This window comes from Psychroserpens mesophilus (assembly GCF_000826645.1).
GTDB lineage: Bacteria > Bacteroidota > Bacteroidia > Flavobacteriales > Flavobacteriaceae > Psychroserpens > Psychroserpens mesophilus.
In genome coordinates this window covers 1-82,446 of sequence record NZ_JXJP01000021.1, presented here as the reverse complement: position 1 = coordinate 82,446, position 82,446 = coordinate 1, and the positions used below count along the sequence as shown (strand labels likewise).

Genomic DNA, 82,446 nt, shown 5'->3' with positions numbered 1-82,446 from the left:
ATAACTATTCCCTCCACCTTTTATTTCATCATCAGCTTCCATTCCATTGAACCCATAACGATAGTTCCCTTCTGAGTCGTGGCGTTTTGGCATTAGCATTCCAAAAGGATAGTAATCAAATTCGTAGTAACACCAATAATATAAAGAACTTCAACAATTTATAAAAACTTAAATTTTCACCTCATAAGGCAAAATATAGACATAAAAAAATCTATTAAATATGAATTTGACATAAAGATAATAACTTTATAGAATAAAATTTCTTAATTTTAAAAATATGTAATTCTTTTTGTCTGAACTAGTTGAAATTTTGATTTTAATTTCTCAACCAAAATGATATATTTGTTACAGATGAAAACAAATCTCTATTAATATGAAAACAACACTAAACGAGCAACCAATAAAAAAAGGTCATTTACATGCTTATTCCATGACAGAAATTTTAGGAGTTCTTTGTATTATCGGGATTTTAATTTATTTGGTTGTGCCAAACCAAACGTCTGTTGTTGTTTCAGCAAAATCTATTGAAGCACAAAACATGTTGAGCATGATTCATGGTTTAGAACGAAGTCATTTTTATCGATACTCTAGATATACACAAGATTTTGATGAATTAGGTTTTGAACATGCATTGACCATTGATAAAGGAGGTCAAGCTGTATACAAGATTGAAATTATAGAATCATCAATGAATACATTTAAAGCTACTGCAACATCGCTTCAAGATTTTGATGGAGACGGGAATTATAATACATGGATGATTGACCAAGATAGAATGTTAAAAGAAACTGTGAGAGACTAAAAATTGATGCTTCAACTTTTTTATGGGGTTTTATGTTTGTGTTTGTTCATTATTATTTGGCAAGACTATAAACATCGTTCCATTCATTTTTCGTTACCAATCTTAGTATTCGTAATCAGTATAGTAATTAACTTTTTTGAAGAGTCATTAGTTTTTTTAGATTTATTAAAAAACATAGGTTTTGTATTAGTCAATATTTTTGGATTAGTGTTTTATTTTTCATTTAAAAGTAGAAAACTGATTAATCCAATAGATTCAATGATAGGACTTGGTGATGTTTTGTTTTTTGTAGCGATTACACCTTTATTTATATTAAAAGATTATATTTTATTTTTTATTTTAGGAATGGGATTCTCTTTAATATTACATTTAATAATAAATTCATTCAAAAAACAAGTCACTGTTCCTTTAGCAGGTTATCTTGCTTTATTTTTATTAGGAATAGTTTTTTTTGAACACATATTAAATTTAAACCTAACGCATCTTAATTTTTGAATTCATTAGAACATATTGAGCTAAGCATAGATTTACAACAGTCTATTAATTCTGATATCGCAAATCATTTTAGCATAGTGCCTAAAGAAATTAATGCTGAGTATGTAAGCTTTTTTATTGATGAAAGCAAAATAACTTCTTTAGCTGCTACAAAGGAAGAACTTACATTGATTCTCAATAAGACCGTTGAACTTGTTCCAATTGAAAGTCCTGTTTTAAAAAAAGCATTATCTACATATTATAGAACTAATACAGAACGTTCAAAATCTATTTCATATTCAAATGACTTTTTAGAAGATCTAATATTTGATGCGAAACACATAAACGCTAGTGATATCCATATTGAAATTTATGAAGAAGACGCTAGAGTAAGACTAAGAATCGATGGTCACCTTATAGAAAGCAAACATATTAAAAAGGACAGTTACAACGAATTAATCAATCAAATTAAAATTAAATCTAATCTTGATATTACAGAAAAACGCCTTCCACAAGATGGTAGAATAGAATATGAAGATTTTGATATGAGGGTATCAATATTACCAACTCATCATGGCGAAAAAGTAGTTATGAGAATTTTAGGTAGAGATGCATCTCATTTAGATATTAATCAATTAGGCTTAGAAGCTGATGACCTCTCTAAGTATCTTGAAGCTGTTAGAAAATCAAATGGTATTGTCCTTATAAGTGGTCCAACAGGTTCAGGTAAGACAACTACTTTATATGGAACACTTAAATATTTGAATGATATAAAGAGAAATATTGTTACCGTTGAAGATCCCATTGAATATACTCTAAAAGGCATAAATCAAGTACAACTTAAAGAAGATATAGGTCTTACTTTTACTTCTGCATTAAGATCTTTTTTAAGACAAGATCCTGATATTATTATGCTCGGTGAAATAAGAGATGCGCAAACAGCTCAAATGGCTATTAGAGCTTCATTAACTGGGCATCTAGTTTTGTCAACCATACATACCAACTCTGCTATTGGAACTATTTCAAGGTTAAGAGATATGGGAGTGCCGCCATTCTTGTTAGCAGAGACAATTAATATTTCTGTTGCTCAAAGATTACTAAGAACACTATGTTCCGATTGTAAGCAACAGCAACAATTTAATCAAGATGATTTGCCGAAAACATTTGAACTAAATAAAGAAATAAAAACACATTATATTGCAGTAGGTTGTGACAATTGTTATCATACTGGTTATAAGGGCAGAAGAGCTATTTATGAAATTCTACCCTTATCTTTTGATATCGCAAATGCCATCAAAAATGGAACACTTGAGCAATCAAATATTATGAAAAATAAAAAACTTTCAGATAAAGCATTAGATTTGTTTATGCAGGGAAATACTTCCTTAGACGAAATTTATTCTATACTAATAAACTAAAGACTTATGGCTAAGAAAATACTAGTACTCTTAATCGTTATGCTATCATCATATGGTTGGGCACAGTCGAATTTCAATGAGTTTAAGTATAAAATGGAAGAATTAGCCAAAACAAAGAAAGGTCTTGATGAAAATATAAGAATAGACTTAACCGGACTAACACTATATGATTTCATAACAACTTTAGCTGAAGAACATGAAATTAATGTAAGTGTTGACCCTCAACTTAACGAAATTGTAACAAGTAACTTCTTTGATGTAAAAGTAACTGACGTATTCTATTTTTTAATAGAAAAATACCAATTGGATGTTGATGTAATGAACAACATCTTAATTTTCAACAAGAGAAAAGAAGAGATTAAAATTGAAAAACCTAAACCGTTAAAACAAATTGATGTTTCATATAACAATCAAAATGATTTCTTGTCAATGAAACTCAAAAATGACTCTTTGCCTAGGGTAGCTCAAGCTATTACAGACGTATCTAATAAAAATGTATTTCTTGCTCCTGATGTGAAAGACATGAAGGTATCTTCATATATATTAAATAGACCATTCGATCAGGTTTTAGAGATGATGTCAAAATCAAATAATCTGATTGTTACTAAAGATGAAAACAATAATTATTATTTAGAAAAAAACAACACTCCAAATGAAGTACTAAAAGATAATAATTCCCGTTTGAATTCGTCTAATAGAAGAAATAATTCTAACAAATCTAATAATGAAGGTGGAAGTTTTTCAATTACCACAGATGATAACGGATTCTTAGATATTCAATCTTTTGAAGGTGATGCAGCCGAAATAATTATAGATGCTGCTGAAAAACTTAATATTAGTTTTTTTATGTATAATACTCCTGAAGGTGTAAATACAACCTTAATTGCAAGTGCAATTACATTTGACGATTTATTAAATCATTTATTTAAAGGAGAAAAGTATACCTATAAAATAGTTGATGATCTTTATTTAATTGGAGAGCATGTTACAGAAGGTTTAAGAACTACAGAATTGATTCAATTAGAAAACAGATCTATCGAAACTGTATTTAGAACCTTGCCAGCAACACTTACTCAGAATTTAGAAGTAAAGGAATTTATTGAGTTAAATGGATTTGTTGTCTCAGGTTCTAAAACTTATATTGATGAATTTAAAGAGTATATTAGAGAAATAGATCTAGTTGTTCCTGTTATTCAAATAGAAGTTATAATTGTTCAATACCAAAAGTCTTATGAGATCCAAACTGGAATACAGGCAGGAATAGACAATCAACAAAGAACAACTTCTGGAGCATTATTCCCAACTGGAGATGTGTCTTTAAATTCTACTTCCGTCAACAGTCTTATTGATGCCTTTAACGGTCTTGGATTTATAAATCTAGGAAAGGTTACCGAAAGTTTTTATCTTAATTTAAGAGCACTTGAAAATAATTCGTTAATAAAATTATCCTCAACCCCAAAACTTGTAACCCTAAATGGACATGATGCGACGTCTACAATTGGAGAAACGAGTTATTACTTTGAGCAAAATAATCAGTTAATTAATACGGGAGTTAATAATAACATTTTGCAATCGGGAACATGGAAATCTACTGAAGCTAATTTGAGTATTAATATAAAACCATTTGTGTCAAAAGATGAAAATGTAACGTTAACCATATCCGTAGAAAGAAGCTCTTTTTTAGCTCGTGTTGGTGAAAATGCTCCTCCTGGAAAAGCGACTCAAAAATTTGAATCCATGATTAGCGTTCGTAATAATGAAATGATTCTACTTGGAGGTCTTGATGAGCTAGAGAATGAAAATTCTGGAACTGGAACACCATTTTTTGCCAGAGTGCCAATTATAAAATGGTTTTTTAGCAGCCGAAAAAAAAGAAAAGAAAAATCTAAACTTCATATTTTTATTAAACCTACCGTTACTTACTGATGATAGAAAAAATAAGGAAAAGTATAAAAGGTTTAGATCGTTTCTATTTAATAGGAGTATATAGTGTTGAAGAAAATATAGCTTATAAACTCTTAGAGGTTTCACTTGAAGTTGACAATCTTAAAATTATTAACAAACAAGCTTTCCTAAGCTTTAATGATGACTTTAAAGCACATCTAAAAAAGGACTTTCCGGTTATTTTACATTTTGATGGAGACAATGTGATTTCTAGAGCGACCAAAAACGAACAAGGTTACAGAAATAATATTGTCTTTAAAATGAATCCTGATGATTTTTATTTTTATGAATACCATCAAGAAAACCAAATTTTTGCATCATTAACTCGAAAGCAAATTATTGATGATACCATCATACAATTAAATACAATAGAAAAATTTGTTGTTCATCTATCAATTGGTCCATTTGTGTTGCCTCAAATTTTTCAAATGGTTAAGGGTGAAACTCAACTGTTTTCTTTCTCGCATTGTCTTAAATTAAATTCTGGTCAAATAGAATCTTTTGAGAAAACAGAAACTAAATTAACTGAAATTGTTATTTCGGATGAAAAGTTTAGTCAAGATGAAATTGGATTGATTGCTACTTTTTTAGAATACAAACAAGGCAATGAAAAGATTAAGTTTGAAGATGATTTCTTATCTAAAAATAAGGATGAGCAATTATATAGAAAACGCTTTAAGTTAATGAGTGCTTTTACAATAATATTTATAATGCTCATTTTGTTCATCGGTCATCAACTTTTAAACTCTTATATTAATTCTTTAGCAGAAAAAGAATCGGAGTATTCTTTATCACAACAAACAGTTATGAAAGTTAATGAACTTAGAGAAGAAAGATTATTAAAAGAAAAAATTCTTGAAGCAAGTGGTGTAATTGACGCTAATTATATGAGTCAATTTATTGTTGATATAGGAAACATTACTCCTGAAACAATTACAATAAATATGATTCATATTAATCCTCCCTTAAAAAAAATTAAAGTTCAAGAAAAAATAAACATTGACATTAAAACAATCCAAGTAATTGGCGAATCCAATAATGATGGTGATTTTAATACGTTTATTAAAGATTTGAATAGGGTCTCTTGGATAAAAAAAGTGGATATTTTAGACTATTCAGAAGACAAATCTGTTAATTCATTTTTAATAAAAGTGACAAAATAAATGCAAAGTAGCTTCACATATAAACAAAAATTTTTTGGTGTTGTTATAGGATTCGTTATTCTGTTATTGGCATCTTATAAAAAAACTTATAAGCATGTTTTTGAAGCGAAATCCCAATTAAGCCTTGTTAATGAAAAATTACAAAATGGAGATAATTCTTTTAATGAAGTTTTTATTCTTAAAAATGAGATTAAAAGTCTTGATAATATAATTGGAGGACAAACTAAAACCCCAAGTGAAGTACAAGAAATGATTTTAGACTTTATTTCGAAGTATGGAAAAGTCATTAATATTTCTTCAATTCAAGACACTCATATTATAAATGATAGTGAATTTAGAGTTTATACAAATGTTATAGAGATTGAAGGTTCTTACTTTGATTTAGTACCAATGCTCTATAAAATTGAACAAGAATTTATAGTATCAAAAGTTGTAAGTGCAAAATTCTTTTCAATTAAGAACTATAGAACTAATTCAAAACGATTATATTTAGAATTAATTTTTCAGAATTATGAAAAAAACACTTAGTTACGTATTTATAATACAATTACTAATAATTGCATTTTCTTGCGATGACATTGTAGAAGAAGATATTGAAAACGATACTATACAAACAATTTATCCTACCGAGGGAATGCTGATTCAAGGTAATACTGTTCAGTTTGCTTGGCAAGAATTAGATGGCGCAGATGAATATAAAGTACAGGTGATTGATGCTAATCAATTATTAGTAGTTGATTCACTTGTAACTGTTACAAATATTAATTTCATATTAAATCCTGGTAGTTATCAATGGCGCGTGAAAGGAGAAAACTTTGCGTATTCTACTCAATATACGTTTCCTATAAATTTTTCGGTTGAAGCGTCAGACAACTTAACAAATCAAAATGTAATGTTACTTACACCTTCTGATGATTTTTATACAAATGACACAAACATTATATTAACATGGTCACCAATTACTAATGCTGATATTTACAGTTTAGATATTATTAAAAATCTTTCAGGTCAACAAACTGTATATCAAGAAACTAATATTACAAATACAAATGTAACTTTACCTTCTGATATTTTTGAGGAAGATGCTGAATACGTGTGGCAAGTAAAAGCGTTGAACGCTAATAGCGAAACAAATTTTTCTAACAGATCAATATTTGTTGATCGTGAAATTCCAAATCAACCATCACTTGTATCTCCAAATAATCTAGAATCCTTTACAACATTTACAATTGATTTCAATTGGACTACAGTTAATGATACTGGAAATGTTCAATCTTTAAAATCTAATGTTATTGAAATATCAACAGATATTAATTTTGGTACCGTATTATTTTCAGAAACTTTAGTAAATAATTCGTATCAATTCACTTTTGATAATATAGGAACGTATTATTGGAGAGTAAAAACTTTTGATGAAGCTGGTAATATTGGAGACTATAGTGTTGTTCGAACTTTAGTTATTGAATGATGAAAAAAAAATATCTTAACATAGCGTTATTTGTTTTGGTATTAATAATTTATGCAGGCGTATTTTCTAAAATTTTTGGCAAAAAACCACTTGAAACTAACAGTCAAGACTACAATTTTTCGTTTACTAACCAGATTCCAAAATTTGATATTAAACGAAATAATTTTGATATCAATAATATAGAGAATGATCCATTTGGTATAAATAAAAGAATTAAAAACCCGATTACTGTTTCTAAATCCAAACCTGTTAAAACATCTGGGCGTTACAAAACAAGTGAGATTAAAAAACAATGGCCACTAATTAATTATTATGGGTTTGTAAAAAGTAACGGCAAGTCAACACGATTAGCTTTAATTAAAATCAATTCAAAACTATATCGTAAAAGAGAGCAAGAGTCTGTTGAAGATATTCGTATTATTCGTGCTTACAATGACTCAATTGTCATTAAGTTGAATAATGAAACAAAGACCATAACGAGAATAAATGAAAAATTTAAAGACTTTACCAATAATTAACACATTGCTAATCCTAGCCTTGATAATCATTACTTGTTTTAGAATAGTAAACGAGTCTAAGAACGAATTAGTTTATGTGGATAATGTAAAATTATTCAACGAGTTTAATATGACTAAAGAGATCATGTCGATAGAAGAAAATAAAATGACACTCCGTAAGAAAGCCTTAGATAGTTTATTGGGTTTATACAATATTGTAAATGATAAAACATCCATACAGGCTATAGATTTACAATCAAAGATTTCGATAAAAAATGAAAACTTAAAAACCTTACAGTCCGAATTTTCAAATACTATTCCTAATAAGATTTGGTCAAGACTTAATGCTTATATAAAAGATTATGGAAAACAAAAAGAGGTTAAAATTATATTTGGTATTTCTGGAAATGGCAATATTATGTATGCAGATGAAACAAATCTAGACGTTACCGAAGAACTTTTAAAATATATTAATGATAGATATGAAGGAAAATCCTTAAGTTTATAAATCACTTAATTAACTTGTCATGTTAAAAAAACTACTTTTCATAATAATCGTTTTATATACAACCAACTATAATGCTCAAGAAGAACTTTTGTTTAGCACAGATGATATTACAAGAATATTTAAAATTGACAATTTTTTGTATTACGGTATTGGAGATACAAGTTCTTTGAATTTTCCAGATGGTTCTATACATTTTATTGATCTAAACGATCCAAGTTTCACGCCTCAGCTTCTTACTGGTTCACTCAACAATCCTATAGGTATGGATTATAAAGATGGCCATTTGTATGTTGCTGAAGCTGGTTCTAATAAAATTATTAAATTAGACCTATCACAAACTAACCCGATGCCCATTGATGTATTTCAAATTGGTGTACGCCCAAATGATTTATTATTTGTAGGCGATATCCTCTATTTTTCAGTCCCTAACTCTAATGTAATTGCTAGTTATGATACCACTTCTAGTGGAGCTGTACCTGTAGCAGTTTTTTCAACACCAGCTCCATTTGGTATTGAATTTAAAGATGGTTTTATGTATGTTTCTAATACTTTGATAGATGCTATATATCGTAAAAATATTATGGATGAAAACTCAGAATTAGAATTAGTTATTGATGACATTACTGAATCAAACCTTGATCATCCTTTAAATATCGAATTCTTTGGTAATGATTTATATATAGCTAGTAGAAATTCTGATAAGATATTTAAGGTAGATGTAAGTAGCCCTCCTTTTGTTGCTGAAGAGATTTTATCTTTTAATGGAGTTTCAGACCTTCTAATTAATGATGACTACTTATATTATTGTAATACTGCTTTTATTTACAGAATTGAGCTCGCTAGCTTGAGCATTGATGAGTTTTCAATTCTAAAACCAAAACTATATCCAAATCCTGTCGAAGATGTCTTAAATGTTTCAAATATTAAAAGTTCCCAAATTTATGAAATATATGATGCTACTGGCAGAAAAATAAAACAGGGAGTTTTCAATCAGAACGACAATAAAATCCTGATGAATAATTTAAGTTCTGGCTTTTATGTAATAAATTTTAAAGAAATTAACCATACTTTTAAGTTTTTCAAGCAATAATTTCATATAGAATACCTTCTCAATCCCTTGTTGTTAAAGCGTTTTTATAATTACTTAAAAAAAATATAAATCTTAACGATTTATTAACATTTTTTTTGTAAGTTTAGTACCACAACAGCTATTAATCAACCACTTAACTCTATATGAAGAAGTACTCTCTTCTTTATGCTTTTTTTATAACAACCTTCTTTGTGGGTTGTAATAATTCTGAAAACAGGTCTACACTTACAGATACAAAACTATTTAACTTCGAGCAACAAGGCTGGAAATCAAAACAAATTACGCACTTCATTAATGATATTAATTACACAGCTACTGAAGTGCCCTTGCAATATTATATCCTGAAGGAAATAGGCAGAAACGATTTAAATAAAATCGATTCTATTTATAAGCGAAACGCAAAAGAACGTATTCTTGAAATAGAATTTCAACATAGTGATAAAGAAGATTTACTAGATCAAAAATTCACTAAAAAACCTTACGAAGATGCGGTAAAGTATATGGCGTTTCAAATTGAAAAAGATTTTTTTATTGTAACATCTTCTAGTGATACAATCAAATGCTCAGGAGTAAATTTTGAACGTAATTTTAAAGTAGCACCATTTAAAAGAGCGCTACTCTATTTCAACAATATAGATCCAGACGATACTATAAAATTGATATACAACGATCAAATTTTTGGTAATGGTATTATTAAGTTCAATTTTGACGAAACACCTTTAAAACTATAATTACGAATTATGATTCATACTATTAAAACAAGTAAATGCTCAAAAATTATAGCTTGTTATTTAGCAATCCAGCTAGTGATAACTACTATTCAGCCTAGTAATTTGTATGCATTAACTGGAGGTCCTTCCCAACCAGAATTTAATTCTTTTGCTCCAATAGGCACTTCAGATATGGTAAATCTTACCTCAGGAGACTTCTCTTATAATATCCCTATAATGGATGTAGGTGGATACCCATTAAATTTATCTTATGCTTCAGGTGTAACGATGGACCAAGAAGCGTCATGGGTAGGTTTGGGCTGGAACCTTAATGTTGGTCAGATTAATCGACAAGTTAGAGGTCTTCCAGATGATTTTAAAGGAGACCAAATGAAATATGAAAACAAACTCAAGCCTAACCGAACTGTTGGTGGTCATGTTATGTTTCATCCTGCTTTTTGGGGAGTTGATATTCCTGTGTCTGTTAATGTTGGACTTGGTATTGAGCACAATAACTACTCTGGATGGTCACATTCTTCAACTACTGGTGTTTCATTAAAAATGTCAGATAATACAACCATTGGAGTTGATTTAACATCTTCAAGTAATAGTGGTGTGTCAATTTCACCTAGAGTTAGTCTTAACAAACTAAAGTTTGGTAGCAAAAAATTTAATTTAGGGAGTTCACTTGGTGCTACATTTAATTCTAGACAAGGGATTACATCGCTATCAATCTCTCCTTCTTTATACAAGGAAGATAAGAGAATTGGAGTTGGAGGTGTTTTAAATGGAGGAAGTTCTGCAAGTAAAACCTTTTTAACTACTTCTTATACACCAACTAAAAGAAATAGAATGGTCAATGAGAATATTAAGGGGAATGCTGCTTTTGGTGCTGAAATCTTTGGTGTTGAAGGACAACTTGAACTGTATGCTTATGCTTCTAAACAATCATTAGCACTCGAAGAACGAAATAAAACAGAAAAAGCATATGGTTTTAACTTTACCGAACATGCTACAGACAATGACATTTTAGACTTTAATCGTCAAAATGACCGTATTGTCAATGAGCACACTTCAGTTTTACCGATAACGAACTATACGTATGACTTGTATTCCATTAATGGTCAAGGTGTTTCTGGAATGTACCAACCTTATCGAAGTCAAGTAGGATATGTTTATGATAAGTATGTTAAGGACATTAGTAGAGACGGTAACTTGGGCTATGAAGTTGGTGTTGTGAATGTTGCTCATGGTAATGTAGAATTTGCGTACTCTCCTTCAAATTCATCTACAGGGGTATGGACTGGAATTACTAATCAAGCAAGATACAATTTCTTGCAATCAAATAACAACTCACCTGATTACGAAAAGGTATTTTATAAATCTATTGGCGAGCTTAATGTAGATAATGACAACTTGTTATGGAATTATCTTGGTGGAGAATCACCAATTAGAATTGGGCTTCACGGGGCTAATACTTCCAAAAAAACTACAGCTAGCACATACTATTCTGGAAACCAAGAATTAACTACTGCAATTAGCATTCCTTCTAATGGAGTAAATAGGTCTCAAAGACTAATTAGAAATAAATCAATCCAATCATTGTCTAAAGTAGATGCAGATAAACTATACCTAAATTATGAAGAAGACTTTAAACCTAAAGTTCATACAAATGCAAAAAATCACCATAATACCTTAACAAGAATTACACAGCCAGATGGAAGTACTTATGTTTTTGGACAGCCAGCTTATAATATTACAAAAAAAGAAGTGACATTTAACGCCTCAGGAAAATCAGATTATAGCCCAAATGCTCAATACGGTGATCATTTAGTTAAATATTCAAGTTCAGATAATTCACCAGGGAATATTTTTGATTTTGGGTCAGGTAACACTAATGGTACAGATCATTATTTTAACAGGGTTACTACACCTGCTTATGCCCATACATATTTACTCACAGAGGTTTTGTCTTCAGATTATGAAGATATTTTAGGAGATGGACCAACTGATGATGATCTAGGTAGCTATACTAAATTTTATTATGAAGACCACGGTACTTCAGACGCAGATTTAGATCCTAATGCAAGGCCTTATAAATGGAGAGTTCCATTTGAACGTTATGCAGCAACAGCAAATAAAGGACTCTACTCATTACAAGGTGATGATATGGGAAATTATATATATGGAGAAAAAGAATTGTTTTATGTAAATAAGATTGAAACTAAAACTCATGTTGCCATATTTGATCTTGTGGAAAGAGAGGACGGTTATGGTGTTATAGATGAAGATGGTGGACGATCTACTGAAACAGCTATGTATAAAATCAATAAGATCTATCTATATTCCAAACCAGAATATAATAAGCTAATGGAAGGCGTTTCTGATTTTGATGATTTACCAGAATCGATCTGTATGAAAACAGCAATTAAGGTGGCTCATTTTGACTATAATTACTCTTTATGCCAAGACCTTCCTAACAACATTAACTACAACGCAAGTACAACGAGTACTGTTGAAGATGGCAAACTTACTTTAAAGAAGGTGTATTTTACATATAGAGGATCAAATATGGGGAAATTTACACCATATACGTTCAACTATGATGAAGGTAATCCAGATTCAAATCCAAACTATCATATTAAAGGTTCTGATTTATGGGGAAATTATAAGAGTCCAGTTGGAGGACATTATTATAATAGCGAGCCAACAAATTCCGAATATGCTTATGTTAATCAAGATAGTGAAGAAGCAAATAAAAATGCTGCAGTTTGGACCATGAGATCAATAAATTTACCATCAGGTGGTAAAATAGAATTAGCTTATGAAGCTGATGATTACACTCATGTGCAGGAAAGAAATGCTATGCAGATGTTTAAAGTAAGAGGTGCAGGATCCTCATTAACTCCTTCTTCTCCTTACAGTAATAAACTGTACGATAATAATAATCATAATAAATATTTGTACATAGAGCTTGGAGATGATACGAATCCTGAGCTTTTATCTGCTCCTGATACACCAATTTCTCCAACAACTTTTCAAGAAAATTTTCTCTCTGAGATTATAAATGACCCTATCTACTTTAGGTTTTTACTAAATATGGATAGAGGTAATAATAGCAGATATGATTTTGTTGAAGGTTATTTCAAGATAGATAATAGTTTAGAAATTGAGGAGAAATTTAATGTATTCGTATCTAATAATAAAATTTTCGCAGCCATTCCTGTAAGTTATACTCACTTAAACAAAAGTTATATGACTCCAGATGGAGTGCACCCAATCGCTAAAGCGGGTTGGTATTTTGGAAGACAGTATTTAAATAATGTGGTTTATGAAGGTACTGAGTATGAACAAAATCTAGGAGTCATGGACGTGGCTTGGAATATTGTCAATAAAATTGGACAAATGTATTCCCTTTTTGTTGGTCCTAATACAGAACTCAAAAATAGAGGTTGTGCACAATTATTCAGTAATACAAAGTCGTGGATAAGACTACAAAGTCCTACAGATAAAATTGGAGGGGGACTTAAAGTTACCAAAGTAGAAATGTTTGACCAATGGGATACAATGGTTAGTGCTAGCAATCCTGATAACGAACATCTTTACAGAATGTCTTATGGACAAGAATACGATTATGATTATATAGACGGAAGTTCTAGTGGTGTTGCAACTTTCGAGCCTTTTGGAAGCAAAGAAAACCCATACATAGAACCGTTTTTTGATGGTGTAAATGACGACAAGCTTCTAGCACCAGAAGAACAAGGTTACACTGAAAAGCCTTTTGGCGTATCATTCTTCCCTTCTGCTAAAATAACCTATGGTCAAGTAACTGTTTCAAACCTACAAAGAGGGACGCATACAAATAATGGTGGAGATACAACACTTGAAATTGGTAACAATGGTACTGGTAAAGTTGTAAATGTTTTTTATACGTCTAAAGACTATCCTACAATTACAAAGCATACAACTTTAGATGGACCACATCCTGTAAATTTTCCTCCAGGCGGAGTGTCTATAATTGCATCAATCTTGGGTATAAATGTTTATACTGAAAAAGCATTGTCTATGTCACAAGGATTTTCAATTACCACCAATGACATGGATGGAAAACAGTGGAGTCAGACTATCTATAGAGAATCTATGCCAAACGATCCTGTCTCTAAAGTAGAATACCTATATGATATGGATGTCAATAATAATTTAGACAACAACCTCTTAACAATCGATAAAGAAGGCAAAGTTGAGGAACGTACAATAGGTGTAGATTATAATGTAGTTAATGATTTTAGAAATTCTAAAAGTAGTTTGAAAAGTTATGGGGCAGATGTTAATCTTGGAGGTACAATTTATGGTCTATTCCCATTTTTTAGTGCAAGTGTTACACCACTAATTTCTATACATACTACAGAGCTCAAAATGGCCACAACAACGAAGGTAATTCATAAAACTGGAATTATGGTTGAGAAAAAGGCAACAGATTTAGGAGCGGTGGTAACAACTAAAAACTTAGCTTGGGATGCAGAAACAGGTCAAGTGATTTTAACTGAAACAGATAATGAATACAAAAATGATAGGTATTACAACTTTAGTTACCCAGCATATTGGCATTATAAAGCCATGTCATCTGCATCAAATAATTTAGGGATTAGTCTTCTTTTAAACTCACCAAGCAACAACTTGTACTCGGTAAATAATGCTTCAAATTACTTGATTGATGGAGACGAAGTATTGGCTAAAAGTGCATTAAGTAGTTCAAGGTGTTGGGTTACAGCATTAAATGGTAATTCATTTTCGCTTATTGATGAGAATGGTTTATTCTTCAATAACGCTGAACGCATTAAGGTAATTAAGTCTGGATATAAAAACTTGCAGACAGCAAGTATGGGAAGCGTCACTTTAATGAAAAATCCTATCAATATTGATGGTGTTGATGATGATAACTATAATGACTTAAATGAAACATCTTTTATAGCTACACCTTCAACATGGAACGATCAAAGGATAATTAATGCATCAGCTATCAGATATTCCGACACATGGCCTGCTCCATGTGAGTGTAATCTTCCTAAAATGAAATATAACGATCAGGGAATACTTGAATTTGTGTACGAAGGAGATGAAGCTTACAATCCTTATTTATATAATATCAAAAATGAATGGAGGGCTAACGAATCATTTGCTTTCTTGACGGGAAGATATAATGATGATGATAATGACGATAATTTAAACTTGAATAGTAATCTAGGTTATAATCCTAGAAAAGCAGGCTTTTTCATGGAGTTTGATCCATTTTATAAGTTGGATAATACTAACCTTCAATGGTATATTAATCCTTCTATAACCGAAACCGATAGTAAATGGACATTTGCGTCTCGGGTGTCATTATATAATCCATATGGAGCTGAATTAGAAAACAAAGATGCTTTAGACCGTTATTCTTCTGCTCAGTATGGTTATAACTATAAATTACCAGTAGCTGTCACATCAAATGGTCAATATAGAGAAATAGGCTTCGATGGATTTGAGGATAATACTTCTGATTGTGATAATGAACATTTTAAAATAAAGAGTTCAATTACTAATACTAATAGTGAAATAAGTGGCTTAAACTCTCACTCAGGCAGAAATAGTCTGAAGGTTAATCCAAATAATGCGGCAGTATTAGAGGTAAGAATAAAAGATTGTCCTGAAGAAACTAATCCAAATGGAAACTAATGATTATTTATAAAACGATATGATAAAAATAGGATCTGCATATAAATCAAGAGTTCAAAATATGAAAACCACTAATGTATTACTAATACTTGTTATAGGTATCGTTCAAATAAGTTTTGGACAACAAGCACCAACAGATAGCGAACTTAACTTTGATAGCGCTTATTATACTGCATTATATTCTCAGGAAAATTCTAACTCTTCTGATGTTCAAGCATTAGTAGCAAAAATGAGAAGTTACTACATAAAACGCTATAATAGTATTGGCAATGAAAACAATTTATTAATACCCACAAACTTACAGCCCTCATGTACTAATATGGGTTTTGAAGACAATAACTTTAATGGTTGGTGTCGAAGAACAGGCGTATATAAAGGCTATACTATTGAAAACGGATACGATGTCATTTATGACGATATAGATGATATTAGTCTAGTCATTTGCGATAACTCTATTATGGAAGATTTGGACTGTGGCGATGATTCGGGAGAACCTTTGTCTGCTTTAGAATTCGAAATACAAGAGAGGCAAATTGGACAAACTGATCTTTATGGAATTGATTTAGGCAATATTGAAGGTAATTATGCAGTAAAGTTAGGTAATAGTTGTTTAGACTATAATGTCAATAGGATAGAGCAATCATTTATTGTGGATAATTCAAACAGTGTTTTTGAATATCGATTTGCATTAGTATTTCAAGACATTGGTGTTTGTGATCATATAGTTTATGATATTGATTGCAATACAAACAACCTAAATAATCTTGGGGATATTCAATCACATCATAAGCCTTATTTCACTGTTTTTTTGGAATTTCAAGGACAAAAAATTGAATGTTCTGAATATTTAATTTTTGGTGACGAAAATACATTTGAATTTGACTCTGTTGGTGGTGTTTTAAAAAAGGATTGGTCTAAAAGCATTATTAATTTATTAGATTTTGTTAATCTTGGAGATGAAGTAAAAATTGTAGCTGAAGTAGCAGATTGTGGTTATGGAGGTCATTTTGGATATGCTTACTTTGAAGCCTCTTGCAGTACTAATACAACGGATATATCGGCTTCTTCAAATAATATCTGTGTGAATGATACTGTTACTTTTGTAAGTGATACCCATTATACAGATTATTTGTGGTCTTTTTATGATAATAATGGCGTACTTATAAATACAAATACTAATAATCCTGCTCAATTTCAATATACTCAAACAGGATATTACAAAGTTACCTACGGCCCTCCAAGTACTGGTACAACAGGTCTTAATTGTAGTCAAAGCCTCTACATAGATGTTGAGGATTGTGGGCAAACTAATGAAACATGTGAAGATTGTTACTCTTTTAGACCTCTAAGCAACAAAAAATATTGGTTAAGCGCTTGGGTTAAAGAAGAGAAGTTAGAACAAGTTCTATCTTATAATAATTCTTTTGTTCAAGTAACCTATTCTACTGGTTCCAATACCTTCATAGGTTCTGAAAACTTCTACCCTTCTGGAGAAATTATTGAAGGCTGGCAACGTATTGTTGGGTCTTTTAAAATTCCTCCGCATGCTGTTTACTTTAACTTAAACTTAATCAACGATGGAGGATATCCTGCATATTTTGATGATGTTAGAGTCCATCCATTTAATGGCAACATGAAATCTTTTGTTTATGACAATGAAAATTACAGACTCATGGCAGAACTAGACGAAAACAATTTTGCAACGTTTTATGAGTATGATAATGAAGGTGGTTTAGTTAGGGTTAAGAAAGAAACTGAAAAAGGTGTAATGACCATTCAAGAAACTAGATCAAGTACAAAAAAGATTGAAAATGATTAAGACGCTATTTATAAATATTTGTGTACTTGTTATTAGCTTTAGCTGCTATTCTCAAAATTTAGACAGCATTATTAACCTTGCTAAAGCACAATATGATAAAGTTTCAAATTTTAAAAAAACCTTACGTTATACAGTATATACAGATAGTATTTCAGAAGTTAAAAAGGAAGAGCTCAATGGAGAACTCATAAAAAGTGGTCAAAACTATTACTTTAAACTAAAAGAGACCGAATTCCTGTTTTCAAAAACATTTAGCCTTAAAGTAAATCATATTCAAAAAGCTATGATTTTCTCTAAAGAACAAAACAATTTTGAAACATCACTTAATGAACAGGTTCCATTTCTTGCATTAATTAAGAATTTCAATTCAAATAAGGTCATTGATATGACCAATAGCTGGAAGTGTGTTTTAAGTGATCCTAGAAATATTTCGCCATACTCCAAAATTATTTTTTTTATTTCAAAAAATAATTATGCGGTAACCAAACAAGTTTACTTTTTTAGTTCTTCTATGGAAAAGAAATTAAATCCAGAAATGGAAAATACTAAAAATGAACGATTTGAAATTGTAGAAACTAACTTTCAGAAAGATCCTAAAATAGATGAAAGTCTATTTAATTTAGAAAAGTATATCCAAGTAAAGAATAATAATTATGTGCCATCTGAGCCCTTAAAAACATATAAGGTCTTTGTTCAGTAACCATTAGTAAATCATTACCATAGTATGAAACGTAATTTTCCACTGATTTTTATCCTCATTTTGTTGATCACAACAACTCTTAATGCGCAGTCTGAAGAGCTCTCTGATGTAATACAGCCTTCTAATTTAATTGAAGGTTTAATGAGAACAATAGAGGATCCTAGTTTTACAAATCCTAATAGTGTTGTTGAAAAACCAGCAATTGAAGTAAGAGTTGGAATTTTAGATGATGTTGTAATCAACCCTTCCATTTGGTTTACTTATGAGATTAAATTAAAAGTGAATACTCTAAACTTAATTACAAACACTGAAAACCCTGCAACTAGTGAAGTCTTAAAAATTGAATATAGCCCATTTGGTAATGTGGGTAATTTCAAAGATTTAGACTTAAAACGGTTTAATAATGCTCAAGGGCTTAAAATATATGTTGAAGACATTACCATAATTGATAGGAATACTAATAACCCTATCAACATTTCAAACCCTGGGAATGTTTACTTAGAACTAAGATTTTTGTCAAATAGATACAGACGTTTGTCAACAGTACTTCCAAACATTACTACTAAATTCTTTAATTATAATGAAAATGGAGAGTTTGAAGTTTCAAACACTTCATCATCAGAAGCTAAAGAAGTGGAATTTAACTGGAATCCAATAACAGGTGCTAAATACTATGATTTAGAATGGACATGGATTGATAATTATCCTACCAATGTTGGTAGTCAAGCGCTTGATGAGTCTGATATTAACTTAAGCCTTAGAACTTTTGAAAATAACAGTACAAGAGTACGGATTGAGAATACATCATACAGAATACCACTTGTATACGCTAATGGCTATCTAGTATATAGAATAAGAGCTGTTGGGTTCAGAGCAGATGATTATTCTGGGAATCTTGACTTTACAAATACCTCAAAATTATACTTTGGAGAATGGACTAGCAGTCCTATTGATGAAGAAACAAAAGTTTCAGATTGGAATGACCACTTTCCAACCTTTAGTCATGAAAATAATAAAAACTGGCAATTCCAAGCATCTTTTGCTGAAGATGGAAAAAAGAAAGAAGTTGTAAGTTATTTCGATGGCACGCTTCGAAATAGACAAACAGTTACTAAAATAAATACTGACAATTCAGCTATTGTTGGCGAAGTTATCTATGATAATCAAGGTCGTGCTGCCATTGAAGTGCTACCATCACCAACTAAAATCTCAGCTTTACAATTTCATGAGAAGTTTAACCTTAATCTCAATAACGAAATTTATACACATTATGATTTTGATTGGTCCGATCCCAATTCATTAGATTGTGATTTGGGTGTTAGTACTTCAGGGATGAGTGATATTTCTGGAGCTAGCTTGTACTATTCAGATAATCTTGACCTTAAAACAGAGCCTAAAGATTATTTTGTGCCTCATGCAAATAATTATCCATTTTCTCAAATCCAATATACTGATGATAATACTGGCCGTATCAAACGAAAGTCTGGTGTAGGGAATAATCATCAACTTGGTAGTGGGCATGAAATGAAGTATTACTATGGAACTCCTAACCAGCCAGAATTAAATAGACTTTTTGGATACAAAGTTGGGTTTAGTAGATTTTATAAAAAAAATACGGTTATAGATCCAAATGGACAAATTAGTCTTAGTTATCTAGATCCTCAAGGTAGGACAATTGCAACAGCATTAACAGGAAATTCACCAAACAATTTAGAAGCGTTATCTGAGGCTATCAGCAACCCTCAAACAATGGCCTCTATAGACTTGTTATCTAAAATTAATAGTGATGATCCAGATACTGACATAGATAGAAATGAAAGATTTAATTCGCAAGCATTTAATCCCTTTTTGGATGGTTTACGATATACTGGAAATCATTTCGCAATCAATGATAATGATCAATTTATACTTTCCTATAAGGCAAAAATCAGCGATGTTTTACTTTGTGATACTTATTATCCATTTGTTTATAATTTAAATCTTAGTATTTTAAATGAATGCGGTGATGAAATATCAACAGATTTAAATTCAGGAAGCCCTTCTTCAATAGTAAACACTATTATAGGTACTAATGAACCCTCTACTACAAACCAAACTGACGAGTATTCTAAAACGATAACTACAACTCAAGGTCTTTTAAAACAAGGTAACTACACCATAAATAAAACTTTAACTGTTAACGAGGATATTTTCAATGAGTATCTTGAAGACTATATGTTAAGCGATTGTATTTTACCTAAAGCCTATTTTGAATTACACCTAATTGACGACAGCTGTAAAATTACTGAACAAGATTGTATCACATTAAGAGCTTATGCTAATGCGACAGCTTATGCTGTGGATGAAATTGATGTTATAAACCAGCATTTAGTCGCAAATAATTTACCTGTACTTACTTCGGAAAAAGAAGATCAATACATGGAAGCTTTTATTGCCATTTATGATAATAAAATCATTAGTTGTGACTTACTTGATGAATACAATGAAGAAGACGATTCAGGCACTTATACTTATACAGATAATTGTGATATAGCCACATTGCGTTTATTACAGGATTTTAAACCTGGTGAACAATACGCCATTTATGAGCAAGAAAATAGTAGTGGTCAAATGGAAGCAATAGAAGATCAATTCAGTATCTTTTATGGCTGTAATAATGTTAATGATGAAACCTGTGTTAGTTCTGGCAATTCTTTTTTACCTTCTTATGACAGCAGTTTAGAACTCCCTATATGGAAACATCCAAAAGATTTATCTGGAGCCCCAACTATTTATTATAATGATGATGCATTTTTAGAAGAGGCCTATGTGGATGTTAAAGTGGAAGTAGATGAAAATGGAGAGTTTGTTGTTGATAATGGTGATTATATTTATTCCCTTGAAGTTGATGTCGAGTTTATAGACGATTATTTAATTGGTGGTATCCCTAGAGTAGATCAAGAATACCATCTTATAAATGATGAAGGCAAAAAAGTTAGACCACACCACTTAGCAAAAGAAGAAGATTTTATTAACGTTTGGAACGATAAATGGGCACATTCGTTACTGTTTTACCATCCAGAAGTGGGATATTCATCTTACTTCAAAGCAATATGTACAAATCTTGGTGACAACACTAGTAACCCAATACAATTAAGTTCTACAGCTTTTGATGACTATATTAAATCATTAAGTGCTGCAGATATTTTAAATGATAGTAGTTTAGAAGCAATTCTCGATGACCCTTTGGCTTTGCTCTTAATAGACCCATTTTTTAATATAACTTACAATGTAGAGCAGGATGCTTTTTATGGTATAACAACCATTGATAGTAATAACACAGGGAGCAATACTATAACTCTTGATGGATCAACTTATGATTTTAACAACGAGAAAGATGCTAGAAATGCGTTAATGAAATATGCTTTAGAGCATGATCTCGATGGATTAGGATTACCAATGTGGCAACACGCATATAGATTATACAATTGTGGAGATATAACCTTATTTGAATGTGAAGCACCAGACTCTATTGGTGATATAATGACTGACTTAACTCCTGAAGAAGAAGAAGCCTACTGGGCATCATATAGAGCTACTTATTTAAGCATGAAAGAAAAAGTCATCTATATTTTCTCTAATATTTTTGCAGAGCAAAATGGATTTAATAATAGTTGTATCGAAAACCTGAACAGTAACCCTTTTGCTGTAATTAATAATTATCCAAGTCAATTAGTGACTGACATAATCGAGTCTTTCTATATTAACACAGTTACTACAGGAGTTTGTTACAATAATGGAAATGCTTATGAAATTAAATCTAGACGCTATTTACCTTTTGATGTAGTTCTTGGTGAAGATTCAGGCAATCCAGACGCTTTAAACAATCTTATTGATAGTAATGATTATGATTATTGGCAGTTTACAGGTTTATGTCCAACTGCTGTTGATATGCTATATTTCATTAAAGGTTTTTTTGCAGATGTTAATAAAAATGATGCTTTCCCAATAGAAAATGGTAGTGGAAATCAAACGGCATACAATAATGTTCAATACCTTACTCCTGATCTATATACTGCATTAGGCGGAACGGTTACTATAGAAGATAATGACGATCAGCCTCTTTTAGGATCTACAAATGGTGGTATAAAAATTTACACGAATGGTGCCTCTGCAGCAAACTCAGGAGATTTAGCAATTAGAATTGGAGATGATTATGACACAGATGATATTAGCACTAATGGTGATGATGAAACCTGTGCTATCTATATCAATGACACAGATTCAGATGATACGAATTATAACTGGTTAGATTATGGTGTTCAATGGAGTATTACTAATATACTTGATTTTGTTTATACAGGAACTACCCAAGGACAACAAACATTTACATTCTTAGCTAAGGTAAGCTTATCTGGAGATCCCGATAACATTAGAGAGGTAGTATTTTCAGGGTCATCATGTGCTAATGTCGCAAATTGTGGCACAGATGGTAGTCAAGCAGGCAATGATGAGTACGATTTTATTCCAGTAGCAGGTGAGTGCGAAATTAGACATATTGGAATGACTATTTTAGCTCCTGACAAAGGAGATAATTGGACTCCAAACCATAGTACAACATATACTGATTCACCAGTTGATCAAGGACAAAGACATGATTTAATTCAAGGGATTGCCGACTTTGTTGATAATATATATCAAGATAATGTGCTATTTACATCTTTTCATGATCAAGCTAGTAATCCTTTTGTGAAAGTTGAGAGAAACTTAACAAATTTTATTGGTGGTTATGATTCTTATATTATGAATATTTCCACTAATGAATTACGAAGACAACCACAAGTTGACGTCACAGAGGATTCAACTCATGGAGGTTATATCATGCAAAGTCAAAATGACAACTACAATAATACATTCAGAAATATCATCGAAAATATTCCATCAAATATAACAGAGCCAATAGATGTAATGTATTTTGTTTTACTTTCAGATAAAGTATATGATATAAATGGGGTAATTCAAAGCTATAATAGCTTCAAGAATAATCCTTTAATCAAAAAGGTATTTTTTATAATTCCTAGAATACCAAGCAATGTAGTTCCACCAATGTCAAACAGGAGTGCATACTTTGAAGATGTTGAGAATTGGGATCCTTATGAACACAACTGGACGCCTTACGAATTTATAGAGCTTTTAATTGGCGATACGCCTATAGAATATAATGGAATTACAAATACTACACTAAATTCTGATTATTTTGCATTTAATTTAACAGATTTAGATGAAAGTCATCCAAAATTAAGCTATGAACCAACTGTTACTCATGACTTCCCTGAGTTAACTACATTTTTAACAAACAGTTATAATGAAGTCTTTAATCAATCTACAGAAGTATCAAGTACAGACCCATGTAATCCTTGTACTCCTATAATTCCTCCTACAACCAGTTGTAATGAAGCCTGGGATATTTATGAAAGTGGTTTAGGAAATGATTCAAATATAACAAACTATAGTGATTTGATTCCAGGTCTCGATCTTCGTGATTATGAATGGTTAGATGAAGATAAATTTTGTGAGCTTAACTATAAGTACTCAATAGAACACTACGAATTGTATGTTTCAAGTGTTATGAATGCCAGAGACCCAAGTAATCCTGGAATTAATAACGCATACTATATCGAATTCCCAAATTTTACCAGTCACGATCTTGGTTATGGCCATCCAAGCACTGCTGATGCAATTCAACAATATGCTAATTACTTATTAGATTATCAAGATTACGTAGATTATCATTCTGATATTGTAAATGGTGGGCCAGAACCAACTACTGAAGTATCAGTACCTTTAAATTTCTTAAACTTTGTTGCTGAAGAATATATCGATATGTCTGGAGTTTGTCCTAGAGCAACACTTCAGATTAATACACCAGAGATTGATGTAGTGGATGATTGTGAATCCTTCTTAACAAATCTACAGAATACTTATCAAAATGATTTGTATGAACAATATCTTGAAGAGCAAAGAGAATATTTTAGAAACGAATATCTAAATGCCGCAATGAATTCATTGGTAGAAAATTTAGATCTAAGTTATGATGATAAAGAATATCAATACACACTTTATTATTATGACCAGGCAGGCAATTTAATGCAAACGGTTCCGCCTAAAGGTGTGTACAGATTAAATTCTGCTGACCATAATCAGATTAATAATCTACGATTTAATGATGGGATGTCAACTAATAATAGTGTTAATCCTATACACAGTTTAAAAACAAGATACAAGTATAATTCGTTGAACCAATTAGTATATCAAAATACTCCTGATGGAGGAGAAACGCGTTTTGCCTATGACAAACTTGGTCGTATTGTAATGTCCCAAAATGCTAAACAAGCAATTCCTGTAAATGGATTCTTTCAAGAGGTTGTCGAGTACCCAACCTTTGTAAATAAAATTGGTGTTTCAACTTCTGGGAATGATATTGAATCAATTGTTTCTGGTCCATGGGTTGCGGGAGCTTCTTCACAAGAATTAATATATGATAATGGATACATCGAATGGGAATTGTTAAGTCCTGCATCCATGAATATGGACATTGCAGTTGGTCTATCGTATTCGGATAATGATACAACAGCTGAAGATATTGACTATAGACTTTATCAATCACCAGGTAGTGCACAAAAATTAGTTGGTTATGACGATTTTGGAACACCACAAACAGTTGATCAATGGCAAGTTGGTCAAAAATTAAGAATAGAAAGAATTAGTGGACATATAAAATTTTACGTTGACAATAATTTTGTCCACTTAATGACAGATGTAGATCCAACCTCACCTTTGCGATTCGATTGTGCTTTTAATGGTATACAACCTAAAGCCATTAGAAATATAAAAATAGTAAATACTTGGAAAACCTTAGAAAGTTTCAGCTATACCTCTTACGATGATTTAGGCAGAATTAATGAAGCAGGACAATTAAAAGTACCTAACAATTATTATGAGATTAATAATGAAGGCCGACTTATTTACACGTCTAATGGTAATTTGGTTAATGATGTTAATGAGTTTAGCTTTCCAAATAATATTTCTAAAGTGCGTGAAGAAGTTACTCTTACAACTTATGATACACAGAGCATAACTAATATCCTACCTGTATTTGAAGATTATAATAAATTTAATAATCGCAATCGGGTTACAGCTGTGTTGTATTACGAAAATTACCCTGATCCTTTTCAAATCACTAATTATGATAATGGTTTGTTTTATAGTTATGATATTCATGGAAATGTCAAGGAACTTGTTACTGATATTAAAGATCCTAGACTAGAAATGATGTGGCAAAACCTAAAAAAAGTCAGTTATGAGTATGATCTGATTAGTGGTAATGTAAATAAAGTCTTTTATCAAAAAGGCTATAAAGATCAGTTTATACATCAGTATTTTTATGATGCTGATAATAGAATTACTCAAGTTAAAACATCAAAGGATGGTATAATTTGGGAAAATGAAGCTGAATATGATTATTATAAACATGGTCCACTGGCAAGAGTGCTAATTGGTAATAAAAAAGTGCAAGGTTTAGATTATGCTTATACAATTCAAGGCTGGCTTAAAGGTGTTAATTCAGAAAAAATAGATGCTGAAGATGATATGGGTAATGATGGTTATTATGGAGATCACTTTAAAGTAGCAAAAGATGCTTTTGGTTTTAGCTTGAGATACTATAATGGTGATTATGAAGCAAATGAAGGAGCAAGAGTGTCAAACTTAACAGGTTTCATGGAAATATCAAATAGAAATCTTTACAATGGGAATATAAAGCAAATGGTAACCTCTTTGCGTGGATTAAATGAAGAAAAATTAAGTTCACTTTCAAATCTATATAAGTACGATCAATTGAACAGAATTAGCTCAAGCTATAATCAAACTATTATGGAGCTAAATTCTAATAATAATTTTGATACCAATAATGCTGGATATGACACGCAATACACCTACGATAAAAATGGCAATATAAAAACATTGCGTAGAGATGCGTTTGGTGTCAATATGGATAATTTCGAAAATTATGAATTATATGACAACACAAATCAATTAAAGCATATTAAGGAAACTGCTAATCCAAGCAATTTCGATATAGATATCGATGAACAAAATTCTGAAAATTATGTTTACGATGCCATAGGGCAACTAGTTTACGATGATTCAGAACAGCTTAAAATAGCTTGGACAGTATCTGGAAAGGTTAAGGCTATTGGAGGAAACAAAGATATAAAATTCACATATGATGGTCTAGGTAATAGGTTATCCAAAACGGAAGTAAAAAAAGGAGGTAATTCTACCACAACATATTATTTAAGGGATGCTCAAGGGAATCCACTTGCTGTTAATAATTTAAATAGCTTTCCAAGTAATAATTTTTTAAATTGGAATACAAGATATTCATTAAAAGAACATAATATCTATGGAAGTTCTAGACTAGGTTTACAAGAATACGCAGCCAAAAGAAAAGAGAATTTATTAGCTACCTTAAATTATACAGATAAAGAATTAAAGAAGTTTAGATCTCAACAACAAAATATAATTGATCAAAGTAATACATTATTATGTGAAAACTGCGCATATAGCTTTAACGAGACAGATAATTCTACCGGAAGTATTATAGATAATTTATTAGACATCAATTTAAATACATCTAATACGTTTTCCTTTAATACAATAATAAGTCCATTAAACAACTTTCAAATAAATACTGAAGAGTTAATTCTAGAATTAGGAGAATCTCCATTTGGTACTCCTAGCCAAGGTTTAAACAAGATATTCTTGTATTTGGAAAGAAATTCAGACGGAACAGATTTTAGATACTTACCAATATTAAAATTGGTCAATAATCAGGTATCTCCATCTATATTAACAACATTTACGTTAACTAATCCTAATGACGTTACTATTTCTAGTATTGATAGTTTACAGGATATTTTTTATACCGTAGAAGTTACACCTTCAAATGAGCTAATAGTTAATTTATCTCTTAATGGAAATCAATTTTCAACTAGTGACAATTCACTTTCAATGGTTAGTGAACAATCCAATATATTATCACAATTTGGAAGTCATATATCAAACAATAACTTCAGAATGTGCAATTTGTCATACAATTTTGATGGTGTTAGCAGAAACTTTAATTTTGAATTAAAAGAACAAAATCCAAGTGATGAGTTCAATAGTAATACAGTTGAGTTAATTTTAACAAATTTGAATGAAAGTTTATGGATCGAAGGCGGTTGTGGAGTAGATAATGATTACGATAATGATACTGTTCTAGATGTATATGAAGATGGAAATTCCGGAGTAGACCCCTCTCAAGATGAAGATGGCGATGGTATACTTAACTACTTAGACCAGGATGACCCAAATGTTCCAGTTTTTGTAGACAATAATAATGATGGTGTTAATGATGTTTACGATACTGACGGAGATGGTATCGCTAATTGGATGGATGAAGATGATGATAATGATGGTATTTTAACGAAATATGAGGATGCAGATCAAAATGGTTCTGTACTGAATGACGATACTGATAATAATTGGGTTCCAAATTATCTAGATCCAGATGATGATGGTGACAGTATTCCAACTCAAAATGAAAACGCAGATCCTAATGATGATAATGAACCATCAGATGCAGTAGATTTTGATGGCGATGAAATACCTAACTATTTAGATAATGATGACGATGATGATACTGTTTTAACAATAGACGAATACTTAGATGGTCAAGATTTTGATGGAGATGGAGCTCTAAACTATTTAGATACTGATGACGATAATGATACAGTACCAACAGCATTTGAAAACACATTTCCTGGAGATGAATATCTCTTAGATACTGATGGAGATGGAGATCCAAATTTTTTAGATATTGATGATGATAATGATGGTTATATAACTCAGGAGGAGGACGATAACTTTAACAATAACCCTATTGATGATGACGAAGACGGTGATGGTCACCCGGACTTTTTAGATGCTGAAGACCTTAATCCAAATGTACCTGGACCAATTAATATGTCTTATCACTATAATCTTGTAGGAGACAAACGATATGAACTTTCAAATCATTTAGGAAATGTAATTTCTGTAATATCAGATAGAAAACTTCCAGCATTTAATATAGGAAAAGAGTGGTACGGAAGTAAATCATTCAAGGATTATTGGAATCCTTATAATAAATCTAGTCTTTCAGTAGATGAACATACATTACATGTTAAATGTCATGAGCCAGAATCTGGTGCTTATGGCAAATACGTATTAGATTCAGGTCTCACCTATTCTGTTCAGATGGATATTGGTAAAGAGAATTTTATGGCTAATTTAGTTTTTGAAATTTTAGATCCTTCAGGAGATCCTATATATACGCAAACTGTATTAGAATCAACTACTATCGGAACTCAATTTACAACTAATCAAAGTGGAACATATGTATTGTTAATTTATGTAGATGAAAGTTTTACTCAAACAGAGGAGTTTACAATAAGTAATTTAATAATTGCAGATGTTACAGGTATTGCCCATGATACAAATCAAATAGACCTTTTTGGAACATTTGTGCCAGATGTATTTGCATACAATGATTACTATCCTTTTGGAATGCTAATGCCAAAACGCCACGACTCAGAAGGGAACTATCGTTATGGGTTCAATGGAATGGAAGCTGATGATGAAATAAAAGGTGGAGGGAATAGTTATACATCATATTTTAGACAATATGATTCTAGAATAGGAAGATGGTTAAGTTTAGATCCAGAAATGGAGAATTTCCCAAATCAAAGCCCCTATAATGGTTTTGATAATAGCCCAATAAAATTGTCAGACCCTCATGGAAATTGTACAACTTGCCCTAAACCTGAACAAGATGGAACTGAAGAGGGTCAAATTTCTTCAACCGAAGGTGAGTTGTATATGGGACAAAGACCAATTAAAACTTGGTGGTGGCACGAAGGAACAGATTATACAGAAAAAGGATGGTATTCAAAGGAAGATTATGAGTATACACAATTAGATTATGAAAATGGTCAAATTCTTTTACCAAGAGAAGAAAAATCTCTATTAAATAAATTACTTACCGGTAATACTAGACAAAGATATATTGATATCACAAATGATAAAGTCGTTGAGATAAAAGGAGGAGAAGGAGTCTATGGCATACCAGTAGATGAAGATGGATATATGATTGGCAAGCTGAGCTATTATTTCTCCAAAGAACCAGTAGCTCTTGAAGTTCCATGGTATATAGGTGGTCCATCTAAAAAAGCAGGTTCTGTTTATGCAGTTGGCAAAGGCTATAAATTGGGGGCAAACTTTCTTTTTAATTCTAGAGGCCTAGCAAAAGCATATTTGAAAAGAATTATTCTTAAATTGCCTAAAAGTCAAAAACCTGTAAAACAATGGACAGTTGGAGCTGATAAAACTAAAAAAGGATTACCAAACTATGTTTACAGTGAGTCAGCTACCGACCACGGCAAGTTTTGGCTGTATAAAACTGATGATGGTTATAAAGTTATTGTTAATCATATTAAAGATGGGAAAAATCATTTTCATATAGGAGTTCCAAAAGATGCTAATGCAATAGGCAATGGAGCTGACGCAGCTGCTAAATATTTCCAAACTAATAGATATAAAAAAATAGAAGAAGTAAATCATGCATGGTTCGACTAGATTAAATAGAATTGAAGAGTTAAAGTTAAAAGCTAAAAAGCAGAAAGATTTAGAACAAATAAAGTCTTTTTATAGGAAACAGTTTGACATTGGCTTCATAAGTTATTCAACAGATTGGGATTTCCCAACACGACAAATATGGGATTTAGTACCTACTTCCAGCAAAGCCTTTAAAAAAATCTATTATAAAAATTCTAGTTTCGAGGAAATAATAAAACAAATAAAATTGACAATCGAAATTGAGTTTAAAACGAGTTCAAGTCTTTTTATAGAAAGACAGAGCGTAATTAATCATATCTTTGTAGAAATAAAACTTGATAAGTTTTTGGATAAAATAACTGAATTTTATAAGGAAAAAGACTATTACTTCTATGATTTATTTATAAACTCATCTAAAAATAATTTTATTTTATTATGGGAAGATCAAGAATCTAGATATCTTGAAATTTATCATGGAACAATAAATGAAAATTGCAAACCCATGCTAATAAAATAATTTTTATGAAAAATTTAGCTTAAACCTAGTAAAGCAAGTTAATTTCAATCTTTACAGAATTTATTTTTCAGCGAGAATTAAAAAATAGAACTTATATATACAAGCAAAGGTTATTTAAAATAAAATTAAATTTTAAAATAATACCCTAGATTTGCTCTAAGCAAATTATTTAAAAAATTGCTGTAGACTTTTATATATGAAAAAACATTTACCACTCATCCCTCTCTTCAAACAATTTATTAGAGATAGTGAGACCGGTAAACGCCTAAAAAAGAATGGTGAGAAAATTACCAAAGGCTCTATTAGTAATTATAAATACACATTTAACAATCTTGAGCTCTTTGTTGAGACAACAGGTTTTGAACTTCGTATATGCGATGCTTCAAAGCTTAACAAACGAGAACGTCTCTCTGAGAAGAACTACTGGAAAAAATTCTATAAAAAATTTACCGAGTTTCTCTATAAAAAAGGTTGTTATGATAATTATGTAGGCGCAAATATCAAACAAATTAAAACGTTTTTTAATTACTTAAAAAGAGATAAAAACCTCAACACCGGAGACTTTCATCAACTATTCTATGTACGCAAAGAAGCTGTTGATATTCTCGTTTTATCACCTGAGCAATTAAAGTTTTTAATCCATGATGAAGCCTTTCACAATAGTTTATCACCTGCAATGAAACGCATTAAAGATGTGTTCGTTTTTGGCTGCACTACTGGCTTGAGATATTCAGATATATTTAAACTCACAAATAAAAACTTTGATGCTCAAAATGGTGATTGGTACTTAAAAGTAAAATCACAAAAAACGAAAACTTATAGTTTTATTAAGCTCCCAAACTATGCAGTAGAAATATATAAAAAATATAAATCAAAATCCACTAAAACATTACTCTTTAAAAAGGTAACTTTATTTATATTTAATCGGAGTCTTAAACATATAGGAGAACAAGCTGGTTTTATTGATGCTATTGAAATGTCAAGAGAACGTCAAGGCAAAACCAAGCAACTTAATGGTAAACAATTACGATTTTGTGATAAAATGAGCTCGCATATGATGCGAAGAACAGCCATCACTACCCTCCTCATTTTAGGAATGCCAGAACATCTAGTCAGAAAAATTAGTGGTCATAGCCACAGTAGTAGTTCGTTTAATCGTTATGTTCATTATGCTCAAGCTTATATAGACAAAGAAATTGATAAAGTACATCAGAAACTGGAAAACTATTAGTAATACCTTTAAATTATTAATTGTTTTTGAAAAGTACTGGAAAAAAAATTAATGTAAGTCCGGCCAAAACAGATGAACTTAAAGAAGTATAAAGCAATGAAGAATTATTATTTTCTTGATTTTGTGATCGAAGACTATCTATTAAATCGTTCAATTTTTTAATCTCATTAAATTTTTGGTTTAATTCATCTTGTACAGTAAAAATAGTCTTGTTCATCTCAAGCTGTTCTTTGACATAATTTCTATTTGCTTTTTGTACGAACTCTATTCTGTTCTCAGCATTTTCTAATGCTAGAGTTAATTTTCTGTTTTGTTTGTTTGATATTTCTAGTTTTGATTTGAGTTCTTCTTCCTTTGGAGATGTTTTTCCAATGTAATCATAATTGTGTTTAAATGCATGAACTAAACTAGCTATAAGTTCAGATCTTGAAATTTGCTTTTCGTTTGCGATTTGTTGCAATGCCGTTTTTTCTTCTGCAGTAGTTTTAAAACTAAGTGTGACATTTTTGTTTGTATCTATAGTGTTTTCCATAGTCATTTTAAATTTATTAGTCTAGGTATACCGATGTTATACTCTAAGTAAACGCTTGGAATACTTGAGGTATTCTTAATTATTATATTACACCTGTTATATTTATAATGTTGCAATTTAGTTGTTTAGCATAATTATATTTCAAAAGTAATATTTTTTATTTAATTATAATCCATTAATTCTTTTTTGTTATATTTGAAACATCTACTTTTTTAATTCAATTAATATAATGACCACAGAAACCATCGAAGAAATTGGCAACGCTTTATTCGAGGAAAGAAACATAAGTCCTACTCAATTAATGGTTAGTTCTAAAAACATTAATAGTTGGATACGAGGAAAATTGGTTCCCTTTGTTCCTGTACAACAAGCTCCAGATAAAAATAGTCATTTAACTGCTCCTTCTGTTTCAAGCAAAATGAGCAAACCACAGGCTAAATGGATAAGACTCAACCTTGCACAAGCTGTCTGGGTGTCAATAATCAATGAGTTATACAATTTTAAAGTCCCATTGTATAAATTGGAAGAATTAGCCTTTAGTGTATGGCAAGAGCCTAGAGAACAAAAGTTTGCTGACAAGGTCTTTGAATATCATATTAATCATAATCCCAACAATTTACCAAAGCATGAAATTGATAAGCTTAAAAGTCATTTAAAAAATGAAATGCTCATGGAGCATTATTTCAGAACCATTATCAATCCATTTACTGATATTGTTAAATCTGCTTTCTATAGAAATGAGCTTCCCCATAACTTCCTTTACGTACCAGAGACAAATCAGTACATGTTTCATTACCAGCCTTTGAATCTAACTTTAGATTTAAGTAGTATCTATTTACAAAAGCCAATGGTAAGTATACCTATTGTACCAATACTATCACGAATACTATTGCAAGAATTCGACAACAAAAAGGTTAAGGACCTAAAGTATCTCTCAAGTATAGAAAAGCAGATTAGGGATATCGTTGTATTTAAAAGACCAAAGGTTGTTGAGATTGCATTTAAAGAGGGCGACATCAAAACCATTGAGGTTACCGAGCAACATAAGAGCAGAATACAACTTGCTGAATATATTCTTAAGAATAAAATCAAGAAAGGCTCAAAGCTCCTGATCGATATTAGATCCAATGACCATTATAAGATTACCCTTATTAAAAAATAACACTAAAACAATTAAAATAAATGAATTATAATGTAGAACCCAATCAGTTCCTGAAAACAAAGCCTGATTTCAATCCAAATAAAGATGGACCAGAAATCAAGCTTATTCAAAGAGGCAAAACAAATACTGAATGACAACGGAGCTGATACATACACAGATTCTGAAATTACAGAAATCATTGCCCTGTTAGATATATTCTCCAATATCATATATCTTAACCTACCACAAAATTCTTAAAGACCATGAAAAATGTAGTCCTATATGTAAGGGTTTCCACTGATGAACAAGCCGATAAAGGGTTTTCTCTCAGAGACCAAGAACAGAAACTATTGAATTATTGCTTAATCCATAATATGAACGTAGTTTTTATTTTTCGTGATGACCATTCAGCAAAGTCTTTCAATCGTCCAGAATTTAAAAAACTCTTTAGCTTTATAAAGAAGAATACCTCCAAAGTTGATGGACTATTATTTACTAAATGGGATCGGTTTTCTAGGAATACTTCCGAGTCCTATAATAAAATAAAAGACTTTAATGAACTTGGGGTCATTGTCAATGCTATCGAACAGCCTCTAGATCTATCTATCCCTGAACAAGGTCTAATGCTCGCAGTTTATCTTTCAATGCCAGAGGTTGAGAACCATAGACGCTCACTTAATATTATTGCTGGCATGAGACGTGCTTTAAAAGAAGGTCGCTATGTAGTTTCCCCTCCAAAAGGATATTCCATGGGACGTGATAATCAAAACAAACCGATTCTAGTTCCCAATGATGACGCTAAATATATAACTGAAGCTTTTAAATTACTAAGTAAAGGACTATACAGCCAGAAAGAGGTATTAACCAAATTGAAAGCGAAAGGATTTAAAACCAGTAAGGCTGCTTTTGGACGCATCGTAAGAAATCCTTTGTATAAAGGCTCTGTACATATTAAAGCTTTTCAGGATGAACCTGAGCAAATCATTAAGGGGATACATGAACCCTTGGTCTCTGAAGCTATTTTTGACAAAGTACAGGACCTTATTAATAATAACTCAAAACAATATAGGGTTAACCATAAAAAAGTAAATACAAAGTTTCCTTTAAAAGGGTTTGTGTTATGCCCTAGTTGTCACAAACCACTTAAAGCAAGTACTTCTAAAGGCAGGACTCAATACTATTCTTACTATCACTGTTACAAACCCTGTAATACCAGATACAAAGCTGAGGATGTTGAGCTTTGGATGAATTCCTTCCTTAGCGGAATTACACTAAATAAAAATGCTCAAGAATTACTCTCTAAAATGATTGAAAATCGTTTTAAAGAGCAAACTAAATGCAAAAACCTAAGCCCAAAACATTATCAGGAAATAGAATCCTTAGAGAAAAAACTAATCAAATTACAAGATCTTTATTTGGAGGGTGATTTCAATTCTGAAGAATACCAAAATACTAAAAGACGATTAAAGAAAAGACTGAATGAACTCAAACAAATCGAGGAAACTTTTAAAAAATCAAAAGACGTTTTGAACATCTACAAAAATGGCCTTAAGAAACTTGAATCTTTTGATAAACATTTCATTGACAGCAACATAGACCTAAAAAGACAACTTTTAGGTTCGATTTTTCCTGAAAAATTCCAATTTGAAAATAATGAAGTTCGAACCGAAGATATTAATCCCATACTTCTTAAAATTGCTAGTATTAACAAGGTTTTGAAAGAAAATAAAAAAAGGGACAAACCAAAAAAAGATGATTTGTCCCACTTAGTACTGAAGACGGGACTTGAAATAGTCTATTTTACAACTTTTACAACCTCAACAAAAACAATCAAACAATCAAACAAATCAATAATTCCCAGTAATAACAAATGATTCAACTATATTTAAAATAATAGAATAAAATTGAAGTAACTAGAAATTTACCGTACAAAAATCGTACATAGCCGTACATATTAAATTTTAATGCTTATATTTGAGTGTTCAAATTTCTTATACTATGGCAACGATTAACTTTTTACTACGTTCTACAAAAGAAGTAGCACCCTTAACATTACGGTTATTATTTAGAGATACCAACGGCAAAGATTTTGTTTATAGCACAAAGACAAAGTACCGTATTGAAAAATCTTACTGGAAAAAACACAATACCAATTCTAAAGATCCTATTGTAAAAAATAAGCAAGTTGAAGTAAATAAAGAATTACAAGAAATTGAAAACTTTATTTTGGATGCTTTTAATAATGCTAAGGAAAGCGAAATAAATAAAGCCTGGTTAACTTCTCAAATGGATTTATTCTACAATCCAATTACGGATGTCAAACAAAGCGACTTACTGACAGATGCAATACAAGACATCATAAATAATGCAGATACTAGGAAAAACGCAAAAGGTGGCTTAGGTTTATCCAAAAGCAGAGTAAACTCTTATAAGTCTTTAAAAAATATCATTGTTGAATATCAAAGTAATAATAGTATCAAAGTCAAAGATGTCAATGTAAAATTTGCAAAGGATTTTTTAAGATATCTACTTGATGAAAAAGGTTATCAAAAAAGTTATGCAACTAAAAAAATAGCAGATTTAAAAACGGTTTGTTTCGATGCTGAAACAAATGGCGTTGAGGTCAGTTTCCAATTAAAGAAGATTGACAGCACTAAACCAACGAACGAAAACATAATCTATTTAAGTACTAACGAACTACAAAAAATAGAAGATGCAGATATACAGTCCGAATCATTACAAAACGTTCGCAAATGGCTCTTATTAGGATGTAACATTGGTCAACGTGGTGGAGATTTACTAAACATAAATGAATCAAACTTTGTAAACAGAAACGGCTTACAAGTAATTGAAATAAAACAACAAAAGACTGGAAAAAACGTAACTATACCAGTTCTAGAAACAACAAAGAAGATATTAGAAACTGGACTGCCTTACAAAATATCAATTCAGAAATTCAATAAGCATGTCAAGACCGTTTGCCAATTAGCAGAAATAAACGAAACTATTCAAGGTGGCGTAATTGAAGTTATCAAAAAAGGTAAAGGGAACACTCACAAAAGAAAGGTTAACGGCTATTATGAAAAATGGGAATTAATTGGCTCGCACGTGTGTCGACGTTCATTTGCTTCAAATTTATATGGAACATTACCAACACCTTTAATAATGCAAATAACGGCTCACAGTACTGAAAAAATGCTATTAAACTATATTGGAAAACAAGGTTTAGACTACGCCCAACAAATTGCAGACTTCTACAAACTCCAGGAGTTAAAAGAGAAAAAAGAACCTCAACTAACAATTATAAAGAAAGCACAATAATAAATATCAAATTTTGAAAACCGATACAACAAATAACAGAGACTTCGAGATACTTAAAACCGAGTTTGAAAAATCCAAAAAAAAGTTAATTGATTTTATTGATAGTTTAACGGATGAAGAAGTTAGACGAATAAGAAAAAACCTGAAAGGCCAAAATCGAAAATAAAGAAATATTAAATTATTCCTTTGCTCTTTTCAGTATATCTCCAAGAGTAACATCTTCACACTTTTTTTTACATCATAATTGTTTTTTGCTTTCCTTTTTTTTCGCTATTTTCAAGGACTAAAAACCAAAAATATGTATTAGTAAATTTTTCTGAAGTCTTATCGTCTAGTCTTTCTTTAATAGCATCTACACTTTTTTGAGCATCAGGATTATTTACTTTTACTTCTAGATGATTTGTACAAGAAGTAAAAACCAATAATATCAAAATGAGCATGTATCTTTTCATAATCTAACTTATTGATTTTTGACTTATGTACTGGTTTTATTAAATTTCTATTTTGTCTATTTCTTTCATTATTCTGTCCGTTTCTGAAAGAGCAACTATAATTTTTTGATAATGTAAAATATCTTCAAATTTTAATTCTATTTCTCTTCTGTCTTTCAGCCATTTTTGCGCTGGTTGATAACCACCAATATAAAACTCCCAAGCAGCAACAGGAACATTATCAAAATATTTACTTTCGTTTATCCAAATTCGACCGAGTTGCTTTTCTTGGTCTATGATTTCCCAATCTTTCTTAGCAATTTTTGTAGCAATTACATTGTGGTCATTTTCTGCATTTTCTACCATTTCATAACTTGTAATGTAATCCTCAAGTTTTGGACTTTCCAATAAATGTATTTCTCTAATTTCTTTACCAAATTTTACTAATGTCCAAAATGTTTTCTCGTCTTTAGGATATGGTATTCTTGGAAAATCTATCTTTAAAAACTCTTTATATTTTTTTCTGTAACTAGGAGAATGCAAAACTGAATAGATGTAGTCTAAAATATCTATTGGTGAAAAGGTGTTTTCCGTCTTTTCTTTTTCATTAATAAAAGTTAAGCCTATTTTTTCAGCAATTTCATTTACAATTTTTAGGTTTAGATTTGGTGTTCGTTTTTCTTCTGTGAAGACACCATCTGAAATACTTGGGTAGAGATACAAAGGAAATGTGTATGGATTAGCATTTGCGGTTTCAGTAATGTGTAAATCGTTAGGTTTGTTGGTTATAAATGCATGTTGATAATTTACAGTTTGACATTGTCTGTTTGTAATTAATGCAACATTATCCTTGAGTAGGTGTTGCATAATCTCGTAAACAGGGTAAGCAAGAAATCCTTTAGACATATTAGTGTAGTACGTCCACTTTGTATCAAATGGTCTATACTCTACTTTTTTAAAATAACTACTCTCAATACCAAAAGAAGAAATGTTATTCTTTGCAAACGAAACCTTTTGATCACGACTCTCTTTTAGAATATTGTATTTCGTCTTTATTTCATCTTCATCGAGGTTATTAAAATCAGATATAACTTTTTCAATATCTTGCTTATTATTTTTAAATGCTATTTTATCTCTTTTAGAACATATACCAACACCATTCTTTATGAACAATTTTTTGATATCGAACCCTTCATTATATTCTTCTTCAGCTGCATAGTCTTTTGGCATCATAAAATAATTAGGTGCTTTATTTTGCAGTTTTACATAATCAATCGTTTTTAAACTGTTATTCCGAAGAAAATCATATTTAAAATCTCGTTTTCCATATAATTCATAATGAAATACTGTACCTAATTCTTTAGACTTTTTCTTACCAGTTTTTATAAAAAAAGTTATTGCAACACCCTGCTTAATGTCAAATACATTTTGATCAATTGAACCATCTGGACTTATTTCTTTCTTTGTACTATTTCCATGTAAATCTAGAGTATAAATTTTATCAAATGTACTTAACAACTTCCAACGCATTCCTCTGAATGTTGGGTTGTCTAAAAAACTATGTGGATTAATAAATGCTAATATACCTTCACCATTTTTCTCTATAAAGTGTTGTCCGTATCTAATAAATTTATTCTCATCGGCATTTATCCATTTTGAGTTTCGCTCTTTTAATTTCTCTTTTCCACCTGGTTCTTTTTTATAATCATCCATTAAACTCATAATCCACCTACCTTTATTAGAACTTTCTCCACTATAAGGTGGATTTCCAATCACACACATTACTGGTGTATCACGTTTTACTACATCAGCCATAGATGCTTCTTCAGTTAGCCATTGCGCCATGAATAAATCAGGAACAGCCCCTGTTTCTTCTTCTAAAGAATTAGTTAGATAAATGTTGAGTCTATTATTTTTAGTAGGTTTATAACCTGTTTCGGTCAATAACATATCTAATTTTAAATGTGCCATAGAATAACTTGCCATTAATAACTCAAACCCGTTTAATCTAGGTATTAAATGTTCTTCCACATAACTACTCCACGCACCAGAGATTGTTTTAAAATTTTTATTGTAGATAAACTTTACCACTTCTGCTAAAAATGTTCCTGTTCCTGTTGCTGGGTCTAGTATTTGTACTTTATGTACATCTTTGATTTCTTCAACTTCTTTGAGTTTACTTCTTTTATCTGCTGTCGCTTTAGTAATATTTTTTACCTTAATTTTAGTTTTACTAGTATCTGCTAATCCTTGTGGTAACTCAAATTCGCTTTTTAAGATATCATCTACTGCACGAACTATAAAGTTCACGACTGGTTCTGGTGTGTACCAAACCCCTCTAGATTTTCTTAATTTAGGGTCATACTCCGCCAAAAACGTTTCATAAAAATGAATTATTGGGTCGTTGGTTTGTGTGCTTTTTCCAAAATTCTTTAAAAGTTGCTCAACATTTGTTGCTCTAAATACTTCAGCAAGGTTATCAACTACTGTAACAATTCTTTCGTCAATATCTGGTCCTGCTACGTAACCAAAGAGTTTTCGCAAAAAAGGATTTGATTTTGGAATTAGTTCTGCTGCTTCTTGTCTACTAAAATCATTCAAGGTCGTATCATGTAACCTTGCTGCAAACATTCCGTAGGCTAACGTTTGAGCATAAATATCTGCAAACCCTTTAGGTTTTAAATCGTGAATTAAGATTTGTTTAAATGTATCGTATTGTCCTTTTAATGAGGTGTTTTCTTGTGTCTCTTCATCAGATGCTATAGCACGTTCTAAAATATCTTGTAATAATCGTGCTTTACCAGCCATCATTTCTGCCAATTTTTTTGACGATTTGATAGTTTGCCCAATGTGAACACAAAAATTTTTGATTAAATTCTCAAACTTTGAAAAATTTTCGGGATTTGGTTTAACTGAATTATTTTCAATTTCTCCAATTTTAATTTCGTGAACTAATTCTCCGTTTTGAAAAAATTGAAACCAAATATAATCTGTAATTATTAAGTTGTCTAGTGCTTTTTTATAACGTCCAAACTGTTCTCTATAAGATTTACTGTTTAAGTCCTTTCCAATATCTTTTGCCTCTATATATCCAATAGGAATCTTTCCTTTTGTAATTACATAATCTGGGTTTCCGCAGTCCGTTACGTTTGCAGGTTCATTTGTGATTTCAATTCCTTGTACTAAATCTCTAATAAGAGTTTCTAAATCCCCTCGATATGAATGTTCTCTTGATATTCCAGATTGAAGTCTTTTGCTTACTACATTAACGTATTCTTTTATTGTCATATTCTGTTTTTAAATTATTGATCAGTTTTGACTGGAACTAAATTAACAAAAGAAACCGACCTAAACCTAAATCAGAAAAATAATACTTCTAGTTTTCAATTTTTAGTCTTAAACTTCTAATAAGTCATATTTAGTGAAATCTTCATGTTTTTATTCAATGTGCTTATTCCTTGAGGTGGGACAGTAATTCAATAACTTAATCCTCATATACATAAACACCTTCTAAATAAATTTCATGTGTAATTAGGTCTGAAACTCATTACATATAAAATCGATTGCCAAGAAAAAAGAAAACGAATTATTTTAGGGGTATGGGTTGTTTACAGGGATTGAGCATTGAATTAATTCAGGTTTTTAATGATCTATCTTTTGTGGTTATATTTTATAAACTCACTTTGTATTTAATCCTAATTAATGGGAATTTTTTATTGAGTTCTTTTTATTTGTGAAACATTAAAATGTACAAATGTACACTTTCATACTACCCTAATAATCCTTGTTCTCACTAAATCAAAAACATCAACTAAAGCACCTTTTAAATTATGCATTTCTTTAGTCGAACTTAATTCCAAAACTGGAAACTCAGGAATTTGACTATGAATATAAGTATTGAGAATATACCAAACGAATGAATGTTCATCAAAAGGTACTTGTTCAAAAATTTTTATTAAAGTATCTCGCTCTTGTTCAGTTGTTTTCATAATTCTAATTCTAATTGATTTTGATACTGCTTTACTCTATATCCAACTTGCTTAATTGGATTAGAATTATAGTATCTATTTCTTATTTGTTTTCTTAAATGACTAACTATATTAGATTCATACTTTGGCTTCTTCCCATTATTAGGAATATGTATGCTACACAAATTTCTGTACACCTCAACATTATGTTTCATTAGGTGTTTTATAGTTTTCGTTTTAATATATTTTGAACCTGGTTTTTCTCTGAATAAATCAATCCCAGTTATTGGGCAACGTTTTAAATTTGGCTGTGTGCAGTTTCCAATTATATATACGTCTGAAATTGCACTCGGTTTTTCTTTATTTAGGGGTGTGGAAATTGCACACGGTTTTAATAGTCCTCTTAGTTTATCATTAATTATTGTATAGAGATTACTATGTAAATTATTCCCTGTTTTATCTAAAAGTTTAAAATATTCCTGCTTGTATTTATTAAAAAGGTTTCTACTACCTTGTAACGCTTTAACCCATTTATAAGAATTACGATACTCATTTAGTTTTGAAAGTTCCTTAATCGTTAAATTTTGCCCATTGTTATCAATGTCAAGTATCAATACTTTTCTAAATTCCAATCTTAAAGTTTGCGCTAATGTATTAAAGGTTTCTAGCCTTAATAAATCTGAATAATTATAGATACCTAATGATTTAATGTATTTACGCTCTTTGCTTTTAATTTCAAACCTAGAATTATTAATATCCGAATAGTCAGGAAATTGCAAACCTTTAGCATAGAATTTAATTTGTTTGTATTTATTCGCCTTACCGTCTTTATTATGCTTAAAACTTATCTTACTAAATCGTAGGCTATCGCTAGAGTTAATAAACTCATTTTTTTCATGGTAGATACTATATGAAATTAAATCGGTGCAATCAATCGGACTTAAAAAATTTATACCAAACTCTATATTCAAAATGATTAATTCTTCCGCAGGAAAACCAAAAACATCTTTAATTTCTGTTAGCACCTTAATACAATTTAATACTGTAAAATCATTTGCATTATGCAGGTTATCATTAAAATAATAATGTGGTTTTATTAGAATCTCTATTTTAGTAAACACCTCATTTTTAGTGAAAAAACAAAATAGAATTTCTTTGTATGCTTTTATGTGAGTAGCCTGTCTTATTATTTGACTTTCTTGATCCAGTTTATTATTGAATTTTTGAGTTAAAGCATACTTATCTAACAAAGGGTTATTAAATAACCGATCTGCAAACTGCTCATTTTTACTCAATATTTTCAGATAATCTATTGGCATTATTTTGTATCTTCGTATTCGGTTTAAGTGTTGCCACTAGAACCATTTGAACAATTAAAAGACGGTCTTTGAACAACCGTCTTTTTTTATGTCATTTTTAAATTGTGTTTAATAATGAAGTGATGTCTTTAGTATAGAAATTACTATAAAAGTAAATTGTCAAGGCTTCTGCGCTTTCTGAAAACTTGAATAAGACTAAGTTAGTCCGATTATCGGTATCGCCTTTATAAATGAAGTTTTTACCTGTTCTAAATAATCCAGTTAAGCGAGGTTTTTTCCACCTTTTTCCCTCTCGCACTTGTAACCAATAATCTGGCATTGACTGTGCACAATTTCTATCTTTAGAGATATTAATAATATCAGTTAATTGATTAGAACCATTTAATACTTTTTCAAGTTTGTAATGTCTTGTAGTTTTGAACTTTCCAATATTATATTCCTTGAATATATGAACTATTGGCTTAGGTGTTGCCGTCCTCATTGCCTTAGTTTTTTAGTTTAACTATTGCATTCTCAACGTCTGAACGCAAATAAAAAACTCGGCCACCGATTTGATTTGCTGTTAATATGCCTTTCTTGGTCCAGTTATGAACCGTTGACAAATCAACTGAAAGCATTTTTGCAACCTCCTGTCGTCCTAGGTATTGTTTTGGTTCCTTAGGTTGAAAGTGTTTCTTTAAATCTTCTAGTTGAGATTTTACACCCTCAATAATTGCGTTTTGAAGTTGCTCCGGCGTTACTTGAATAAATTGTACTGTTTGCATCTTTTTAATGTTTTAAGATTAATTTGATACAAATCTCCAATAGGTTTAAAACCCTCGTGGATACAAAAATGTAGTATTTTGGGTATGGTCTTTTTCTAGGGTTTAATACTGTCTTTAAGAATTGAATAAAGATTAATTTTATCGATAGTCTTACAATTGTCGTATTGTTTAGTTTTATCAATAACAATCATGTATTCATTATTTAACCATTCTCTGAACTCACTATCTCCTACAGTAGGATAGATCAAATCATCTTTAATCATCATTCTGTATATAAAACTATAATCGGCGTGATCGTTTTTAACCAAATTATCTTTTAGTAATTCAAATAATTTATAACCTAAGCCAGTCGTGAAAATTCTAGGATGTGCAAATACATCATTCGCGGTTTGAAAATGATTGGTATTAATAATATTATTTTTGAGATTCGATAAATGAAAAATGTCCCTATCAAAAAAATCAGTTCCATGTTCATAATCAATGTTCGACATGGCTGTAATTATTTTTTTATATTCGCACTCTTGTTCTATTGGTGTAATTGGAGAAATAACGTCGTTTAAAACCAAATTCATAGAACACTTTTTTATAATTTCTACAATTTGATTGAGGTTACTTTTTACTTCACGTCCAATAATTTCTATATATAATTTTGGCAAATCACACTCCTTACTATAGTATTTAAATTGAACCTCATAAGCCAGATAATCTGAATATGCGAAAGCCTTAATTCTAGTTTTATCATTATCAGAATACTCTTCATTGCTAAACTTCTCTTTTAAAGGCAATAATATTTGACTGTCATTCAGCAACCAATTACAGTCTTTGAGAATACTTATTGTGCTATTTAATAGATTTTCGTCCGAAATGTATTTCAGAGTGAACGCAATTAAGAGAATTTTTTGATAGGTCGTATAAGTACTATCCTTTATAAGGCATTGAATAGTCCTAAATATATCCTGGGTACTATATTCTTTATATGATTCATCAATATTATAAGATGCCATTCAAGAGAGTTTTATAGTCATTAAAATTAATCAATCAAATTGAATGAAATCGAATAGCATTGATTTTTAATTAGTATTTTTAAACAAACGTTTTAGATTAATTAGTTCAAAAGACTATCCATTTATGACACTAGCAGAATTCAACATGTTATCCTTTAATGATAAATACAAAGCAATGGATCGAGGTGTTTTTTTATACAACTATTTAACTAATGAGGAAGCATATGAATGTTATTCATTCGATAAATTTTTTATTGAAGTTGTATATAATGAAGAAAATTCCATTATCGAATTTAGGAGTTTTGAAACTGAAAAAACTAAATCAATTTAAATATGGCTTTACATGATATAATACACACATTGTATATTAATTTTATGCCATACGTAGCAAATAGGAATAAAAAAAATATAAAGAGGAATACTCTAGTAGAAAATTACATACTCAAAAATTCGCCCTGCAGTTCTTCCCTAAATATGTCAATTTTGATAAATGGGTAAAAGAACCTAAAAAACCTTATAATATTTTACTAATTAATTACTGGTTAATAGAAGTTCCAACAAATGGCCTTAAATACACTAAACTGCTAAAAGATTACGAGCGACAATATAATAAGCATATCAACAAATGGCTCAGGGAAGAAAAGAAAAATCAAAAAAAATAGTCATAATTAAATAAATAAATGCAAATAAAGCCTATGAAAAAAGAGATGAGGAAATGAAATAAGAACTAAAATTAGTACTCATATTCATCTATTTTTTTATATTTAACTTCAAATAAATCATTTAAAATGATAAATACCGCATTTCAATTTGAAATCCGATTTACTAAAATTCTAGATTTTTCTGAAATATCAAGAAGTCTATTGGCTCCATTTGTAAAGTTAGCAAGTGATGTCAGTGTTGACAAACAAAATAGCACTGAAGAAATGACGATTTTAAAGTTTGATGAAGACAATTATCTCATAATGGTTTCTTGGGATAGATTAGTTCTCAGAGGACAGGGAGAAATAAAAACTTTTGTTAAGAAAAAGTCCTATGTAGAAATACCTTTTTTAAAAATATTAGATAGGATAAAATCAATCGAAGGATTCGGTAATATTAAGTCGTTCTTGTTTGCTACTACTTATGTGGCAAAACTTGACACAAGTTTAGATAATTTACCAAAGTTGTTTAAGAGTAAAATATTTAATGATGATTTAGAGGATATATCTTCGGAATTTTCTGATTACGCAATAGTAATGTTGGAAAAAAAAGAATCTGGTGATTTAACGGAAATTAGATTTGGTCCTTATTTGAATCCCACAGATATTATGAATAGGACTATTGTTCCATTAAATATTAATAGACTAGGTGATATTGAATTTACCGGCGTTATATTTGAGTACAAGAACTTTTTAAAATCAAACGAAATTAACTTAGATAATTTCTCGAAAGAAGAGGAAAAATCGACTAAAATATTCTCTGATCTATGCAAGAAACTGAGAAAAAAATAAAAGGTAATTTAGGGCTAGACCATAAAGTTCCGGTTTTTAGTTACGACCCTTTTAAAAGGCATAGTAACTTGATTGTTAAAGATTTATCTAAGATAACTTATTTTGAACATTCTTGGCGGAAAAATTTTAATTTTAATGCACTAAATGAACCTCGGCATGTAGAGAATTTAAGGCATTTTACTGCTTATGTCGGCCACACCATGGCGCAAGAAGAAATCACATCATCTGATAATCATTTGAAAGATTCTGCTCAGCCCACTATAACTACTACTGATTCTGATGATGATATTTTACCTAACGAAATTGAATCCTATTCAAATGCCGAAGATGCTGGTTTATTTTTAGAAAACCTCTTCAAAAATAAAGAGACTATTTTAAATGAAAATTGGGATAGTGTAGAATCAATTCAAAGTAAGGTCATAAGTTTTAATGAAGAAAGTGTTTACGTAGATTGTTTACTTGATGAAGAATTAAAGTATTTTGAAAGCCGAGTATTTCCTCGAAAATTATTTAATAATGTTACCGATCTTGACAATGATATTCCAATTTTAATGAAAATAAAAACTAAACCAGGATCATTTAGAATTGATATATATCCGGGTAAAGGCTTAGTTAATTTAGACTTATTTGATTTAAAAGACGGATGGGAAGAGCTCAAAGGAAGGGTTCAAGATAAGAAGTTAGATAAGTGGTAAGATTAATTTTTAAAGACGTTGGACAAGGTGATTCAATTATACTCGAGTGGTCAGAGGATGACACAAATAAAATTGCTATAATTGATTGTAATATTTACTCCAATTCCAATCCAGTTTTAGATCATATTAAGGTTAATAATATAATAGAAATAGAATTTATTTTATTAACACACCCCCATTTAGACCACTTTTCAGGAATGTTTGATCTTTTAGATTATTGCATAAAAAACAACATTAAGGTAAAGAGGTTTTTACATACCTCACTTGTTACACCCGATTACTTGATGATGGCAACACGCAGTAAAGAGGCTAGCAGAGAACTTCAGAAATTGTGGTTATTTTTAAACAAAATGATAGATAATAATCAAATCGAAAGGTATGTTTTAGATGATAACCCCAATATGATTATTCCTCTCGGAGAAGAATTTAAAATGGAAGTATTGGCTCCTTCTTCTATCGAAATAGATAAATACATTAGTAGTGTAAAATTTCCTTTTGACGAAGAAGGTGTTTTTGGGCATCCAAATGCTAACTGGCTGTCTACAGTATTAAGAATTTATAATGATAAAATCTCAGCATTATTAACTTCCGATTCAGAAAAAAATGTTCTTACAAGAATCGGTAACAGGAAAAGTGGGCGACTGGGATTGAATAGAATTGGCTTAGGTCAATCACCTCATCACGGATCTAAGAGAAACCATAATATTCTATTTTGGCAGTTACGAAAAAGAACGAAAGAAACACCAATAGTATTTTCAGTCGGTCCAAATTCCTATGGCCATCCAAATTCAGAAGTATTAAGATATTTTCAAAAACTTGCACATTATAAAATAGAAAGAACAGATTTGATAAATGGAATCACAAAAAAGACTTCCACTATTCAAAAAAAATCAAATAACTTGGACCTAATTAGTTCTATATATTCTACTAAACCTGAAAGAGGAGATTTGATTTTTAAACTAGAAAAAGATATCTGTGAGAAAATTTAAAAAAAACTTGTATTTTCTTTAATCGTACAAAAACCGTACAAATATAATAAAAAGAAAACCGTAACACTTTATAAATAAAGTAATTACGGTTTTTCTAAGTACTGAAGACGGGACTTGAACCCGTACGTCCTAAACGGACATTGGATTTTAAGTCCAACGTGTCTACCAATTCCACCACTTCAGCGTTTTAGTCTCGACTGACTAAATTGGTATATTTTTAAGCGTAGAGCGAAAGACGGGATTTGAACCCGCGACCCTCACCTTGGCAAGGTGATGCTCTACCCCTGAGCTACTTTCGCATTAGCAATGTATAAGAACGTTCTTTGTTATTGCGAGGGCAAATTTAAGACTTTTATCAGAAAAGCAAAGCCTTTTTAAAAAAAAACTCAGATATTTTTATGCATGTTTCTTTTTCAGTAACATACGTTTAATTTCATTTAGCTTCATTAGAGCCTCAACTGGTGTCAAGGTATTAATATCTATATTGACAATTTCATCCTTAATTTGCTCTAAAAGAGGGTCATCAAGATTAAAAAAACTCAATTGCATATCATCGCCTAGCGTTTTAACCTTATCTGTTAATTCCTCACTTGAATGTGATTTTTCTAATTGCTTTAATATTTTATTTGCACGATGAATCACTTGCTGAGGCATGCCTGCCATTTTAGCAACGTGTATTCCGAAGCTATGCTCACTTCCGCCTTCAACCAGTTTTCTTAAAAACAATACATTGTCTTTTAATTCTTTTACAGATACGTTGAAATTCTTAATACGATCAAAGGTTTCAGACATTTCATTCAACTCATGATAATGTGTCGCAAATAAGGTTTTAGCCTTACTCGGATGCTCGTGTAAATATTCACTTATAGCCCAAGCAATTGAAATCCCATCATAAGTACTTGTTCCTCGTCCAATTTCATCCAATAGCACCAAACTTCTGTCTGAAATATTATTCAAAATAGAAGCCGTTTCATTCATTTCTACCATAAACGTAGATTCGCCCATCGAAATATTATCACTTGCACCTACTCTAGTAAAAATCTTATCGGTTAATCCAATCGTTGCTTTTTCCGCAGGAACAAAACTTCCCATTTGCGCTAATAATACAATTAAGGCTGTCTGACGTAAAATTGCAGACTTACCAGACATATTCGGACCAGTAATCATAATGATTTGTTGCTTTTCACGATCGAGATACACATCATTTGCTATATATGGCTCACCATGTGGCAACTGTTTTTCAATTACTGGATGTCTTCCATTTTTAATATCTAATTCGTAACCTTCTGTTAGAATTGGTCTTGCATAATTGTGTTCTGTAGCTAATTTAGAAAATCCACAAAGACAATCTAATTGTGCGATTAATGCCGAATTTTTCTGAACTGGCTTAATGAAGTGAATCATCCAATGAATCAATTCTGCAAACAACTGTTGCTCTATAGCCAAAATGCGCTCTTCAGCGCCTAAAATTTTAGTTTCGTACTCTTTAAGTTCTTCAGTAATGTAACGCTCTGCACTCACTAAAGTTTGCTTACGAATCCATTCTTCAGGGACTTTATCTTTATGTGTGTGACGTACTTCAATATAATAGCCAAACACATTATTAGAAGCAATTTTTAATGAGGTAATACCAGTACGTTCACTTTCGCGCTCCAACATTTTATCCAAATAGTCTTTTCCTGAAGCCGAAAGCTCTCTAAGTTCTTTTAATTCTAAAGAAAAATTTGAAGAAATCGTATGTCCTTTTAAAATATTAACTGGTGCCTCTTCATTTAAAGTTGCTTTGATGCGTTCACGAAGTTCTTCACAGGCATCCATTTGTTCTCCTAAATGTTGTAATGCTTTATTTTTTGACTGACCTGCTAGTACTTTTATTGGAACAATGGCTTCCAAAGCATTTTTAAGCTGAACAACTTCTCTCGGACAAATTTTAGCAGTAGCAACCTTTGAAATTAAGCGTTCAATATCTCCAATTTGCTTTAATTGCTGCTGAAAATTACTCAGTAACGTGGTATCTTTATTAAGAAACTCAACCACATCAAGACGTTGATTAATTGCTTCGATGTTAACTAACGGAAAGGCAAGCCATCGTTTTAGTAATCGTCCACCCATTGGTGAAATGGTTTTATCAATCACATCGACTAAAGTCACTGCATTTTGATTAGTCGATTGATACAACTCTAGATTTTTAATGGTAAAGCGATCCATCCAGACATGATCTCCTTTTATTAAGCGCTGAATGGATGCAATATGCTGTAATTTATGATGTTGCGTTTCACTTAAGTAATGCAAAATAGCACCTGAAGCCACAATGCCTTCATACAAATCTTCGATTCCAAAACCTTTTAATGATTTGGTATTAAAATGCTTGAGTAAGGTGTCGTTGGCATAATCATCTTGATACACCCAATCTTCTAAATAAAACGCGTGAAAATCATTTCCAAAAGCAGCATTGTATTTTAATTTACTGGGTTTAGACACCAGCACTTCACTAGGCTTAAAGTTTTGAAGTAATTTATCAATGTATTCTTCATTGCCCTGAGATATAAAAAATTCACCTGTTGACACATCTAAAAATGAAACGCCTACGGCATGTGAACCAAAATACACAGAAGCCAAAAAATTATTCGATTTTGAGTGTAAAATATCATCATTTAAAGCCACTCCTGGAGTGACCAGTTCGGTAACGCCTCGTTTCACAATGGTCTTGGTCTGTTTCGGATCTTCAAGTTGATCACAAATGGCAACACGACAACCAGCTTTGACTAATTTTGGTAAGTAGGTATTTAAAGAATGGTGAGGAAAACCAGCTAATTCGGTTTCTGTCTCACTACCTGCTCCTCTTTTCGTTAAAATGATATCTAATATTTTGGATGCTTTTACGGCATCACTTCCAAAGGTTTCATAAAAATCTCCAACTCTAAACAACAACAAGGCATCAGGATACTTTGCCTTGATAGCATTGTACTGTTTCATTAATGGTGTTTCCTTTTTTACTTTTTTAGCCAATGGTTTTATGTATTTTTGTGATCATTGTAAGACTGCTAAAGTACTTATATTTTAAAGTTTTATAAAACTCAATACCCATAAGTTATCTACAAAACGAGTAAGATTTTAACATGCGAAAACTAAAAAATAGTGAACTTGACCGATTAAACATAGACGAATTTAAATCGGCAAAAAAAACACCTCTCATTATTATTCTAGATAATATAAGAAGCCTAAACAATATTGGTTCGGTTTTTAGAACGAGCGATGCTTTTTTAGTTGATAAAATTTATCTCTGCGGAATTACAGCAACACCTCCTCATAATGACATTAGAAAAACCGCTTTAGGAAGCACTGAAACTGTTGACTGGGAATATGCAGAGAACACTGCTGAACTAGTCAAAAAATTACAAACGGAAGGCATAAAAGTCATCAGTATCGAACAGGCTGAAAACGCTACTTTACTTCACAACTTCACACCTCAACATAACTCAACTTATGCATTAGTTTTTGGTAACGAAGTAAAAGGTGTTACACAAGATGTTGTTGATGCTAGTGATGTAGTGATCGAAATTCCGCAATATGGCACTAAGCATTCTTTAAATATTTCGGTGAGTTGTGGTGTTGTGGTTTGGGATGTGTTTAGTAAAATGAGAACAAACAACTAAATTAGGAATTGTCATCCTGAACTTGATTATTCATAGGTCATTATTTCAAACTTTTGTATTCATGAATCTTCAATTTCAGGATCTCATATGAGTAGATTTCACATTACGTGCTAAATGACAAATTTTTAAAATTATTATGAAACAACCATGGCCAACAAAAGCTGCTATGACACAAATTTATGAGCAGCATCTTTGGGGCGGAAAATCATTTGATTTCTATTCAGGAGAAGGCTCTCATAATTCTGAAATTGCAATACCTTATATTGAAGCTGTTACTTCATTTTTAAAATCTCACAATAATAATTTGGTTGTTTGTGATTTGGGTTGTGGTGATTTTAATATTGGAAAACACCTCACAAAGCACTCTAAAACTTATATAGCAGTTGATATCGTAGATAACCTCATTAAACGAAACAAAACCAAATTTAAAGAAGACCATCTTGAGTTTCAATGTTTAGATATTGCAAAAGATAAGCTTCCGACTGCTGATTGCATCATTCTGAGACAAGTACTTCAGCATTTATCAAATACTGAAATTCAAAGTGTTATAAAAAAACTGAAACATTATAAATACATCATTTTAACCGAACATATTCCAAACGGAAGCTTCACACCTAATAACGATATAATTTCAGGACAAGGGATCAGGCTGAAGCACAACAGTGGTGTTGATATATTAAAATCGCCTTTTAACTTAAAAGTTAACAAAACATCTATATTAAACAAGGTTGTTTTAGCTGAAAACAAAGGTCAGATTGTAACGACACTCCATACATTATAAATTCTGATGAAAATATTGAATAAAATACATCTTAAACATAGTGTTATTCATAAGGAAGAATGACTGAAGAATCTTTCATAAACAAAAAGAATTCTCGGCAAGATCAAAATGACATCAACTCATTCTACTTGTTTAATCGGAATCCAGATCTCTTCTTTAATATTCTGAAGGTCTTTACTGTAATCTTCACTTAAAATTTCGAAGTGTGCTTTTTGATCGAGTTGATATCCTGAATTCGGCAACCACTCTTGAAAAATATAAGCTCGTTGTTTTGGGAGTTCTGAAACCGAACCTTTAAAACTAAACACAACAAATGTTCCAGATGAAATGACAAAGGAGTCCATACCTTTGGGAATATCACTCGTATTGTCAACTTCTATACCAATCCACTTGTCGAATTCTGAATTTGGATTAGCTGGCGTAAAATCCTTGCCATAATTTTGAATAGAAAAGACATGCTTACCAATTCTGGATAACACTTCATGTCGTCTGGGCATAAACACTTGTGCCAATTGCTTCGTGTTTTCATTAATATTCAAAACAGACGTTCTCGTTTTCATGCCTATAACGAATCGATCTTTAATGATTTCAATGCGATATTTCATCAGGTTTTACAAATCTCGTTAAGCAACCATAAATAATCCGTACGATTCAAAACAAAGTCTTTTTCAGAAATATCAATAATTTTAACATTGAGTTCACTTTGATTCTTCAAAAATTCGAGATATCCTGAATTAATTTTCTCTAAATACTCGCTGTCAATATTCTGTTCATAATCGCGACCACGTTTTTTAATGTTTTCTTGTAAACGTTGGGTATTTTGATAGAGGTACACATATAAATCTGGCTTGGCGATATCTTTATACATGAGGTAAAACAGCTTTCTGTAGAGTTTAAATTCATCTTCAGGCAAGGTGATTTTTGAAAAAATTAGCGATTTATAAATATCATAATCGCTCACCATAAAATCCTTAAACAAATCCAATTGTGATAAATCATCACTAATTTGCTGATAACGATCGGCAAGAAATGACATTTCTAAAGTGAAGGCATAGCGTTGTGGTTCTTCATAAAATTTTGGCAGAAAGGGATTGTCAGCAAAGCGTTCTAAAATGAGTTTAGCATTAAAATCGTACGCAATTTTATGAGCTAAACTTGTTTTTCCTGCGCCAATGTTTCCTTCGATGGCAATATAATTCTGATTGGAAAAATTAAACTGTTTTGAAGGGTTCTTAAGCCAGATTTTAATAGGTTCAATATCACTTTGATCCTCACATAATTCCAATAGTTCAGCAATAGATTGCTGCAAAACAGGATGTTTTAACTTGGAAGCAATATCGTGTAATGGATACAATACAAACTTCCGTTTATGCAATTCAGGATGTGGAATTTTTAAAAATTCTGAATCTATTCTGGCATCGTTAAAAAACAAGAGATCTAAATCAATCGTTCTGGCTTCATAAGTTTCAGAAGTAGTTCTAATGCGGCCTAATTTGGTTTCAATATCTAAAAGTTTGTCTAATACAATTTCCGCAGAATAATCTGTTTCAGCAAAAAGACAGGTGTTCAAAAAATCGTCACCTTCAAAGCCGAAAGCAGGCGTATTATATACCTTAGCAATAATATTCACCTTTCCTATATCCTTAAAAATCAAGTCAACAGCGTTCTGCAGATGCTTTAGTCTGTCGCCTTTATTACTCCCAAGAGCTATGTAAATGTGGTTAGGTGGATTCATAATGATTGCCAAAATAATGAAAAGAAAATCACTTTGACGTATATTTACAGCAAGTATTTATTCACAATTTATGACCCTAAAAGACAAACTCGCTGCGCAAAAAATCTATTTATTCTTAGCTGCTCTGTTTATAACGTCTTTAGTAGTTTCCAATCTTATATTTCAAAAGTTTTTTTACTGGTATCCATTTGATGTTGAAATTTTTGGTGCAAAGTTGTTCGAAATCTCTGTTGGCATATTACCCTATCCTCTTACGTTTTTAATCACTGACTTAATCAGTGAAATTTATGGAAAAAAGCGTGCCAACCAAGTGGTAGTAGCTGGAATTTTTGCTTCAGTATTTTCGTTATTAATCATATTAGTTTCAAGCAACATGCCTGCAACATCGTGGTCTTATGTTGATGATGAAACGTTTTCAAATGTATTTGGTAATTCGGCAATTGCTGTATTTGCAAGCATGATAACCTATTTATTTGCGCAATTTGTTGACATTCAAATTTATCATTTCTGGAAGCGCTTAACACAAGGGAAACACCTATGGCTACGGAATAATTTTTCTACCTGGTTTTCACAATTCGTCGACACACTAACCATCTTAACCTTATTGAGCTCTTTCGGCATTATTCCTTGGGAAAACTTCAAAGGATTACTCCTAAGCGGATTTTTATTTAAAGTTTTGGTAGCAGCTCTTGATACACCTTTTTTATACTTAGGTGTATATCTGTTTAGAAAACGCTTCAACTTAAAAATAAATGAAGAAATTGAACTCATCTAAACAGATAATAATCTTATGAAATGGGTTAAAGTTTTACTAAACTTTACCGTAGTTTGGTCTAAAGTGAATCTAGCATCGTATATATTTACACATTAATTACAACTGACACTGTTTTATGAAAAAAGCACTTAAAATTATAGGTATATCTTTACTTATTATAGTCTTCCTTTTATTAGCCATTCCTTTTGCCTTTCAGTCGCAAATTAAAGATATGGTGAAGCGTTTTATTAACGAAAATCTAAATGCTCAGGTCGAATTTAGTGATGTGAGCTTAAGTTTTATTAGAAGCTTTCCTCAGGCACATGTAGAAGTTGACGATTTAGTGATTACTAATTTTAAACCTTTTGAAGGTGAAACCTTTGCAACGGCAAAAAACATCGCCTTTACCATGTCGGTAAACGAACTGTTTAAATCCTCTAGTGATGAGCCAATCATTGTGAATTCCATTAATATTGATGAAGCCTTGTTAACCCTAAAAACTGATGCTTTGGGTAACAACAATTACGACATCACAAAGGAAAAAGAAAATACTGCAAACAATCCAGATGCAAATAATACCAGTTTTTCATTTGACATCGAAGATTATACCATCAATAACAGTGCAATTACCTATTTAGATGCAATTTCAAATACTGAATTGTACCTAACCGAATTCAATCATTCTGGTCACGGAACATTCTCTGCAGAAAATTCAGAGCTTGATACTGAAACGACTTCAAATATTAGCATGAGTATTGACAGCACTAAATACCTCAACAATAATAGTATAAAATTAGATGCCTTGATTGGTTTAGATTTGAACAATCAAAAATACACCTTCAAGGACAACAAAGGTTTCATCAATCAATTGCCTTTAGAATTTAAAGGCTATGTACAACTCATTGACGAAGGTCAGGATATTGATATTACATTTGAAAATACAGGATCATCATTTAAAGACTTTTTAGCGGTGATTCCTGAAGCCTATTCTAAAAACATTGAAGATGTTGAAACTACAGGAGATTTTAAAGTTAATGGTATTATAAAAGGAAAAATTACTGAAACGACCATCCCGACTTTAGATATTCATATCTCATCAAATAATGCGTCATTCAAATATCCTGATCTACCAAAACGTGTTAGCAACATCACGATTGATACAGCTATAAAAAACGAAACAGGATTAGCTGATGACACTTACATAGATATTAAAACACTCAATTTTAAAATTGACGATGATGTATTTAAAGCATCTGCAGTGATAAGGAATCTTACAAAAAATATGTTTGTTAATGCTGATATTGATGGCACACTCAACCTTGGAAATCTCACCAAAGCTTATCCAATAGATTTTGATAAAGAATTAAGCGGCATTTTAAAAGCAAAACTCAATACACAATTCGATATGAATGCTATTGAAACCAATGCATACAGTCGTATCAAGAATAATGGTTCAGCAAGTGTTACCGATTTTGTGTTTTCTTCGGAAGACATTGTAAATCCTATTCAAATAAGCAAAGCTGATGTGACTTTTAATCCTGGAAATGTAAAACTCAATAGTTTTGATGCCAGAACTGGAACAAGTGATTTTACGGCAACCGGAAGCATTCAAAACTTACTCGGATTTTTATTAAGCGACAAAAAACTACAAGGTAATTTTGATGTGAATTCTAACAATTTTGTAGTGAGTGATTTTATGGTTGAAGACACGTCTGCTTCAGAAGCTTCAAACAAAACAACTTCAAACTCTGAATCACTCAAAATTCCAGATTTCTTAGATTGTACCATTAATGCCAATGCTAAAAATGTGGTCTATGACAATCTTAACTTGAGTAACGTAAAAGGTACTCTATCAATTAGAGATCAAGAAGCCAATTTGCAAAACATGACCAGTAATCTTTTTGATGGCCTTTTGGCAATTACTGGAAAAATATCAACAAAAACAGATACACCAGTTTTTAATTTGAACTTAGGCGCTGACGGATTTGACATTGCTAAATCATTTAATGGTCTTGATTTACTACAAAACCTGGCTCCAATTGCCAAAGCCTTACAAGGAAAACTAAATACAACCATAAGTCTTCAGGGAACTTTAGACAATGAGTTTTCACCAAACCTGAGCACAATGACTGGTAATGCTTTTGCTGAATTATTAACAACTCAAATTGATCCAAAGCAAGGTTCTGTATTAAGTAAATTAGAAGGCGCACTTAGCTTTGTCGATTTTAGTAAGTTGGATTTAAAAGATCTAAAAGCCAATTTGGATTTTGCCAATGGAAACGTCAACGTTAAACCGTTTAATCTAAAATATAAAGATATTGGCATTCAGGTTTCAGGTTCTCACAGATTTGACAAAACTTTAGATTACAATGCTGTTTTTAACGTACCTGCTAAATATTTAGGAAGTGAAGTGAATCGATTAATTGGAAAAATAAATGATGCCGAAGTCAATACGATCACCATTCCTGTAACCGCAAACATTACTGGGAGTTATACAAGTCCGAATGTGAAAACCGATTTGTCAAGTGGTGTTTCTAATCTCACCAAACAACTTATTGAGATTGAAAAGCAGAAATACATCAACAAAGGAAAAGACCAGGTCAAAGATTTGATTGGCGGACTTTTAGGTAGTGATAAAACTGATACAGTTAAAGATTCAACAACAACTGTAAAAACAGATAGCACAAAAACTAAAGATCCAATCAAAGAAAGTGTGAAAGGTCTTCTTGGTAACATCTTAAAAGGAAAGACCAAAGAGAAAGATTCGACAAAAAACAATTGATTTGTAACGCTAAAAGTTAAAGAAATTGTAAAATACCATAGTTTTTAAGTAATTTTCATAAAGAATTGCCTTTTTATTTGCTTTTGTCAAATTAAAAGTTACATTATACTCTTGCGAACTTTTTAAAACACAACAGAATATATGAGGCAATTAAAGATTACTAAACAAGTTACCAACCGCGAATCTAAATCATTAGACAAATACCTACAAGACATCAGCAAATTACCAATGATTACTGCTGAGGAAGAAGTTGAACTCGCTCAACGAATAAGAGAAGGAGATCAAGCTGCTTTAGATAAGCTAACAACGGCTAACTTACGTTTTGTAGTTTCTGTTGCTAAACAATATCAAAATCAAGGACTTACACTTCCTGATTTAATAAATGAAGGTAACGCTGGATTAGTAAAAGCTGCAAAGCGTTTTGATGAAACCAGAGGATTTAAATTTATTTCTTATGCTGTTTGGTGGATTAGACAAGCAATTTTACAAGCTTTAGCAGAACAATCTCGAATAGTTAGATTACCTTTGAACAAAATTGGTTCAATTAATAAAATCAATAAAGCGTTTTCATTCTTAGAGCAATCGCATCAAAGAGCACCAAGTGCTGAAGAAATTGCCCAGGAATTAGACATGACAGTTTCAGAAGTGAAACAATCTTTGAAAAATTCTGGTCGCCATTTATCGATGGATGCACCTTTGAAAGAAGGAGAAACGTCAAGTTTATACGATGTTGTGAAATCTGGTGAATCACCAAATCCAGATCGTGATCTGATGAAAGAGTCTTTGAATGTTGAAATCAACAGAGCCTTAGACACACTTTCTCAAAAAGAAAGCGATGTGATACGCTTAAACTTTGGCTTAAGTAATGAGCCACCTATGACGCTTGATGAAATTGGAGTAACATTCGATTTAACGAGAGAACGGGTTAGACAAATACGTGAAAAAGGAATCAGACGCTTACGCCAAGATTCAAAAAGTAAAATATTAAAAACATATTTAGGATAAATTTATAAACATTAAAACAAGTAGATGATTAAGATATTAGTAAAAGAAGGAGAAAGTATCGAACGTGCTTTAAAGCGTTACAAAAGAAAACACCGTAACGTAAAGACGATGCAGAACATTCGTGAAAACCAATTTTTCACAAAACCTTCAGTAAAAAGAAGAAGAGAGATTCAAAAGGCTGGTTATATCCAAAACTTAAGAGACCAAGAGGATATTTAGTAGTTTTTTACCACAATAAACGAAGCATACTTTAGGTAAAGTATGCTTTTTTTTATGTTTGATTTTAAAAACAATACACAATCATGTCGAGATTAAGCTTCTTCTAATTTATCTGTAATTTTCAACTTGAGATATCGGACAATCTTCATAGAAATCTTTAAACGTCTTATCTGTTGTGTACTTATCTCTCAGTACTTTATAAACCATAATAATCACAAAAACTTGTCCTAAGCAAGTTAAATAGAACACCCAATTGAACGGCATGTCCATAGCAACAGCAATAGTCACTGTTATCAATAAAAATGTGGTCAAAGCCACGTAAAACATAGCAGGAATTTTCATAGTGTTTTTTATTTTCAAGATACTAAAAAACAACCATTTACATAGCTGAAAGATTTATAAAATTACGTTAATATTCAGGCAATTGTAAATTTGACTACCAAACCTTCATTACTTCTTATATTAAAAACGGTATCGTCTTCAAAAATGAGATACTGACCCTTAATCCCAACTAATTTACCAGTATATGTTTGTTGCTTTTCTATATTGAGACTTTTAGGCTTTTCAGGGTAGTTTAATACTGGAAAATCAATATTCGTTTCTGTATTTGAGGCAATGTAATACTCCTGTGCTTCATCAGGAATATACGATTTTAATCGCTCACGCCATTCCACCAGGTTTTCGTCTTCGACATCGTTCTTCAACATTTTTCGCCAATTGGTTTTATCGGCAACATGATCTTTAAGGGCAACTTCAGTAATTCCTGCGAGATATCTGTTTGGTACTTCCACTATTTCTATAGCTTCATGAGCACCTTGATCAATCCATCGCGTTGGCACCTGACTTTTTCTGGTCACACCCACTTTTACATTACTTGAATTGGCTAGATATACAATATGTGGCTGGAGTTGTACTTTTTTTTCATATTCTAAATCTCGATCTTCTTTACCGAGATGTGCTGTACTTAATTCTGGTCGCATGATCCAATCACCAGCCTGTGGAATATCAAAAAAATCGGCTTTACAAAACCCTTGTCGGTAAATAGGTTTATCTAAACCACACTTTAAACACTGGTATTTTACAAATTGTAAAGTGATGGTTTTTCCCAGTAACTGATTCATATTCAAGAAATCATTCTCAAGGATTAAATAATATTGAATAGGATGTGAAAACTCCGTTTCCATTTTTGTCAAAACACCTTGATAAAACATATAAAAAAAAGTATTATTTTTAAAAAATAAAGATACTATAAAAATGCCGATTCCTTTAGTCAATTCCATTGCATCATGGTTCTTAAAAAAACGGTTTCATCAAATTGAATTGTTTTTAAAGTATCCTAACGAAGTACAGAATGAGTTACTTTTTCAGCTGCTTTCAAAAGCAAAAGACACTGAAATTGGTAAGCAATATGACTTTAATTCCATAACAAGTTACCGAACATTTGCTGAGCGTATTCCTATTTCATCTTACGAAGAGTATCAAGACTTGATTGAGCGCTCTCGTAGAGGTGATAATAATATTTTTTGGCCTACACCTATCAAATGGTTCGCAAAATCTAGCGGAACCACAAATGCTAAAAGTAAATTTATTCCTGTAAGTGAAGAATCTTTAGAAGATTGTCATTATGCAGCAAGTAAAGATTTGCTCTGCATGTATCTTAATAATAACGAAGACTCTCAATTATTTACTGGCAAAGGATTACGCCTAGGTGGCAGTAAAGAATTATATAAAGAAAATGGAACTGTTTTTGGTGATTTGTCTGCAATTCTAATTGACAACATGCCTTTTTGGGCAGAGTTTAGTAGTACACCTAGTAATCGAGTTTCGCTAATGAGTGATTGGGAAACTAAAATGCAAGCCATTGTAGAAGAAACCATGAATGAAAATGTGACTAGTTTAGCTGGAGTGCCTTCGTGGATGCTGGTACTACTCAACAATGTTCTGGATGCTACAGGCAAAGACAATTTATTTGATATTTGGCCTAACCTTGAGGTCTATTTTCATGGTGGTGTAAGTTTTGTACCTTATGTAGATCAATATAAAGCCATCTTACCAAAGTCTAATTTCAAATATTATGAAATTTATAATGCGTCGGAAGGCTTTTTTGCCATTCAGGATGAAAATGACAGCAGTGAATTATTACTGATGCTAGACTATGGTATTTTCTATGAATTCATTCCAATGTCAACGTATGGCACATCTGATATTAAAGTAATCCCTCTGAGTGAAGTTGAAGTTGATGTAAACTACGCAGTGATTATAACCACTAATGCTGGACTTTGGCGTTATAAAATTGGAGATACCATTCGATTTACCTCTACAAATCCCTATCGAATTAAAGTGTCTGGCAGAACAAAACATCATATCAATGTATTTGGTGAAGAATTAATTATCGAAAATGCAGAAGATGCCTTACGTGAAGTTTGTAATACGACTCATGCAGAAATCGTTGACTATACAGCTGCTCCCATTTTTATGGAAGGTAAACAAAAGGGATCACACGAATGGCTTATTGAATTCAAAACACCTCCTGAGAACGTAAATGAGTTTAAACAACTTCTTGACACGACGCTTCAATCTTTGAATTCAGATTATGAAGCAAAACGTTTTAATAATATGACTCTAAATATGCCAAGTGTTCATATTGCTCGAGAACGTTTATTTTATGATTGGCTAAAACAGCATAACAAGTTAGGTGGTCAACATAAAATTCCACGATTATCCAACAATCGTGAATACATAGATGAACTACTTCAATTAAATACCAGCGAAACTTCAATTAGTTAAATCAATTTAGCTTGCACCTATCGATGAATGGAAACAGATTTCAAATTAATCCGACAAACAACATAGGAATTTTCCTCACAACGAGTATTTAATTCGGTTTGTCCAAAACTGAGGAAAGTGGTTTTTTATCTCAACTAATTGCCATTATATTTACAAAGTAATACAGAGAAATACATTCACAATTACTGGTTTTATCCCTTAAAAAACAACCTGTGAAATTTTATAAATATTGTTTAGCAATGTTAATTTTTAAATCCAAATAAATAAAAACCACTCCGAAAAGAGTGGTTTTATTTTTTTAACTAAGATTTAAATATTTATGAAACTGCTTTCAATTTCTTTAAAGTAGTTTTTTCAAGCTTGCCTTCCGCATAAGATTTCGTCACATTAAGTTTTTTATCCTCACCACTTGGCAATTCAAACATGGCATCTGTTAGAATTTCCTCACACAAGGAACGCAATCCTCTAGCTCCCAATTTATATTCAATCGCTTTCTCAACAATAAAATCTAAAGCACCATCGGTAATTGAAAATTCAATATCATCCATCTCAAACAACTTTTTGTATTGTTTGATAATGGCGTTTTTAGGTTCAGTTAATATAGCTCTTAATGTTTTAGCATCTAGAGGATCCATGTAAGTTAATACAGGAAGACGACCTATAATTTCAGGAATTAATCCAAAATCTTTTAAATCTTTAGGATTAATGTATTGCAATAAATTATCACCATCTAATGACTCTCCTTCATGTGCTGCTTTATAACCAATTGCAGCTAAATTAAGCCGTTTAGAGATTTTCTTTTCGATACCATCAAAAGCACCACCTGCAATAAATAAAATATTTTCTGTATCTACTTCAATAAACTTTTGATCTGGATGTTTTCGACCTCCTTTTGGTGGAACATTCACTGTAGTTCCTTCTAGTAATTTAAGTAAAGCTTGTTGTACGCCTTCTCCAGAAACGTCTCTGGTAATGGACGGATTGTCACTCTTACGAGCAATTTTATCAATTTCATCAATAAAAACAATTCCTCTTTCGGCCTTTTCTAAATTATAATCTGATGCTTGCAATAAACGTGTTAAAATACTTTCAACATCTTCTCCAACATAACCAGCTTCAGTAAGCACAGTTGCGTCCACTATTGCTAAAGGGACATTAAGCATTTTAGCCACAGTTTTTGCCATTAATGTTTTACCTGTGCCTGTTTGACCAACCATGATAATGTTACTTTTTTGTATTTCAATATCATCATCTGTAGAAGGTTGAAGCAAACGCTTATAGTGATTATACACTGCAACAGACATTACTTTTTTGGTGTATTCCTGACCGATAATATATTCGTCAAGAAAGTTTTTGATCTGTAATGGTTTTCTTAACATCAACTCAGATGATAATTCAGCATTATCAGACTGTTTAGATTCTTCTAAAACAATACCATGTGCTTGCTCGATACAGCGATCACAAATATGTGCATCTAATCCAGCTATTAATAAATTGGTTTCTGGCTTTTTCCTACCACAAAACGAACATTCTAATTCTTCCTTTGCCATTTTACTAGTTAAAATTGAAAAGTTAACATTGAAACGTTTTATTTAAACGCCTTCAATTCATACTTAACTTTCTATTTATAGATTTATCCTCTTGATAGCACTTCGTCTATCATTCCGTATTCTTTTGCCTTATCAGCTTTCATCCAGTAATCACGATCACTGTCTTCATAGATTTTGTCGTAATCTTGACCTGTATGCTTACTAATAATCTTATATAATTCTTCTTTGAGTGTTAATATTTCACGAGCTGTAATTTCAATATCACTAGCTTGACCTTGTGCACCACCAAGTGGTTGATGTATCATCACACGCGAATGTGTTAATCCGCTTCGCTTTCCTTTTTCACCAGCACATAATAATACAGCTCCCATTGAAGCTGCCATTCCTGTACAAATTGTTGCTACATCAGGCTTTATAAGCTGCATGGTGTCGTAAATTCCTAGACCAGCATATACGCTTCCTCCAGGAGAATTGATATAAATTTGAATATCTTTAGAAGCGTCTGTACTTTCTAAAAATAACAGTTGCGCTTGAATAATATTAGCAACCTGATCGTTGATACCAGTTCCCATGAAAATGATGCGATCCATCATTAAACGTGAGAAAACGTCAAAAATAGCGATATTCATTTGACGCTCTTCAATTATATTAGGTGTTAACGCTTGAGGATACATACTGCTGATAATTTTATTATAGTATGTACTGCTAATGCCTTGGTCTTTTATTGCGAATTTTTCAAATTCTTTTCCGTAATCCATATACTGTTTTTCAAATAATTTATTGTGAAACAAAAAAGCGTAAAACCCATAAGTTCTACGCTCAAATATACTAATTTATAATCTTAATATCTGTTAATCAAAAAAAATACAACACCTTGATTTAATTACAATCTCAGATGATTTATTCTTTTCTGATAACGTAAACCTTAATGGCTTAGCTATAAAACTCTTTTACAAAATCATCGTAAGTTATTTCTTTTACTTTTAAGTTCGCTTCAGATTTGTAAAGGTTTAACAATTTAGTACTCATTAACTGCTCTGATAAACGTTTTACTTCATCCTTATTAGATAAAATACGAGAAGCGATACCATCAAGCTCTTCATCTGAAGGGTTCATCTGACCAAATTGCGCCATTTGAACTTTTATCATTTCTCTTGCATGGGCTTTAAGATCATCGAAAGTTACCTGAAGATTATGCTTTTCAATTAATTTACCTTCAATCAACTGGTAACGCATGCTTTTTTCAGACTTTTCGTATTCCTCTTTCGCTTGTTCTGCATCCATTTCTTCTTCACCAGCAGTTTGCATCCATTTCTGTAAAAATGACGCAGGTAAATCAAACTTTGTGTTTTCAACCAAATACTCAGTCACATCATTTAATAACTTTTGATCACCTTGCTGAGCGAATTGTTTTTCAGAATCTTCTTTGATTTTCTCTTTTAATTCAGTCACAGAAGTTACAACACCTTTCCCAAACAATTTATCAAATAACTCTTGGTCTAAGTCAGCTAATTCTCTTGAATTGATTTCATTGATTGTAAAATTCACTTCAGTATCTAAACCATGAGCATCATCATGAGACACTTTTAAGAAGGTCATTAAATCATGATCGTCATTAAATAAGCCTTTAGTTTTTAAAGTGATGACATCACCAACTTTAGCACCAAGGAATTGTTTTTCGGTTGCTTTTCCCTTAAACTTATCTAAAGTTATGGTAGCCGAATTATTAATACCTTGCTCTTCGTTTTCGAAAACTCCGGTAATTTCAGAATCTTTAGACACTGTTTTTTCCGATATAATTTTACCATATTGTTTTCTGATGTGTTCAACCTGGTTGTCAAGCATCTTCTTATCAGCAACAATATTGTAATGTGTAATTGCTTTTTTACTTTTTAAGTTCACTTCAAACTCAGGTGCTAAACCTAATTCAAATTCAAAAGAAAATGCATCAGCATCCCAATCTAAATCATCTTGAGGCTTTGGTAACGGATTACCAAGTACATCTAACTTTTCTTCAGTTAAATATTTATTAAGTGCATCTTGCAATAATTTATTGACCTCATCAACCAATACAGCTTTACCATATTGCTTTTTAACCATTCCCATTGGCACATGTCCTTTTCTAAATCCAGGAATGTTTGCTGATTTACGGTAATCTGTTAAGATTTGCTCTACTTTATCGCTGTAATCTTCTTTTGCGATATCTACTTTTACAACTGCATTTAATGCATCGATGTTTTCTCTTGTGATGTTCATTTTAAATCATATCAAAATTGGGCTGCAAAAATACAATATTTTTTGCAACCCAACAATAGTTTAACGACTGATTACTAGTCTATTTTTTCTTCTCGTTCAAAAAGGAGTAGGCAATAGATTGTGAAATAGACAAGAGAATGCTAAAAAGTAAGGCTGTCCAAAATCCATTGACACCAAAACCATCAATAAATTTGTCTGCTAAAAGAATAATGCACGCATTAATGACTAATAAAAACAAACCTAAAGTTACAATGGTAATTGGAATGGTTAAAATGATTAAAATTGGTTTTAAAATGGCATTTAGCAGAGCTAAAACTACAGCAACAATAATAGCTGCAGCAAATCCGCTAACAGCCACTCCAGGTAAAAAATGAGCTAATAGCAACACAATTCCTGCGGTTATTAAAAGTCTAAGGATAAGGTTCATAATTTAAATATTTTTATTTTTTAACTTGAAATAATATTGGTAATGAATAAGGTACTATAACGGGCTTACCATTTTGATAACCCGGTTTCATTTTTGGTAATAATTTAATAACTCTAATCGCCTCTTTTTCTAGAGCAGGATGAGGTGCTCTCGCACGAACCTGGGTTACTTCACCTTCTTTTCCTATTTTAAAAATTACAGCGATTCTTTGTCTCCCAGTAAGCCCTTTATCTAATGCTAGATTTGTATTAAATCTTTGGTTGACAAAAGTTGCGATGGCAGCACTCATACAATTTTTCCTTGCCGTATTACCATACACATATTCGCAACCAGGAAATAAAGGCACCTTCTCAATTACTCCATCAGGCACAACTGTGGCTTCAAGCAGGTCACTTTGATTAGAATCGATGACTATACCATCTTTAAACTTTACTTTGTCTACCTTTTTTTTAGAGGCATTATATCGAATCCAGGTTTTGTCAAACTTATCAATGTCGTAATATCCTTTCCATTCCAAATGCCCTTCTTTTGTATAACGTTTCTCTTCGCCTTTTTTCTTTTCTTTAATGATTACGCCTTCCAATTTTAATTGACCATTTTCATAAAACTGTTTATATTCTCCATTTCTGTAACCGTTTAAATAGTTGACTTGCCAAGCTAAATTTCCATTATTATGATACAGTTTCCAAAACCCGTATAAATCAGACTTCACATAGTTAGCTTCAATTTTTAAAAGTCCGTTTTCTCTATATTCCTTATAGAATCCACCTTCTAATTTTCGCTTATATCTTAAATTTCCACTTTCATAATAACCAATAGAAACATAGTAATCATCTTCCTTAATAATCTCATTTTCTAAAGTCCCATCTTCAAAATATGACTTAGATGAAGTTCTCACGTATTTTCCATCGGCATATGAGTACTCTCTGGAAATTTGTCCGTTTTCATAATAGTCTATCCATTTTCCGTCTGGCTTTCCATTTAGATAGTGACCTTCACTTTTCACTTCACCTGTTTCATAATAAGTTTTGTATGGTCCATCTTCAAATCGTGATTGCGAAGCAGAAATTTGACAAATGACTAAAAAGACTGTTATAGAAAGTATTGATTTCATGACAAATTTAGTTAGAAAGCTAAAGGTATTTGTTTTTTATGACGTAATAAAATTTATTACAGTTTCGTAAAAATCTTCTGGATTTTCAGCATGAAGCCAGTGACCAGCATCACTTATCGTTTGAATTTCAGCCAAAGGAAAATGTTGTTTGATTAACACTTCATCATTAGTCATTACGTATTCACTCTTATCACCACGAAGAAATAAGGTCTGCTTCTCAAATTTAGAATGCATTGGCAAAGCTTCGCCAACTTCAGATACATTATCTTTTAAAACATCGAGATTCATACGCAACGCTAATTGTCCTTTTTCAATCCAGTACAAATTCTTCAAAAGAAACATGCGTGTTCCAACTTCAGAAACATATTGAGATAACACCTTATCAGCTTGACCTCTGCTTTTTATGTCAGTAAAATCCAAAGCACTTAATCCGTTTAAGATAGCATCGTGGTGTACAGGGTAAAATCGCGGACTGATATCTGCAACCAGCAATTTAGATACTAATTCTGGATACAGCGTTGCAAATAACATAGCCGTTTTTCCTCCCATTGAATGACCTAATAAGATTATATCATTAAGTTGATGATCTTCACAATAGTTTTTTAAATCTTCCGCTAAAACTTCATAATTAAAGGTGTCATCATGAAAACTACGTCCGTGATTACGTTGATCTACAAGATGTACCTGAAAACCAGCTTCAGCAAATTTAGAGCCTAATGATTTCCAGTTATCAGACATACCTAAAAATCCGTGTAGAATAACAAACGGCTGACCTTCCCCTAAGATTTGAGAGTGCAATGTCATTTATTTTAGTTTCTGGAGATACATTTGAACAACATTTTCTATCCCTAAATAAAGACTTTCAGATATTAAAGCGTGACCAATAGAGACTTCTAATAAACCTGGTATATGATCTTTAAAAAATTTGATATTATCTAAAGATAAATCATGTCCAGCATTGACACCCAATCCAATCTCATTTGACAATTCTGCCGCTTTGACAAAGGGTTTAATAGCCTCCATATTTCCCATACTATATTGATGAGCAAAACTTTCGGTATAAAGCTCAATTCTGTCTGTACCAGTTGTTTTAGCACCTTCGACCATGTCAAGAACAGGATCTACAAAAATAGACGTGCGTATGCCGTTAGTTTTAAATTCTGAAATCACTTCAGTTAAAAATTCTTTATGCTTAATCGTATTCCAGCCAGCATTTGACGTTATGGCATCAACAGCATCTGGGACAAGGGTTACTTGTGTTGGTTTTACTTCTAAAACCAAATCCATAAACGATTTAATAGGATTGCCTTCTACATTAAATTCGGTGTAAACGATAGGCTTTAAATCTCGAGTATCCTGATAGGTAATATGACGCTCATCTGGCCTTGGATGAACGGTTACACCTTGAGCTCCAAAACGCTGAACATCTTTAGCAAATTGTACAACATTAGGCGTGTCACCACCTCGTGAATTCCGTAAGGTAGCGATCTTGTTAATATTTACACTTAACTTCGTCATTTGTTCATATTTTAAGTGCAAAAATACAAAGTACTTACTGCTTTTTGTGGTTATTTTTAATTAATTTGCGATGGATTATAAAACCTGTTATGCCTTTACAAGAATATATTATCAATGACATTAAACCTTTACACTTAAACGATAAGGTTAGTGACCTGCAATTGCTGTTTAACGAACTTACATATTCACATATTCCTATTAAAAATAACGGTATGTATTTAGGTTGTATTTCTGAAACTGACGCACATTGTTTTGATGGTGAAAAAACAATAGCCGAATGCAATTATGCTATTGAAGGTTTCTTTGTAAGAACACATACCAACTGGCTTGACGTACTAGAAACATTCGCTCAAAACTCATGTAATATCATGCCTGTTTTAAGCGATAAAAATAATTACTTAGGATACTACGAACTTAATGACATTATTGGTCTATTTAATCAAACACCATTCTTTTCTGAACCTGGAGGTATTCTTGTTGTCGAAAAAGGGCTGAATGATTATTCCTTTAGTGAAGTAAGTCAGATTGTAGAATCTAATGACGCAAAAATACTAGGCGCTTTTGTTTCAAAATTAGAAAGTGATGTTGTTCAAATTACCTTAAAAATTGGGAATGCAGGACTCAATGATGTTATTCAAACTTTTAGAAGATACAGTTACAATATCGTTTCTGGACATGAAGAAGATAACTATGTAGAAAATTTAAAGGATCGTTCAGAATACTTAAGAAAATATCTAGATATATAATGAAAATTGCCATTTACGGACAATATTATCACAGCAGTACGCATGAGAGTATAGAAATACTTTTAGATGTTTTATCACATAAAAGTATTGAAGTATGTATTGAAAATGATTTCTTTAATATCATTAAACACGAAAGCAAGCAGCCTTCAAAGTTAGAGGATTTTGAAACATTTGAAACTTTAGACGAAACCTATGAGCTATTAATTAGTATTGGTGGTGATGGCACCATTTTAAGAGCCATTACTTATGTAAGTGATTTATCTATTCCTATCGTTGGAATTAATACTGGCAGACTTGGGTTTCTGGCAACCATTCAAACCAATCAAATTGAAGCTGCTATAACTGATATTATAAAAGGTAATTACAAAATTTCTGAACGCACACTTTTATGTGTTGAAACTCAACCTGAAAACAAAGACTTAATCGAGATTAATTTTGCTCTCAATGAAATCGCCGTTAGCCGAAAAAATACAACGTCGATGATTACTGTAGAAACACATTTAAATACTGAATATTTGACCTCATATTGGGCTGACGGACTAATAATTTCTACACCGACAGGCTCTACTGGATATTCGTTAAGTTGTGGCGGACCAGTGATTACACCTGAAGCAGATAGTTTTGTATTAACGCCAATTGCACCACACAACCTTAATGCAAGACCACTTGTAATTCCAGATAACACCAAAATACAACTTAAAGTTGACGGTCGAGAAGAACATTATTTAATATCGCTAGATTCTCGAATCGCTACATTACATAATTCAACAATCGTTACTATTAGAAAAGCTAATTTTAAAATTAAGATGGTTGAGCTTTTACAAGAAAGCTTTATCGACACACTCAGAAAAAAAATGCTTTGGGGCGAAGACAAACGAAACTAAACAATAAAATCAAACAAAAACTGTTAATCTCTAAGACTATTTGCCTCAAATTGTTATAGGCAAATCATAATTGTTATATTTGCAAACTTTTAAAAATTTATGAGATATTTAATCTTATTTTTACTAGGTGTGTTTTTCGCCCAAACTAGTCATTCTCAAATATATGAGGTTGGCTTGTATGCTGGTGGAAGCAATTTTATTGGAGATGTTGGAGCAACAGATTATATTTCACCAAATACAGGTGCTTTTGGTTTAATGTTAAAATGGAATCGAAGTCCTCGTCATTCTTGGCGAGTATCATTAATTTATGCAGATTTAATAGGTAGTGACAGAGATTCTGATGATCCTAGACGAATAGCCAGAAATTATGAGTTTAATAGTAATTTGTTAGAAATTTCAGCTGGGATGGAATTTACGTTTTGGGATTTTGACCTTCACACCTCAGGTTTTAAGGCTGTCCCTTATTTGTATTCTGGAGTCACGGCTGCAAAACATGATAATTTCTTTTATGGTTCAAATGGAGAAATTATAACGGAAGATACCAGCAGTTGGGCGTTTGGAATCCCCATGGTTTTAGGAATCAAATCGAGTATTACCAACCACATCATTCTAGGCTTTGAAATTGGTGCCAGATATACATTTTCAGATGAAATAGATGGAAGTGTTCCTGATGGTGATTTTAAAGACCAAGTTGGTATTGGAAACCTTAACAGTAATGACTGGTATGTTTTTACAGGATTTACATTAACCTATACATTTGGACAACGACCTTGTTATTGCAATTTTTAAATGATTAAAAAAGACCAAATATTAAAAGATAAATTACCAAAGCACGTTGCTATAATCATGGATGGTAATGGTCGCTGGGCTAAGCAAAAAGGTATGCTTAGAGTTATTGGTCACGAAAACGGCACTAAATCGGTTAGAGATATTGTTGAAGCAAGTGCCGAAATTGGTATCAAACATTTAACCTTATACGCGTTCTCAACTGAGAATTGGAAACGACCAAAACTTGAAGTCCAAACCTTAATGAAGCTTTTAGTAAAGTCTTTAAAAAAGGAAATAAAAACATTACAAGATAATAACATCAAGCTTTCAGCTATTGGAAACCTTAACGATTTACCAAAAAAAGCACATACAGAATTATTGGAAGTTATTGATAAAACAAAAAGCAACACTCATATGACGTTGACTTTAGCACTAAGCTATGGTTCAAGAGAAGAAATGGTTAATACTATAAAAGTGATAGCCACGAACGTTAAAAATAATATAATTTCTGTTGAAAGTATTGACGAATCAATTATAAATAAGCATCTTTACACGCAAAATTTACCAGACGTAGATTTGTTAATTAGGACGAGTGGTGAACAAAGAATAAGTAATTTCCTGCTATGGCAAATTGCTTATGCCGAATTATATTTTACAGATATTTTATGGCCAGATTTCACAAAACAAGACCTATATGAAGCTTTGATTAATTATCAAAACAGAGAACGACGATTTGGAAAAACCAGTGAACAACTCAGCTAATAAATTACTTTTGAAAACTTACATAAAGCACCTATTTACATTATTCATCTTCATTATTTCAAGCGTAGTTGTTGCACAGCAAACAAGCTTTAATAACGGGAAAAGTTACATTCTAGAAAACGTTACTGTTACTGGTAACACAAACTTTAGCGAAACTACCATCGTGTCTTTTTCTGGATTACGTAAAGGCCAAGAAATTATCATTCCTGGAGAAGAGGTTAGTAACGCCTTAAAGAAACTGTGGGCTAGCAAATTATTCAGCAGTATTGATATTTACTTGGTTAAAACCGAAGACAATAAAGCGTACTTAGAAATTAATCTTGTCGATTTACCTGAGCTTAACGAACTGGAAATTCAAGGCGTTAAGAAGAAGAAAAAAGAAGGTATCATTAAAGATAACAACCTAACGAAAGGTGTTAAGGTAACGGAAAACCTAATTACAACGACAAGAAACTACCTCACTAACAAATATAAAAAAGATGGTTTTTTAAATACAAAAGTAACGATCAACACTAACGAAGTTGTTAATGACTCTCTTGATAAAAGCCTTGTCAATATGCTTGTTTACATTGATAAAGGAGAGAAAGTAAAAATAGATAAAATTACATTTAACGGTAACGAAAAACTTTCTGATAAAAAACTCAGAAAAGCAATGAAAAATACCAAGAAAAAGAATTTTATTCGATTTCTAAAACGTTCAAAATACATTGAAGAAGATTACAAAGAAGATCTCGTAAGTATCATTGACAAATATAAAGAAAACGGCTATAGAGATGCCAGAATTATTTCAGATTCAATCATATACAAAGACAAAAAAAATATAAGTTTAGAAATCACACTGGAAGAAGGTGAACAATATAAATTTGGGAAAATTACCTTTGTCGGAAATAGTGTTTATACAGACCAACAGTTACACTCTGTACTTCGTATTAAAGAAGGGGAAACCTATAATGGTGTTGAATTACGTAAACGTATAGCTGACGATACCAAACCTGACGCTTTAGATTTAACTAACCTTTATCAAAACAATGGCTATTTGTTTTCAAGTATTAATCCTGTAGAAATTAGTGCTGATGGAAACGTGATAGACATGGAAATACGTATCTCTGAAGGTAAGCCTGCCTATTTTAATAATGTATCAGTAACTGGAAATGACAAAACCAATGACCACGTTATCTATAGAGAATTAAGAACAAAACCTGGTCAGTTATATAGTAAAGCTAATGTGATTAGAACCATTAGAGAGCTTGGTCAGTTAGGCTTTTTCGATGCACAACTTTTAACCCCAGATTTCAAAAACATGAATCCAAATGAAGGCACAGTAGATTTAGAGTATACTGTTGTTGAAAGAGGTTCTAGCCAAATTGAATTGCAAGGTGGTTATGGTGGTGGAGGTTTTATTGGTACACTTGGCTTATCATTTAATAACTTCGCTATCAAAGATGTATTTAAAAAAGAAGCTTATAAACCAGTACCAATGGGAGACGGACAAACTTTAGCGTTACGTTTGCAAGCTTCACGATTTTTTCAGACATATAGCTTTTCATTTTCTGAACCATGGTTGGGTGGTAAGCGACCTGTACAATTATCAACGTCTTTATCGCATACAAGACAATTTCTTTTTGATCCTGTAACAAGAGGTGCTGATAAAAGCAGACGTTTTAATATTACTGGCCTGTCGGTAGGTTTAGCAAAACGTTTAAAAGTTCCTGATGATTATTTTACCTTATCACAAGCTATTAGTTTCCAACATTATGATCTAAAAAATTATAACACTGGTTTATTTACTTTTGGTGATGGGTATTCGAATAACTTATCCTACACGATTGGTTTAAGCCGAAATAACTTATTTACAGATCCAATTTATCCCGAAGGTGGTTCTAGCTTCTCTATAAGTGCAAAAATGTCTTTTCCTTACTCATTGTTTAACAACGTAGATTACAAAGCGTTAAAAGAGGAAAGAGACGCGTTAGATCCAACGGATGCGGCTGATCAGGTAAGAGTTGGTGAAATTGATCAGGAACGTTACAATTGGTTAGAATTTTATAAAATTAAATTTAAAGGTGACTGGTATACACGAATTGTCGATAAATTGGTTATTAAGTCTGGTTTAGAATTCGGATTCCTTGGTGCTTATAACAATGATAGAGGTGTGATTCCTTTTGAACGTTTCTTCGTAGGTGGAGACGGTTTAGGAAACTTTGCTTTAGATGGCAGAGAAGTTATACAACTACGTGGATATCCAAACCAATCCTTGTCTTCTCAAGATGGAGGTACGATATATAATAAATTCTCGTTAGAATTGAGGTATCCAATCACTCTTGGTGCTCAAGCTAAAATTTATGGTTTGTTATTTACTGAAGGTGGTGCTTCCTTTGACAATTTTAGAGATTACAATCCTTTTAACCTTAATCGTTCTGCTGGTTTCGGACTCAGAATATTTATGCCTGCCTTTGGGTTATTAGGTATCGATTTTGGTCATGGATTTGACGCTATACCTGGTTCTACTGTTAAAAATGGATGGGAAACTCACTTCATTATCGGACAACAATTTTAACTTTGGCACGATATTTTCTATTAGCAATATGACGATTTAATGAATGTGTTAAAATTTTTCAGAATATATTTCGTTAATTTGAAAAGTAAAAACACTGACGGAATCGTTATATTTATCTGTCAGTTTAATAATCTTAGAATATATCAGTAAATTATAAAATAAAACAGATGAAGTATAAAGTTCTTTTTTTAGTGACAGTTCTAGGTCTAATGAGCTTTGTTTCCAACGCGCAACGTGGTGTTAGAATAGGTTACATAGATACAGAATATATTTTACAGAACATTCCTGAATACCAACAAGCAACATCGCAATTAGAACAAAAAGTTCAGCAATGGAAGACAGAAATAGAACAACGTCTAAGTGCTGTTGATCAAAAGAAAAAACAGTTAGAAAATGAAAGCGTTCTTTTAACTAAAGAACTCTATGAGGAACGTTTGGAGGATATTAAATACGAAGAAGCTGAAATTTTAGATTATCAACAAAAGCGATTCGGGCCTAGTGGAGATTTAATGATTCAGAAACAACAATTGATGCAACCTATACAAGATCAAATTTTTGCTGCTGTTCAAGAAATTGCTGCGAATAAAAAATATGATTTTATATTCGACAAATCAGCAGACGTAGTGATGTTGTACTCTGCAGAACGATTTGACATTAGTGAATTGATTATAAGAAGCATAACAAGATCATCTAAACGAACACAAGCTAAATCTCGCTCTGAACGCAAAGAAGCAGATAAAGAAGAAGTTGTTCCTGTAATTAATGAAGAACTGGATGAGCGCCAAAAAGCTTTAGAAGATAAAAAATCTGAAAGAGAAAAAGCCATTGCACAACGACAAGATGAGCAACAAAGAAGAAGAGATTCATTAAAAAATGCTGCAGCTGAACGTCGTCAAAAAATTCTTGATGATAGAGCAAAAGCAAAAGCTGAACGTGATAGTATAAATGGTGCAAATAGATCAGGCTCACAAGACACAACGGCTGTTAAAAAAACAGACCCTAAAGCAGAAAGTAAAAATTCTGGAGACTCAAGTGAAAAAACACCAGCACAAATAGCTGAAGAAAAAAGACAACAAAAATTAAAAGACAGAGAAGCAAGACAAAAAGCTCTCGACGAGAAAAGAAAAAAAATATTAGAGGATAGAAAAAAAGCCAAAGAAGAACGAGAAGCTCAGAAAAAAAGCTCAGATTCTATTCCTAAGGATGATGATAACTAAAAACAATAATTATAACACGTAACAAATTTTAAAATGAAACAATTTAAAACCCTTTTATTTGCAGGCTTACTTTTTGTTGGAGCAACAAGCTTATCAACAGCTCAAACTAAAATTGCACATATCAACACAACTCAGTTAATTGAGGCTATGCCAGAGATGAAAACTGCTCAGGCTGAGATTGAGAGGTTATCGAAAACTTACGAAACCGAAATCAAAAATATGATGACTGAATTGCAAAATAAAGTTAAGCAATATCAGGCTGAAATGGATACAAAAACTGAAGAGCAAAATCAAGAAAGAGCTGTTGAGGTTCAAACTACAGAGCAAAGTATTCGTCAGTATCAAGGTCAGGCACAACAAGACTTACAGAAAAAAGAAGCTGATTTATTAAAGCCTATTTTTGAAAAAGCAAAAGCTGCTATTGATAAAGTTGCTAAAGCTCAAGGTTACCAATACGTTTTAGATTCTACTCAAGGAAGTGGTGTATTGGTTGCTGATGGTAAAGACTTACTAGCAGATGTGAAGAAAGAATTAGGATTCTAATCACAACACTAAAAAATAATTGAATATGAAAGCCACTTAGTAAAGTGGCTTTTCTATTTTTGTAATACAATGAATACACAACCTATTGGCATATTCGACTCGGGAATTGGTGGCACATCAGTTTTCAAAGAAATTCACGCGCTACTGCCTCATGAAAACTCGATTTACCTTGCAGACAGCAAGCATGCACCTTATGGCAATAAGAGTAAACAAGAAATTATTGAATTAAGTATTAAGAATACAGAATACCTATTATCAAAAAATTGTAAACTTATAGTTGTGGCTTGCAATACAGCAACTACGAATGCTATTTCCTATTTACGAGCAACCTACGATGTTCCTTTTATTGGCATTGAACCAGCTATAAAACCAGCTGCTCTTAACACAGAAACTAAAGCCGTTGGCATATTAGCAACCAAAGGCACATTGTCAAGCGAACTGTTTCATAAAACAACCGATTTATACAGTAATGGCATCAAGGTTATCGAACAAGTTGGTGAGGGTATTGTTCCGTTAATTGAAGCAGGGAAAACGTATTCCAACCAAATGAAAGCATTGCTTAGAGACTATATGCAACCAATGATAGACGCTAATATTGATTATCTGGTATTAGGTTGTACGCATTATCCATATTTAATGCCTTTGCTTCTAGAAATGCTTCCGAAGCATGTAAAAATAATTGATTCTGGATTAGCTGTAGCCAAACAAACGAAGGCTGTTTTAGATAAGAATTCCCTCTTAAATTTTTCAAGTAATATACCTGAAAATATATTTTATACCAATACTAATGTTTCAGTATTAAACGACATACTAGACAAGAAATTTATAGTAGAACACCTAAACTTTTAAGTTATTTGAACCAACCTGAATACGTCACATAATTATTGGCGATTCTATCGATTTCACCAGAGATTAATTCGGCACTGATATCTTTTATTTTTTTAGCTGGAACACCAGCATAAATACTTCCTGATTCAACTCTTGTATTGGCTGTAACCACTGCTCCTGCTGCTATGATACAATTACTTTCAACAATACAGTCGTCCATAATTATACTTCCCATGCCTACCAAAACATTATCGTGAATGGTACATCCATGAACTATGGCATTATGACCTATTGATACATTATTACCAATTGTCGTTGGCGATTTCTGATAGGTCGCGTGAATAACAGCTCCATCTTGTATGTTCACCTTGTTTCCCATTTTAATAAAATGTACATCTCCTCTAATCACAGCATTAAACCAAACACTGCACTGATTTCCCATGGATACCTCGCCTACGATAGTTGCATTTTCTGCCACAAAACAATCGTCTGGTATTTGTGGATGAATTCCTTTTACTGGTTTTATAATTGGCATAATTTAGTTGTTAGTTGTTAGTTGTTAGTTGTTAGTTGTTAGTTGTTAGAAATATACCTATTTAAAATAGGATAGAAAATCTGCTTTCTTAGAAGCAGAAACCATAATTTGTTTTCCATTACTCAAAACCACACTCCCTCCTTTTCCTTTGAGATATTTAGTGACTTCATTGACATTCACCAGATAGCTTTTGTGAACTCTAGCAAAACTACTTCCACTAAGTGCTTCTTCAAAATACTTCAAGGTTTTACTGACAAGTTTTTTCTTATTGTTGTTTAAATAGATTTCAGTGTAATTATCATCAGCTTTACAATACAAAATATGAGCCGTTTCTAACACCTCAAATCCGTCTTGCTGTGGAATTGTTATTTTCCCATTAACTGTATTTGTTTTAGGTACTAAAACCTGATCTTGTAATGCGTCTTCCTTCATTTTAATTTCTGACACATAATCTACAGCTTTTATTAAGTCGTCAATGGAAATGGGCTTCATCAAATAATACGACGCATGTGCGTTTAAAGCTTCAATGGCATAGTGATTATAAGCCGTTACAAATATAGTCTCAAAGTTGATATCACCAACTTTATCTAGTAAGTCAAAAGCATTACCGTATGGCATTTCTACGTCAAGAAATACCAAATCTAAATCGTTGTTTCTAATGAGTACTAAAGCTTCATCTACGTTTTCAGCTTCACCAAGAATAGCAACATTCGGACAATACTTTTTAAGATAATTCTTTAAAATATCTCTGCTTGTTTCTTCGTCTTCTACTATAATAGCTTTTAGTTTCATCTAGTCCTTTTTAAGTGTTACTACAACTTTGGTTCCAACGTCCTCTTTCGCTTGATAATCATCAATACATACGTCAACCTTATCTTTATACATTTCATTTAAAATAGCAACACGTTTTTTAATATTGCCCATACCTTTTGAATTTTGTTTTTTCTGATGTTCTGTTTTTAAAGATTTAGAGCGTTCTCTTCCAATGCCATCATCTGAAACACTAATCGTGATTTCATTTTTGCTTTTCTTATCGATGGAAATATACAAATGTCCTTTTTCAGTTTTATAACGCAATCCATGCCATACTGCATTTTCGATATAAGGCTGTAAAAGCATCGGCGGAATTTGATATTCGGAAACATCTACAGCTTCATCAACTGTAATGCTGTAATCAAACTTATCCTTAAATCTGAAATGCTCTAATTTGGTATATAATTCTAATAATTCAATTTCTTTTTGTAGCGGAATAAAATCCTCTTCACTATTCTCTAAAACAGAACGCATTAAATGTGAAAAATCAGACAAATATTTATTGGCTGTTCGTTCATCACTACTGGCAATAAAACTGTTTACCGAATTAAGTGCATTAAAAATAAAATGCGGATTCATCTGACTTCTCAATGATTTTAAAGCTAGTAAATTATTGGCTAAACGCTGTTGTTTGATGTACTTATACATCACAAAAGCCGTAACTGTTAAAAGCAACATTCCGGCAATTAATGCATAAATAACGATTTGTTGATTTTTATTACGCTCTTCTACAAGACTTTGGTTTAACTCTCTGTCGCTTTCCAGGCTGGTGATTCGGTTTTGCTGTTCGGTAATATTTCGTCTCAAACGATCTGCTTGCGACAACTCCTGTTCTCGTTTAATATATAATTCGTCAACAACTTCAGTATAAGCTGTAAAGGTTTCCAAAGCCTTTTGATAGTTTCCAGCATCGACATATACATCAGACAACTTTTTTGTAGCATCCTTTTTTACTATTAAATCTGACTTGTCGTCAGCTTCCTCAATACTTTTCTCTAGATATGGAATGGCATTATCATAATCTTTCTGCAACGCATAGGCATTTCCTATTTTATAATTTTGTTTTTGTGAGGTCAGTGCACTTGCATTGTCAATAATTGAATCGTTTTCAACCGATTTAACATCTTCAACGATTTCCTTTCTAAGCTTTATTTCTTTGTCGTAATTGCGATTTGTATTTTGAAAATCGGCAACTGTGACCTTTTCTTCGAGCGCTCTCTTTTTAGTTTGTTTCTCAGCAAGATTCATTGAACTCCCAAAATAAATTTCAGCTTCATCAACTTTCCCTTTAGCATTAAAAACTTGAGCAATTTTCGAATTTAGATCAACAACCTTAGGTGAAATCAAATGATCCTTAGCAATTTTGAGTCCAGTTTGATAAGCATTAAGTGATTCATCATAATTTTTAATACTGAAATAGGTATCACCTAAACCTTCAAAAAGTGTAACCAACTGGTAGTTTCCCAATTCTTTTTTATTAAGAGTAGTGTAAGTATCTATACTCTCCTGATAATTATTATTAAGCTCGTACGCTTTTGCCAATCCTAATTTTGAATCGTTGGTTTCTTCATTTTGAAGGCTTATTCTATAGTTGTTGACTGCAAGATCATATTGTTTCCAATGCATATAAACTTCGGCTAAAATCTGATAAGCTTCAGCATTCTGCGACACAGAATTACTATGAGTTAAAGCCTCTCCAACAAACTTGATACTTTTAGCTACGTCTTTTTTCTTATACACAGCAACAGAATCAATTAAAGCGTTGAATCGCTTGATATCTTGCCTGAATTTGGCATTATAATTTTTACTTACTACAGGCTCAACCTCAATAGTAATCCGATCCTCATTAGTTATGGTATAATAAACAGTTTCAAAATCTTTATGCCTTACAATGAGTTCATCACCTTTTCTCGCCTTTATCGTAAATCGCCCTTGCCAATCGGTTATGGTGTATGCGCCTCCATTAATTTCAATATTAACCTTTGCAATTGGCTCGTACGTATCACTCTCACGAACTGACCCTCTTATATGTAATAAAGGGTTGCCTTGTTGAGCCACGATAGGTTGCAATGGTAACCAAAGTAAAAAAAACAGACTGTATTTTAAAAGGTGTTTCATTTAATGAATTTCAACAGAATAAACTTACACACTTTAATTCATTAAATAAAATAGAAAAAACGCAAAACAGCACTTAAAACTTAAAAAAAGATAGGGTTCACTCAATTAAAATGTTTAAACACTCATTCACCAACTCACTTTACTCATTGCTGTTTTTTATTGAAAAAAGTTGCCCTTAGTTTTACTACGTCAATCTTAAAACATAAATAAATGAAAACAATTTTTAAGTCGATAGTGTTAAGTGCAATAATGATCACATGCCTATCTTGTAATGCAAACAATAAATCAAACAAAACAGATATAGCCATAGCTGAGGATCGCGAAACTAACAAACAATTTATAAAAGTGGCCCTTTTATTAGACACAAGTAATAGCATGGACGGCCTTATTGACCAGGCTAAAGCACAACTTTGGGACATTGTTAATGAACTCTCTTATGCCAAATGTGGCGATGAAAAACCAAACCTTGAAATTGCCCTTTATGAATATGGTAATGACAATCTCAATAGCAGAGAAGGTTATATTCGTCAGGTTTTAACCTTTAGTAATGATTTAGATGAAATCTCAAAGCAGCTTTTTTCATTAACGACTAATGGTGGAAACGAATATTGCGGACAAGTTATTGAAACCTCATTAAACCAATTAAACTGGGGGAAAAATCAAGATGATTTAAAACTCATTTTCATTGCAGGAAATGAACCCTTTACTCAAGGCCAAATTAGCTATAAGGAAGCAGCCAAACACGCTCACAAAAATGATATTACTGTAAATACCATTTTTTGTGGTGATTACGACCAAGGTATTTCAAGCTATTGGAAAGATGGAGCAGATTTAGCGCATGGTGATTATATGGCAATTAATCATAACAAAGCCACTACGTATGTTGCGACACCTTTTGATGATCAAATCTTGAAACTTAATCAAAAACTCAATAAAACCTATGTCGCATATGGTCGTGTTGGTGAATCTAAAATAATACAGCAAGCTCAGGAAGACACCAATGCAATGGGTTATAGTAGCGCAAATGCAGTAAGTAGAACGGTAAGTAAAAGTTCACATTTGTATAAAAACTCAACTTGGGATTTGGTTGATGCAGAAAAGGAAAAAGATTTCAAATATGATGATCTTAAGGAAGAAGATTTACCAAATGAATTAAAGGGGAAAAATGAATCTGAAATTAAGGCATACGTGGCCAAAAAACGTGAAGAAAGAGAAACGATCCAAAATGATATTCAAATTTTAAATGAAAAACGCCGTAAATTTATTGCAGAGCAACAAAGTGATACTGATAACAGATTAGAGAATGCTATGATTAAAGCGATAAAAACACAAGCTAAAGAAAAAAAGTATAAGTGGTAGTCTGTTTTGGACGTTACCAAATTTTGCTAAAGCTTCATTTGGTCGGGCTCTCAGCAGTCGCTTCCAAACAGAGTTTTGGAGAGCTCCAACAAAGCTTCCATCCCTAACGCAAAAAGTCTCGAAAATTTCGAGACTTTTAATTATATATAAGGTTGGTATTAGTTAATTGCAGGACAGTTACACTCGTATTTTTCTCTTCTACAATTAAAGTTATAACCCAGTGTAATCTGGTGAAAACCTCCGTTATTAAATACTACTGAATTTGCTTGATATGAATAGGTATAAGCGAACACAAAATTATTATAATCGACTCCAATGAATGGTGTAAAGTATTGTAATTTTTGACTACTAACACCTGTTCCATTAGCGTTTTGAAATTCAGCACCATCAAAACTTCTTCTGTAAGATAATCCACCCCAAATTTTTCCGAAGTCCATTTCTCTGTAAATTTTTGCATTTACATCAATCGAAGATTCTTCGGTAGCATCTCTGTACATGTACATGATTGATGGCTCATAACTCCAAGGACTATTGTACTTACTAAACGTATTTCCCGCAGATACAAGATAAGTTCTTAAATTATCATAACTTAATCCTTGCTCGTTAAAATTAATACCTTCATTATTAAGAACATTTTTAACCGTAGCATGCGCATAGAAATCTATAAAATGATATGAAAATCCAAAATCAACATTAAAATTTGTTGCACTTTGCTCAACACCAGCAATAATTGGGTCGAAACCATCTGCCAAGAATTCTGTTTCATCAAGTTTATACTGAATTAAACCAGCACTTAAACCAAATGATAACATATTTAAGTCAATTTCGTTTCTTGAAAACATCAAATGGTGCGCATAAGTCAAATAAGCACCTGTTTGGGAGTGGTAACCATTTTTATCATTATATACAATGGCCCCAACAGCTGAAGGAGAATCACCAATTCTACCATTAATACTTAGGGTTTGCAAATTTGGTGCTTCATCTTGTCCAAACCATTGTTGGCGAGCTGTTAATCTAACTTTAGCACAATTTGCTACACCAGCCATAGATGGATGGATCAAATAATAATTATCCGTTAAATAATCTGAATAAATTGGCAATCCTTCTTGGGCTTTACCAATTTGTGTAAATAATGCTAAACTTGCTATTAAACAATATTTTTTTAAATTCATATCTAATTTATCTTTTCAGGGTAAAATGGGCTTTAAATTCTTTACGTTCTCCGGTATTTGGTTCATTGTACTCAACTACAAACCAGTAGTCACTTGTTGGCATTGGGCTTCCATTATAGTTACCATTCCAACCCTCACTCGATGGACTAATCTGTTTTAATAGTTTTCCGT

Annotated in this window: 66 protein-coding genes and 2 tRNA genes; 41 read left to right on the top strand and 27 right to left on the bottom strand. The window is 31.8% G+C overall.

What is annotated here, in order from left to right:
• The first annotated feature begins 373 nt into the window (after positions 1–373).
• The 17 genes from TD18_RS14835 (at position 374) to TD18_RS14755 (ending at position 31,732) form a co-directional block, all read left to right on the top strand.
• Positions 374–802, top strand: a complete 429-nt coding sequence (locus tag TD18_RS14835; protein ID WP_040254173.1) for a hypothetical protein — start codon at positions 374–376, stop codon at positions 800–802.
• A gap of 6 nt (positions 803–808) precedes the next feature.
• Positions 809–1,297 carry a prepilin peptidase gene (locus tag TD18_RS14830; RefSeq protein WP_152611386.1) on the top strand — a complete coding sequence of 163 codons (489 nt, stop codon included), beginning with the start codon at positions 809–811 and terminating at the stop codon, positions 1,295–1,297.
• Complete coding sequence (locus TD18_RS14825; RefSeq protein ID WP_040254169.1) at positions 1,294–2,694, top strand: GspE/PulE family protein; 1,401 nt, start codon at positions 1,294–1,296, stop codon at positions 2,692–2,694. Before TD18_RS14830 ends, TD18_RS14825 begins: the two co-directional genes overlap by 4 nt.
• A gap of 6 nt (positions 2,695–2,700) precedes the next feature.
• The gene (locus TD18_RS14820; RefSeq protein ID WP_040254167.1) at positions 2,701–4,620 is read left to right on the top strand and encodes a type II secretion system protein GspD; all 1,920 of its coding nucleotides are present in this window, start codon (positions 2,701–2,703) and stop codon (positions 4,618–4,620) included.
• Positions 4,620–5,801 (top strand): hypothetical protein, encoded by a 1,182-nt coding sequence (locus tag TD18_RS14815; protein WP_040254165.1) that lies wholly within the window; start codon positions 4,620–4,622, stop codon positions 5,799–5,801. Before TD18_RS14820 ends, TD18_RS14815 begins: the two co-directional genes overlap by 1 nt.
• Complete coding sequence (locus TD18_RS14810; RefSeq protein ID WP_040254163.1) at positions 5,802–6,329, top strand: hypothetical protein; 528 nt, start codon at positions 5,802–5,804, stop codon at positions 6,327–6,329.
• Positions 6,313–7,269: a hypothetical protein gene (locus TD18_RS14805; RefSeq protein WP_040254161.1), complete on the top strand. Its 957-nt coding sequence runs from the start codon at positions 6,313–6,315 to the stop codon at positions 7,267–7,269. The genes TD18_RS14810 and TD18_RS14805 overlap by 17 nt, the downstream gene beginning before the upstream one ends.
• Positions 7,266–7,787, top strand: a complete 522-nt coding sequence (locus TD18_RS14800; RefSeq protein ID WP_040254158.1) for a hypothetical protein — start codon at positions 7,266–7,268, stop codon at positions 7,785–7,787. Before TD18_RS14805 ends, TD18_RS14800 begins: the two co-directional genes overlap by 4 nt.
• A gap of 109 nt (positions 7,788–7,896) precedes the next feature.
• Positions 7,897–8,274, top strand: coding sequence for an OmpH family outer membrane protein (locus tag TD18_RS16835; protein ID WP_160289473.1), 378 nt, complete (start codon positions 7,897–7,899; stop codon positions 8,272–8,274).
• Positions 8,275–8,293: 19 nt separating this feature from the next.
• Positions 8,294–9,364 (top strand): T9SS type A sorting domain-containing protein, encoded by a 1,071-nt coding sequence (locus TD18_RS14790; RefSeq protein ID WP_040254156.1) that lies wholly within the window; start codon positions 8,294–8,296, stop codon positions 9,362–9,364.
• Between the two features lie 143 nt (positions 9,365–9,507).
• The gene (locus TD18_RS14785; protein WP_040254154.1) at positions 9,508–10,095 is read left to right on the top strand and encodes a hypothetical protein; all 588 of its coding nucleotides are present in this window, start codon (positions 9,508–9,510) and stop codon (positions 10,093–10,095) included.
• 9 nt (positions 10,096–10,104) lie between these two features.
• Positions 10,105–15,789, top strand: a complete 5,685-nt coding sequence (locus TD18_RS14780; protein ID WP_040254152.1) for a hypothetical protein — start codon at positions 10,105–10,107, stop codon at positions 15,787–15,789.
• Positions 15,790–15,808: 19 nt separating this feature from the next.
• Entirely contained in the window at positions 15,809–17,608 is a 1,800-nt protein-coding gene (locus tag TD18_RS14775) for a hypothetical protein (RefSeq protein WP_040254150.1), read from the top strand.
• Positions 17,601–18,308 carry a hypothetical protein gene (locus tag TD18_RS14770; protein WP_040254149.1) on the top strand — a complete coding sequence of 236 codons (708 nt, stop codon included), beginning with the start codon at positions 17,601–17,603 and terminating at the stop codon, positions 18,306–18,308. The genes TD18_RS14775 and TD18_RS14770 overlap by 8 nt, the downstream gene beginning before the upstream one ends.
• Before the next feature lie 24 nt (positions 18,309–18,332).
• Complete coding sequence (locus tag TD18_RS14765) at positions 18,333–30,005, top strand: RHS repeat-associated core domain-containing protein (RefSeq protein ID WP_040254147.1); 11,673 nt, start codon at positions 18,333–18,335, stop codon at positions 30,003–30,005.
• Positions 29,989–30,501 (top strand): hypothetical protein, encoded by a 513-nt coding sequence (locus TD18_RS14760; protein ID WP_040254145.1) that lies wholly within the window; start codon positions 29,989–29,991, stop codon positions 30,499–30,501. Before TD18_RS14765 ends, TD18_RS14760 begins: the two co-directional genes overlap by 17 nt.
• A 196-nt stretch (positions 30,502–30,697) precedes the next feature.
• On the top strand, positions 30,698–31,732 hold the full coding sequence (locus TD18_RS14755) for a tyrosine-type recombinase/integrase (protein WP_040254143.1): 1,035 nt from the start codon (positions 30,698–30,700) through the stop codon (positions 31,730–31,732).
• Between the two features lie 16 nt (positions 31,733–31,748).
• On the opposite strand, the gene TD18_RS14750 is transcribed toward TD18_RS14755, so the two are convergent.
• Positions 31,749–32,264, bottom strand: coding sequence for a hypothetical protein (locus TD18_RS14750; protein ID WP_040254141.1), 516 nt, complete (start codon positions 32,262–32,264; stop codon positions 31,749–31,751).
• A gap of 229 nt (positions 32,265–32,493) precedes the next feature.
• On the opposite strand from TD18_RS14750, the gene TD18_RS14745 reads away from it, so the two are divergent.
• The 4 genes from TD18_RS14745 to TD18_RS14735 all read left to right on the top strand — a co-directional run bounded on the left by TD18_RS14745 (position 32,494) and on the right by TD18_RS14735 (position 36,726).
• Positions 32,494–33,426, top strand: a complete 933-nt coding sequence (locus tag TD18_RS14745; protein ID WP_040254140.1) for a hypothetical protein — start codon at positions 32,494–32,496, stop codon at positions 33,424–33,426.
• A gap of 84 nt (positions 33,427–33,510) precedes the next feature.
• A complete protein-coding gene (locus tag TD18_RS17235) occupies positions 33,511–33,663 on the top strand; it encodes a hypothetical protein (RefSeq protein WP_160289472.1) in 153 nt (50 codons plus the stop codon).
• 5 nt (positions 33,664–33,668) lie between these two features.
• Positions 33,669–35,279, top strand: coding sequence for a recombinase family protein (locus tag TD18_RS14740; RefSeq protein WP_052461206.1), 1,611 nt, complete (start codon positions 33,669–33,671; stop codon positions 35,277–35,279).
• Positions 35,280–35,403: 124 nt separating this feature from the next.
• Positions 35,404–36,726 carry a tyrosine-type recombinase/integrase gene (locus TD18_RS14735; protein WP_040254139.1) on the top strand — a complete coding sequence of 441 codons (1,323 nt, stop codon included), beginning with the start codon at positions 35,404–35,406 and terminating at the stop codon, positions 36,724–36,726.
• Between the two features lie 233 nt (positions 36,727–36,959).
• Here TD18_RS14735 and TD18_RS14730 read toward each other — a convergent pair whose 3' ends face one another.
• The 7 genes from TD18_RS14730 to TD18_RS14705 all read right to left on the bottom strand — a co-directional run bounded on the left by TD18_RS14730 (position 36,960) and on the right by TD18_RS14705 (position 44,212).
• Complete coding sequence (locus TD18_RS14730) at positions 36,960–37,178, bottom strand: hypothetical protein (RefSeq protein WP_040254137.1); 219 nt, start codon at positions 37,176–37,178, stop codon at positions 36,960–36,962.
• Between the two features lie 39 nt (positions 37,179–37,217).
• Positions 37,218–40,445, bottom strand: a complete 3,228-nt coding sequence (locus tag TD18_RS14725; protein ID WP_040254136.1) for a type ISP restriction/modification enzyme — start codon at positions 40,443–40,445, stop codon at positions 37,218–37,220.
• A 476-nt stretch (positions 40,446–40,921) separates the two neighbouring features.
• Positions 40,922–41,146 (bottom strand): hypothetical protein, encoded by a 225-nt coding sequence (locus TD18_RS14720; RefSeq protein ID WP_040254134.1) that lies wholly within the window; start codon positions 41,144–41,146, stop codon positions 40,922–40,924.
• A complete protein-coding gene (locus tag TD18_RS16830; protein ID WP_052461205.1) occupies positions 41,143–42,444 on the bottom strand; it encodes a hypothetical protein in 1,302 nt (433 codons plus the stop codon). Before TD18_RS16830 ends, TD18_RS14720 begins: the two co-directional genes overlap by 4 nt.
• A gap of 97 nt (positions 42,445–42,541) precedes the next feature.
• Complete coding sequence (locus TD18_RS14715; RefSeq protein ID WP_040254132.1) at positions 42,542–42,925, bottom strand: hypothetical protein; 384 nt, start codon at positions 42,923–42,925, stop codon at positions 42,542–42,544.
• 4 nt (positions 42,926–42,929) lie between these two features.
• The gene (locus TD18_RS14710) at positions 42,930–43,208 is read right to left on the bottom strand and encodes a helix-turn-helix domain-containing protein (RefSeq protein ID WP_040254129.1); all 279 of its coding nucleotides are present in this window, start codon (positions 43,206–43,208) and stop codon (positions 42,930–42,932) included.
• Between the two features lie 95 nt (positions 43,209–43,303).
• On the bottom strand, positions 43,304–44,212 hold the full coding sequence (locus tag TD18_RS14705) for a hypothetical protein (RefSeq protein WP_040254127.1): 909 nt from the start codon (positions 44,210–44,212) through the stop codon (positions 43,304–43,306).
• Positions 44,213–44,336: 124 nt separating this feature from the next.
• On the opposite strand from TD18_RS14705, the gene TD18_RS14700 reads away from it, so the two are divergent.
• The 4 genes from TD18_RS14700 to TD18_RS14685 all read left to right on the top strand — a co-directional run bounded on the left by TD18_RS14700 (position 44,337) and on the right by TD18_RS14685 (position 47,389).
• A complete protein-coding gene (locus tag TD18_RS14700) occupies positions 44,337–44,543 on the top strand; it encodes a hypothetical protein (RefSeq protein WP_040254125.1) in 207 nt (68 codons plus the stop codon).
• A gap of 457 nt (positions 44,544–45,000) precedes the next feature.
• On the top strand, positions 45,001–45,705 hold the full coding sequence (locus TD18_RS14695; protein ID WP_040254123.1) for a hypothetical protein: 705 nt from the start codon (positions 45,001–45,003) through the stop codon (positions 45,703–45,705).
• Positions 45,681–46,400 carry a hypothetical protein gene (locus TD18_RS14690; protein ID WP_040254121.1) on the top strand — a complete coding sequence of 240 codons (720 nt, stop codon included), beginning with the start codon at positions 45,681–45,683 and terminating at the stop codon, positions 46,398–46,400. Before TD18_RS14695 ends, TD18_RS14690 begins: the two co-directional genes overlap by 25 nt.
• Positions 46,394–47,389 (top strand): ComEC/Rec2 family competence protein, encoded by a 996-nt coding sequence (locus TD18_RS14685; protein WP_040254119.1) that lies wholly within the window; start codon positions 46,394–46,396, stop codon positions 47,387–47,389. The genes TD18_RS14690 and TD18_RS14685 overlap by 7 nt, the downstream gene beginning before the upstream one ends.
• Positions 47,390–47,488: 99 nt before the next feature.
• On the opposite strand, the gene TD18_RS14680 is transcribed toward TD18_RS14685, so the two are convergent.
• The 3 genes from TD18_RS14680 to mutS all read right to left on the bottom strand — a co-directional run bounded on the left by TD18_RS14680 (position 47,489) and on the right by mutS (position 50,398).
• Positions 47,489–47,573, bottom strand: a tRNA-Leu gene (locus tag TD18_RS14680).
• Between the two features lie 43 nt (positions 47,574–47,616).
• Positions 47,617–47,688, bottom strand: a tRNA-Gly gene (locus TD18_RS14675).
• Positions 47,689–47,785: 97 nt separating this feature from the next.
• A complete protein-coding gene (gene mutS, locus TD18_RS14670; protein WP_040254117.1) occupies positions 47,786–50,398 on the bottom strand; it encodes a DNA mismatch repair protein MutS in 2,613 nt (870 codons plus the stop codon).
• A 110-nt stretch (positions 50,399–50,508) separates the two neighbouring features.
• Between mutS and TD18_RS14665 the strand changes: the two genes are divergently transcribed.
• Both TD18_RS14665 and TD18_RS14660 read left to right on the top strand, forming a co-directional pair.
• On the top strand, positions 50,509–51,045 hold the full coding sequence (locus TD18_RS14665) for an RNA methyltransferase (RefSeq protein ID WP_040254115.1): 537 nt from the start codon (positions 50,509–50,511) through the stop codon (positions 51,043–51,045).
• A gap of 136 nt (positions 51,046–51,181) precedes the next feature.
• Positions 51,182–51,826, top strand: a complete 645-nt coding sequence (locus TD18_RS14660) for a class I SAM-dependent methyltransferase (protein ID WP_040254113.1) — start codon at positions 51,182–51,184, stop codon at positions 51,824–51,826.
• 119 nt (positions 51,827–51,945) lie between these two features.
• Here TD18_RS14660 and TD18_RS14655 read toward each other — a convergent pair whose 3' ends face one another.
• Complete coding sequence (locus TD18_RS14655; protein ID WP_040254111.1) at positions 51,946–52,431, bottom strand: GyrI-like domain-containing protein; 486 nt, start codon at positions 52,429–52,431, stop codon at positions 51,946–51,948.
• Positions 52,431–53,561: a 2-amino-4-hydroxy-6-hydroxymethyldihydropteridine diphosphokinase gene (gene folK / locus TD18_RS14650; RefSeq protein WP_040254109.1), complete on the bottom strand. Its 1,131-nt coding sequence runs from the start codon at positions 53,559–53,561 to the stop codon at positions 52,431–52,433. The genes TD18_RS14655 and folK overlap by 1 nt, the downstream gene beginning before the upstream one ends.
• Before the next feature lie 70 nt (positions 53,562–53,631).
• On the opposite strand from folK, the gene TD18_RS14645 reads away from it, so the two are divergent.
• The 4 genes from TD18_RS14645 (at position 53,632) to rpsU (ending at position 58,321) form a co-directional block, all read left to right on the top strand.
• Positions 53,632–54,336: a queuosine precursor transporter gene (locus TD18_RS14645; protein WP_040254107.1), complete on the top strand. Its 705-nt coding sequence runs from the start codon at positions 53,632–53,634 to the stop codon at positions 54,334–54,336.
• A 115-nt stretch (positions 54,337–54,451) separates the two neighbouring features.
• Complete coding sequence (locus TD18_RS14640) at positions 54,452–57,097, top strand: AsmA family protein (protein WP_040254105.1); 2,646 nt, start codon at positions 54,452–54,454, stop codon at positions 57,095–57,097.
• 141 nt (positions 57,098–57,238) lie between these two features.
• Positions 57,239–58,102, top strand: a complete 864-nt coding sequence (locus TD18_RS14635; RefSeq protein WP_040254103.1) for a sigma-70 family RNA polymerase sigma factor — start codon at positions 57,239–57,241, stop codon at positions 58,100–58,102.
• 24 nt (positions 58,103–58,126) lie between these two features.
• Positions 58,127–58,321 (top strand): 30S ribosomal protein S21, encoded by a 195-nt coding sequence (gene rpsU, locus TD18_RS14630; RefSeq protein WP_033957818.1) that lies wholly within the window; start codon positions 58,127–58,129, stop codon positions 58,319–58,321.
• Positions 58,322–58,429: 108 nt separating this feature from the next.
• Here rpsU and TD18_RS14625 read toward each other — a convergent pair whose 3' ends face one another.
• Positions 58,430–58,663, bottom strand: coding sequence for a hypothetical protein (locus TD18_RS14625; protein ID WP_040254100.1), 234 nt, complete (start codon positions 58,661–58,663; stop codon positions 58,430–58,432).
• A 74-nt stretch (positions 58,664–58,737) separates the two neighbouring features.
• Positions 58,738–59,532 carry a DUF2797 domain-containing protein gene (locus TD18_RS14620; protein WP_040254176.1) on the bottom strand — a complete coding sequence of 265 codons (795 nt, stop codon included), beginning with the start codon at positions 59,530–59,532 and terminating at the stop codon, positions 58,738–58,740.
• Positions 59,533–59,575: 43 nt separating this feature from the next.
• On the opposite strand from TD18_RS14620, the gene TD18_RS14615 reads away from it, so the two are divergent.
• On the top strand, positions 59,576–61,108 hold the full coding sequence (locus TD18_RS14615; protein ID WP_040254099.1) for a GH3 auxin-responsive promoter family protein: 1,533 nt from the start codon (positions 59,576–59,578) through the stop codon (positions 61,106–61,108).
• Between the two features lie 317 nt (positions 61,109–61,425).
• Here the strand turns inward: TD18_RS14615 and clpX are convergent, their stop codons facing one another.
• The 7 genes from clpX to TD18_RS14580 form a co-directional block, all read right to left on the bottom strand.
• Positions 61,426–62,658: an ATP-dependent Clp protease ATP-binding subunit ClpX gene (gene clpX, locus TD18_RS14610; RefSeq protein WP_040254098.1), complete on the bottom strand. Its 1,233-nt coding sequence runs from the start codon at positions 62,656–62,658 to the stop codon at positions 61,426–61,428.
• Between the two features lie 83 nt (positions 62,659–62,741).
• Positions 62,742–63,416: an ATP-dependent Clp endopeptidase proteolytic subunit ClpP gene (gene clpP, locus TD18_RS14605; protein WP_040254097.1), complete on the bottom strand. Its 675-nt coding sequence runs from the start codon at positions 63,414–63,416 to the stop codon at positions 62,742–62,744.
• 175 nt (positions 63,417–63,591) lie between these two features.
• Entirely contained in the window at positions 63,592–64,914 is a 1,323-nt protein-coding gene (gene tig, locus TD18_RS14600; RefSeq protein WP_040254096.1) for a trigger factor, read from the bottom strand.
• Positions 64,915–64,993: 79 nt separating this feature from the next.
• Positions 64,994–65,341 (bottom strand): phage holin family protein, encoded by a 348-nt coding sequence (locus TD18_RS14595; RefSeq protein ID WP_040254095.1) that lies wholly within the window; start codon positions 65,339–65,341, stop codon positions 64,994–64,996.
• A gap of 13 nt (positions 65,342–65,354) precedes the next feature.
• On the bottom strand, positions 65,355–66,455 hold the full coding sequence (locus TD18_RS16825) for an energy transducer TonB (RefSeq protein WP_052461204.1): 1,101 nt from the start codon (positions 66,453–66,455) through the stop codon (positions 65,355–65,357).
• 36 nt (positions 66,456–66,491) lie between these two features.
• Positions 66,492–67,259, bottom strand: coding sequence for an alpha/beta fold hydrolase (locus tag TD18_RS14585; protein WP_040254094.1), 768 nt, complete (start codon positions 67,257–67,259; stop codon positions 66,492–66,494).
• Complete coding sequence (locus tag TD18_RS14580; RefSeq protein WP_040254092.1) at positions 67,260–67,973, bottom strand: pyridoxine 5'-phosphate synthase; 714 nt, start codon at positions 67,971–67,973, stop codon at positions 67,260–67,262.
• An 89-nt stretch (positions 67,974–68,062) separates the two neighbouring features.
• Between TD18_RS14580 and TD18_RS14575 the strand changes: the two genes are divergently transcribed.
• The 8 genes from TD18_RS14575 to murI all read left to right on the top strand — a co-directional run bounded on the left by TD18_RS14575 (position 68,063) and on the right by murI (position 76,299).
• Entirely contained in the window at positions 68,063–68,719 is a 657-nt protein-coding gene (locus TD18_RS14575) for a CBS domain-containing protein (protein ID WP_040254090.1), read from the top strand.
• Positions 68,719–69,603: an NAD kinase gene (locus tag TD18_RS14570; RefSeq protein ID WP_040254088.1), complete on the top strand. Its 885-nt coding sequence runs from the start codon at positions 68,719–68,721 to the stop codon at positions 69,601–69,603. The genes TD18_RS14575 and TD18_RS14570 overlap by 1 nt, the downstream gene beginning before the upstream one ends.
• A 99-nt stretch (positions 69,604–69,702) precedes the next feature.
• On the top strand, positions 69,703–70,392 hold the full coding sequence (porG, locus tag TD18_RS14565) for a type IX secretion system protein PorG (protein ID WP_040254086.1): 690 nt from the start codon (positions 69,703–69,705) through the stop codon (positions 70,390–70,392).
• Positions 70,393–71,133, top strand: a complete 741-nt coding sequence (locus tag TD18_RS14560; RefSeq protein ID WP_040254084.1) for an isoprenyl transferase — start codon at positions 70,393–70,395, stop codon at positions 71,131–71,133.
• The gene (bamA, locus tag TD18_RS14555) at positions 71,105–73,690 is read left to right on the top strand and encodes an outer membrane protein assembly factor BamA (protein WP_040254082.1); all 2,586 of its coding nucleotides are present in this window, start codon (positions 71,105–71,107) and stop codon (positions 73,688–73,690) included. The genes TD18_RS14560 and bamA overlap by 29 nt, the downstream gene beginning before the upstream one ends.
• Positions 73,691–73,857: 167 nt before the next feature.
• The gene (locus TD18_RS14550) at positions 73,858–74,907 is read left to right on the top strand and encodes an OmpH family outer membrane protein (protein WP_040254080.1); all 1,050 of its coding nucleotides are present in this window, start codon (positions 73,858–73,860) and stop codon (positions 74,905–74,907) included.
• Positions 74,908–74,940: 33 nt separating this feature from the next.
• Positions 74,941–75,450: an OmpH family outer membrane protein gene (locus TD18_RS14545; RefSeq protein WP_040254078.1), complete on the top strand. Its 510-nt coding sequence runs from the start codon at positions 74,941–74,943 to the stop codon at positions 75,448–75,450.
• A gap of 69 nt (positions 75,451–75,519) precedes the next feature.
• On the top strand, positions 75,520–76,299 hold the full coding sequence (murI, locus tag TD18_RS14540; protein WP_040254076.1) for a glutamate racemase: 780 nt from the start codon (positions 75,520–75,522) through the stop codon (positions 76,297–76,299).
• 1 nt (position 76,300) lies between these two features.
• On the opposite strand, the gene TD18_RS14535 is transcribed toward murI, so the two are convergent.
• The 3 genes from TD18_RS14535 to TD18_RS14525 are packed head-to-tail and all read right to left on the bottom strand — an operon-like array spanning position 76,301 to position 79,744.
• Positions 76,301–76,813: a gamma carbonic anhydrase family protein gene (locus TD18_RS14535; RefSeq protein WP_040254074.1), complete on the bottom strand. Its 513-nt coding sequence runs from the start codon at positions 76,811–76,813 to the stop codon at positions 76,301–76,303.
• A gap of 57 nt (positions 76,814–76,870) precedes the next feature.
• Positions 76,871–77,605, bottom strand: coding sequence for a LytR/AlgR family response regulator transcription factor (locus TD18_RS14530; protein ID WP_040254072.1), 735 nt, complete (start codon positions 77,603–77,605; stop codon positions 76,871–76,873).
• Positions 77,606–79,744, bottom strand: a complete 2,139-nt coding sequence (locus TD18_RS14525; RefSeq protein WP_040254070.1) for a histidine kinase — start codon at positions 79,742–79,744, stop codon at positions 77,606–77,608.
• A gap of 210 nt (positions 79,745–79,954) precedes the next feature.
• Between TD18_RS14525 and TD18_RS14520 the strand changes: the two genes are divergently transcribed.
• A complete protein-coding gene (locus tag TD18_RS14520) occupies positions 79,955–81,103 on the top strand; it encodes a vWA domain-containing protein (RefSeq protein WP_040254068.1) in 1,149 nt (382 codons plus the stop codon).
• Positions 81,104–81,261: 158 nt separating this feature from the next.
• Here TD18_RS14520 and TD18_RS14515 read toward each other — a convergent pair whose 3' ends face one another.
• Together TD18_RS14515 and TD18_RS17065 are read right to left on the bottom strand one after the other, a co-directional pair.
• A complete protein-coding gene (locus TD18_RS14515; protein ID WP_040254066.1) occupies positions 81,262–82,275 on the bottom strand; it encodes a PorP/SprF family type IX secretion system membrane protein in 1,014 nt (337 codons plus the stop codon).
• 7 nt (positions 82,276–82,282) lie between these two features.
• The coding region (locus TD18_RS17065) for a T9SS type B sorting domain-containing protein (protein WP_152611364.1) at positions 82,283–82,446 on the bottom strand (164 nt) is incomplete at its 5' end.

Coding starts and splice junctions, on each gene's coding strand:
- TD18_RS14780 (WP_040254152.1), top strand. CDS start 10,105: ATGATTCATACTATTAAAACAAGTAAATGCTCAAAAATTATAGCTTGT.
- TD18_RS14585 (WP_040254094.1), bottom strand. CDS start 67,259: ATGACATTGCACTCTCAAATCTTAGGGGAAGGTCAGCCGTTTGTTATT.
- TD18_RS14570 (WP_040254088.1), top strand. CDS start 68,719: ATGAAAATTGCCATTTACGGACAATATTATCACAGCAGTACGCATGAG.
- TD18_RS14815 (WP_040254165.1), top strand. CDS start 4,620: ATGATAGAAAAAATAAGGAAAAGTATAAAAGGTTTAGATCGTTTCTAT.
- murI (WP_040254076.1), top strand. CDS start 75,520: ATGAATACACAACCTATTGGCATATTCGACTCGGGAATTGGTGGCACA.
- folK (WP_040254109.1), bottom strand. CDS start 53,561: ATGAATCCACCTAACCACATTTACATAGCTCTTGGGAGTAATAAAGGC.
- TD18_RS14615 (WP_040254099.1), top strand. CDS start 59,576: ATGCCGATTCCTTTAGTCAATTCCATTGCATCATGGTTCTTAAAAAAA.
- TD18_RS14690 (WP_040254121.1), top strand. CDS start 45,681: ATGCAAGAAACTGAGAAAAAAATAAAAGGTAATTTAGGGCTAGACCAT.
- TD18_RS14715 (WP_040254132.1), bottom strand. CDS start 42,925: ATGAGGACGGCAACACCTAAGCCAATAGTTCATATATTCAAGGAATAT.
- TD18_RS14770 (WP_040254149.1), top strand. CDS start 17,601: ATGATTAAGACGCTATTTATAAATATTTGTGTACTTGTTATTAGCTTT.
- TD18_RS14800 (WP_040254158.1), top strand. CDS start 7,266: ATGATGAAAAAAAAATATCTTAACATAGCGTTATTTGTTTTGGTATTA.
- clpP (WP_040254097.1), bottom strand. CDS start 63,416: ATGGATTACGGAAAAGAATTTGAAAAATTCGCAATAAAAGACCAAGGC.
- TD18_RS14765 (WP_040254147.1), top strand. CDS start 18,333: ATGAAACGTAATTTTCCACTGATTTTTATCCTCATTTTGTTGATCACA.
- TD18_RS14745 (WP_040254140.1), top strand. CDS start 32,494: ATGACCACAGAAACCATCGAAGAAATTGGCAACGCTTTATTCGAGGAA.
- TD18_RS14520 (WP_040254068.1), top strand. CDS start 79,955: ATGAAAACAATTTTTAAGTCGATAGTGTTAAGTGCAATAATGATCACA.
- TD18_RS14560 (WP_040254084.1), top strand. CDS start 70,393: ATGATTAAAAAAGACCAAATATTAAAAGATAAATTACCAAAGCACGTT.
- TD18_RS14790 (WP_040254156.1), top strand. CDS start 8,294: ATGTTAAAAAAACTACTTTTCATAATAATCGTTTTATATACAACCAAC.
- TD18_RS14525 (WP_040254070.1), bottom strand. CDS start 79,744: ATGAAACACCTTTTAAAATACAGTCTGTTTTTTTTACTTTGGTTACCA.
- TD18_RS14620 (WP_040254176.1), bottom strand. CDS start 59,532: ATGTTTTATCAAGGTGTTTTGACAAAAATGGAAACGGAGTTTTCACAT.
- TD18_RS14785 (WP_040254154.1), top strand. CDS start 9,508: ATGAAGAAGTACTCTCTTCTTTATGCTTTTTTTATAACAACCTTCTTT.
- TD18_RS14595 (WP_040254095.1), bottom strand. CDS start 65,341: ATGAACCTTATCCTTAGACTTTTAATAACCGCAGGAATTGTGTTGCTA.
- TD18_RS14545 (WP_040254078.1), top strand. CDS start 74,941: ATGAAACAATTTAAAACCCTTTTATTTGCAGGCTTACTTTTTGTTGGA.
- TD18_RS14805 (WP_040254161.1), top strand. CDS start 6,313: ATGAAAAAAACACTTAGTTACGTATTTATAATACAATTACTAATAATT.
- TD18_RS14695 (WP_040254123.1), top strand. CDS start 45,001: ATGATAAATACCGCATTTCAATTTGAAATCCGATTTACTAAAATTCTA.
- TD18_RS14655 (WP_040254111.1), bottom strand. CDS start 52,431: ATGAAATATCGCATTGAAATCATTAAAGATCGATTCGTTATAGGCATG.
- TD18_RS14750 (WP_040254141.1), bottom strand. CDS start 32,264: ATGGAAAACACTATAGATACAAACAAAAATGTCACACTTAGTTTTAAA.
- TD18_RS14580 (WP_040254092.1), bottom strand. CDS start 67,973: ATGACGAAGTTAAGTGTAAATATTAACAAGATCGCTACCTTACGGAAT.
- TD18_RS14810 (WP_040254163.1), top strand. CDS start 5,802: ATGCAAAGTAGCTTCACATATAAACAAAAATTTTTTGGTGTTGTTATA.
- TD18_RS14530 (WP_040254072.1), bottom strand. CDS start 77,605: ATGAAACTAAAAGCTATTATAGTAGAAGACGAAGAAACAAGCAGAGAT.
- TD18_RS17235 (WP_160289472.1), top strand. CDS start 33,511: ATGGACCAGAAATCAAGCTTATTCAAAGAGGCAAAACAAATACTGAAT.
- TD18_RS14720 (WP_040254134.1), bottom strand. CDS start 41,146: ATGAAAACAACTGAACAAGAGCGAGATACTTTAATAAAAATTTTTGAA.
- TD18_RS14755 (WP_040254143.1), top strand. CDS start 30,698: ATGAAAAAACATTTACCACTCATCCCTCTCTTCAAACAATTTATTAGA.
- TD18_RS14705 (WP_040254127.1), bottom strand. CDS start 44,212: ATGGCATCTTATAATATTGATGAATCATATAAAGAATATAGTACCCAG.
- TD18_RS14645 (WP_040254107.1), top strand. CDS start 53,632: ATGACCCTAAAAGACAAACTCGCTGCGCAAAAAATCTATTTATTCTTA.
- clpX (WP_040254098.1), bottom strand. CDS start 62,658: ATGGCAAAGGAAGAATTAGAATGTTCGTTTTGTGGTAGGAAAAAGCCA.
- TD18_RS14710 (WP_040254129.1), bottom strand. CDS start 43,208: ATGCAAACAGTACAATTTATTCAAGTAACGCCGGAGCAACTTCAAAAC.
- TD18_RS14735 (WP_040254139.1), top strand. CDS start 35,404: ATGGCAACGATTAACTTTTTACTACGTTCTACAAAAGAAGTAGCACCC.
- TD18_RS14740 (WP_052461206.1), top strand. CDS start 33,669: ATGAAAAATGTAGTCCTATATGTAAGGGTTTCCACTGATGAACAAGCC.
- porG (WP_040254086.1), top strand. CDS start 69,703: ATGAGATATTTAATCTTATTTTTACTAGGTGTGTTTTTCGCCCAAACT.
- TD18_RS16835 (WP_160289473.1), top strand. CDS start 7,897: ATGACTAAAGAGATCATGTCGATAGAAGAAAATAAAATGACACTCCGT.
- TD18_RS14760 (WP_040254145.1), top strand. CDS start 29,989: ATGCATGGTTCGACTAGATTAAATAGAATTGAAGAGTTAAAGTTAAAA.
- TD18_RS14665 (WP_040254115.1), top strand. CDS start 50,509: ATGCGAAAACTAAAAAATAGTGAACTTGACCGATTAAACATAGACGAA.
- TD18_RS14820 (WP_040254167.1), top strand. CDS start 2,701: ATGGCTAAGAAAATACTAGTACTCTTAATCGTTATGCTATCATCATAT.
- TD18_RS14700 (WP_040254125.1), top strand. CDS start 44,337: ATGACACTAGCAGAATTCAACATGTTATCCTTTAATGATAAATACAAA.
- TD18_RS14575 (WP_040254090.1), top strand. CDS start 68,063: ATGCCTTTACAAGAATATATTATCAATGACATTAAACCTTTACACTTA.
- TD18_RS14515 (WP_040254066.1), bottom strand. CDS start 82,275: ATGAATTTAAAAAAATATTGTTTAATAGCAAGTTTAGCATTATTTACA.
- TD18_RS16830 (WP_052461205.1), bottom strand. CDS start 42,444: ATGCCAATAGATTATCTGAAAATATTGAGTAAAAATGAGCAGTTTGCA.
- TD18_RS14830 (WP_152611386.1), top strand. CDS start 809: ATGCTTCAACTTTTTTATGGGGTTTTATGTTTGTGTTTGTTCATTATT.
- TD18_RS14550 (WP_040254080.1), top strand. CDS start 73,858: ATGAAGTATAAAGTTCTTTTTTTAGTGACAGTTCTAGGTCTAATGAGC.
- TD18_RS14660 (WP_040254113.1), top strand. CDS start 51,182: ATGAAACAACCATGGCCAACAAAAGCTGCTATGACACAAATTTATGAG.
- tig (WP_040254096.1), bottom strand. CDS start 64,914: ATGAACATCACAAGAGAAAACATCGATGCATTAAATGCAGTTGTAAAA.
- TD18_RS14725 (WP_040254136.1), bottom strand. CDS start 40,445: ATGACAATAAAAGAATACGTTAATGTAGTAAGCAAAAGACTTCAATCT.
- TD18_RS14835 (WP_040254173.1), top strand. CDS start 374: ATGAAAACAACACTAAACGAGCAACCAATAAAAAAAGGTCATTTACAT.
- TD18_RS14635 (WP_040254103.1), top strand. CDS start 57,239: ATGAGGCAATTAAAGATTACTAAACAAGTTACCAACCGCGAATCTAAA.
- TD18_RS14730 (WP_040254137.1), bottom strand. CDS start 37,178: ATGAAAAGATACATGCTCATTTTGATATTATTGGTTTTTACTTCTTGT.
- TD18_RS14535 (WP_040254074.1), bottom strand. CDS start 76,813: ATGCCAATTATAAAACCAGTAAAAGGAATTCATCCACAAATACCAGAC.
- TD18_RS14640 (WP_040254105.1), top strand. CDS start 54,452: ATGAAAAAAGCACTTAAAATTATAGGTATATCTTTACTTATTATAGTC.
- TD18_RS14775 (WP_040254150.1), top strand. CDS start 15,809: ATGATAAAAATAGGATCTGCATATAAATCAAGAGTTCAAAATATGAAA.
- TD18_RS14625 (WP_040254100.1), bottom strand. CDS start 58,663: ATGAAAATTCCTGCTATGTTTTACGTGGCTTTGACCACATTTTTATTG.
- TD18_RS16825 (WP_052461204.1), bottom strand. CDS start 66,455: ATGAAATCAATACTTTCTATAACAGTCTTTTTAGTCATTTGTCAAATT.
- rpsU (WP_033957818.1), top strand. CDS start 58,127: ATGATTAAGATATTAGTAAAAGAAGGAGAAAGTATCGAACGTGCTTTA.